Here is a 115,343-nt window from a genome sequence, read left to right on the forward strand (position 1 = left end):
ATATGCCCCCGCAGACTGTCAACAGGGTTCCCGTGATTCCGTCGCGCCGATCGGAAAAATCGTCTCAGCAGGGCGCAAACCCGAGCGTTTGGGGTGTTCTGAACATACGGGGCGCGCTCACCCACGACACCCTTCCCTGATGCGACCGGTTCTTTTCCTCATTCGCTCCCGGAAAAGCAGTCTCAATTATCTTGCAGTTTTGGATGAAGGCCGCATGACGGATACGACGCCGAGCGCCTCATCGAGCAGACGCCGATAACGTCCCGAAAACTCGAACAGTCAGTCCTGTGATCACGGAAAGCAGGAACCATTCCCTTGCAGGCGTTCATCCGCCATCGACGCTCAGCCCGCGACAAACGCTCGTTCCTGATGCGAATCTGCAGAAAGGCAGGTAAGCTTTGCATTAAATACGATGGCAGGGCTGGAGCAGGGCGTGGTCGTGGATAATCTCGTGGTGCGCTCGCGGGCCAGTAGTCCGGAGCTGTCCGAAGCGGCCATTCGGCTCGAAGATGTGATCTGGGAGCCTTTCGGGTTTCTCAGCCACACGCGGGCGCACCGGGAATTCTACGCCGACATTCTGGACGATCATGCGGACTTGCAGCTGTGTCTCGTCGATGAGACTGGCGATGAGCCCGTGGCCTTGGCCAATTGCGTTCCGTTTCATTACGCCGGCGACCTTCAAGATCTGCCGCAGGAAGGCTGGGACTGGCTCGTCGAGACCGGGTCCCGCAAATCCGTAGGGCCCGTGAACGTCCTCGGCGCCCTCGCGGTATCGGTGCCGACCGAACACCGGGGCAAGGGACATGCGCAGCGCATGATCCGTGAACTGAAGGCGATGGCGATCGCAAGGGGATATGATGCGCTTGTCGTACCCGTCCGCCCCTCGATCAAATGGCAGCATCCGCATGTGCCGATGACCGACTATGCGGCGTGGACAAACGACAAAGGCGAGGTCTTCGATCCCTGGCTGCGCAGCCATGTCGCTCAAGGCGCCAGGATTATCGGGGCCTGCGAGAGGTCGATGGTGGTCGAAGAACACGTCTCCTTCTGGGAGGCCTGGATCGGCCACCGCTTCGATGCCTCTGCATCCTATGTGCTGAAAGGGGCCCTCGCCCCCATCGAGGTCGATCTCGAACGCCAGACCGGTCTTTATCAAGAACCGAACGTCTGGGTCGGCTACGCTCTCTGACCCTTTGAGGTTTCGGCAGACAAAGCGGCAACCGTCAGTGAACGCAAAGGCGTCTTCCGGTGTCTTGAAGAACCGGCGGGCACGGCGCTCCCTTCTGGATGAGGGTTGCAAGCTCGTCCGTGCTTCCCTGGAGGACGCGCCTCTTCCACAGCGCAGGCCCGCAGCGTCCGTTTCCAGCGCTGTAGGGCCGCAACAGCGCGAAAATCGACAAGCGTTCGTCGGCAAAGGCCGCCGGTGTTGGCAAGGTCGCGAAGCGCCTGCAAGGTGAAGCCGTTCTTGCCATTCCCACTGCCGGCCTCGCCTCGGCGTGTTGCGCGCGGTTCGACATAAAACACCAAGACGTCGAGATGTTTAGCCTGCAACAATGGGCACATCACCAGCCCGCGGACTGCACCGAGCTCGGCTTCGCACGGCTTCGGGCCTCTACGGGAAAGGGACTAACTGCGCCCAACGGCCGCGACGATCCCGGTCCGCGTCAGCGCGTAGATCTGAGCCCGCGAGAGATGCCCGGCCATTCGCGCCCGCCCGATCCCTCAACTGCAGACGACACCGTTCGATGGTCTTGCACAGGCCCGAACGAAACAAGCGGCCGAGAAGACGCCGCTGGGGGGGGGGGGCAGTCGCTTTTCGCCAAGGGACGATAGAGATCAGCGCTTTACATCTGATTAGCCCCTATCAGTTAACTTGCTTACAAATCCGAGGCGTCGATGCACTCATTACCGGTCAGAAACGGCGCCACGCCCCATCGCCCCCTTCGGAGCCTCACTCTGGGCATCGGAGCGGCTATCGCGGTTTCCGGTTTCACGCTGATCGCGCTGGTCGTCTTCATTGGCCTGCGATCGAACAGTGCCGAACTCCATGCCGAACGGATGCGGATCGAAAATGCGCTGACCCAGAGCGTCGAGCGCACGCTGGAGCAGCAGAAGACGATCGCCTGGTGGGACGACGCCGTCACGAACATCTCCAACACATTCAATCTCGCCTTCGCCGACGCCAATTTCGGCTATTATTTCACCGAAACTTTCGGTCACGACGAGGTCTATATCCTCAATGATCGCGACGAGCCGATCTACGCCTTTCGCGACAGCGAGCGTGCCGATCCCGCACTCTATCTGAAGCGCCGCGGCGACCTAAAGGACATCGTCGACGTTGCCCGCGGGCGCGCCACCGCATCCGGCATCGACCGGACGGCCGCCTTCTCCGCCAAGCAGGGCCGTTACAAGTTCCTGAAAGGGGCGCTTCAGTCGGCAAGATGGAGCGCCAAGATCACGCTCATCGACGGAAAGCCGACGATCATCGCGTCGATCACCATCGTTCCAAACGTCGACCTGTCGCTGCTCCGCGGCAATCCCTTTCTGCTGGTAACCGTGAACCAGATCGACGCCGACTTCATCGACGCGGTCGGCGGCTCCCTGCTCATTCCCAAGCTCCACTTTACCGCGCGCGACCAGTCCGGCGGCGATGTCGTCTCGGAGCCGTTCGAAACCGATGACGGCCAGAGCGGCGACTATCTGACGTGGACGACGAGCCAGCCGGGACAGCCGCTTCTGACGGTCGTTCTGCCGCTCCTTCTTATCGGGGTGATCGGCATGTGGTTCCTGTCGGCAAAAATGCTGAGGCGCCTGACGTCGGCATCGTCGGAGCTTGCCGGAAACGAAGCGCGGGCGCGGCACGAAGCGGCGCACGACGCGCTCTCGGGTCTGCCGAACCGGCCGATGTTCATTGCGGAGGTCAACCACGCGGTGGCGAGCGCGGCAGCCGGAGCCAGTCGACCGGAAGGTCTGATCGTCGGCTATCTCGACATTGATCGCTTCAAGGACATCAACGATACGATGGGCCATCACGTCGGCGACGACCTGATCAAGCAGGTCGGCTTGCGCTTGCGCGGCAGTTTCGACCCGGACTGCCTGGTGGCCCGGTTCGGCGGCGACGAGTTCGCCATCCTGCATCGCTCGAGCGGTCGCGACGAGGGGGGACGACTCGGGGCCATGGTGTCGAAGGCGTTCTGTACGCCCTTCGTCGTCGACGGGATGCCAATTAACGTCACCGCTTCGCTCGGGCTGGCGGAATTTCCGCACCACGGGACATCTGCGGGCGAGCTGATGCGCCATGCCGACATCGCGCTCTATGTCGCCAAGAAGCAAGGGCGGAACCAGACCGTGTTCTTCGACCGGGAGATGGCGCTCAAGCTGGAAGAAAGCCGCCAGATCGAGATCGATCTGCGCAAAGCGCTGGAGAACGACGAGCTTGCCCTGTTCTTTCAGCCGGTCATATCGGCGCGCCGCAACAAGGTGACTGGCGTCGAGGCCTTGCTTCGCTGGACCCACCCCACAATGGGCGCCGTGCCGCCGTCCGTCTTCATTCCGATCGCCGAAGAGAGCGGCCTGATGCTGCCGCTCGGCGACTGGGTCTTGCGGGAGGCGATCCGCAAGGCCGCCCTCTGGCCCGACCTAGAGGTCGCCATCAACCTTTCGCCGGCGCAGTTCCGCCATGCCGATCTGCCGCTGATGCTGTCGGACCTTTTGCGGGAGACGAAGGTCGAGGCGGGCCGGATCACCTTCGAGATTACCGAGGGCTTGCTCCTTGATCCGTCGAGGAACACCCATTCGACGCTGGAGAAGATTCGCGAGATGGGTTTTCTGATCGCGCTGGATGATTTCGGGACCGGCTTCTCCAGCCTGAAATACCTGATCGACTTCCGCTTCGACAAATTGAAGATCGACCGTTCCTTCGTGACCGGCCTGTCGCGGACGAAGTCGGCACAGACCATCATCCGCTCGGTCGTGCAGCTCGGCCGCGCCATGGGCATGGACGTCGTGGCGGAAGGGATCGAGACCAGCTTCGAAGCATCGACGATGCAGGCTTTGGGGTGCGATTTCATGCAAGGCTATTATTTCGCGCGCGCCCTCCCCGCTGCCGACGTGGAGCCCTTCGTCACATCCTTCAACGACGGGACAAGGGCCGGGGATCTGCCGGGCAACGGTCTGGCGCTGCCGATCTCCTAGGTCAGGGCTGAAACCGTGGAAACTTCGGTGGGACGGCTGCGCTCGCCTGGTCGGTGCGTCCACACACGAAGCCACTGTCGTCAGCAACGCCCGTCAGCCGTGGACACCGACGGAGCGCCGCCTTCGATCCACCGAGACAAGGATCAGGCACGAAGGCTTTTCGCTACGTCGTCGGTCAGCGGCACCCTCGGCTGAGACCGCCATAAGGCGTGCCGGTAGCGCCCGCCGACTACCCTTCTGCGCTGAAGACAATCATGCCCTCAGCGAGGTGGCCACGTTTGCCAACAGCTCAGGCCAAGCCGCCGTCCGACACTGGGGCGACCTCCTCCTTCCTATTTGGCGGCCTCGGCATCGAAGGCCCGGTCGACGGTCCTGGACAGACCTGCCTTCCGGATGCGCTCGGTCGGGGTTTTCGGAAACTCGTCGATGAACTCGATGTATCTCGGGATCTGGAAGTAGGGCAGCTTCGGTTCGCACCATTTGACCAGGGCCGAGGCCTCGATCGAAGCGCCAGGCGCCAAGCGCACGAAGAGCTTGAGGTCATCGTCGCCGACCTCGCTCGGCACGCCAATCAAGGCGCATTCTGCGATGTCGTCATGGGTGAGGACGACGCGCTCGACCTCCCAGGCGGAGATGTTGACGCCGCGGCGGCGGACGCTGTCCTTCTTGCGGCCGGCAAAGAAGAGAAAGCCGTCGGCATCGCTGCGCGCGAGGTCCCCGGTCTGGAACCAGCCGTCCTTCACCAACGCTGCGGCTGCCGCCTCGTTTCGGTAATAGCCGCGAAAGGCGAGGCCTTCGGCCAGCGGCTTGACGATGATCTCCCCCGCCTCGCCGACCGCAACGTCCTTGCCATCGTCGTCGACGAGCCGGGTCTCATAGATCGGAAGGGCGCGCCCGCAGGAGCCGAGGCGGCCTTCCGGGTTGACGGTCACGAAGGTGGTCATCTCGGACAGGCCGTAGCCTTCGCGGAGCACCACCCCGAAACGATCCTCGAACGCTTTCCAGACCTCGACGGGACAACCGCCGCCCCAGGCGATGCGCACCTTGTGGTCCCGATCGGACGCGCTTTCCGGCTGCTTCAGGAGGATGGGAAGGACCCCGCCGAGATAATGAATATGGGTGACGTCGTACCGGCGCACCTGGTCCCAGAAACGCGAGGCGCTGAACTTCTCGACCAGCGCGAGGGTGATCGGCTCCATGATCGCGGCGATGAGGACGGCCACCCCAGCGCCGTGATGCAAAGGTTCCCACAGGAGAAACACGTCGCCGCGCTTCATCCCAGTGAGGACAATGGTGCCGAGCGGTCCGGCCCGAAGGCTCCGGTCGGTCTTGAGGACACCCTTCGGCTCCCCCGTGGTGCCGGAACTCGGCGTGATCGCGATGATGTCGTCGGTATGCGGCCGATGGGCCGGAGCGGCCTCGTGCGACGCCGCAATCAGTCCCTCGAACGAGTCCGCGCCTTCGGTTCCCCGCCAGATGGCCTGGGACACCAGAGCGTCCTTCACGATCGGCGCCAACACCTCGCTGTAGGCGATGTCCGCGATGAAGGCCTTGGGCTCGAACTGGCGGAACACGAAATCCAGCGCAGCCCCCTTCAGGTGCGTGTTCACCGGGATCCGGATCAGCCCGACCTTGGCCAAGGCAAAGATCGCGACGATGTGGTCGGGATGGCTTGGCAGCATCACGGCGACCCTGTCGCCCGGCGCAAGACCGCTGTCCAGCAATGCGTTCGCTAGGCGATTGATCCGCGCGTTGAGGGCACCGACCGTCCAGTTCTCGTCGTTGAACCGGCAATAGACATGATCGGGCGTCGTGGCAGCGCGGGTGTCCCAGAGGGACCGCAGTGTCGTGTCGGCGGCGTTTGTCATGCTGATCCTTCGGGTCTGCGTATCATGGCAATTTAAATTGCTATTCAATTACTACGATCGAACTGTAATTATTGCGCAGAAGTGTGTCAAACATTATTGGTGGGTAGAAAACGTGCATACGGGCATTGACAGTCTGCCGAAACTGCAATGTAATAATCATAATTGATATGCAATTGTACGGACCTGCCCTTCCTTGCGGCAGCGAAACCCCCGCAACACGGCCACGGAGCGAACCATGCAGAAGTCGAAGAATGCAGTTGCGGGTGCGGGGCCGATCCTGTCCCGCAGAACCCTGATCACGGCGGGAGCCGCCGGCGCGGCGCTGCTGGCAGCGCCGATGGTGATGCGACGGGCCCATGCGGAAGACCGCCGCATCGTCCTGCGCGGAAGCGGCGGCGACCTCGCCAAGGCCTATGACGAGTTCATCCTGCGCCCGTTCACACAGGAAACGGGTATCGAAGCCGTCCAGGTCACATCCGGCCAGGCCCCGATCAACATGATCAAGGGGATGGTCGACACGAAGAACTACAGCTGGGACATGGCGGAATTCGCCGTGCTGTCGACCTTGGTGCTGGGCCCGCAATACCTCGAGACGCTCAACCTCGACGGGGACTCCAACGTCGCGGCGATCCCGGCGGAGATGCGCAACCCGCTCTTCGTGCCACTCTACCTCTTCCCGAACGTGATGGGCTATCGCGAGGATGCCTTCGAGGGGCGCAAGGCGCCGGCGAGCTGGGCGGACTTCTACAATCTCGAGGAGTTTCCTGGCCGTCGCTCGCTGCGGCGCACGGCGCTCGATACGCTGGAAACCGCGCTCCTGGCCGACGGCGTGCCGCGCGACCAGCTGTATCCACTGGATGTCGACCGCGCCCTTCGCAAGCTCGATACGGTGAAATCAGCGATCGCGGTCTGGTGGGAGAACAGCCCGCAGTCGACGCAGGTCATCGCCAGCGGCGAGGTCGACATGGTGGCGACCTGGTCGCAGCGCATCCAGCCGGCCATCGCCGGCGGCGCGCCGGTCAAGATCTCCTGGAAGGACGGCTACTACAACACCGCCGGCTGGGGCGTCCTCAAGGGAACGCCGAAAGCCGACCTCTGCCGGGAGTTCATCAAGTTCTCGGTCCAGCCGGAGCGGCTGGCCGCGTGGACGCCGAAGATGGCCGTCGGGCCGGTCCACCCCAAGGCGATCGAGTTGATCCCGCCGGAGCTCGCCGCCTCACTGCCCACCAATCCCGAGATCCTGAAGCAGCTCATTCCGGTCAATGCGGCCTATTGGGCGGAAAACCGGGCAGCGCTCGAGGATCGCTTCGACGCCTGGCTGCTGTCCTGAACAAGGCGGCCGCGCCGCGCCACCGCGCTTCCTCGAGCCTCACACCGAAACGAGATCGCCATGTCGGATATCGTCCTCGATCGTACTGACCCGGCTGTCCCCGTCGTCGTCATCGACCGGCCGCGTCGCCGCAATGCCCTCGATCACGCGGCCTGGCGCGATCTCGGCACCACCTTCCGTCAGCTCGGCGGTGAGGCCGGCGTCCGGGGCGTGATCCTGACCGGTGCCGGCGGGGCGTTCTGTGCGGGCGACGACATCCTGGCCTTCGCCAGCGTCCGCGACGATCCCGCGGCGCGGTTGCGCTACTGGGACGACATCATGGCCTGTTACGCGGCGATCTCAGAGATCCGCGTTCCCGTCATCGCCGCCGTCTCGGGTCCGTGTGTCGGCGGCGGCTGCACGCTTGCCTTGCGGGCGGATTTCCGCATCGGCGACCCGACGGCACGGTTCGGCGTCCCGCCGGCCAAGCTCGGTCTCGTCTATCCCGCCGACAGCACCCGGCTGCTGATCGCCGCCGCGGGGCTGAGTGCGGCGCGGCACATGCTTTATACCGGCGCGCTGATCGATGCGCAGGCGGCCGCCGCTTGCGGCCTTGTCGCCGCCCTCGAGGAAGGCGACGTGGTTGAGGCCGCCCGCCGCTTCCTCGCGCCGATGATCGACAACGCCCCGATCTCGATCGCTGCGGCCAAGCTCGCCTGCGACGCCGCGATGGCGGGGGATTTCAACAGCATCATTCCTGAAATCGAGCGGCTCTCGCAGCTGGCCGATCGCAGCGATGACTACCGCGAAGGCGCCCGCGCCTTCGCCGAGAAGCGCAAGCCGCGATTTACCGGACAGTAGGTCGGAGATCAGTCGATCAACCGATCAGGCGGAGGAAACCGAAATGAGCGTAGTGGCCCTTGATACCCCGGCGACCAACAGTCCGCTCCGGACGGACGGCGCGCTGCCGGCGAAACTGAAGGCAGAGGGACTGAGCAAGTCCTACGGCCCGGTCGTCGCCCTCGACGAGATGTCGATCACCGTTCGCGAGGGGGAGTTCCTCAGTCTTCTCGGCCCTTCGGGATCGGGCAAGACCACCTTCCTGATGATGACCGCAGGTTTGATCACCCCGACCTCGGGCGCCCTCTGGATCAACGGAAAACTGTCGACCTATCTGCCGGTCCAGGACCGGGATATCGGCATGGTGTTCCAGAGCTACGCCCTGTTTCCCCACCTCAGCGTCTTCGAGAACGTCGCCTTCCCCTTGCGCATGCGCAAGCATTCGGAGAACGAGATCAAGGCGGCCGTCGGCTCCGCGCTCGAGATGATCCAGCTGTCGCACGTCAGCGATCGGCTGCCGCGGGCGCTGTCCGGCGGCCAGCAGCAGCGCATCGCGCTCGCACGCTGCCTCGTCTACAAGCCGTCAATCATCCTGATGGACGAGCCGCTGGGCGCGCTCGATCGCAAGCTGCGCGAGGAAATGCAGCTGGAGATCAAGCGCATTCACCGCGCGACCGGGACGACGCTGCTCTACGTCACGCACGACCAGGACGAGGCGATGACGATGTCGGATCGCATCTGCCTGATGAAAGACGGCCGGATCGAGCACCTCGGCAGTCCGGACGAGCTGTACTTTGCCCCGAAGACCGAGTTCACCGCCGATTTTCTCGGTAGCTCCAACTTCATCGATGCCGAAGTGGCGGGACGCGACGGCGAGCGCACAATCCTGTCGATCGCTGGTGGCAAGACCATCAAGGCGGTGCTCAGCCCTTCCTGCGCGGGGAAGAAGCACATCCGGGTGATGATCCGTCCCGAGCGGACGGTGCTCGGACCGGCGGCCCCCGGCAGCGACGCGAACGAGGTGTCGGGCACCGTCAGCGATTCCATTCTCGCGGGCGGCTTTTCGCGCGTCTATGTCGACGTGCCCGGGATCGGCGTCCTGGCGTCGAGCTATCTCACCGGCGCGCCGGAGCAGGCGGCAACGCCGGGGACGTCGCAGAGCCTTCATTGGCCGGTATCGGCCACCCTGACCTTCCCCGGGAAGGAGTGACGCGATGAGCCTTGCGCAACCGCCCATGGCGTCCGCCGAAATGGCCCCATCGAGTTTCTGGAAGGACAACCGGACCTGGCTCGTTCTCCTGACACCGGCCATCCTGTTTCTCTTCGCGCTGTTCTTCTATCCCGTCGGCCAGATCCTCTGGCTCAGCCTCAAGGATGGCACCGGCGCCTTCACCAGCGAGAACTACGAGAAGCTCTTTTCCTCGCCGATATATCTCCAGTCGCTCTGGATCACCTTTAAGCTCAGCTTCTGGACGACGCTGATCAGCGTGATCGGCGGCTACCCCGTTGCCTATCTCCTCGTCTCCAGCGGCGCCTCGGCGCGGCAGAAGCTGATCATTCTCGTCATGCTGCCGTTCTGGACGAGCTTTCTCGTGCGCAGCTTCGCCTGGATGGTTCTCCTGGGGCGGCAAGGCGCGATCAACGAGGCGCTGGTCTCGCTCGGGATCACCGACGTGCCGGCGACGATGATCTACAACTATACCGGCGCGCTGATCGGCATGGTGCACGCGCTGCTGCCGCTTTTCATCCTGGCCGCCGCGCCCGTCCTCGCCAAGATCGACCGCAACGTCATGAGCGCGGCCGCCACCATGGGCGCCGGCGCCTCGCAGTCGTTCTGGCGGGTCTATTTCCCGCTGTCGATGCCGGGCATCGCTGCGGGCGGCATCCTCGTTTTCGTCACGGCGCTCGGCTTCTTCATCACGCCGAGCCTCCTCGGCGGCCGGGGCGAGGCGGTGATCACCCGCATCATCATCCGCGAGGTCCAGGAAGGATTGAACTGGGGATTTGCGGCGGCCCTGTCGGTCATGCTTCTCGCGACGACGATCGCCTTCTTCATCCTGTTCGACCGGCTGGTCGGGCTGAGCACGCTGTCGGGCGACGCGCAGATCAAGGCGAAGGGCACGGGCCGTTTTTCCCGAAGCCTTCTCGGCTTCATCGCCTCCGCCGGCGAGCGTGTGGAGCGGCTCTTCCTGCGCCTCCGGCCCACTCTGGCCGATCGTCCTCGGCGCAAGATGAGCGCCGTCCTGATCTGGGCGACCGCCATCCTCGTCCTCTGCTTCCTGGTGCTGCCGATCCTCTTCGTGATCCCGGTCTCCTTCACCAAGCAGTCGTTCCTCAGCTGGCCGCCGCAGCTGTTCTCCAGCCAGTGGTATCTCCGCGTCTGGGAATCGCCGCTGTGGTTGCCGGCCGCGATCCGCTCGACGATCGTCGGCCTGGGAGCGGCGGCGCTGGCAACGGTGTTCGGCGTCGCCGCGGCGCTGGCGCTCGGCTCCGGCAACATGCGCTGGCGGCCGTTCTGGCTGATCCTCCTGATCACGCCGATGATGGTGCCACGGGTGATCCTTGCAGTCGGACTGTTCTACCTCTTCGCCCCGCTCGGTCTCGTCGGTTCGTCCTTCGCCCTGACGCTGGCCCACACGGCGCTCGCCCTTCCCTATGTCGTCGTCACCGTCATGGCGCTGCTGAAGGGCTACGACTACCGTCTGAACCATGCGGCCTGGACCCTCGGCGCCAGCCGCTGGACGACGTTCCGCAAGATCCAGCTGCCGCTGATCCAGGGCGGAATCGTCGCCGCCTTCCTGTTCGGCTTCGTCACTTCCTTCGACGACCTGACCCTCGCTCTGTTCGTGACGGCGGGCCTGACCGCGACGCTGCCGAAGGAAATGTGGGACGCCGCCACCATGCAGGTCAGCCCCGAGCTGGCGGCGGTCTCGACGATCACCCTCGGCCTGATCGTCGTCATCGTGTTGCTGGCGGAATGGCTGCGCTCCCGCTCCGCCATCAACCGGGGGATGTGAGCGATGGAGAATGCCGCAGCCAGCGTCCGCCGGGCCGACGACAACGTCTTCCGGGCGCTCGAGGCCTGCTTCCCCGAAGACGGGCGACGGGTTTTCGTGGAAGGGGCGGATGGCCGGATCGTCCGCTATGGCGACGTCGCCCCGGCGACGGCGCGCCTCGCGCGGCGGCTCCGCGATGGCGGTGTTGCGAAAGGCGACGTCGTCGCCGGGGTGCTCGACAAGTCCCCGGAGGCGATCCTGCTTTACCTCGCCGTCTCCCGTCTCGGCGCCGTCTATCTCCCCATCCACATCGGCCTGACGCCGGTCGAGATCGACTATGTCCTGACGGATGCAGCGCCCCGGATGACGGTCTGCGATCCCGCGCACGGTCCGGCGATGGAGCGTGCCGGCCGGCGTTTCCTTACCCTCGACCGGTTTGGTGAGGGTTCCCTCACCGACGGCAGCCTTTCGCTGCCAGCGGATTTCGAAACCGAAAGCGGCCTTGGCGAAGAGCCGAACGCGCTCGTCTATACCTCGGGGACGACCGGCAAGCCGAAGGGTGCGCTTCTCCCCAACGGGCTGGTGATCTGGAATGCCCTGGCGCTGGCCGAAAGCTGGGGGATCACCCCCGACGACAGGATCCTCCACGCCAACCCCATGGCCTATGGATTGTTCGGCACGACGACGCCGATGATCGCCGGCGGCGGGTCGATCATCCTGCTGCCGAAGTTCGAGGCCGAAAGCGTCATCGCAAAACTCCCGGCCGCGACAATCTTCGCGGGCGTCCCGACCTATTACTCCCGTCTCCTCGCGCATCCGGGCTTCGACGCGGCGTCTTTTGGCGGGATGCGGCTGTTCATCACCGGATCCGCCCCGATGCGGCCGGACCTGTTCCGCGACTTCGAGCGCGTGACGGGGCATCAGCTGCTCGACCGCTACGGCTCGACGGAAGCGCTGATCGTGACGAGCCATGCGGCAGGCGAAAGCCGCGCGCCGAACTCTTCCGGCCGGGCGCTTCCCGGCTCGACGGTGCGGATCGTCGACAGCGCGGGGCAGAAGGTGGACGCCGGAAAGGTCGGCTCGATCGAGATCCGGGAGCCCTTCCCCTTCCTCGGCTATCTCAACGCGCCCGAGAAGACGCGGGAGTCTTTCTCCGAGGATGGCTGGTTCATCTCGGGCGATTTCGGCAGTCTCGACCAGCGTGGGCATTTGACGGTTCTGGGCCGGGGCGCGGACCTCATCATCACCGGCGGACTGAACGTCTATCCGAAGGAAGTGGAACTCGCGATCAACCGCCTCGAAAACATCGCTGAATCGGCGGTGATCGGTGTTCCGCATCCCGATTTCGGCGAGGCGGTCGTGGGGGTCGTGCAATTGTCCGATTCCGCCGTGCGCGTCGACACGCCCCGCATGCTGCAGGATCTGAAAACCCAGATCGCCGGATACAAGGTGCCGAAGGCGATCACCATCGTCGATCAGATGCCCCGCAATGTGCTGGGGAAGATCCAGCGGACGACGCTGAAGGAGCAGTTCGCCGGACTGTTCCAGCCGGCCGATGAGCCGATCCGCCGAGCGGAAGCGCCGGCAAAGAGTTGACAGAGAGCTGGCAAAGAAGAGGGGCATTGACGGGATGTCGCGCCCGGCCCTCTGGTGATGCGACCGACAAAGGCAGAAGACGGAATGGATGCAAGTTCGGACATGACAGCGGATACACCGAGCGCCGTGAAGGAAGGACGCCCACCGTCCAAATCGTTGAGCGCCGACGGCGTCGACGAGCGCCTGTTTGTCGCCTCCGTCGCCAAGGCGCTCCTGGTTCTCGAGACCTTCAACGGCCGGGCACGCCACCTCACTCTGTCCGATATCACCACGGCGACCGGCATGGGACGGAGCGCTGCGCAGCGGTTCGTCTACACGCTCGAAGCCCTCGGCTATCTCCAGAAGAACCCGGTGACGCGCCAGTACCGGCTGGCAACGAAGGTCCTCACCTTCGCCCAGAGCCTTCTGTCCACGAACGCCGCCCTTGAAAGCGCCGCGCCCTTTCTCTCCCGGCTGGGCGAGAGCACGCACGAGACGGTGTCCTGGGTCGAACTGGATGGCGACGACATCGTCATCATCGGCAACGTGCCTTGCACGCATGTCGCGTCGGTGAACTTGCCGGTCGGGACGCGGTTTCCCGCGATATCATCGTCGTCCGGCCAGGTCATCCTCGCCGACACGTCCCTGCAGGCAGCTGCGGCGATGTGGGAGCGCGCCGATGCCGACATCCGCGAGCGGATGAAATTCAAGGACGAGGCCGGCCTCCTGGATTTCCTGCGCAAAGTCTCCGGACAGGGCTTTGCCGTCACGGAGAAGAATTTCGACCAGGGAAGCCTATCGATCTCCGCGCCCGTCTACGATTTCACCCGCAAGCCGATCGCGGCCATCAACCTGTCGACGCTGTCGTCCCGCTTCTCGCGCGATGCAGCCCGCAAGAAGCTTGCGCCGCTGGTCATGGAAGCGGCCGCCGCGGTCTCCAAGGCGAATGGATACAAGGCGGACTGACGGGCGGCGTCGGGTTGTAAGAGACGGACCAGCGGCGGCGGCGTGGAACGATGCCGCTTTGCGGCCGATCTTGGTTCCCGTGCTGGTCGTCTCTGGCCGAGATCAGGGCAGCGCAACCGCTGCGGAAATCCGCTCACCCTCCGGCGGCCGCCTAAAGGCGTTCTGAGATTCGTCTCCGATCAACGGGCGTTATCATTCCAGATTGGAATGGGCTGATGAACAGTCGTCGCTCAAACCGGGCCGCCTTCCGTCCTAGACTGCATGTGATCGAGGACCGGAGTATCTTCCCATGCCAACGCTTTCCCGTTTCACGTCCGCCGACGATATCCGCATCCGGTTTTCGAAGGCCATGTCGGACATGTACCGGACGGAGGTCCCGCAGTACGGCACGCTGATGACGCTCGTGGCGGCGGTCAACACCGACACGCGGCACGCCGACCGCGTCCTCGACCAGCGGCTCGTCGACAATGGCGAGGTCGAGCGTCTCGATCTCGAGCGCCATGGTGCCATCCGGCTCGGCACGCCTCAGGAACTCTCGACCATGCGGCGCCTGTTCGCCGTCATGGGCATGGTCCCCGTCGGCTACTACGACCTTTCCGTGGCGGGCGTGCCGGTGCACTCCACCGCCTTCCGTCCGGTCGAGGCGGAGTCGCTGCGCCGCAATCCCTTCCGGGTCTTCACCTCGCTGCTTCGCCTCGACCTCATCAAGGACGAAGCCCTCCGGGCGGAAGCCGCAGCCATTTTGGCCGAGCGTCAGATCTTCACCCCGGGCTGCCTCGGCCTCATCGACACCGCCGAGGCAAAGGGCGGCCTGACCCCAGAGGAAGCCGAACAGTTCGTGGCGGAGGCGCTCGAAACCTTCCGCTGGCACAGCGAGGCCACGGTCCCCGTCGACGTCTACCAGCGACTGCGGGCCGCGCACCCGCTGCTGGCGGATGTTGTCTGCTTCAAGGGGCCGCATATCAACCATCTGACGCCGCGAACCCTCGACATCGACGCCGTGCAGGATCGCATGCCGGCGCACGGCATCTCGCCAAAAGCCGTGATCGAGGGCCCTCCGCCCCGCCGCGTGCCGATCCTCCTGCGGCAGACGAGCTTTAAGGCCCTGGAAGAGCCGGTCGCCTTCACGGCAGGCGACGACGCGAGCCTCGCGCAGGGAACCCACACCGCCCGCTTCGGCGAGGTCGAGCAGCGCGGCATCGCCCTGACGCCGAAAGGCCGCGACCTCTACGATCGCCTGCTCGCCGAGGTCCGCGATGCGGTGCAGGTCAAGGGTGACGGCAGCAATGCCGCCGACTACATGCTGGCTCTTTCCCGGGCCTTCGAGGCTTTCCCCGACGACGAGGGGACGCTGCGCCGCGAGGAGCTCGCCTTCTTCCGCTACCTCCCCACCGGCAAGCCGGGTGTCCCGAGAGATCGCGACACCGAAACGCTGATCGCCGAGGGTTTTCTCACGGCAGAACCGATTACCTACGAGGATTTCCTGCCGGTGAGCGCTGCCGGCATCTTCCAGTCCAACCTCGGCGACGAGTCCCAGCGCAATTTTGCAGCGCAGGCCAACCGGGCCGCCTTCATCGACGACCTCGGCGCGTCGGTCGCCGACGAGACCACGCTCTATGCCGAGATGGAAGCCCGTTCCCGGGACAGCGCGCTTGCCAGCCTGGAACAGAAAATCCGCGCGTGACGCGATGAACGCGCCCGCCTTTCGCGCGCGACCGGACGCCGCGCCGGTCGATCTCTACCTCACGCGCCTGCAGAATCAGGGGTTTGCCGGCGAAGTCGGCCGGGATACCGCCAGCCGCCTCGTCTCGGCCACCGACAACAGCATCTACCAGGTCCTGCCCGCCGCGGTCCTGTTTCCGCGGACGGGTGACGACCTGAACATGGCCGTCGCGCTGGCGGCCCGCGCCGAAGGCGGCCCACTGCCGCTGACCGCGCGCGGCGGCGGCACCGGCACGAACGGGCAGTCGTTGACGGCGGGGATCGTCATCGACACGTCGCGCCATTTGACACGCATCCTGTCGCTCGACGCGGCCGGCCTCACGGTGACCGTGGAACCGGGCGTCGTCCTCGACCAACTGAACCGCTTCCTCGGCCCGCACGGCCTGTTCTTCCCGCCGACGGTGTCGACGGCGACGCGCGCGACCATCGGCGGAATGGTTGCGACGGACGCCTCCGGCAAGGGCTCGCGGGTCTATGGCCGGACGTCGGATTATATCGAGGCGATGGACGTCGTGCTGGCGGATGGATCGGACTTCCGGGTCGAGCCGCTGTCGCCCGCCCGGCTCGATGCCCTCTGCGGGGAAGACAGCCTTGCCGGCCGCGCCTGCGCCGAGGTTCGCCGCGTCGTGACCGAGCAGGCGGACGAAATCGCCCGGATCTTTCCCCGCATGAACCGGGGGCTGACCGGCTACAATTTGCAGCGGACGCTGGATGCTGACGGCAACTTCTCGCTCCACCGCTTGCTGGCGGGGTCGGAGGGAACGCTGGCGCTGACCAAGTCCGTCACGCTTCGGGTGCTGCCGAAGCCTGCGCACCGCGCCCTTGCCGTCATCCGCTATGCGAGCGTCGACGCGGCGCTGTCCGACGTCGGGCGGCTTCTCGAGGCCGATCCGCTGGCGGTGGAATTCCTGGACGAGAACGTCATCGCGCTGGCCCGCCAGGACATCGTCTGGGCCGGCATCGGCCAGGTGCTCGGCGGCGATCGCGACGACGACGTGAAGGGCATGAACTTCGTCGAGTTCGTCGGGGAGAGCGAGGCGGCCATCGCATCGCAGCTGGCGGCGCTCGAGGCGGTGCTGGCGCAAGCGTTGGAGCCCTCCGTCGTCGACTGGAAGCTGATCTCCGGTCCCGGCCTCATCGCACAGCTCTGGACCTTGCGCGAAAAGTCGGTTGGTCTTCTCGGCAAGGTGCCCGGACGCCGGCAAGGCACGGCTTTCGTCGAAGATGCGGCCGTGCCGCCTGACAGACTGCCGGACTTCGTGCGCGCCTTCCGGGCTCTCCTCGACCGGCACGGCCTGGCCTACGGCATGTACGGGCATGCCGACGTCGGCTGCCTGCATGTGCGGCCGCTCCTCGACATGAAGGACCCCGACGACGCGGCACTGGTCCGGCCGATCTCCGACGAGGTTGCGCGTCTCACCCGCGACTATGGCGGCCTCCTCTGGGGGGAGCATGGGCGCGGGTACCGCGGCGAATACTCGCCGTTCTTCTTCGGGCCGGTGCTCTATGCGGAACTCTGCCGGATCAAGACGGCGTTCGATCCAGAGAACATCCTCAACCCCGGCAAGCTGACGACGAGCCTTGGCGGGGTGCCGGTGCAGGCAATCGACACCGTGCCGCTGCGCGGCGCCGTCGACGCGACGATCCGGCCCGAACACGCCGATGGCTACGAGCGCGCGCTCGCCTGCAACGGCAACGGTGTCTGCTTCAGCTGGGATGCGGACGAGGCGATGTGCCCCTCCTTCAAGGCGACGCGCGACCGGACGCAATCCCCGAAAGGCCGTGCGACGCTGCTGCGCGAGTGGGCAAGACGGCGCAGTCTGGCCGGGGACGGATCGTCCGATCCCGGCCTTGCCGAGATCGAGCAGGCCGTGCATGCCTCCCTCTCCAACTGCCTTTCCTGCAAGGCCTGCGTGACCCAGTGTCCGGTTCAGGTCGACATCCCCTCGATGAAGTCGCGCTTCCTCGAAGTCTTCCACCGCACCCACCGGCGCGCCTTGCGCGACCATCTCACCGCCAGCCTGGAGCAAGTGGCGCCGCTGGCAATGCGCTGGCCAAGGTTTGCCAATGCCCTGGCCTCGTCCCGGCCAGGACGCAGCGCGCTGAAGGCCATCGGGCTCGTCGACCTGCCGGCCTTTTCCAGCACGCCTTTCCGGACAGGCCGCATCGACACCGCGGCGCTGTCGGCGCTGCCCGACACGGAAAAGGCCCGCACGGTCATCCTCCTGCCCGATACCTTCACCTCCGCCTTCGACACCGCGGTGCCGCTGGCGGCGCAGCGCCTGCTGCAGCAGCTGGGCTACGCCGTCCACGTCGCGCCGCTTCTGCCAAACGGTAAGGCGCTGCACGTCCTCGGCTTCCTCCAGCGGTTCGCGTCGACGGCAAACCGCGCCCGCGCGCTCCACGCAAGCCTTGCCGCAACGGGCGTTGCCGTCGTCGGCCTCGACGCGGTGACGACGCTGATGGGCCGTTCTGAATACCGGAACCCAAAAGAGAAAGCGATCGATCTGCCGGTGGTGACGCTGGACGAGTTCCTGGCCCGCGCGCTCGACAAGAACAGCCTGTCCGTTCGGCGGGCGTCGGCGCCCCGCAGCTACAGCCTGTTCCTCCACTGTACCGAGAAGACCGCGATGCCGCAGGCGGCCGGGCGCTGGGAAACGGTCTTCGCCGCCTTCGGCCTTGGCCTCACAGTGGCGCGGACGGGATGTTGCGGGATGTCGGGACTGTTCGGCCATGAGCGCGAGCATGCCGAGATGTCGGAAAAGCTCTTCGACATGAGCTGGCGCGCGCCGCTGGACAGCCTGCCGGAAGGATCGGTGGCGGCGAGCGGCTTTTCCTGTCGCTGCCAGACCCATCGCCTGACGGGACGGCGGCCACCCCATCCCGTCGAAATCCTGCTGCAGGCGCTGGAAAGCGAAAATTAGAGATTGGCCGCGACAGGCGCCGACCTCGCAAGGTTCAGCGCCCGGCCTCCCGCCTGATCCACGTGACGAAAGCCGCCACCAGCGGCGCATGCTGCACCTGGAGCGGGGTCACCACGTAATAGGCGCCATTGCCCTTGTAGGAAGGCTCTTCGAGCGCCACGAGCTGGCCACTGGCAAGCTCCTGCTCGACGAGGAACGTCGGCACGAGCGCCACGCCCATCCCCGCCGCTGCCGCTTGGCTGGTCATCGCGAACTGGTCGAACAGCGGGCCACGGTAGGGATGGGGATGGTCCGCCCCGCAGGCATGGAACCACTCCTGCCAGAGGCTGGGCCGCGACGCCTGCTGCAGCAGCGTCGCCCCCGCGAGATCGCCGGCCTTCCGAAGGCCCCGCGCCTCAACATAGGCAGGGCTGGAGACCGCCACGATGCTTTCATGGCAGAGATAGACCGTCTCGCCATGCGGCCAGTTCGGCGCGCCATAGTGGATCGCGACGTCCACCACCTTTTCGGAAAAGTCGAAGGGCTCGGGTTCGGTCGACACCATGACGGTGACGTCAGGATGTTCAGCCAGAAACTCGGGCAGGCGGGGGATCAGCCACCGCGAGGCGAAGGTCGGCAGCACCGCCAGCCGGAGCGCGGACTCGCTGCCGGCCGCCGCGATGATCGAATGCGTCTCGGTCTCGTATTCCCGCAGAATGCGCCGCGCCGACCGCATGTAGCGCTCGCCGAGCCGCGTCAGTGTCACGCGCCCCTTGGTGCGGTCGAACAGGACCACCCCGAGGGTCTCTTCGAGCTGACGAACCTGCTTGCTGACGGCGCTCTGGGTCAAGGCCAGCTCATCGGCGGCCATGGTGAAATTGCCATGACGCGCGGCTGCCTCGAACGTCGTCAACTCCTGGAGCGAAGGCATCAGACTGCGCGAAAGACCCATTCATTCCTCGCCATTCCAAATTGGCATGGGGGTACAACAGAGCGTCCCTTGCAGCCCGAGAGCCAACGGGAGATACCGACAGTCCGAACATGTCAACTGTGCAAGGACGAACACATGGCTCATCCGCAGCGCCTCGCCGACGAAGTCGCCGGCCTCCTGAACACGCTGGGTGTCGATCTGACGCGGCACAAGGGCGGCACGCGGGCGGTTCGCTCGCCCCTTACCGGCGCGACCGTGGCCGAGATCCGCGACACGACGCCGGCGGAGGCTTCGGACCTCGTCGCGAAGGCCCACGACGCGTTCCTGCAGTGGCGCACTGTCCCCGCGCCGCGGCGCGGCGAGTTCGTGCGGCTGCTGGGCGAGGCGCTGCGGGCGGCCAAGGACGATCTCGGGCGCCTCGTCACCATCGAGGTCGGCAAGGTGCCGTCCGAGGGCCTCGGCGAGGTCCAGGAGATGATCGACATCTGCGACTTCGCCGTCGGCCTGTCGCGCCAGCTCTACGGCCTGACCATGGGCTCCGAGCGGCCCGACCACCGCCTTCAGGAGCAGTGGCATCCGGCCGGCGTCGTCGGCGTCATCTCGGCCTTCAACTTCCCGGTCGCGGTCTGGAGCTGGAATGCCGCGCTCGCCTTCGTCTGCGGCGATGCCGTGGTCTGGAAGCCCTCGGAAAAGACGCCGCTGACGGCGCTCGCCGTCCAGGCACTGACCCAGCGCGTCATCGCCGGCTTCGAGGAGGCGCCCGAGCACCTCAGCGTTCTCATGATCGGCGGCCGCGATGTCGGCGGCGCACTTGTGGATGACGGCCGCGTGCCGGTTCTCTCCGCTACCGGTTCGACCGCCATGGGCCGCATCGTCGGGCAGCGGGTCGCCGCCCGTTTCGGCCGTGCTATCCTGGAGCTCGGCGGCAACAACGCGACCATCGTCGCGCCCTCCGCCGACCTCGACCTTGCTCTGCGCGCCATCGCTTTCGGCGCGGTCGGCACGGCGGGCCAGCGCTGCACGTCGCTGCGCCGCCTGATCGTCCACGAGAGCATTTACGACACCCTCGTCTCGCGCCTGAAGAAGGTCTACTCGACCGTCTCGATCGGCAATCCGCTCGAGGGCGACGTGCTGGTTGGACCGCTGTTCGAGGAGGCCAGCTTCCGGGGCATGGAGAAGGCGCTGGAGGCAGCGCGCGTCGCCGGCGGCGCCGTGCATGAAGGCGGACGGGTCACCGAGGGCCTTGCCCCCGAGGCGTTCTACGTGCGTCCCGCCCTCGTCGAAATGCCTGCGCAGACCGGCCCGATGCTCGACGAAACCTTCGCGCCGATCCTCTACGTCGTGAAGTACCGCAGCCTCGAAGAGGCGATCGCGCTGCAGAACGGCGTGCCGCAGGGCCTCTCCGCATCGATCTTCACCACCGACATGCGCGAGGCAGATCGTTTCCTGTCGGCTGTCGGCGCCGATTGCGGCATTGCCAACGTCAACATGGGCCCATCCGGGGCCGAAATCGGCGGGGCTTTCGGCGGCGAGAAGGAGACCGGCGGCGGCCGCGAGAGCGGATCGGACGCTTGGAAAGCCTATATGCGCCGGCAGACGAACGCCATCAACTACGGCTACCGGATGCCGCTGGCGCAGGGCGTCACCTTCGACATCGGCGGTGACGACGATACGGGCTCGGCTACCGCATGAGCACCGCGTCAGGCTTTAGTCCGGCAAGCCGGATCGGCGCGATCGGCGTCTCCGAGATCCTGAAGATCACTGCCGAGGCCGGCGCGCGTCAGCGCGCCGGCGAGCCGATGATCATCCTCGGCGCGGGCGAGCCGGACTTCGACACGCCCGAGCACATCAAGGAAGCGGCTGTCCGCGCGATGCGGGATGGCCAGACCAAATACACCGCCCTCGACGGCTCGCCCCAGCTGAAGGCCGCGGTCCGCCTGAAATTCCAGCGCGACAACGGCCTCGACTACGCGCTGTCTGAAATTACCTGCGGCACCGGCGCCAAGCAGATCCTCTACAACGCCTTCATGGCGACGCTCGACGCCGGCGACGAGGTCATCATCCCCGCGCCGTTCTGGACAAGCTATGCCGACATCGTCGCGATCGCCGGCGGCGTCCCGGTGGTGCTGCCATGCCAGGAGGCCGACGGCTTCCGGCTGACGCCCGCAGCGCTCGAGGCGGCGATCACCCCGAAGACGCGGTGGCTGCTTCTCAATTCGCCGTCCAATCCCTCGGGCGCCGCCTATGGGGCCGACCACCTCCGGGGCCTCGCCGACGTCCTGTTGCGCCATCCCCACGTCTGGGCGATGTCCGACGACATGTACGAGCACATCGTCTACGACGGTTTTGCCTTCGCGACCCTCGCCGCCGTCGAGCCGCGGCTCCGGGATCGGACCCTCACCGTCAACGGCGTCTCCAAGGCCTATGCGATGACCGGCTGGCGGATCGGCTATGGCGCGGGGCCCGAGCCGCTCGTCAAGGCGATGGCGGTGATCCAGAGCCAGTCGACCTCCTGCCCCTCCTCGATCAGCCAGGCGGCGGCGGTCGAGGCGCTGACCGGCCCACAGGACATCGTCCTCGCGCGGGCGCAGGACTTCCAGAAGCGCCGCGACCTCGTCGTAGCAGCCCTGAACGCCATTGAGGGCATCACCTGCCGGACGCCCGAGGGAGCCTTCTACACCTTCGCCAGCTGTGCCGGGATGATCGGCAAGACGACGCCGAAAGGCGAGCGTATCGAGAGCGACACCGATTTCGGCCGCTACCTCATGGACGAGGCGAAGGTTGCCGTGGTGCCGGGATCCTGCTTCGGCCTCGCCCCGTATTTCCGCATCTCCTACGCGACGTCCGAGGCGGAGCTGCGGGAGGCCTGCGGGCGCATCGCAGAGGCCTGCGCCGCGCTCGGGTAGCTTCGCGCCGTCGCCTGCCGCTGCTCCGCCATTCTCGCCGTCGACCGGTTACCGAACGGCGCGAACGCCCTAGCTCCGCTTCCCTGTGAAGGCGAAGAAAGGCGATCGCGATGTCGAAGGTATGGTTCATCACGGGCTGTTCGACGGGCTTTGGCCGGGAACTGACGAAAGCAGCCGTCGCGGGCGGGCATCAGGTCGTCGCGACCGCGCGCGACATCGGCAAAATCCAGGACCTCGTCGAGGGACTCGAGGACAAGGTTCTGGCCCTCGCGCTGGATGTCACCGACAAGGCCATGGTCGAGGCGGCCGTGCAGGCGGCCGAGGCGCGTTTCGGGCGGATCGACGTTCTCGTCAACAATGCCGGTTACGGCTACGTCTCGGCGATCGAAGAAGGCCAGGACGACCAGGTGCGACAGCAGTTCGAGACCAACGTCTTCGGACTGATCGACCTCATCAAGGCAGTGCTCCCCGGAATGCGCGCCCGGCGCAGCGGTCACATCGTGAACTTCTCCTCGATCGGCGGCCTCGTCGGCTTCGCGGCGACGGGATATTATCATGCGACCAAGTTCGCGGTGGAGGGACTGTCCGAGTCCCTTGCGGTGGAGACTGCCCCGCTCGGCATCCACGTGACGCTGGTCGAGCCCGGACCGTTCCGCACCGACTGGGCGGGCCGCTCGATCGTCGAGTCGCCGACCCGGATCGCCGACTACAACGAGACGGCCGGCGTCCGGCGGACGCAGACGAGGGAGCGCTCCGGCAACCAGGCGGGCGATCCCGTCCGCGGTGCCGAGGCGGTCATCGCAGCCGTCGAGGCCGCCGAGCCGCCGCTTCGGCTTCTCCTCGGCGCGCCCGCATTGGAGCTCGCCTACAAGAAGCTCGACACGATGCGGGCGAACTTCGACGCGTGGAAGGACACGACGCTCGGCGCCGACTATCCCGAGCACCAAAAGAAGGGGTGACGGCGGGGAGTCGGGGGCTGCCTTTTCAGCGCCCATTTTTTCTGACGCCTGCACTTCAGAACCGGCGCCGGCGCAGCCACCGGTGAGCTGTTCCCGCCCGTCTCGATGGAGCGCGCAAAATCGGGTTTGCGGTCTCCGGGGAGACGCAAGGACCTAGTTGGCGGTAACAGGCATCACACTGCAGGCCTCGAACCGAAACGCCTTCACCAGATCTGCGCAGGCCCGCGCGTTTGCCGCTCGCCAGAGCAGAAATGGTCGGCGCCGAGTTAAGGCGACGACCAGCCGGCCGGCATAGGAGCCCGGCTGCTCTTGCGAGGGCAACACCCAGCAGATCAGGCCTTAAAGAGCATTCCATTCCCCACCGCGCACCGAATAAGGAAACGAGATGCGGGAAACCCGCTCCTCGATCGCTTAGTCTGCCATTGGCCATCGCCGTCGCGCATTCCACGAAAGTCGAGACATGAAGCTCAGATCACTGCTGTTCGCCGGCCTCGCCGCCGCCTTCTCGCTGGCGGTTGCAGGAAACGCCACCGCCGCGCCGGTCAAGGTCGGCAGCAAGAACTTCACCGAGCAGTTCGTGGTGGCCGAGATCTATGCGCTGGCGCTGGAGAAGGCCGGCATCGAGGTGGAGCGCCGGCTGAACCTTGGCGCCACGCTGATCGCGCATTCGGCGCTGGTGAACGGCGAGATCGACCTCTACCCCGAATATACCGGGACGGCGCTGGCGGCCGTTGTGAAGGGCGACCTCCAGGGTGACGAGACGACGATCTACAACCAGGTCAAGGACTTCTACGAGAAGAACCTGAAGCTGACCCTGTTGGACCCGACCAAGCTCAACAATGGCTATGCCATCCTGACGCTCCCCGAGACCGCCGAAAAGTACAAGCTGAAGACGCTTTCGGATCTCGGTCCCGCCTCGAAGGAGCTGAGCTTCGGCGCCGAGGGCGGCTTCGGCGACCGGGCCGACGGCCTGCCCGGCCTGAAGCGGGTCTACGGCATCGAGTTCAAGGATTTCCGCATCTTCGCCAAGCTCGGCATCCGCTATAAGGCGCTGGAGAACAAGGACATCGATGTCGGCTACGGCTTCGCCACCGACTGGCAGATCGCCGACGGAAAGCTTGCCGTGCTCGACGACGACAAGAAGCTCTTCCCGCCCTACTTCCTCGTTCCCGTCGTTCGGCAGGATGCGCTCGCCGCCAATCCGAAGATCGCCGAAGTGCTGAACAAGATCAGCCCGCTGCTGACCACCGACAATGTTCGCGAGCTGAACGCCCGCGTCGATCGCGACAAGGAGGAGCCGGCCGACGTCGCCGCGGCTTTCCTCGAGGCGAACGGCCTCTAGCTATGCGCCGGCCGGATTCACTGGCTCCCTTGGCGGCGCGGGATCGATCCCGCGCCGAATTCTCTCGGACTGCGCGCGTTTGACCTGGGCACCCCGTCACATTCCGGAAATCCTCGAGGCGCTCTGGGAGCATCTCGTCCTGTCCTTCTCCTCCGTTGCGATCGGCTTTGCGATCGCGCTGGCGCTCGGCATCGTCTGCGCCCGGCGGCCGAGGCTCTACGCGCTCGTGCTGACGATCACCGGGATCATCTTCGTCATCCCGAGCCTTGCTCTGTTTGCGCTGCTGATCCCGATCATGGGCCTCGGCGCCGCGCCGGCGATCACCGGCCTCTCCTCCTATTGCCTGCTGATCCTTCTGCGCAATGTCGTCACGGGCCTGCGCGGCGTGCCGGCCGAGGTGCTCGATGCCGCGGACGGCATGGGCTACAGCCGGACCCAGCGCCTGCTGCGGATCGAGCTGCCGCTGGCCCTGCCGCTCATCGTATCGGGCCTGCGCATCGCCCTCGTCACGGTGATCGGCATCGCGACGGTCGCCGCCTTTATCGATGGCGGCGGTCTCGGCACCATTATCCTCACCGGCCTCGACCAGGACCATATCGAGAAGATCCTCGTTGGCGCCCTCCTCACCGCAGCGCTCGCAACGGGCATGGACATGATCCTCGGGCGCGGGGAGAAACTCCTGTCCCGCTGGCGGCCCGCATGACCATCGTCACCGCCGCCTTCGCCTGGATCTGGGAGCACCCCGACACGTTCGGCCAGGCGCTCGGCCGCCATCTCGTAATGTCCTCGGTCGCGATGCTGGTCGCGCTCGCCATCGGCTTTCCGCTGGCGATCCTCATCATCCGCCACCGCAAGCTCGCCGTGCCCGTGGTCAACGCCGTCAACGCGCTGCGCACGGTGCCGAGCCTTGCCATCCTTGCCCTCATGATGCCGCTGATCGGCATCGGTCTGTGGCCGACCGTGGTGGCGCTGATCGTACTCGCCTTGCCGCCGATCCTGATCAACACCTTCGTTGGCCTGCGCGATGTCGACCCGGATGCGGTCGAGGCGGCGACCGGCATGGGCATGACCGAGAACGAAATGCTGCGCCGCATCCGGCTTCCTCTGGCGGCGCCCGCCATGTTCGCCGGCGCACGGACGGCATCGGTGCAGGTGCTGGCCGGCGCGACGCTCGCCCCCTTCATCGGCGGCGGCGGGCTCGGCGACTTCATCGCGGTCGGCATCGGCATGATGGACATGTCGCGCCTCCTCGTCGGCGCGGTACCGATCGCGATCCTGGCGCTCGGCTCCGAGCTGATCCTCGGCCGGATCGAGAAGACCTTCTTTCCCGAAAGTGCCACCGCATGATCCAGATGAGCCATGTCTTCAAGCGCTTCGAGGGAACAAGCGGCGCCGCGGTGGACGATCTCTCGCTCGAGGTCGCCGAGGGCGAGACGGTCGCGCTGATCGGCCCGTCCGGCTGCGGCAAGACCACCACGATGCGCATGATCAACCGGCTGATCGACCCGAACGCCGGCAGCATCCGCGTTGCCGGCCGCGACATCGCGGCGGTCGATCCCGTCACCTTGCGGCGCGGCATCGGCTACGTCATCCAGCAGGTCGGCCTGTTCCCACACATGACCATCGGCGAGAACATCGCCGCCGTGCCGCGCCTGCTCGGCTGGACCGAGACCCGGATCCGGCCGCGCATCGAGGAACTGCTGCACCTCGTCGGCCTCGATCCGGCGGCAATGCGCGACCGCTATCCCCGGCAATTGTCCGGGGGCCAGCGCCAGCGGGTCGGCGTCGCCCGGGCGCTGGCGGTCGACCCGCCGGTGCTCTTGATGGACGAGCCTTTCGGCGCGCTGGACCCTATCGCCCGCGCGCGGCTGCAGGACGAGTTCCGCCAGATCCTGCAGCGCGTGAAGAAGACCGTCGTGCTGGTCACCCACGATCTCGACGAGGCGATCCGCCTTGGCGACCGGATCGCGCTGATGCGGGCGGGGCGGATCGTCCAGTACGATACGCCCGACGCGGTTCTGTCGCGGCCCGCCGATGCCTTCGTCGAGAGCTTCGTCGGCATTGACCGCGCCATCAGGCGCCTCGGGCTATTCACGGTCGCCCAGGCGATGGCGCCTTCGGAGATGGCGCCGGCGGGCGCCAGTGCAGTGGCCAGCACGGCGAACCTGCGCGATGCGCTGGCGCTGATGGTCGGTGCGAACGCGAGCGAGCTTGCGGTCGTCGACATTGACGGGACACCCGTCGGCCGCCTGACGCGCGACGCGATCTTCGCCCTGTGACCCCTGTCCCCATCCTTGCCCTGTCGATCAACGCCGGCACGGAAACCCCTTTTGCCGAGCTTCGCGATCTCATGCTGATGGCGGAGGCCCGCGGTGTGGATTTCATCCAGCTGAGCGGCCACACGCCCTCGGATCTCGACGAGACGATGCTCGCCTCGGCTTTGGCCGGCGAGACAAAGCGCATCGGCATCATCGCCGCTGCCGATCCCGGCAGCCACCGGCCCTACAATCTCGCCCGCCGCTTCGCCTCGCTCGATCTCCTCGCCGCGGGTCGCTCCGGTTGGGCGGTCCAGGGCCTGACCGAAGACGATGCGGAGTATCTCACCGTGGTCGCCGCTCTCTGGCAGAGCTGGGCGCCGGACGCCTTCGCCTACGACAAGGCGGCAGGCCGGGTCTTCGATCCGGCGAAGATGCAGGTGCTCGGTCATGAAGGGCCGCGCTTTTCCGTCCGGGGACCGCTCAACGTGAACCCCTCGCCGCAGGGGAGTCCGCTCGTCGTCATCGAGCCTTGCCCGAAAACGCTGAGGCTCGCGACAGGCCATGCCGACGTGATCGTCTTCCGGACCGGACAGGACGGGATCGACGCCACCAGGATCGAAGCCAAGCTGACCGAGGCCGGACGAGACCGGGCGGCGGTGCGCCTGCTCGAAGTCTGGCCAATCGCACAGGCAGGCCCCGCACCCTCCCCGTCCGGCGGGGCTGACGGGCTGCTGCTGGAAGGATCGGCGTCTTCTATACGGAGCTTCCTCTCGTCAAGCGACAGGCTCGGCGGCACTGATGAGGCGATGACGCTCCGCGCCCGGCTCGGCTTGGTCAAGCGGCGGACGCCCCCTGCCGGGAGCCGCCGATGACCGTTCGCCGCATGAAGCTCGGCGCCTTCCTGATGGCCGGTGGCCACCACATCGCCTCGTGGCGGCATCCGGATGCGGAGGCCCGTGCCGGGATCGATCTGCCGCATTTCGCCGCGATGGCGCGGCTGGCGGAAAATGCCGGCTTCGACCTCCTCTTCCTCGAGGACGCGGCGGCGATCCGCGAGCGCAATTCCGAGATCGCCTCGCAGGCGGCGCGGTCGACGACGTTCGAGCCACTCAGCCTGCTGGCGGCGCTGGCGCCCCAGACACGCCGCATCGGCCTCGTCTCGACCGCCTCCACCAGCTACAACGAGCCTGACACCCTCGCCCGTTCGCTCGGCACGCTGCAGCATGTCAGCGGCGGTCGCGGCGGCTGGAACCTCGTGACCTCGGCGAGCGAACTCGAGGCGGCCAACTTCGGCTCTAGCCTGCGCCCCCCGGCCGAACGCTACGCCCGGGCGGAAAGCGTCATCGACGCGGCGATGGGCTACTGGACGGCCAGGGGAATCGAACTGCCGCTGATCGTCCAGGCCGGCGCCTCCGAGGCCGGGCGGGCGCTGGCCGCCCGCACCGCGGAAGTCGTGTTCACCGCGGCACAGACCCTCGACGAATCCCGCAACGGCCTTCGCGCCTTGAAGGATCTCCTGCCGCGTTTCGGCCGCCAGGATGCCGATCTCATCGTCATGCCCGGCGTCTGCCCTTACGTTGCCGAGACACGCGAGGCGGCCCGGGCGAAATACGACACGCTGCAGCGACTGATCCCCGATGCCGTCGGTGTCGCGCTGCTGGCGAGCTATCTCAGCCTGCCCGATCTCCAGGAGCACTCCCTCGACGGACCACTGCCCGACATGCCCGCCAATGCCGGCATTCAGAGCCGGCAGCAGCTGATGGTCGATCTCGCCCGCCGCGACGGCCTGTCGATCCGCGACCTTGCCCGCCAGTTCGCCGGCGCGCGCGGCCACTGGCAGGTGATCGGCACGCCCGAGGATATCGCCGACGCGATGCAGGAGCGTTTCGAGGCCGGCGCCGCCGACGGCTTCAACGTGATGGCGCCGTTCTTCCCCGGCGGCCTCGAGGATTTCGTGCGGCTCGTCCTGCCCGAACTCCGCCGCCGCGGCCTCGTCTCCGAGCAATCCGACGGCGGCAGTCTGCGCCAGCGCCTCGGCCTCCCCACCCCGCCTTCCCCCCGAGGACATCCCGCATGACCGATACCGCTCACGATCCGATCTACATCGACTACCTCAACGCCCTCGACATCGAGGCTTTGAAGCTGACCGATGCGGAGATCCTCTCCGCCGTGGAGGCAGGCCTCGGGGCGCAAGGGCGCGGCGAGACGGTGATCGAGCCGCGCGTCCACCTCGAGCCGGATCCAGCCTTTCATGGCCACTTCAACGTGCTGCGCGGCTACGTCGCGCCGCTTGGCCTCGCCGGGGTGAAGGTCGTCGGCGACTTCGTCGACAACTACAAGCAGAACCTGCCGTCGGAGTTCGGCGTCCTCAACCTCTTCGATCCCCGCACCGGCGCGCCGAAGGCGATCCTCGATGCCACCGCAATTACCGACATGCGCACCGGCGCCGTCACTGCGCTCGGCGCGCGGCATCTCGCCCGCAAGGGCTCGAAGGTGCTGGGGCACATCGGCGCGCGCGGTACCGCCTACTGGAACGTGCGGCTGCTCGACCACGAGTTCGACTTCGACGAGATCCGCATCCATTCCCGCCGCCCGGAAAGCCGCGAGGCGTTTGCCGCCAAGCTCGAGCGCGATCTCGGCAAGCCCGTTATCGTGACCACGGACTGGCGGAGCTGCATCGAAGGCGCGGACATCGTCGTCGAGGCGTCCCGTTTACCCGTGCCGGAACCCTTGCTCCTCACCGAATGGATCAAGCCGGGCGCACTGGTGGTGCCCTACGGCACGATGAGCGCGGTGGAGCTGTCGCTGACCGACATCATGTCGAAGCTCGTGGTCGACGACTGGGGCCAGTGCAAGGGCGGCAAATTCGGATCGCTGCGCGCCCATGTCGAGGCCGGCAAGCTCTCGGCGGAAACTTTGCATGCCGAGCTCGGGCAGATCATCGCCAGCCTGAAACCCGGACGCGAAAGCGACGACGAGACCATTCTGTTCTGGCATCGCGGGCTGTCGCTCAGCGACATCGCCCTTGGCGCGGCGATCCTGCAGAAAGCTGGGACGGCCGGCATCGGGACAAGGTTGCGGTTCGCCTGAGGCAGCGAGCCGTGCCGATGCGCTTGAGCGGCGACTGACGGGCCTTCTCGTCAGAACAGGTCGAGTTCAGCGGAGAGAGTCTCAGCTTTTCCACGACGCTCCAGCGCCCACAACACGGATTTGTGAACGCCCGAGGTAAATGGACAGTCCGGTCGTCGGAACACTGCCGACCGGCGCCTCCTTGCAGTGCCGAGGAGAACGCTTGGCATGATTTATTCGCGCTTTGTCAGAGAGGACGACCCTGCTGGCACCCCTGTAGCCGGCCGTTTGCAGACAGTTGGAGCGCTGCATCGGATGGAGGCATGACGGCGCTGCCGCTGACGAAGGTGCCGTCGATCGTCGTCATCAGCGATTTCGTCGACAACACCCCTCCCCGAAATTCTGAAGCGTCGGTTGCGACGGGTGCTGACGGCAGCCATCAGGAAGAAGCTTTCGCGCCGGCCGAGGAGGTTTCTCGTGCGCGCGAAAACCTCGACGTCATCGGCGGCTATCTCGAGCGGTTGCCGCTGGCCTGCATCAAGTCCGGCATCGTCGACTACGCGGAAATCTGGCACCACCGGAGGAGCGACGGCGGCGACCGGTTCCGCCGAGACGGCTCGCTGCTGTCACGCCGCAGTTTCCAGCTGGACCGCGAACCGGCACCCTTCGGCTCCAGCGACATGCTGGGCTTCCTCGAAGCCAATGGCGCGCCGCATATCCTCTGCGTCTACGGCCTCGGCGTCGATGCCGACATTCTCCGCGCCTGCGGCAACAGCTTCAAGGTCTACAACTCGATCGACGCGCCGGCACTGCGGGTGCCGCCGGAGGTCAGCGGGCTCTTCGACCTCGTCCTCACCGGTGCCGAATGGCAGAGCCAGGAAGTCGAGGAGCGTCATCCCGGCATGGCGACGGCGATCATGCCGATCGGCCCGGAATTTGCCGACCCGCTGACGTTTCGCCCGCTTGGCCTGCCGAAGGACTACGACATCATCTATGTCGCCGCGGCACAGCCCTACAAGCGGCACGACATCCTGTTCGACGCGCTGGAGCGGCTGCCGCGCTCGCTGCGCACACTCTGCGTCTTCGGCTACGGCGAGATGGCCGGCGAACTCCGCCATCGCGCGGAGGAGAGCGGCCTCGATGTCGACTTCGTCGGCCCGCCAGGCGTGCCTTTCGAGGAGGTCAACCGGCTGATGAACCGCGCTCGCATCGGGGTCGTCTGCGGCGTCGACGACGGCGCGCCGGCGATCATCACCGAGTACATGCTGGCGGGCCTGCCGGTCCTCGCCAATGCCCAGTTGAGCTGTGGCCGACAGTTCATTCTGCCGACGACGGGAGGCGTCGCTGAAGCCAGCGACTTTGCCGAAGCCATCACGGCGATGCTGGCGGACACTGCAAGGTTCGCGCCGCGACAGGCCGTTCTCGACCACTGGACCTGGCCTCGGACAATCGAACGCCTCCAGCCGTTTTTACCACAACGCCAATAAGCCGATTACGTACGCTTTCGTACAGGAACGCGTCTTCCACCCCTGCGGTTCAGTTTCACCTGCTTACGAGAGAACTTCCCCTTGTCGAAGCCTACGCACTATAACTCCGGATTAGTAGACGTCAGCGCTGTCGATACAAAGTTTACTGACAAGTCTCCGGTTATATGCTTCTCCCATCTTCGTTGGGACTTTGTCCTGCAGCGGCCACAGCATCTTATGCGCCGTTTTGCTGCGGGACGGCGGGTCTTCTTCTTCGAGGAGCCGATCGGGTGTGACCACCCCTTGCCCTATCTAGAATATCATCCGTTCCCCGCCGACAACGTCATCGCGTTGCGGCCCCGGCTGCCGCATTGGTGGAACGAGGCGGAACGCGAAGCCGGCCTGCGGCAACTGCTGGACATGCTCGTTGAGACCAGCATGACCACGCCGCCGGTGTTGTGGTTCTATACGCCGATGATGTTCGCCTTCGCCGGGACGCTGCCGTCGGCCGCCGTCGTCTACGACTGCATGGACGAACTCGCCGGCTTCCGCTTTGCCGATCCGCGGCTGCAGCAGCAAGAACGCGATCTGTTGGCCCGGGCTGACGTCGTCTTCACCGGCGGATACAGCCTCTACGAGGCAAAGCGCCATCTGCACGCCTCGGTCCACGCGTTCCCTTCGGCAGTCGATGCGGCGCATTTCGGAACTGCCCGCGAGAACCGTGCCATCGTGCCGGCCGATCAGGCTGCATTTACGGGCCCGGTTCTCGGCTTCTTCGGCGTCATCGACGAGCGGATCGATCTGGCGCTGATCGAGGCTGTTGCGACGGCGCGGCCGGACTGGTCGATCGTGATGATCGGCCCGATCGCCAAGATTGATCCCGCCAGCCTGCCGCGCCGACCGAACATCCACTGGCTCGGCAACCGTTCCTATGCTGAACTGCCAGCCTACCTCGCCGGCTGGGATGTCGCGCTGATGCCGTTCGCGATCAACGAGGCGACCCGCTTCATCAGCCCGACCAAGACGCCGGAATATCTTGCTGGCGGCGTTCCCGTCGTCTCAACAGCGATCACCGACGTCGTGCGCCATTACGGCGCGCTCGACGCTGTATCGGTGGCGAACTCGCCGGCTGAATTCATCGCCGGCTGCGAGGCGGCGCTCGCCTTGCCGCCGGCTGGTACCTGGCGGGATGCCGCCGATGCCGTGCTTGCCGACATCTCCTGGGACTGCACGTTTGCCGCAATGGACAGGCTCGTCGGCGCGGCGGTTCAGCGTGCCCGTGCGGCGCGGGCGGACGCGGCCAATGACGAGCGTCCGGCCGCCCCGGCGGTTCGCACCACGAGCCGTCCGAGCTACGACGTGCTGGTCGTCGGCGCAGGTTTTGCCGGCGCAGTGCTGGCCGAGCGGCTGGCCGCGGGCTCCGGCAAGCGTGTGCTGGTCGTCGATCGCCGCGATCACATCGCCGGCAATGCCTATGATCATCTCGATGAGGCGGGCGTGCTGGTGCACCGCTACGGTCCGCATATCTTCCACACCAACAGCCAGCAGGTGGTCGACTACCTCTCGCGCTTTACGGCTTGGCGTCCTTACGAGCACCGCGTGCTGGCGCGCGTCGGCGACAAACTCCTGCCGATGCCGATCAACCGCACGACCTTGAACCTCCTCTACGGCCTCGACCTCGCCGACGAGAGCGCCGCGGCGGCTTTCCTGGCGGCGCGCGCCGAGACGGTCGAGACCGTCCGCACGTCCGAGGATGTCGTCGTCGCCGCAGTCGGGCGTGAGCTCTACGAGACCTTCTTCCGCGGCTATACCCGCAAGCAGTGGGGCCTCGACCCCTCGGAGCTCGACAAGTCGGTCACCGCGCGCGTGCCGACCCGGACCAGCACCGACGACCGCTATTTCCAGGACAGTTTTCAGGCCATGCCGGCCAGAGGCTACACGGCCATGTTCAAGCGGATGCTCGATCATCCGGGCATCACGGTCGAGACATCCGTCGACTTCCGCGATCTCGGCGATGTTGCGGCAGAGCATACGGTCTTCACGGGCCCAATCGATGAGTTTTTCGACTACCGTTTTGGCAAGCTGCCTTATCGTTGCTTGGCCTTCCGTCATGAAACCCACGACAGCGAGCGCTTCCAACCGGTCGGCGTCGTTAACTATCCCTCCGAGGAAGTGCCCTATACGCGGATCACTGAGTACAAGCACCTCACCGGCCAGATCCATCCGAAGACCAGCCTGACCTACGAATTTCCGTGTGACGAGGGCGATCCCTACTATCCCGTCCCGCGTGCCGAGAACCAGGCGATCTACCGGCAGTACGAGGCCTTGGCTGAGTCGCGGCCGGACGTCAGCTTCGTCGGGCGCCTGGCCACCTACCGTTACTACAACATGGACCAGGTCGTCGGTCAGGCTCTCGCCACCTACCGCCGGATGACCGCACAGCGGGCGGGTGCTCCCGTCAGCGCAGGTGCCGCTGCCAGTCCGACAGCTTGATGCCGGACGATGCTGCACGCAGGCGCCTGCGCGTCTGCCTGGCGACCGACAGCCTCGAACCCTCGGGCGTCGGCGCGCACATGCTGCTTCTCGCCGGCGAGCTATCGGGCGAGATGGAGGTGTTGATCGCCGCAGACGCTGCATCGGGCCTGCTAGATGCAGCAGCCTCCAGGGACCTTACGGCGCGGGCCATCAACGATCCCGCCGATTTCACGCGCTGGCTGCAGCGAGCCCGCATCGACATTCTGCACATCCATGCCGGCATCGGCTGGGAAGGGCATCTGCTCGCCCGGATCGGCCGCGATGCGGGCGTGCGGACGGTTTTGCGCACCGAACACCTGCCTTACGTCATCACCGACCCCGGTCAGGCGAGAACGCACGCCGAGGGTCTGGCGCTGGTCGACCGGCTTGTCTGTGTCTCGCAGGCGGCAGCCGACAGTTTCCGCATCGCCGGCCTTTCCGACGATCGCCTGGCGACCATTCCCAACGGGGTCGAGCCAAGGAAGGCCGTGCGCGGCCGGCGCGAGACGCGCATCGCGCTCGGCATCTCCGACGACGCGCCCGTTCTGCTGACCGTCGCACGCTTTACCGAACAGAAGGGCCATGACGTCCTGATCTCGGCGCTGCCAGCGATCCGCGCGGCGCATCCGGACGTCATCCTGCTGCTGGCCGGCACCGGGCCGTTGCAGCCGGCGATCGAGGCCGACATTGCCCGCCTCGGGCTCTCCGGCGCGGTCCGGCTGCTGGGGCAGCGCGGCGATGTCGGCGATCTCCTTGCCGCCGCCGATCTGTTCGTGCTGCCCTCGTTCTTCGAGGGCCTGCCGCTGGTGGTGCTGGAGGCGATGGCCGCCGGCGTACCAGTGGTGGGCACGGCGATCGGCGGCACCGCCGAAGCGGTGGAGGACGGCGTCACCGGCTGGCTGGTGCCGCCGGGCGACGGCCCGGCGCTGGCCGCGGCGATCGTCGGCGCGCTGTCCGATGGCGCTACGGCACAGGCCGCCGGAATTGCCGGAGAGGCGCGTTTCCGCCGCGAGTTCCAGGCTTCGGCGATGGCAGATGCCACCCGCCGCCTTTACCGCGACACCTTATCGACCCCTGACCAGGACGCTTCCATGCCCCCCATCAGAATTGGCTTTATCGGCGCCGGCGGCATCGCCCACCGCCATCTCGGTGTGCTCGAAAGCTTTGACGACGTCGCCGTCGTCGCCTTCGCCGACACGGACCTTGCCCGCGCAACGGAAACTGCAGCGCGTTTCGGCGCCAAAGCCTTTGCCGACCACGATGCGATGCTGGCGGCCGTCGAGCTCGACGCGCTGTTCATCTGCATTCCGCCCTTCGCGCACGGCGCGCCGGAGCGGGCGGCGATTGCCCGCGGCTTGCCGTTCTTCGTCGAGAAGCCTGTTTCGCTCGACCTTGCGACCGCCGAGGAGATCGCTGCGGCCGTCGCGGAAAAGGGTCTCGTCACCGCCGTCGGCTATCACTGGCGCTATCTCGACACCGTCGACGAAGCGCGGGGCTTGCTGGCTCACAACCCGGCGCAGCTGCTCTCCGGCTACTGGCTGGATTCCACGCCGCCGCCGCAATGGTGGTGGCACGAGGACCGCTCGGGCGGGCAGATGATCGAGCAGGCGACGCATCTCCTAGATCTCGCCCGCTTTCTCGTCGGCGAAGTCGAGGAGGTCTATGGCCGCGCCAGCCAGATCGACCGGCCGGAGTTTCCGGGCCTCGACGTGGCGACGGTCACCACGGCGAACCTCACCTTCGCCTCCGGAGTCGTCGCGAACCTCTCCTCCACGTGTCTCCTCGGCTGGAGCCACCGTGTCGGCCTGCACATCTTCGCCGACAAGCTCGCCATCGAGCTGACCGACCGCGACATCATGGTCGACACCGGCCGCGGCCGTCCGGTGCGCGGCGCCGACGGCGATCCGGTCTGGCGCGAGGACCGCGACTTCATCGATGCCGTGAAGGGCGGCGAGAACCGCATCCGCTCGCCCTATGCCGAGGCGCTGCGCTCGCACCGGCTGGCGCTTGCCGTCGTCGAATCAGCCCGGACGGGCGCGCCGGTCAAGCTGTCGCCGAGCGGCACTCCCGCGATGACCTACGCCCCGCTGCAGCACCAGCCACGGCCGGCGCCGGAGGCGCGCCACGGCCACCGGGAAGTGCGCTCGCTGGGTGTCGAGCGGCCGGGCGAGGCTTACTTCTTCGGCTATGACGAGGGCCCGCCCAACGAGGCGCAGGTGCGGCTCGAAACGCTCTACACCGGCTTTTCCGCCGGCACCGAGCTGACCTTCTATAAGAACACCAATCCCTACCTGCACTCGCGCTGGGACGGCGGCCGCGGCGTATTCGTACCGGGCGAGGCAGGCCAGCATTTTCCGGTGCCGTTCCTCGGCTACATGGAGGTCGCGCGCGTCTGCGAGAGCCGGCAGCCGGCCTTTCCCGTCGGGGGCACTGTCGCCTCGGCCTATGGCCATAAGTCCGGCCATACCGCCGACCCGTTCCACGAGGTGCTGATCCCGGTGCCCGGCGACATCGACCCGATCCTCGGGATCTACGTCGCGCAGATGGGCCCGATCGCGGCGAACGGCATCCTGCATGCCGACGCCGAGCTCGGCGGCGCCAACGTCACCCGTCTCGGCGAGAGCCTGACCGGCCGGCCGGCGCTGGTCATCGGGGCCGGCGTCGTCGGACTTCTCACCGCTCTGTTCGCCGCGCGGGCCGGGGCAACCGAGGTGGTGATCGCCGACCCGTCGCCGTTCCGCCGCGCGAAGGCCGAGGCGCTTGGCTTTACCGCCATGGACGAGGCCCAGGCCTGGAACCATGCAAAGGCCAACTGGCACCATGGTGGCGGCGACCGTGGCGCCGACGTCGTCTTCCAGACGCGCGCCGATGCGCGGAGCCTCCACGCGGCCCTGCAGGCGTTGCGGCCGCAAGGCACGGTCATCGACCTCGCCTTCTACCAGGGCGGCGCCGAAGCGGTGCGGCTCGGCGAGGAGTTCCACCACAACGGCCTCGCCATCCGTTGCGCCCAGATCAACCGTGTGCCACGCGGCCTCGGTTTCGCCTGGAACCGCCGCCGCCTTGCCGCCGAGACGATCGGCCTCCTGCAGGAGCGCGGCAGCGATATCGTCGCCGAGATGATCACCCAGGTCGTGCCGTTCGACGACGCGCCGCGCTTCCTGAAGCATCTCGTCGACGAGCGGCCGGACTTCCTGCAGATCGTCTTCAAGGTGCAGGACTGATGTCGATCGCCGTCATGGACGAAGAGGCGGCGCCGATCCGCATCCTCTTCGTCTTCGCCTGGCTGGTGGTGGGCGGCGAGGAGACCGAGGTCCGGCTCCTGGCCGAGCATCTCGACCGCCGCCACACCCAGATCGACGTCGTTGCCTGCTTTCGCATGCCGAACATGCCGGAGCAGACGCATGCCCAGCTTGAGGCGCTCGGCATCGACGTCGACCGCACGCCCTACACGCTCTCGTTCGAGGACACGGTGTCCTACCTCGCCGGCAAAATTCCCGGCTACGACATCGCCGTTTCCTGCCAGAACGTCGCCGACATCTATCCGGCGCTGGAGCGACTGCACCTCCGGCCGCCGTTGATCGAGCATGGCGGCCTCGTTTCCGAGGCGCTGGGTGGGCCAAAACACCTGACGGCGCGCTATGTCGGGGTCTGCCGCTCAATCCGCGACGCCGCGGCCGGCCGCATGCCCGGGCGGGAGGAACACGCGCTCGAAATTCCGTCAATGGTCGACCTCGCCGCCTTCGATAGGTCAGCCCGCGCACCGACGCGACAGGCGCTCGGCATCGCTGAGGGCGTGCCGCTGGTCGGCTGGGTCGGTCGGCTCGATCCGAAGAAGCGCGTCGAGGACTTCATCGACGCCGCGGCGCTGGTGCTGAAGGCGCGCCCGGACGCCCGATTTCTCGTCATCGGCGGGCCAGACGCCTTCATGCCCGACTATGCCCAGACGCTGAAGGCCCGTGCAGCCGCGGCAGGCCTCGGCACGGCGCTGCGCTTTCTCGGCGATCGCCCGGATATTCCGCAGCTGCTGTCCGCGCTAGATGTCTTCGTCTGGCTGTCGCGCGGCGAAGGGATGCCGCATGTCGTTGCCGAGGCCGGCGCCGCCGGTCTGCCGGTCGTCGTCACCGCCGATAACGGCACGCTGCAGCAGGTGACGGACGGCGAGACTGGCCTGTTCGTGCCGCACGAAGACCCCGCCGCCGTCGCTGCCAGCGTGCTGCGCCTTCTCGGCGATGCCGACCTCCGCAGTCGGCTCGGCCAGGGATTGCGGGCAAAGGTTGAGGAGACCTACGCGACCGCCGTCGTGGTGCAGCAATGGCAGGCACTGTTCAGCGAGGTGCTGGCCGAGCGCCATGCCGAGGCCGTCGCGCCAACGCTCTTCCAAAGCTTCTTTCACGGGGGCTTCGAGTCCTCGACACACCGCCGTGCGCACGACCGTCGCCGGCTCGACATGATCGCCGCCACCCGCCACGACGCGGAGGCGGAGAGCGATTTCCGCTTGCTGCAGCGACACGGCATCCTGACCGTACGCGACGGGCTGCGCTGGCACCTCATCGAGACGGTGCCAGGCACCTACGATTTCGCGAGCCTGCGCGCCCAACTCGCCGCCAGCCGCGCCACCGGCATGCAGGTGATCTGGGACATCCTGCACTATGGCTGGCCGGACGATCTCGACATCTGGGGCCCGGACTTCCCGCCGCGTTTTGCCGCGTTCGCCGCCGCGGCCGCGAAGGTCATCGCTGCCGAGACCGACGGCGTGCCGTTCTTCGCCCCGGTCAACGAGATTTCCTTCTTCGCCTGGGGCGGCGGCGACGCGTCCTACCTCAACCCCTTCGCGCGCGGCCGCGGCCATGAGCTGAAGGTGCAGCTTGCCCGCGCCTCGATCGCCGCGATGGAAGCGATCCTCGCCGTCGTGCCGACGGCACGCTTCGTCCATGCCGACCCCGTGATCAACGTCATCTGCGATCCCGGCCGGCCATATGACGCCCCTGCCGCCGAGGGCCACCGCCAGGCGCAGTTCCAGGCCTGGGACATGCTCGCCGGCCACGCCTGGCCGCAGATCGGCGGACGGCCGGCGCTGCTCGACATCGTCGGCGTCAACTACTACTCGAACAACCAGTGGATCCATGGCGGCCCGCCGATCGATGTCGGCCACGCCCTCTACAAGCCCTTCCGCCGCATCCTCATCGAGACCTTCGCGCGCTACGGCCGGCCGATCTTCGTCGCCGAGACCGGCATCGAGGGAAGTCGCCGGCCGGAATGGCTCGCCTATATCTGCGCCGAGGTGCGGGCGGCGATGCGCGCCGGCGTACCGGTCGAGGGCATCTGCCTCTATCCCGTGCTTGACCACCCCGGCTGGGACGACGAGCGCTACTGCCCGAACGGCCTCCTGCAACTGGCAAATTTCGCATCGGGACAGTCAACGGGGCGTGATGTGTTCGAGCCCCTCGCCCGGGAACTGGCGAAGCAAGCTTCGCTGTTTAGGTAATTAAAGAGGTACCTGACATAGGATTTGTGACCGGGCTCGGAGCGGTTTGGCTGTTGGCAGGATGGCGGTCTCGACAGTGAGAGCGGCCAAAACCGTGCGATTGGCATGGGCGTCATATGCCGGATCATCGTTCAGCCAAGCGAAACGGCTGGCACGATTTATATCGCCTCGATCGTTACGCCATCGCAACTGCAAAGCTGCCCAGGGGCTCGGAGCCATCGTTCCGCAGCGGATGGCCAGCTGGCGCTAAAATGATGCGAGGCCCGAGGGCCGCGAAAAGGTTGGTGTCAGCCAGCCCTGTTCCCACCATCGTCAGCAGCTCTTACCGCATCGATCCGTCCCGCAGACCGGATCGTCGCACCGTTTCAATTCTCTCCTCTCGCTGCGAGTCCGTGACATGCCCCACATCACCACAGATGATCTCGACATCTCCTACGTGGAGGCAGGCGATCCCGAGGCGCCTGCCGTCCTTCTTCTGCACGGCTGGCCGGATGACGCCTCGACATGGGATGAGGTCATCCCGGCTCTCGAGGCCGCGGGTCTGCGGACCATCGTTCCGACCTTGCGGGGGTTCGGCGACACGCGCTTTCGCAACGCCGCGGCCCCGCGAACCGCGAACAGCGCCATGCTCGCGCTGGATGCGATTGCGCTGATGGATGCGCTGGGCATCGTGGATTTTTCGGTTGCGGGCCATGACTGGGGCTCCAACATTGCCGAGGCGCTGGCGGTCGGCTGGTCCGAGCGCGTCGGCCGCCTGGCGCTCCTCTCGACGCCGCCGCGCCTCGGCGGCATGCCGACGCCGCCCTTCGAGCAGGCGCAGCGGCAGTGGTATCACTGGTTCATGGCGACCGAGCGCGGTGCCGAGGCCGTCCGCCAGGACCGCAAGGGCTTTGCCCATATCCATTGGGTGAACTGGTCGCCGGCCGGCTGGTTCAACGAGGCGACCTTCGAGACGGTGGCGCGCTCGTTCGAGAACCCCGATTGGGCGGAGGTCACCCTTCACAGCTACCGCTCGCGTTGGGACGAGGCCGCGCCCGACCCGCGCAGCCAATGGCTGGAAGACAAGGTGAGGGGGACGAAGACCCTGTCGCTGCCGACGCTCTACTTCCAGGGCGAGGTCGACGACGTGAACCCGCCGTCCGCCAGCAAAAGCGTGCCAGAGAAGTTCACCGGACCGTTCGACATGATCGTCCTTCCCGGCGTCGGCCATTTCCCGCAGCGGGAGGCTCCGGCAGCAGTCGCCGAGCGCCTGGTCGCCCATTTCAGCGAAGGATCGCCGTCCGCGACCTTCCCAAGCAACTGATTACCGGGTGCGAGGAGGACTGGCTCCGCATCACCTCGCCGGCTGGACCTACGGCCCGCAGGTACGCCACCGATGACATCGCGACCTACGCACGGGCTCCAAGCAGCACGGCGCAATGCGCGGCACGCTCGTGGACTTTTGGCGGCAGCGGAAGACGTGCGCCAGGACCACGAGGACCATCACGTGAAGATCGACAGCCCGACCAAGGTGCTCTGAGGAGTTCGCCTCCGGCGGCAAGACCGGCCATCTGCACAGCAATGGCGGTTACCTGAAAACCGAGCCGATCGCCAAGTGCGGCTACCTTCCGCAAGAGGAGCGGCCGGACGCGGTGAACGCGATCCTTCTGGACTTTTTGGATGGCTCGAAGGGCCGTCCTTAACGCGCGATAAGCTCTCTATAATGATGAGGCTGGCGCATCAGGACGAGGTCTTTCCGGCGCACGACATTGGTCGGGTAGGTCCCGCCAAGGGTCGAGGTGTCTATCTCAGCAACAGCCAGTTGGCTGTTTCCTGCGACCCCCGTCTGGCTGTTGCCGGACACGACGGTCTCGCTGCGGGGGAAGGCGAAGCTGTCGGGGCCGAAGACGCCGCTGAGGCCGGGATAGCCGGCGCCGACATCCTCGACATTGGCGAAGGCGAAGTAGCAGTTGTTCTCGCCCGCCCGCACCCGGAAATGGTGCCAGTGCAGCGGATCGGCGCCGGTTGGGATCGGCGCCGGCTGCGCGCTGGCGGTGCCGCCATGGCCGAAGTGGAACCGCGCCTTGATCGCCGCGGGACAGGCGATGACGTCGCAGCCGCGCAGGGCGAGCACCCGGCCCGCCTCCGGGAAGGCGGCGTCGTGGCCGATGAGCAGACCGAGCCGGCCCAAAGGCAGGTCGAACACGGCGAAATCGTCGCCCGCCGTCGCCCAGGCACGGTCGGCGGACGTGAGATGCGTCTGGCGGTAGCGGCCAACGAGGCCCTCCGGCCCGGCGACGACGGCCGTGTTGAACAGAGCCTGCCCGTCCCGCTCGGCGAGCCCCGCGACCACATGCAGGCCGCGGGCCGCCACGCAGTCGAGGAAGGCCGAGACTACCGGCCCATCCAATGGCACCGCGGTCGCCTCGGGATCGCCAAGCCCGGTCAGGCAGCGCTCCGGCAGCACCAAGAGCTCGGCGCCGGACGCCTTCGCCTCGTCGAGGAGGGTGGCGATGCGTGCGAGGTTGACCTCGGCATCGCCGGTCGGCGCGAACTGTCCGGCCGCTACCGTCGCCACGCGCCCGGCCGACAGCGGCTTCTCGCCGTAGAGGCCGAAGAAGTCGCCGGGGTTCCAGCTGAACGTGTTGGTCATCAGCTCCATGTAGAGCGCCGGCCGGCGCTGCGCGAAGACCGCCTCGCCGAACACCTTGCCGATGCCGGGATGCGCGGGGTCGATGGTCGCGAGCGCGAGGCCGTCGCCGGTGTCGATCGAGGCCAGGATCTCGGCGTCCGGCGCGATCACGCAGGAGCCGCCCGAGAACTGCACGCCGCGCTCCAGCCCCCAGCGGTTGCTCTCGACGAGGTGGCAGCCGTTCTCGAAGGCGCGGCTGATCCAGTAGGGTGCCGGGGTCCGCTCGGCGAGCCAGTTGGAGATGTGGCAGATCACGTCGGCGCCGCCGAGCGCGGTCAGCCGCGCGGTCTCGACGAAGTGGATGTCCATGCAGATGAGGAGCGCGATCCGGCCGAGCGGGGTGTCGAACACCTGGTGGCCGAGATCGCCGGAGGCCGCCCATTTCGGCTCGGAGATATAGGGATGCGTCTTGCGATGGGTGCCGATCACACCGGCCGGGCCGATCAGCACGGCCGAGTTGTAGTAGAGGTCGCTCAAAGGATCGACCTCCGGCATGCCGATGACGATGTGGACGCCGAGGCGCTTGGCGACCGCGGCGAAGCGGTCCGTCGTCGGGCCGGGGATCGGCTCGACCTGCGGCTTCACCTCGGCCCGGTCGAACCAGCAATAGCCGGTGGTGCCCATCTCGGGCGTGACGATGAGCTTTGCGCCCTTGCCCGCGGCCTCCTCGACGAGCGCGAGCAGGCCGTCGATGTTGGCGGCCTTCGCGCCGAGCGTCGGCTCGAACTGCACGGCGGCGGCGGTGTAGGCGGGAAAGGTCATGGGCGCACTCCGGCGGCGCCGGCGGCTTGGCCTGCCGGACGAGTGGACATGGGAGGATTCGGGGCAGACGAAAATCGGCGGGCCGGCGGGCATCCGCTGGCGCGAGGACACTGCTGCCTTTCGGCTCCGGGGGGAGGCACGCCCCCCCGGAGCCGGCGTGGGATCAGGCCGGGCTGCCGGCGATGGTCTTCAGCAGCGAAGCGCCGACGGTGTATTTCGGGTCGACCATGTTGCCGAGCCGGACGCGGCCGCACTGGGTGAGGAGCATGTAGGCGTCGATCTCGTCAAAGCCGAAATCGGCCGCCATCCATCGGATCAGCTCGCGATAGGCCTGGCGGGTCGCATCCTCCATCGGCCGGGACGAGCCGATGGTCATGTAGAACTTCTCGTTCTCCAGCCGCGGCGTCTTGATCGTCCAGCCCTTGATCAGGTCGATGCGGATGGTGGTCACCGTCGGGTGCTCGATGGCGACGCCGCAGAGCTCGCCGTCGCCCTGCGCGGCATGGCAGTCGCCGAGGTAGAGATAGGCGCCCTTGGTGTTGACGGGGAGATAGATCACCGCGCCCGGGCCGATGTCCGGAAGATCCATGTTGCCGCCGTAATAGTCGGGGACGAGCGAGGAGATGGCCTCGATCTCCGGCGCCGTGCCGATGGTACCGATGAACGGCTCGTAGGGCAGCGTAATGCGGTCGTTCCACTTGACCCCGGTCTCGGCGTCGACATGCACTTTCTTCACCCGCTCCGGCAGCGGCGCGGTCAGCATCGCGGTGTCGTGCGTCGGCACCAGGCCGCCGAATTCGGGCATGATCACCGTGGTGCCGCGCGGCTGCTCGCCGCGGGGGACGATGCTCTCGATGTAGACGGCAAGCGTGTCGCCCTTCTCCGCGCCATTGACCCAGATCGGACCGTTCTGCGGGTTGAGGAAGGGGAAGTTCAGGATTTCGCTCGGCTTGTCGGTCTCGTGCTTGATCGCACCCTCGAAGGCGTCGTGCGTCTCGGCCGAGACGACGGCGCCGGGGTCGACCCGCAGCACCGGCTCGACGAAGGCGCCGTAGACGTAGTGGTACTTGCCCTGGCTCGCCTCGGTGATCGCGTGCGTCGTCTCCGCCCTTCCCCCGGCGACGCCGCGGCGGGCCATGATCGATTGTTCCAACCAGCTCATGGTTCTCTCCTCTTTGATCCCCGGCTTTGCCGGCGGTTGGGACCTTCGCGGCCCCGCTGTTTCGCCCGAAAGGTCTTCGCCCTTGCAGGTCTCAGACCGCCAGGAAACGCCGGACCGCGTCGCGGTCCTCCAGCGTCTCCGGCGGAATTTCCGTGGTGATCCGCCCCTTGTCCATGACGTAGCAGCGCTGCGCCATGGCGCGGATCATGTCGATGTTCTGCTCGACGAAGACGATCGAGATGCCGGTCTTGCGGTTGAGCTCGACCATGATCCGCGCGATGTCCTGGACGATATTGGGCTGGATGCCCTCCGAGGGCTCGTCGAGCAGGATCAGCGAGGGACCACCCATCAGCACCCGGCCGATCGCCAGCTGCTGCTGCTGGCCGCCCGACAGCGTGCCGGCCCGCTGGTCGCGCCGTTCGGCAAGGATCGGGAAATAGCCGAAGATCTCGTCCAGTCGTCCCGCCGGCGCCGCCTTACCCGAGATCGACAGGCCGACCTCGAGGTTTTCGAGGACGCTCATGCGCGGGAACACGTCGCGGCCCTGCGGCACGTAGCCAATGCCGAGCCGGGCGCGCTTGTGCGCCGCCATGTCGTCGATCGCGGTGCCGCCGAAGACCACCGAGCCCTTGTCGGCCGGCAAGAGGCCGATCAGGCTCTTCATCAGCGTCGACTTGCCGACGCCGTTGCGACCGATCACGGCGACGATCTCGCCCGCCGCCACCTGCATGTCGACGCCCTGCAGCACCGGCTTGCCGCCATAGCCGGACCAGAGGCCGACGGTGTTGATGAGGATCTCGCTACGCATCGGACTGCCCCAGATAGATCGCGGCCACCCGGTCGTCGGCGACGATCTCGTCGATCGACCCTTGCGCGAAAATCTTGCCGAAATGCAGGACCGTGACCTTCTCTGCGATCTGCCGGACGAAGGTCATGTCGTGCTCGACGGCGAGGATGGTGACGCCGTCGCGGTTCAGCGCTTGGACCATCTCGCCGGTGGCGAAGGTCTCGTCGGGCGTCATGCCGGCGGTCGGCTCGTCGAGGAGCAGGAGCTGCGGCTTCAGGCTGATCGCCATGCCGATCTCCAGCCATTGCTTCTGCCCGTGGCTGAGATTGCCGGCGAGCTGCGTGGCGGCGTCGGTGAGTTTGAGGAAACCGAGCAGCCGGTCGATCTCGTCCGCAAGATCGGCTTTGGCGAGATGGTGCTGCAGGGCGATGACGAGATTCTGCCGGACGCTCAGCGCCTTGAAGATGCCGGGCACCTGGAACTTCACCGAGATGCCGCGGCGGATCCGCTCGAACGGCTTCTTCCTGGTGATGTCCTCATCGCGGTAGAGGATGCTGCCGGAGGTCGGCAGGTGCTCGCCGAGGATCAGCTTGAACAGCGTCGACTTGCCGGCGCCGTTCGGGCCGATCAGGCAGTGGATCTCGCCGGGCTCGAGGGCGAAGTCGACGCCGCCGGTGACGTGCAGGCCGCCGAACCATTTGTTGAGGGCGCGGGTCTCAAGGATCGGCATCAGGCGGGCTCCCCGCTCGGCTTGCGGCGGAAGGCGCGACCGACAAGGGCGCCGAGGCCGAGGACGATGCCGCGCGGGGCGACGAGGACGGTGATCACCAGCAACAACCCCATGACGACCAGCGCGTACTGGCTGCCGTAGATCGTCAGCGCTTGAAAGCCGGCGAGCACCACCAGCGTGCCGAGGAGCGTCGCGGTGAGGTCGCTGCGGCCGCCGACGGCGACCCAGACGATCGGCAGGGCGGCGGCGGTCATGCCCATCGAGGACGGCGTGATGTACTGACCCCAGGCGGTGTAGAGGACGCCCGAGAGGCCGGCGAGGCCGGAGCCGATGACGAAGGCGCCAAGCTGGTATTTGCGGATGTCGTAGCCGAGCATTTCCGCCCGCTGCGGGTTCTCGCGGATGGCGACGAGGACGTTGCCGAAGCGCGAGTTCACCAGCATGCGCAGCGCGAGATAGGCGATCACCAGCAAGGCGAGCGTCACGTAGTAGAGCGCGACGTCGGGGAAGAGCACGATGTCGCCGCCCGGCCAGGGAATGGTGAGGGGCGACATGCCGCCCATGCCGTTGAAGCCGTTCAGGCGGGCGGTTCCGACCTTCCACTCCGGCCCGGCGGTCTGCGACATGAAGCGCTCGAGCACCAAGGTGACGGACAAGGTGACAATGCCGAGGAAGACGCCGCTGATCCGCCCGAAGAACAGGAAGTAGCCGAGGACCGCGGCAAACAGCGCCGAGATCGCGACCGCAGCAACGAGCGAGAACAGCGTCAGGCCGTAGGCGTCGCCGAGGTTGATCGCGAGGATGCCGTAGGAATAGCCGGCGACGCCGAAGAAGGCCGTCTGCCCGAAGGAGAGCGCGCCGCCATAGCCCCAGATCAGCGACAGGCCAAGCGCCATGAAGCACCAGTTGAAGAAGTAGACGTTGTTGCCGACGTCGTAGCCGTCCGCAAACAGCGGATAGGCGGCGGCGAGCGCGAGGACAATGGCGAAGCCGGACCAGAATTTCGGTCCCTTGCCGAAGGTCTGCGGGCCTTCGAAGCGCGCGGCGAACGCTCCGAGGCGGGAGGTGTTGCGGGCCATCAGGCTCTCTCTTTCAGGATCCAGCCGGACAGGCCGCGCGGCAGGATGCGGATGACGACGATGACGGCGACGAGGAGGCCAATCTGGCCGAACAGCTGCCCCTTCCACGAGGTGAGCGCCGCCTTGATGATGCCGAGGATGGCGGCGGCCGGCGCGGTGCCGAGGAAGATGTCGGCGCCGCCGACGACGACGGTGACGAAGGCCTCGACCACGAAGGATGCGCCCATGGTCGGCACCAGCGTCATGGTCGGCGCGTAGAGCCCGCCGCAGAGGCCGGCGAGCGCGGCCCCTAGGCCGAAAGTCAGGCTGTAGATCAGCCGCGTGTTGACGCCGAGCGCCTCGGCGATCTCCGGCACCTGAATGGTAGCGCGGGCGAGAATCCCGAAACGGGTGCGGGTGAAGACGAGGTAGAGGCCGGCGAGCGTCGCCGCCGCCGCCAGCATCAGGACGATGCGGTAGGACGAGTAGGAATAGCTGCCGAGGGTGAAGCTGCCGAGCGGCGTGCCGGTGCCCTGCATGGTCGAGCCCAAGAGGATCAGCGTGCCTTGCGTCGCGATCATCGAGACGCCCCAGGTGGCGACGATGGTGTCGAGCGGCCGGTCGTAGAGATGGCGGATGATCAACCGTTCGAGGATCATGCCGACGAGGCCGGCGACAACAGCCCCGACGAGGATCGACAGCGGCAGCGGCAGGCCCATCCGCGTTGCGGTGGCCGAGACGTAGGCGCCGCAGAGGATGAACTCGCCATGCGCGAGGTTGATGACGCCCATCATGCCGAAGATCACGGCAAGGCCGCAGCCGGCAAGGACGAGGAAGGCGATCGCGTCGCCCGCCTGGTAGAGAAAGGTAAAGGCGTCGTGGAGGACGTCCATGCTGTTTCGATCCGATGTCTCAAGGAGAGGCGGGGATAGAGACGCTGCTTTCTTCTCCCCGCCGGGGAGAAGGTCGCGGCAGCGGGATGAGGGGGCAGCGCCCTTGCAGGGTTGGCCAGAGGCTGCAGCCCCCTCATTCGCCCCTTCGGGGCACCTTCTCCCCGGAGGGGAGAAGAATGGCCGAGGGCGTTCAGGTCAGTTGGCGGCCGGCGGGGGGCTCGACGGGGTGTACTGCTCGCTCGGATCGTTCTTGGTCAGGTCGCAGCCGGCCTCGCCCAGCCAGTAGGGCTTGATGTCCTGCCAGACCTTCGGGAAGGTGATCGAGTGATCGTCGCCGACCTTGGCGAGGTAGATCGTGTGCGACATGTGCTGGCTCTTCGGGTCGATGCAGACCTTGCCCTCCGGCGCGTCCATGCAGACGTCGCCCTTGGCGATCACCGCGCGCAGGTCGTCGCGCTTGGTCGAGCCTTCCGCCCGCTCGACCATCTGCTTGTAGAGATAGACGGCAAGGTAAGAGTTCTCGGCCTCCTGGTTGACGTAGGGCTCGTCCGGGAACTTGGCGTGCCACTTCTCGAGGAAGGCTTTCGACGCCGGGGTGTCGACTTCCTCGATGTAGTTGGTGGTGACGTACATGTTGGCGAGCGACGGCGGCTTGAAGCGCTTGTGCTCGTAGCCCTGGCCGACATTGACCGAGGAGGCCATCGGCACCTTCACGTTGGCGGAAGCCGCCTGCTCGTAATACGAGGCCTGGGCGGTGCCGACGAGAAGCGTGACGAGGACGTCGGGCTTCTTGGCCTGGATGTTCTGGATGGTCTGCGAGAACTGCGAGACGCCGAGCGGGATGAACTCCTCGCCGACCATGGTGCCGCCGTTCTCCTTGACGATATTGCGGACCCATTCGGCGGAGATCTGGCCGAAATTGTAGTCGGCGGCGATCGTGTAGACGTTCTTGCCGTACTTTTCCATCATCCACGGGATGAGCGTCGAGAACTGCTGCTCGGGCACCGCGCCGGTGACGACCATGTTGGCGTCGCAGACGCCGCCCTCGTACTGGTTGTTGTAGAAGGCGAAGCCGTCGAACTGGTTGACGATCGGCCGGTAGGCCTCGCGCGAGGCGGAGGAGAAGCCGGCGAAGACGACGTCGACCTTGTCGCGTTGCAGGACGCGGCGCATGAATTCCTGGTAGCGCGTGTTGTCGGACTGGGTGTCGTAGGTGACGAGCTCCAGCGGCCGGCCGGCGATGCCGCCGGCCTTGTTGATCTCTTCGGTCGCGAGCTCGATCCCGTGCACCTTGCCGATCGTGGCGACGGCGAAGTCGCCCGACTGGTCCTCGAGCACGCCGAGCTTGATCGGCTCGGCGGCGATGGCCGCCCCGGAAACGAGCAATAGTGTCCCTAGCGCCGCGAGGACGCCCTTGGCTCTGGTCTGCATCAGATGCTCCCGTGTTGAAGGGCCGGCGGGGATGCGCGTCATGCGGGCCCTGGCCGGTATCGTTCGAGCTGTTGGGCCCGTCGGCCCGCGCGGATGCTCCTGCCGCGCCCTTCGCTACTCCCCGATCCGCTGCCGAAGCGGCGTCTCGGGGTCTTCCTCGCCGGTCCATTTCTGGACCAGCATCTCGGCAAAGGCCTCGACGCTCATTCGCGCGCGCATGGCTTCGCGGCGCAGCCGGTCGTAGGCGATCTCGTCTGAAACCCTTTCGGCCATGACGATCTGCACCACCGCCTTGATGACGAAGCGGCGCTGGCGCCGGCGCTGCTCGTGGCCAGCGATGTCGGCGACGAGCTGGCGCTTGCGGGCGTGCTCGTTGACGCCGAGCACCAGTGCCTGGAACAGCGTCGCGCCGTGCACGGGCTTGGCGATGAAGGCGGTCGAGCCGATCTGCATCAGCGCCTTCAGCCGGCTCGGCGCCTCGACGCCGACCATGCCGATCACCGGCACGGGCGAGAGATCGCAAGGCGCCAAGTTCGGCCATTGCAGCGGCCGGTGGAGATCGCCGTCGACGATGAGGATGTCGCGCTCGGGGTCGAGCCCTTCGGCCGACAGCTGCGCGCCGTCCTCACCGAGCGGCACCTGCTGGACGCTGAGGCCGAGCTTCGGCAGCGTCGCCGACAGCGTCTCGATCGCCCGCCCGTCGCGCGAGATCACCAGGGCGCGGGCCTGGCTGAAATTCTGGATGAAGCGGGGCGCGCTCACGAGACCACCCGCAAGGCCGGCCGGGCCATCGCCGCCGGCGTCACCGCATGGCGCACCATATAGGGGTCGGGGCGCAAGGGCGCGCGGGCCTCGACGACGATGTCGAACTGCCCGTCGCGGCGCGAGCGGCCGATGCGCGGCGTGAGAAAGGCGTGGAAGGTCTCGGGATCGAGATGCACCTTGCCCTGCGGCGCGTCGATCACCTGGCTGAGGGCCGCCCGCTGCACCGCGGCGACGTCGTCGGTGCCGGCTTCGTTCAGCGCCAGGCCCAGCAGCCGCACGGCGAGATAGGCCGCCTCCGCCTCGACCGAAACCGAGGGACCGTCCGGGAACTGGGCGTCGTAAGCGGCGACGAAGGCGCGGTTGCGAGCCGTCGGGATCGAGGCGAAGTAGACGCTGGAGCTGAGGTGCCCGTCGACGGCGCCCTCCCCGATCTCCTCGAGCTCGGGCTCGGAAAGATTGCAGCTGGCGATGGGATAGCGCGCGACCTGGTCGATGCCGCGGGCTGCGCAGGCGGCGCGGAACTTGCGGAAGAAGGCGTAGGCGGACTGGCCGATCAGCGCGTTGAAGATGAAGTCCGGCTCGGTCTCGAAGATCGTCTCGATCACCCGGTCCATATCGGTATCGCCGACGGCGAGGTAGCGCTCGGCGACCACCGTGCCGCCGCGGGCGAGGATGTCCTCCCGCAGCACGCGGTTGCTCTCCCAGGCCCAGATGTAGTTGGAGCCAAGGCAGAAGGCGCGTTCGCCATAGGTGGAGACGAGGTGGCCGATCAGCGGCGAGATGTGATGGTTCGGCGCCGAGCCGGTGTAGACGACGTTCGGCGAGGATTCGAAGCCCTCGTAATGCGCGGGGTACCAGAGCAGCGCGTCACGCTTCTCGAACAGCGGGATGACGTCCTTGCGGCTCGACGAGGTGTAGCAGCCGACGACGTGGCGGATGCCTTGCCCGAGCAAACCCTCTACTGCCTCGGCATAGGCCGGCAGCACGCCGGCGGGATCATGGTGCACCGGCTCCAGCGTCACGCCGAGCGCGGGATCGGCCGAAAGCTCGCGGCAGGCGAGCAGCGCCCCGTTCAGCATCGACCGGCCGACCGCGCCATAGGAGCCGGTGGTCGAGAGGATCAGGCCGATGGGGTGAAGGCGCCGTGCCATGGGTGTCCAAACGCAAAAAGCCCCTCAGCATGACTGCTGCGAGGCGAAGGTGCCGGTCGATGTCGGGTATGTCGCACACGTTCTGACGCGATATCGAGCAGCTCTGCTCTGCGCCTAGGATTTAAGCTGACGCCGGATCACGCCGAAGTCAAGCGGGGATTTTGCGGTTTTGCAAACCCTCACTAGGGTGACCGTCGCAATGCCTGAACGCGCTTGCCAAGCCCTGCCAAATGCGAAAGCCTGTCGCCGTCGCGGCCACTGGCAGCGCGCTTCCCCTCCCACGCTCCCTTCGCACGGAAAGGCAAATCCCATGGATCTCGGCTTGAAAGGCATGACGGCCATCATCACCGGCGGCACCAAGGGGATCGGCTGGGCGATCGCCGAGACGCTCGCCCGCGAGGGCTGCGCCGTTGCAATCTGCGCGCGCAACCAGGCCGAGGTCGAGGCCGCCGTCGGTCGGCTGGAGTCGCTCGGCGTGCGCGCCACGGGCTCTGCCGTCGACGTCGCCGACAGCGCGGCGCTGAAGGCCTTCGTCACCGCCACGGGAACCGCACTCGGCGGCATCGACATCGTCGTCGCCAATGTCAGCGCGCTCGCCGTCGGCGCCGACGAGGAGAGCTGGTACAAGGAATTCGAGACCGACATGATGGGCACCGTGCGCCTCGTCGACGCCGCGATGCCGTTCCTGGAAGCCAGCGGCAAGGGCTCGATCGTCACCATCTCCAGCGTCTCCGGCCGCGAGATCGACTTCGCCGCCGGCCCCTACGGCACGATGAAGGCAGCGATCATCCACTACACGCAGGGATTGGCCTACCAGCTGGCGGGAAAGTCGATCCGCGCCAACACCGTCTCGCCCGGTAACACGAAATTTCCCGGTGGGATCTGGGACCAGATCGAGGCCGGCAACCCGAAACTCTTCGCCGACTCGCTGGCGCTCAATCCGACCGGCCGGATGGCGACACCGCAGGAAATCGCCAACGGCGCCGTCTTCCTCGCCAGCCCGGCCGCGAGCTTCATTAGCGGCACCAACCTCGTCATCGACGGCGCCCTGACGCGCGGCGTGCAGTTTTAGAACGCGCCGGCCCCATCAGCGAAGGGGCGCGTCTCACTTTCTTCCGAAGGCGCTCGGTGTAACGCCTTCGGCTCGGACAGTAACTCATTATACCAGTTGACGAGTCGATGAGTTTCCGGAACTATGCGGCGGCGGGTGACAGGCTGGGAGGCTGCTCGCTGAGGACGGTGTGCTGCCATCGCTTGTCGATCGGACATTCACCGTCAGACCGACATGATCCGGGAGGAACATCAGTGCTCGATCATTTTCCAATTTCGAAACCCGCAGCCGCGCCATTCCCGTGTCGCTCGGCACTCTTGCTGAGGGCATGACCGGATTCCGGCCAAGATCTTCACGCCGGTCGTCGTAGGTTTGCGGCCTGGACTCACGCCGCGTACGCCCGGCTCGGTCGCGAACGTCCGGAAAAACCAGCCCCTTCCCGTTCGCCGCCTGCCTCCTGCCACCGGCGGACCCCTGGAGCGCATCGCGGCGACCGCCCCGCGCGGCGTCGATACCCGGCCACCTCTGCAGAATCGGTGACACCGTCAGTGGTGCTTTCGCTACCGGCATCCTTTCGGACGGCGTCTTGAAAACAGGCGTTCCGTCGTCCTCGCAGACCGTCATCAAGGGGCCGGGGATCACCGCCGCGGTAACGACCTACCCGTTCCAGCAGCGCCTGCAGCAAGGCAGCGCCCTGCAGCGGCAAGCGGCTCTCGGCCGCTGACCCGTCAACACCAGTAGAAAGACTGACCATGACATCGATTGCGCTCTTCGGCGCCGGCGGCAAGATGGGCTACCGGCTTTCCTCCAACCTCAAGGGCTCGCGCTTCGACGTCCGCCACGTCGAGCTGAGCCCCGCCGGCCAGGAACGCCTGAAGGCCGGCCTCGGCTTTGACTGCGTTCCCGCCGACGCGGCGCTCGACGGCGCCGAGGTGGTCATCCTCGCCGTTCCCGACACGCTGATCGGCAAGGTCTCCGCCGGCATTTCCGACCAGCTGAAGCCAGGAACGATCGTCGTCGTGCTCGACGCCGCGGCCCCCTTTGCGGGTCACCTGCCGGCGCGCCCGGACCTTACCTACTTCGTCACCCACCCCTGCCACCCGCCGATCTTCAACGACGAGACCGACCCGGCCGCCAAGCGCGACTTCTTCGGTGGCGTCGCGGCCAAGCAGCACATCGTTTCCTCGCTGATGCAGGGCCCGGACGAGCACTATGCGCTCGGCGAAGAGGTCGCGAAGGTGATCTGGGCGCCGGTCATGCGCTCGCACCGCATCACCGTCGAGCAGATGGCGCTGCTGGAGCCCGGCCTGTCGGAGACCGTCTGCGCCTCGCTGCTCGCCGTCATGCGCGAGGCGATGGACGAGGTGGTCCGCCGCGGCGTGCCGCACGAGGCCGCCCGCGACTTCCTGCTCGGCCACATGAACGTGCTCGGCGCCGTGATCTTCGACGAGACGCCGGGCGTCTTCTCCGACGCCTGCAACAAGGCGATCGAGTTCGGCAAGCCGATGCTGATGAAGGACGACTGGAAGCGCGTGTTCGAGCCGCAGGAACTCGCCGACTCGATCCAGCGCATCACCTGATCGCCTGAAACGCCTTCGGCCGGACGATCGCGTCCGACCGAGGGCCGCTGGCCAACGGCCAGTGATCGGATCGTCCGGCAGGGAGACCGACGACCGCGCCACCATTTCACGCATCGCCGCCGGGGGCAGGACCCGTCGCTGAGCAGACACATGGGTGCCGCTTCCAGCGGCGCCGACGGGAGGGATATGCATGACCACCACTGCGAACCCACGAGACGAGAGCGTCGAGACCTCGGCCATCCGCAAGATTTCCTGGAGGCTGGTGCCGTTTCTCGGCCTGATGTTCTTCATCAACTTCCTCGACCGGACCGCGATCAGCTTCGCCGGCCCGAACGGCATGATGACCGATCTCGGCCTCAGCGCCGCCCAGTTCGGCTTTGCCGCCGGCATCTTCTTTCTCGGCTACATCCTCCTGGAAATCCCGAGCAACCTCGCCCTCCACCGCTTCGGCGCGCGAAAATGGCTTGCCCGCATCATGATCAGCTGGGGCATCGTCTCGCTGCTGTTCACTTGGGTCGGCAGCGCGACGGAACTCTATTGGCTGCGCTTCTTCCTCGGCATCGCCGAGGCCGGATTCTTCCCCGGCGCGATCCTCTACCTCAGCCTCTGGGTGCCCTCCCGTCACCGCAGCAAGGTGCTCGCGGTGTTCTATGTCGCGCAGCCGCTGACCACGGTAATCGGCGCGCCGATCGCCTCGCTCTTGATCGGGGCGCACGGCGCCTTCGGCCTCGAAGGCTGGCGCCTGATGTTCATGGGCGTCTCGATCCCGGCGATCCTCGTCGGCATCGTCACCTATTTCTACCTGCCGGACCGCCCGAACGATGCCCGCTGGCTGAACGCCGAGGAGAAGGACTGGCTGAACGCCGAACTCGAGCGCGAGGACCGAGCGAAGACCGCCCAGCATGGCCTCGGCTCGGTCAAGGCCTTGCTCGACGGCCGCGTCTGGGTGCTGGCGCTGATCTATTTCGGCTTCATCTACGGCCTCTATACGCTCGGCTTCTTCCTGCCGACGATCATCGGGGGTTTCGAGGCGAGCTTCGGCACCAAGTTCACCGTGCTGCAGAAGGGCCTGATCACCGCGATCCCCTATCTACCCGCCGCCGTGGCGCTGCTCCTGTGGAGCCGTGACGCCTCCCGGCGCGGCTTCCGGGCCTGGCACGTCGGCGTGCCGGCTTTGGTCGGGGCGGCGTCGATCCCGCTGGCGCTCGTCATGTCGTCGCCGGCGGCAACGATCGCCGTGATCACCGTCACCGCCTGCGCGATCTTCTCGGCCCTGCCGAACTTCTGGTCGATCCCCGGGCGGTTGCTGACCGGTGCCGGTGCGGCCGCCGGCATCGCGCTGATCAACACGCTCGGCAACGTCGCGGGCTTTGCCGCGCCCTTCATCACCGGCGCGGTGAAGGACTGGACCGGCTCCTACGTCGTGCCGATGATCATCGTCGGTGGCGCCATGCTGCTGTCGGCCATCCTCACCTTCGCGATCGCCGGCCGAATCCGCGAGCCCGTCGCGACGGTGGACTGAGCCAAAGGCCAGAACCTCTGCGCCCTGCAGCGACAGCCGCGGGGCGCACGACAACGAAGGGACGATCCCATGACAGAGCTTCGCGGCGCCCTCATCGGCTGCGGTTTCTTCGCGGTGAACCAGATGCACGCTTGGGCGGCGATCCCCGGCGTCTCGATCACGGCGATCTGCGACCGCGACCTGGCCCGCCTGGCTGCCGTCGGCGACCAGTTCGCCATCCCGGCGCGCTACGCCGATGCCGAGACCATGCTCCGCGAGACCAGGCCCGACTTCGTCGACATCGCCACCACCGCGCCGAGCCATCGGCCGCTGGTCGAACTCGCGGCCGCGTTGAAAATCCCGGTGATCTGCCAAAAGCCGTTCGCGCCGACCATGGCCGATGTCCGCGCCATGGTTGCCGCCTGCGAGGCCGCCGGCGTGCCGCTGATGGTGCACGAGAATTTTCGCTGGCAGAGCGCCATTCGCGCGGTGAAGAGCGTGCTCGACGACGGCGAGATCGGCGCGCCGTTCTTCGGCCGTGTGTCCTTCCGTTCTGCCTATGACGTCTTCTCCGGCCAGCCCTATCTGGCCGAGGGAGAGCGCTTCATCATCGAGGATCTCGGCATCCATTCGCTCGACATCGCCCGCTTCCTGTTCGGCGACGTTTCTGCGATCACCGCCCGCACGGCGCGGATCAACCCGGACATCCGCGGCGAGGATGTCGCGACCATGCTGCTCGCGCATGAGGGCCACCTCACCAGCGTCGTCGACTGCTCCTATGCGACGCGCAACGAAGAAGAGCTGTTCCCGCAGACGCTGGTCGAGATCGACGGCGCGGCAGGCTCGCTGAAGCTCGGCGCCGGCTACAGGCTCAGCGTCACCACCGCCGCCGGCACCCGCCACGCGGACGTCGCGCCGCCGCTGCTTCCCTGGGCCTCGCGCCCCTGGCACAACATCCAGGAGAGCGTGCAGCTGATCCAGGAGCACTGGGTCGAGCGGCTCGTCGAGGGACGGGCACCCGACACCTCGGGCGCGGACAATCTGAAGACGCTGGCGCTGGTCGAGGCCGCCTATCTCAGCGCCGCCACTGGCCGGACGGTCGATCCGGCCACGGAGGTCTGAAACATGGACGCCGCCGACCGGATCAAACTCTACGGCACCGACGAGCCGCTGCCGCCGGTCACGACGCTGATCGCCGGCGCGCTCAGCGCCGAGTTCGTCGCCGGCGGCTTGCGCGCCATCCGCTGGCGCGGCGTCGAGGTGCTGCGCGCCGTGGCCTACGTAGTGCGCGACCGCGACTGGGGCACTTACGCGCCGGCGGTAGAGAATCTTACCGTCACGCAGCACGACGACGGTTTCCGCTTAAGCTACACCGCTTCGTGCCAAGCCGCGGACGGCGCGACGCTGCGCTTTGCCGCTGAGATTGCCGGCGACGCCGAGGGCCGCCTCGCCTTCACGGTGGAAGCGAAGCCGGACGCGGACTTCGAGACCAACCGCTGCGGCTTCTGCATCCTGCATCCGATAACCGGCCTCGCCGGCCAGCCCGTCACGGTCACGCACACCGACGGCACCGTCGAGCAGGCGCGGTTCCCCGACCTGATCGAGCCCTGGCAGCCGTTCAAGGACATGCGTGCCATTGCCCACGTTGTCCTGCCCGGCACCTTGGCCACCTGCACCATGGTCGGCGACAGTTTCGAGATGGAGGACCAGCGCGCCTGGTCCGATGCCTCCTACAAGACCTATGTCCGGCCGCTCGCTCTGCCCTGGCCCTACGTGCTGCCCGCCGGCGAGACCAACCGGCAGAGCATCGTCCTGGACATCGCCGAGACTTCTGAGCCCGTCCCGGCAGCGCAGGCGACGCGCCAGCCCGCCGGGCTCGCGGAGCCGGTCGCGATCTCCGTCGGCGAAGACATCTCCACGCCGATGCCACGCTTCGGCGTCTCGGTCTCGCCCCACGAAGCCGACGCCGCATTGGCCGGCCTCGACCGGCTCCAAGCGCTCGCGCCCCGGCATCTTCTCCTTGGCTTCGACCCGGCGGCTGGCCACGGCGCCGCGGACCTCGCGGCACTCGCCCGTGTCGCCGACGCCCTGCCCCGCGCTGCCGTGACGCTGGAAATCACTGTCCCCGGTATCGGCGATCCCGCAGCGGAGCTTGCCGATATCGCAACCGCCGTCCGCGCGGCCGGCCTGCGGCATGATGCGGTGATGGTCAGCCCCGCCGCCGACCGCCAATCGACGCCGCCCGGCAGCGATTGGCCGGCCTGTCCGCCACTGGCGGAGGTTTACGCCGCGGCCCGCGCCGCCTTCCCCGGCGTCCTGCTCGGCGGCGGCATGATCAGCTACTTTACCGAGCTGAACCGCAAGCGCGTGCCGACGGAAAACCTAGACTTCATCGCGCACGCCACCTGCCCGATCGTCCACGCCGCGGACGATCTCAGCGTGATGCAGACGCTGGAGGCGATCCCCTTCATCACCCGCTCGACCCGCGCCTTCATCGGCGCCAAGGCATACCACCTCGGCCCGACGACCATCGGGATGCGCCAGAACCCCTATGGGTCGCGCACGATGGACAATCCCGACGGCCGTCGCATCGCCATGGCGCATGACGACCCCCGGCAGCGCGGCCTGTTTGCCGCCGCCTGGCTGGTCGGCTATGCCGCGCGTCTTGCCGAGAGCGACGTCTCGGTCTGGACCGGCGCCAGCTTCGCCGGCCCGCGCGGCCTGCTCGTCGAAGGCGAGAAGGTCGTGCCGGCCTTTCACGTGGCGACGGCACTGGCCAAGCTTTCCGGCCTGCCGCGCCGCCGCGTCGTGTCGGGCGATCGGACGCGCATCGACGGCTTTGCCGCCCGGCATGAGGACGGCAGCACCGAGCTCTGGCTCGCCAACCTCACGGCAGCGCCGCAGAGGCTCGATCTTGGCCGTCCATCGCCATCGGACGAGATGGCGATGCTGGATCTGGACAGTTTTGCCGAAGCCGCAGACGGCAAGATGCCGGCTCGCCAGCAGGCATCCCCCCGGCTGACGCTAGGTCCTTATGCCGTCGCTCGCCTGACGGTGCCGGCGGCATGAGTTGCCGCGGCGAGCGCCGCGCCTCAGGCGCCTTGGTGCACGTAGAGCGCCCGCGAGCGCTCGAGATGGCGCACCATCGCCGCCTCCGCTGCCACCGGATCGCGCTGGCGCAAGGCGGCGACGATCTCCTCGTGCTCGACCAGCGTCAGGTTCTCCTTGCCGGTCCAGATCAGCATCTCGGTGTGGTATTGCTTCAGCCAGCCGAGCATGGATTCGGCCACCGCCTCGAAGATCGGGTTGCCGGGGATCGCGGCGATGCGCTGGTGAAAGCGCATGTCGGCGGCGATGAACACTTCAGCGTTGCCGAGCGCGATGCGCTGCAGGTCGAGCAGTTCTTCCAGCGCGTCGACATCCGCCTCGGAGGCTTTCGCCGCCGCTTGAACGACGATGCCGCGCTCGAAGAAGATGCGGGCTTCCTTCAGATGCCCGAGTGCTGCGGGCGAGGTCTGCAGCATGATCTCCGCCGCCGCATCCACCTGCCCGAACAGCGAGCGCGGCGTCATCGCCAGCACCCGCGCCCGCTCGCCGTGCGAGATCGCGAGAAGGCCGATCTGGGCGAGCGACTGCATCGCCTCGCGGATCGCCGGCCGGCCGACGCCGAACCGCTCCATCAAGTCCCGTTCAGAGGGCATGGCATCGCCGGGCTTCAGCTCGCCGGTGGTGATCATCGTCCTCAGCCGCGCGAACACCTCGGTCGAAAGCTTGCGGCGGATGATCGGATGCGTCGGAGCGGACATGTGATTTCCCTGACAGGCGGCAATCCAGGACACCGCAGAGCGACCAATATTCTGGTATGATGATCATACCAGAATTGGGCGGCGGGCAAGAGCGCCCTCGGCAAAAGGACATATAGGATGCGGGACGAAATCGTCGTCACCTACCGGATCGAGACGACCGGCAGCGTCGTAAGGCTGGCGGAAAAAATCGCCTCCGACCAGTCGACTGGTACCTTCGTGCCGCTGCCGGGCGAAACGCCGGCGCTGAAGGCGCGCGTCGCCGCCCGCGTCGTCGCCGTCCGCCCGCTCGGCACGACGGACGAGGCGGGGTTCGGTCGCGAGGGGGCCGGCATGCCCGGCCCCTACAACCGCGGCGAGGCCGACATCGCCTATCCGCTCGACGCCGTCGGCACCGACCTTGCCGCGCTGATGACCATCGCCATCGCCGGCCCCGCCGCCATCAAGGGGTTCACCGGTTTCCGCGTCGTCGGGCTGACGCTGCCGCCAGCCTTCCTCGCACGCTATCCCGGCCCGCAGTTCGGCATCGACGGCTCCTTCGCGCTGACCGGCGTTCCCCGCGGCCGGCCGATCATCGGCACCATCGTCAAGCCGGCCCTTGGCCTTTTGCCGGACGAGTCGGCGGCGATGATCCGCGAGTTGGCGGAAGCCGGCGTCGACTTCGTCAAGGACGACGAGAAGCTGATGAGCCCGGCCTATTCGCCGCTGGAGGATCGGATCAAGGCCGTGATGCCGGTGGTGCTCGATCACGAGCAGAAGACCGGCAAGAAGGTGATGATCGCTTTCGGCATCTCGGCCGTCGATCCCGACGAGATGATGCGCAACCACGACCTCGTCGTCGCAGCCGGCGGCAATGCCGCAGTCGTCAACATCAACTCGGTCGGCATGGGCGCCATGCTGTTCCTGCGCAAGCGCTCGCAGCTGGTGCTGCACGCCCACCGCAACGGCTGGGACGCGATGACGCGCCACCCGGCGCTCGGGCTCGACTTTGCGGTCTACGAGACGATCTGGCGGCTGCTCGGCGTCGACCAGTTCCAGATCAACGGCATCGCGGCGAAGTACTGGGAGCCGGATGCCTCCTTCGTCCGCTCCTACGAGGCGCTGCAGCAGCCGCTCGTCACTCCCGCCGATCGGCCGCTGCCGGTGGTCTGCTCCGGCCAGTGGGGCGGCCAGGCGCCGGAAACGTTCCGCGTCACCCATGGCTCGACCGATATCATGTACCTCTGCGGCGGCGGCGTCGTCAGCCATCCCGGTGGCCCGGCCGCCGGCGTGCGCGCGGTCACCCAGGCCTGGGAGGCCGCCCGCGCCGGCATCGACCTTGCCGTCTACGCCCGCGACCATCCGGAACTTGCCGCCTCGCTGGAAAAATTCGGCGGCAACGCCTCTGCCGCCTGACACCATCGCTTTCGCTTGCCCGCCCCCCTGACAAGGCCTGATATGACCGCTCCCCTGCTTCTCACCTATTACGGCGACGACCTCACCGGCTCGACCGACGTGATGGAGGCCCTGTCGCTGCGGGGCGTCGAGACCGTCTTGTTCCTCGACCTGCCGACCGACGTGCAGCGCGCCCGCTTCGCCAACGTCCAGGCGCTCGGCATCGCCGGGACCAGCCGATCGGAGACGCCGGAGTGGATGGCGGAAAAACTCGCACCGACCTTCGCCTGGCTGGCGCGGCAAGGCGCGGAGTTCTGCCACTACAAGGTCTGCTCGACCTTCGATTCCGCGCCCGGCATCGGCAGTATCGGCCGGGCGATGGAGCTCGGCCGCGCGGCCTTCGGCGGCAAGACGGTGCCGATCGTCGTCGGCGCGCCGCAGCTGAAGCGCTACACCGCCTTTGGCGAGCTGTTCGCCGCCTTCCGCGGCGAGGTCTTCCGCATCGACCGTCACCCCGTCATGAGCCGGCACCCGGTGACGCCGATGCACGAGGCGGACCTGCGCCGACACCTCGCCGACCAGACCGACCTCGCCATCGCCCTCGTCGACCACCTCGCCCTCGCCGACGGCGATGCGGACGCAGCCCTCGATGCTGCACTGGCCGAGAACCCCGGAGCCCTGCTGCTCGACGTGCTCAACGCCGCGACGCAGGCCGCCGCCGGCCGGCAGCTGCAGCGCCTCGCAGACGCCGGCTCGCGCTTCATCGTCGGCTCGTCCGGCGTGGAATACGCGCTGGCAGATGCGTGGAAGAAGGCCGACCGCATCGGCACCGCCAGGACATTTGCACCGCTGGCGCCCGTCGAGCGCCTCTCGGTCGTCTCCGGCAGTTGCTCGCCCACGACCGAACGCCAGATCCGCCATGCCGAGGCGCATGGCTTCGACGCCATCGCCTTCGACCCGCGCGCCTTCGTCGCTGGCGACAACGCCGCCATCGCAGCGCTCACCGAGGATGCCCTCTCGCGGCTCGCCGCAGGACGCTCGGTCATCGTCTACACCGCCATGGGCCCGGAGAGCGATCTCGGCGCGGAAATCGCCGGGCAGGAACGCCATGCCATCGGCGTCGGCCTCGGACGCCTTCAGGCACGCCTCGTCGCCGAGACCGGCCTTCGTCGCGCCGTCATCGCCGGTGGCGACACCTCGAGCCATGCGCTGCCGCAGCTCGGCATCCACGCCCTGACGCCGCGCTTCCCGCTCGCGGAAACGCCGGGGTCGCCGGTCTCGCTGACCCACAGCGACACGCCGGCCTTCGACGGCCTGGAGATTGCGCTGAAAGGCGGCCAAGTCGGCAACGACGACTACTTCGTCCGCCTCCGCGACGGCATTGCCGGACACTAGCAAGGCCGACACGTGACCCGCGGCTTTCGACCTTTGCGGGGTAAGCCGACCCCATGCCTCCCGGAAGCGGACATCGGATCAGCGGGTCAACGTCAGCCTCGGCACCGGCCGGCGCCCTGCCCCCCAAGGCAGCCTCTGGTACAAGACCCTTCGGTCTAGGGCTGCGTCGCGGTGGCCGTGCCACTCTTCGGCTTGCGGCGGTTGAGCAGCGCTGAAAGGCCTGCCAGCAGCAGCGTTCCGACGATGAGCAGCACCGCAGCGGCGGCCACCGCCGGGCTGATGTTCTCGCGGATCGATGAGAACATCTGCCGCGCCAGCGTCCGCTGGTTGGGACCGGCGACGAACAGCGTCAGCACCACCTCGTCGAGCGAGGTCGCGAAGGAAAACACCACGCCAGTGACCATGCCCGGCATGGCAAGGGGCAGCGTCACCCGCCGGAACACCGTGAGGGGCGGGGCGCCAAGGCTTGCGGCGGCCCTGCCGATGCGGGGGTCGATGCCCTGCAGCGCGGTCGACACGCTGACCACGACGAAGGGCACGCACAAGACGCTGTGGGCGAGGATGACGCCGAGATAGGAGTTGGCGAGGCCGAGCTTCACCAGCGAGATCTGCAGGCCGACGCCCAGCACCACCGCCGGCACCACCATCGGCAGCAGAAACACAGTTCGCAGGAGGTCCGGGAAGGGCAGCCTCGCGCCATGCAGGCCGAGCGCCGCCATCGTACCGAGCACCACCGACAGGAGGGTCGCCGACAGGCCGATGACCAGGCTGTTGAAGATCGACAGCCGCCAGACGTCGGCATCGGCCAGCACCTCGAACCAGCGCAGCGAGACCGAGGGGATCGGGTAGTTCAGGAAGATGCTGGAGGTGAAGGCGAGCGGCAGGATCGCCACCAGCGGCAGCAACAGGAAGGCCATCGCGAGGAGGCCGAAGAGGGTCTGGAAGCTGCGCAGCATCTCAGGCCCCCGTCGGCGCGCCGGAGCGGGAAAGCCGTCCGTAGATGAGATAAAGGAGGGTGGTGACGACGAGGAGGATCAGGCCGAGCGCCCCGGCCATGCCCCAGTTCGCCGTCTGCAGCGCGTAGAACGCGATGATCGAGGAGATCATCTGGTCGTTCGGCCCGCCGACCAGCGCCGGGGTGATGTAGTAGCCGAGCGCCACCATGAAGACGAGGAGGCTGCCGGCCAGGATCCCGGGGACGCTCAGCGGCAGGAGGATGCGCCAGAAGGCCCGCAGCGGGCTTGCGCCCATCGAGGCCGCCGCCGGCATCAGCGATCGCGGAATGGTGGAGATGACGCTGTAGATCGGCAGCACCATGAAGGGCAGCAGCACGTGCGTCATGGCGATGATCACGCCGGCCCGGTTGAAGATCAGCGGCAGCGGGCCGGAGATCAGGCCGAGGTCGATCAGCGTCCGGTTGATGATGCCCTGGTCCTGCAGGAGGATGAACCACGCCGCCGTCCGCACCAGGAGCGAGGTCCAGAGCGGCAGGAGCACGGCGAGCAGCAGCGCATTGCGCTTCCAGCCCGTGGTGGCGGCGGCGAGCATCGCATAGGGCAAGCCGATGGCGAGGGTGCAGAGCGTGATCAGCCCGGCGATCGAGAAGGTGCGCCAGATGATCAACCGGTTGGCCGAGCTGCCGGCCGGCATCGACTCGACGGCGCCGGCTGCATTCCGGGTGAGGTCGAGCGCGGCGAGAATGTTGCGGTCGGTATAGGCGGAGGTGCCGTTGCGGATCGCCGACCAGAAGCGCGGATCGGCCCAGCGGGGATCGATCGCGGCAAAGTCGACGGTGGCAGGATCGGCCGCGTCCTCGGCAGCACTCGTGGTCTTGCCCATCAGCGAGCGGAAGCCGGCGACTTCGCTGTTCAACCGCCGCACCGCGGGCCCAATAAGACTTGCATCGCTGGTCTTCAGATCGGCCAGCAAGGCCGTCTCGATCGCCTTGCCCGGCGCGCCCTCGCCGTTCCAGCTGCCGATGACGGCGGCCGTCTGCGGCAGCGCGGTGGAGATCGCATCGTCGCGCACGGAGACCGAGATCATCGTCCACAGCGGCCAGAAGAAGAACACGGCGAGGAACACGAACATCGGCGCGACCAGCGCCGCGGCGCGGAGGCGGCCGGTGGCGGCCGGGCTCATCCTGGGAACACCGAGCAGTCTGCGGCGGCAAAGCCGACGGCCGTGGTGCTGCCGACGGCGGGTGCCGCCACCGCGCGTTCCGAGCGGGCGACGAGCTTCAGGGCGCCGCAGGACAGATGCAGGCGCAGATGGTCGCCCTGGTAGACGATATCGTCGACCGTCGCCGTGAGACGATTCTGGTGAAGCCCGGCGGCCTCGCCCAGCGCGAGCCGTTCCGGCCGGATCGAGACCACGACGGCCGTGGCCTCGGCAGGCAGCGCAACCGGCGGGGCCGCGGTCACGCTGATCCCCTCGCCGACGACGATCGAAAGATCGCGTCCGCTGCGTCCGGCAACGGTGCCGGCGAACAGGTTGGTCTCGCCGATGAACTGCGAGACGAACTGGCTTGCCGGGCGGTCGTAGACTTCGGAGACCGTGCCGATCTGCGCGATGCGGCCCTTGTCGAAGATGGCGATGCGATCCGACATGGTCAGCGCCTCGCTCTGGTCGTGGGTGACGAAGACGATGGAGAGCCCGAGCCGGCGGTGGAGCTCGCGGATTTCCAGCTGCATCTGCTCGCGCAGCTGCTTGTCGAGCGCCCCGAGCGGCTCGTCCATCAGCACGACCTTCGGCTCGAACACCAAAGCGCGGGTGAGCGCGACGCGCTGCTGCTGGCCGCCGGAAAGCTGCTCCGGCTTGCGGCTGCCGAGATGGGAAAGCTGCACCCGGTCGAGCGCACTGGCGACCCTCCGGGCGATCTCGGCGCGCGGCAGACCGCGCATCTGCAAGGGGAAGGCGACGTTCTCGGCGACGGTCATGTGCGGGAAGAGCGCGTAGTTCTGGAACACCACGCCCATGCCGCGCTGGTGCGGCGGCAGTTCATGGATGCGCTGGCCGTCGAGCCAGATCGTGCCGGAGGACGGCGCCTCGAAGCCGGCCAGCATCATCAGGATCGTGGTCTTGCCCGAGCCGGAGGGACCGAGCAGCGACAGGAACTCACCCTTCTCCACCTCCAGGTTCAGCTGCTCGATCACCTGGATCGGGCCGTAGCTCTTCGAGACCTCGTGGAAGTGAATGAAGGATTGCGTCAATCTCGGTCCGCCCGTCTTGCTGGTGGGTGCATCGCCGCCAGGGGTGCTGGCGGCGATGGATCATGCGACCGCAGCATGGTGCTGCGGCTACTCCGGCTATTGCGCGACCCAGGCGTTGAAGCGGGTGGTGATCGCCTCGATGTTGTCGACCCAGAAGTCGCCGTCGAGCGGGATCGAGACGTCGAGATTGGCCGGCGCGGTCGGCAGGCTCGCGGCAATTTCGGGCTTCAGCAGAGCACCGGCCGCCTTGCTGGGCACGCCATAGGCGACGTAGTCCGGCAGCTTCGACTGGTTTTCCGGCGCGCTGGTGAAGGCGATGAGGTCGAAGGCGGCATCCTTGTTGGGCGAGCCCTTCAGCACCACCCAGCTGTCGACCGCATAGATGCTGCCCGGCCAGACGATCTGGAAGTTCTTGCCCTCCGACTTGTTGATGCCGGCGAGGCGCCCGTTATAGGCCGAGGTCATCACGACTTCGCCGGAGGCGAGAAGCTGGATCGGCTGGGCGCCGGATTCCCACCAGGTGATGTCCTTCTTGATGGTGTCGAGCTTGGCGAAGGCGCGGTCGACGCCTTCCGGGGTCGCGAGGACGTCGTAGACCTCGGCCGGCTTGACGCCGTCGGCGATCAAAGCGAACTCCAGCGCGTATTTCGGGCCCTTGCGCAGGCCGCGCTTGCCGGGGAACTTCGTGGTGTCGAAGAAGTCGGCCCAGCTCGTCGGGGCCGTCTTCAGCTTGTCGGCGTCGTAGCTGAGACCAGTGGTCCAGACGATCGCGCCGACGCCGCATTTGCTAACGGCCGAGTCGATGAACTTGTCCTTGCCGCCGAGCTTGTCCCAGTCGACCGGCTCGTAAATGCCGTCGGCGCAGCCGAGCGCCAGTTCCTCGGCCTCGACCTGGACGAGATCCCAGTTCGGCGTGCCGGCCTGCAGCTTGGCGGCGAGAACGCCATAGCCGCCGTCCCAGGACTCGTCGAGCACCGGCTTGCCGCTCTTCTCGGCGAAGGGCTTGAAGAAGATCTCGCGTTGCGCGTCTTGATAGTTGCCGCCCCAGGAGACGACGGTGAGGTCACGGGCGGAGGCCGGGGCCAAGGCCAGCACGCTGCCGATCAGCAGGCCGCCGAGCCCACCCAGAAACTTCTTCGACTGCATCGCTCTTCCCCCATCGGTTGATCTGATGCACCGACTGAACCACAAAAGCGCCGCCCTGCGGAGAACGCAAAGCGTTCTGGTGAAAATAATCTCCGACTTTATCCTCTTATCGGACACGCATCACACTTAAGGCAGGCATTTTGCGCCCTTGGGTTGTGGACCGTTGCATCCCGTCAGTACGTTGGCGGGGTGATCGCACTGATGATCTCCGCCACCTCGCTCCCGGCATTGCGAAACTGGTGCGGCGTCTGGCTGTCGAAGTAGTAGGCGTCGCCGACGCCGAGCGTGCGCATCTCCGCCCCGACCGTCACCTCCACGGCGCCCCGGATCACCACGCCCGCCTCCTGCGCCGTGTGCGAGAAGGCCTTGCCGGTATCGGCCCCCGGCGCATAGCTCTCGTAGAGCATCAGAAGATGCCGGTTCGGATGGTTAATGCCGACCATGCGGTAGGAGATGCCGTCGCTGCGACCGATCTCGGCGAAGTCGTCGAAGCGGTAGAAGGGCGAGTGCGGCAGACTGGCGGCGACTTCCGAGAAGAAGCCGGTGAGCGTCGAGCCCATCGCGTCGAGAATGGCGCTCAGCGTGTCGACCGAGGGGCTCAGGCGGTCCCGTTCGAGGAGCGAGATGGTGGAATGCGAGATGCCGGACCGCACCGCCAGCTCGCGCGTCGACAATTGTCGCCGCCGCCGCAACTCCCTGATTCCTGCCCCGATCGCCGGCATGGCCTGCTCCTTTGTTGCACCGCAAAAGGGACTGCCGGAATGTTGGGCAGTTTTTCCCGTGGTGGTGAGTATACTAGACAGGCCGGCCGTTGTCCTTGTGCAGGTCCGGGTCGTCTGAGAGTTTCAGGGCCTGTTCACAGCGAGAGAAGCGACATGCGCACTGACACCTTCGGCGACCGCGTGCACCATCTGAAGGCGCCGGAATCTGCGCTGGCCGACGGCCAGGCCGTCGAGGCGCTGGTCAAGGGGATCATCGCCGCCGTTCGCGCCGAGGGCGATGCCGCCGTGACGCGCTACGCCGCCGAGTTCGACAAGGTCGACATCACCCGGTTCGAGGTGACGGCGGAGGAGCGGGCGAAGGCGATCGCTGACCTCGACCCGCAGACCCGCGCCGATACCGAATTCGCCATCGCCAATGTCCGCGCCTTTGCCGAGGCGCAGCTCGCGACGATCCTGCCGCTGGAGGTCGAGTTGCTGCCGGGCCTGCATCTCGGCCACCGGGTGATCCCGATCCGCAGCATTGGCTGCTACGTGCCGGGCGGGCGCTATCCGCTGCTGTCGGCGCCGGTGATGACCATCGTGCCGGCCAAGGTCGCCGGCTGCGCCGAGGTGATCGCCTGCCTGCCGCCGTCGGCCCATCCCGCAATGATCGCCGGCTGCCACCTCGCCGGCGTCGACCGGATCTTCCGCATCGGCGGCGCGCAGGCGATCGCGGCGATGGCCTACGGCACCCGGACCCTTCCGGCCGTCGACAAGATCGTCGGCCCGGGCAATGCCTTCGTCAACGAGGCCAAGCGACAGGTGTTCGGCCCGGTCGGCATCGACCAGCTGGCGGGGCCGAGCGAGATCTACATCGTCGCCGACAGCACCGGCGACGCCGAGATGATCGCGACCGACCTTCTCGCCCAGGCCGAGCACGACATCCGCACCCGCGTTGGCCTGATCACCACGGACCGGGCGCTGGGCGAGGCCGTCATCGCCGAGGTGGAGCGGCAGCTCCTCGACCTTTCGACCGCCGCGGTCGCCGGCGAGGCCTGGCGACGCATGGGCGAAGTGGTGGTCTGCGCTGACGAGGAGGCCATGATCGCCTATTCCGACTTCATCGCCGCCGAGCACCTGCAGGTGCACACGCTCGACGCACGCGCCTTCGCGCTGCGGCTCAGCAATTACGGCTCGCTGTTTATCGGCACCAATGCCAGCGTCGTCTATTCCGACAAGTGCTGCGGCACCAACCACACGCTGCCGACCATGGGCGCGGGCCGCTACACCGGCGGGCTCTGGGTCGGCTCCTACGTCAAGATCTGCACCCACCAGTGGCTGGAGCCGACGGGCGTTGCGGCCGTCGCGCCGGCGGCGGTCCGGCAGAGCGCCAGCGAGGGGCTGGAAGGCCACCGCCGCGCCGCCGCCCTGCGCCCCGCCCGGCAACAGACAGCGAACTGACCTTGCGGTCGCGGGCGGTTGCGGGCCACCAAAAAGGTTTGGCCGATCAGCTCAGGAGGTCAGCTCCTAGGGAACGGTCGCAAGCTTTAGCCTGTCCCATCGGATGGGCGACGCTTCCGATCGACAGGCCGTCCGCATTCCCGCAACGGTGGCTTCACGGACACCGAGCACCTGCAGGTGCAATCCGGCTGAACCATCCATGCCAGCCTGGTTCTGATTGAACCAAGGTTGCCGAGATCGATCCTGAAACGCGTCGTGCCGGTTTCGCCCGCAGGCTGATCAGCGCACGCGTTCGAGGATCTCGAAGATCGCCTCCCCGTGCTCCTTCAGCTCGCTTCCTTTGGTCTCCATTCGCAGATCAGGTCGAATGCGATCCCGAAACTCCCTCTCGTCGAGCGGCTTTTTCGTCAGAAGCTCTCCGATCATGCTCTTTCGCAAGACGGAGGTCGCGCGCTCGTAGGCAGGGTTTTCGGCGGCGATCTTCTCGCGTAGCTCGATGAGCAACCGTCGTGCCTCCTCCTGCGACAAGGAGGCATCGGCCGCTCTTTTCGCGGGTTTGGGCGAGGATTTTGAAAGCGTCGAGTTCGCCCAGTCCAGTGCGGACGGTTCGAATAGAATGGCCTGTTGCCTCGGTGGTTTGGACAGTTTCGCGGCAGACGACAGTTCACGCACAGTCGCCGCGTGAGATCCATCGCGGATGGTCTGCGGCCGTTCAGCAGCGGTGGCGAGGGGCAGCCTTCCCTGCGAAGTCTCCGACGGCGATAGACCCGCAGGCATCGCCTCCTCGCGCTCGGCCGGAAGCCTCTCCTGCGGGCGGCGTCTGGCCTCCTCGATCGCACCGATGCGGGCGAGGAGGCGCGACAGTTCGCGATCGGGGTCGCGGAACCAGTCCGTCGACCAGACCCGCTCGATCGTCCAGCCTTTGCTTTCCAGGATTTCCTGCCGCAGCCGGTCGCGGTCTCGGGCCGAAAGCGTCGAATGATAGCTCGCGCCGTCGCATTCGATGCCGAGGAGGAACCGTTGCGGATCCACCGGATCGACCGCGCCGATATCGATGAAGAAGCCGCTCGATCCAACCTGCGGGACGCAAACATGGCCTGCCGCGGAAAGACCTTCCATCACGGCCACCTCGAAGTCGCTGTCGGGATCGCGGCCATCCCGCCCCGGCGAGGCCTTCGTGCGATCCAGCCGGCCGGTTTCGGCGAAATGGAGGAAGCTCTTGAGGGCGCGCGGCCCTCTTCTGGCAGCCTCGCCGGGCGTCACATCCGCCTCCCGCATCGACGAGACGATGTGCATCCGCTTCTTGGCGCGCGAGAAGAGGACGTTCAGGCGGCGCCAGCCATTCTCGTTGGTGATCGGGCCGAAAGCCTGCGTGACACGCTCGCCGGGTGCCGGCGGGCCGTAGGTCATCGAGATGATGATGCCGTCGCGCTCGTCGCCTTGCACGTTTTCAAGGTTCTTGACGAAGAACCGCTCCTGCAGGCTTTCCAGAGCCTCGACCGCATCAATGCCGCCGCGCCCGCTGGCATAGAGGCGTTCGAGCGTTTCAAGGATGAGGTCGCGCTGCTTGACGTTCATGGCGACGACGCCGAGCGAGTCGCCGGGGTAGCGCTCGAGATGCTCCAGCACCGCCTTGGCGACCGCTTCCGCTTCGGCGGGGTTGGTGCCGTCGCGAAAGGCTCCCTCGGGAACATGCTGGAACCGGATGCCGAGATCGTCCGACTTCTGCGTCGGGCTGGGGTAAAGGACGAGGTCGCCGTTGTAGAACTCATGGTTCGAGAAGGCGATGAGATCGGGATGCTGCGATCGGTAGTGCCAGCGCAGCGAGCGCGTCGGCATGCGCATCTCGGCGATTTCCAGAATCGACTCCGCCCCGGCGGCGATGGCGCCGTCTTCGCCGCCATCGCCGGTCCGCTGGAAGAAGTCGGTCGGCGGCAGCTGCTTGGAGTCGCCAACGATGACCGCCTGATCGCCGCGCGCCAAGGCTCCCAACGCTTCCTCGGGGCGAACCTGCGAGGCTTCGTCGAAAATGACGAGGTCGAAGCGAAGCCCGCCTGGCTTCAGGTATTGCGCAACGGAGAGAGGGCCCATCATGAAGCACGGCTTCAAGGCCTGGAGAGCGGCGCCGGCCCGGTGCACCAGCTGGCGGATCGGGACATGCTTGGTCTTCTTCGCCATTTCGCGCTTCAGGAGTTGGAGCTCCGTCAGGTCGGAGACGCGCGCGCCGCTCTGGCCTTCCGGCAGTGGCCGCTTGGCGAGTTTGGCAGCGATCTCGATCGCCCGCAGATCCATGGCGCGCTCGTCCTGCTCGGCGTAGCGGCGGCGGGCATCGTTGATCTCGGACTGGCCGAGCTCCTGCAGCAGCGGCGTCTTGGCGATAGCGAGCCGGGCGAGACCGTCCATGATCGCAAAGTCGAAATGGTCGCGGGCGGACCGGTGATCGATCCGGCCGGAGAGGATGGCCTGGAGGATCGCCTGCGCCAGCGGCATGTCGATGCGGCGCAACTGCCTGTCGATCTCCAGCCATTCTGTCAGCCGGTGGGGCGCGTCAACGGCGCGAGACGCGCGCTGCAGCGATCCTCTAAGGTCGTCGCTGCCGGTCGGCCAGAACGCGGGGTCGAGCCCCGTGCGGGCGGAAAAAGCCTCTGCAGCTGCTTGCTCCGCCGCGAGCGCAAGGACGATGTCGTTCAGCGCCGCGAAGAAGCCATCGCGCTCCTCAGCGGTCATTGCGGCCACCGTCTTGGCAGCCTTCCCGGCGCCGAGATCGCCGAGGATCGCCTCGCGGGTCGACATGGAACGGGGGACATTGGCTTGCTGCAGCAGGTGAACCAACCGCTCGCGCACCGTCTGCAGTGCTTCGCCTTCGCTTGTGCGGGCAGCCGAGGCGAGGTCGGCGGCGTCGCTGGCGGACACCGCGAGGATCGCACGGGTGAGACGGGCATCCTTCGACAATCCCCGCCCAAACACCGATTCGACCTTTTCGGCGTAGGCCCGGCCGCTGCCGAGCTGGTCAAGCGCGCGCCGGGCAGACTCGATGTCGGATGCCGAGGAAGAGCCCGCGAGTTTCAGGAGATCCTCGTTGGCCAGCAGCTTCTGCTCGTCCACCTGCAGGCGCGCGGCCCGCCGCAAGCGCTCGGGCATCTGACTGAGCGCACCCTTCGACGCGCCGAGCGCCAAGGCCTCCTGACGCGCCGCGCGCCAACGGGGCTTTAGCCAGCCGAAGAAACCGCCCTTCGAAAGGGTTTCGGCGATCTCTTCGAGATGCCCTTGCCGTTGTGAAAGAGCGGGGTCGACGTCTAGGTCCCGGCTGAGAGCCGTCCGGATCTCGGCCAAGGCCGAGAGGGAGGCTGCGAGCTCGATACGCCGGCTCTCATCGCCGCGGTCGGAAAGAAGGCCGACGGCGAAGCGATGAAGGTCGGGCGGCCGGTGCGTCATGAGATCGAGGATCGTCGCCGCCAGGGCGACCTGTCGCGGCTCGGGCTCCTGCGTCAGATCGAACATCGCCGCGACCTGGCCCGGCAGATCGCCCATGCTGTCGACGGCTTGCAGACTGTCCTCGACCGAGGTGCGCCGGGCATGAAAGGCCGCGAGGTCTTCGGCGGTTCGGCGGTCGGCCGGCACAGCGACGTCGAAGCGATCGGCGACATCTGCCAGCTGCCCCAGGAGATGCGCTAGGGCATCCCGCCATTGCCCGAGAATTGCCAGCACCTCCTCGCGATCCGGCGCGCCCAGAAGCCGCGCCGAGGAAAGGCCGGCGAAGGGGTGGTGCGCCAGCGTCTCTCCGGCATCGAAGAGCGGGCCGGCGACACCGAAAAAATTCTCCAGCGACGTCGCGCCGGCCGCCCTCACGGCCGTCGTCATCTGCCCGATCTCCTCCAGGGAGACTTTCAGGCCTATCTTCTGGTGATCCGGCAAGGAGCGGCGCAGGCGGCCGGCCTCGAAGAAGGCCCTGGATGCCGGAATGCCGAGGGCGCCGACCGTCTGGCCGAGCGCTGCATGAATCGCCTGGGCGCGATCGCGGTCGCGACCGAGGCTCTCGATGGTCGCCGCAAAGCTCGAGGTCCGGCGGAAGGAAGCACCGGCTTCCAGCCGGTGCCGCAGGTCGTCGATCAGGGCAGTCTTGCGGGTCTTGTTCGAATGAAGTTCCAGCACGAAGTCGCCGAGCCCCAGCGCATCCAGGCGATTGCGGACGACTTCGAGCGCGGCCAGCTTCTCCGATACGAAGAGGACCGTCTTGCCCGCCGACAGCGCGCCGGCGATGAGGTTGGTGATCGTCTGCGACTTGCCCGTGCCGGGCGGCCCCTGGATGACGAGATTGGTACCGCCCAGCGCCGCGTGGATCGCGCCGGCCTGGCTGCTGTCGGCCCGCTCCACCAGATCGAGATCGAGGTCGAGCGTCCTCACCTCCGCGGGCTTCGGATCCTCGAAGGCGATGCCGCCGCCCGACGCGCCTGCAGTGATGCGGCGGATGACCGGATGCAGCGCCGGCTCGCCGCCCTCAGGCCAGGAGCGCGGATCGAGATCGCGGTAGATCAGGAGCTTGCCGAACTGGAACAGCGACAGCGTCGCGAAGCGGCGAACCAGCCAGCCCTCGCGCGGACGGATCAGCTCGCGCACCGACTGGAAATAGCGCTCCGGCGTCAGCCCTTCCTCGAAGTCCTTGAGATCGAGGCCAAACTCCTCCCGGAGCTTCTTCTGGAGCGACAGGTTCGGCTGCAGATCCTCGCCCGACCAGGCGAGGTCGTAGACGTGATGGCCGGCGGGCGAACGCTTCTGCGTAATCTCGACCGGGACGAGGATCAGCGGCGCGAGACTGCCCTTCCCGCCGGGACCCTCCCCGTCCTTCCAGTCGAGAAAACCGAAAGCCAGATGCAGAAAGTTCGTGCCGGTTTCCTCGATGGCGGTCGAGGCGTCGCTGCGCAGCTTGCGCAGCCGCGTTTCGAGCGAGGCGGGATAGAGCAGCGTCTGGATCTGCGCGTCCGAATGGTTCCGCTCCAACTGCTCGCCTTGATCCAGCGGCAATTCAAAACTGACATTGATGCCGAAGGTCTGAGCCCATTCCTCGGGCTTCGGCGGCTGCAGCGTCGCGGGATCGACAGTGGCGCGCGGCGCGGCCGTCCTCTGCTCGTGCCAGCGGATGATCTCGCGTTCGCTGGGTTGCGGAACGGGGGCGAAGGTAAAGCTCTTGCCGGCCAGAAGCCCGCCGAACAGCTGGTCGGGCAGCTCGTCGACGATCCGCAGGCAGTTCGTCGCGCTGGCCTTGAAGTTGAGAAGGCGGTTGTTGCCCGACAGATCCAACAGACGCGTCCGCATCTCCTCGATGACGGATCTGGTGTGGGCGACATCAACCATGGGTAGAGAACCTGCCGAAGACCAAGGACGCAAATCGCGTCCCTCTTTGCGTTACAGAGCTTAGTTTCTGATCGCAATGTCCAGCGGAATGGCTTCGAAGGAGGCCTCGCCCTCCGCGGCACGGTGCCCGCGGCAGCCCCATCCGATCCGGGAGAGAAGGCAAGGCTCGGCGGTGATCAAAGGTCCAAGGGCGAAGCGCGGGCGCGTGCCCACAGGGCAAGCGCAACGGCCGATCTATTTCCTGCTGATGTCTCCCCGCCCGTAGGCGAGAAGCATGACGATGATGACGGTTCCGTAGATGATCTGGCGTCCCGCTTCCTCCATCTGCATCACGGCCAGGATCGACTGCAGAAGGGTGATCAGGATGACACCGGCGATCGTGCCGAGATAGTTGCCGCGGCCGCCGAGAACATTCGTGCCGCCGAGCACGACCGCCGCGATGGCCGGCAGGAGATAGCTGTCGCCCATGGCCTGGTAGGCTTTGGTCGAATACCCGGCCAGAAGAAGCCAGCGAAGGCTGCCGCGGCGCCGGAGAGCACGAAGCAGCCGATGATGACGGCATGGGTGTTGACGCCGGAAAGATAGGCCGCCTGCTCGCGGTTGCCGACCGCATAGATCCGCCGGCCGAAGGCGGTCCGGTTGAGGAGGAAGATCACCGCCGCGCCGACAATGATCCACATGAAGAGCGCATTGGGAATGCCGAGGATCGGCCGGGCAACAGCCAGAAAGTGCATGGCGTCGGTGGCATGATCCTGCGGGGCCGAGCCGCCGGTGTGGAGCACCATCAGGCCCTGCACCACGGCGTTCATTCCCAGCGTGAAGATCATCGACGGCAGGCGGAGAAAGGCGACGCCGAGCCCGTTCACGAGGCCGACCAGCGCGCCGCAAAGGATTCCGGCGGGAATGGCGAGGATCTCGCCGGGCGTGCCGTACCAGCCCGCTACCGCCGTCGCCATCATCGCGCCGAGCGTCACCGTCCAAGGGATCGAGAGGTCGATATGGCCGATCAGAATGACCAGCATCGCGCCCGAGGCGATGACACCGAGAAAGGCGCTGATCTGCAACTGCTGCAAGAGATATTCCGGCGACAGGAATTCGCGTGAATACAGCGCGCCGCCGGCGAGCAGCACGGCGATGCAGCCGAAGGCGATGATGACTGAGCGGTCGATGCCGAAGCGGGCCAGGCGCCGCGGGGAGACGGGAGGCGAGACGAGATCGGTCACGCCAGGACTTCCAGCCGGTTGCGGATGCGCAGCATGCGGACGGCGCCGAGCGAAACCGCGGACAGGAGAACGACGCCCTGGAACAGCGGCTGCCACAGCGGATCGAGATCGAAGACGAAGAGGAGATCCTCGATCGTCCGCAGCACGAAAGCGCCGAAGATCGAGCCGATCGCCGATCCCCAGCCACCGAAAAGTGAGGTTCCGCCAATGACGACGGCGGCAATCGAGTTCAGCGTGTAGGTGCCGGCAATCGGCGCTGAGGCTTCGCCCGAATAGGTGTTGAAGGTCAGCATCAGCCCGCCGATCGAGGCGAGCAAGCCCGACAGCGTGTAGGCGAGAAGCTTCGCCCGCTGGACCGGCACGCCCGACATATAGGCGGCCTGCTCGTTCGAGCCGGTCGCATAGGCCGCACGGCCAAGGACGGAACGGCGAAACGGCACCCAGACGAAGAGAACGACCGCCAGCAGGACCGCGAGAGCTGCCGGAACGGTCCCGAACATCTGTCCGGTCAGCATGTCGGCGATGTCGGACTGGACGTCGCCGCCGGGGCCCGGCCGCAGGATGAGGGCGAAGCCGTAGAAGATCGCGCCCGTTGCCAGCGTGGTGATGATCGGCTGCAGGCGGCCCCAGACGACGATCGCCCCGTTGAGGAAGCCCGCGAGCGCGCCCACCCCAAGCACCAGGAGGATCCCGAGCGCGCCCTCGGCAGGCGTGCCGACGACGACGGACGAGGCGAGGCAGTTGGCCAGGACGAACACCATGCCGACCGACAGATCGAGACCACGCGTCAGCACCGGCAAGGTCTGCGCCATCGCCACCAGCGCCAGCAGCACCGCCTTGTTCGCCGCCGTCGTCGCCACCGCCGGCGTCAGGCCGACGGGGTGGTTGGCGATGTAGATGGAGAACATCACGGCGAAGAGCATGATGGCGCCGAGAAGGCCGCGGTGATGGCGGAGGAAGAAGCCGAAATCTCTCACGCGGCGCGCTCCCCGACATTGAAGGCCGACTGGATCATCGTCGTCTCGTTCAACGCCTCGCCGGCCAGTTCGCGCGCGATCTTGCCGCCATACATCACGAGCACGCGGTCGCAGCAGCCGATCAGTTCGGCGTAGTCGGTGGAATAATAGAGGACGGCAAGGCCCTGCCCGGCGAGGTCGCGCAGAAGACGGTAGATCTCCTGCTTGGTGCCGACGTCGATGCCGCGGGTGGGATCGTTCAACAGGATGATGCCCGGGCGGGTCATCAGCCATTTGGCGAGGACCACCTTCTGCTGGTTGCCGCCGGAGAGGTTCGAGACCGGCGCCGAGAGATCCCCCACCTTCACCTTCAGGCTCTGCACCATGTTTAGGATGGCGGCGGTTTCGCGGCTCCGGTCGATCGACAAGCCCGACGTGAAGCGCGACAGGGCAGCAAGGCTCATATTGTCCTCGACGCTCATGGGCAGCATCAGGCCCTCGGTCTTTCGGTCCTCGGGGATGAGGGCCAGCGGCAGTTCGCAGCGCATCGCCGCACGAGGCCCGTCGATCTTCACCGGTCTTCCGCCGACTTCGATCGTTCCGGACACGTTCTTCAGGACGCCGAAAAGCGCCAGCAGGAGTTCGCGCTGCCCTTGCCCGTCAAGCCCGCCGAGCCCGACGATCTCGCCCTTTCGCACCGCCAGCGATATGCCGCGAAGCTCGCGCCCCCAGGTCAGGTCGCGGGCCGAAAGAGCCACTGGCGCGTCCGGCGCCGGCACCGGCTTGTCGGGATAGGGATGGGTTACATCCCGTCCGATCATCATCTGGACGATATCGTCGACCGAGCGGGCACCTTTGCGAAAGGTCTCGATATGCCGGCCGTTGCGAAAGACGCTGGCGACATCGGCGAGGTCCTCGATCTCCTGCATGCGATGCGAGACGTAGAGGATCGCCACTCCCTCGCTGCGCAGGCGCCGGATGATCGCGTAGACGCGCTTGACGTCCGCGGCGGTCAAAGCCGAGGTCGCCTCGTCGAGGATCAGCACCTTCGGCTTCTTGGCCAGCGCCTTGGCGATCTCCACCATCTGCCGGCGCGAGAGCGGCAGGTTCTTCACCAGCTCGCTCGGATGCACGTCCTCGCAGCCGACGAGGGCCAGCAGCGCGCGCGCCCGGCGCCGCTGCGCACGGCCGTCGATCAGGCCGAAGCGGCGGGGTGGATCGACAATGGACAGATTGTCGGCGACCGTCATGTCGGGGATCAGCGACAGTTCCTGGAAGACGCAGACGACACCGGCCGCCATCGCCTGGACAGGGTTGCGGAAACTGACCTTGCGGCCATCGACATAGACGTCACCGTCGCTTGGATCGGTGACGCCCGATGCGATCTTGATGAGGGTCGACTTGCCGGCACCGTTCTCACCGAGCACGGCGTGGATCGTACCGGGCCAGGCCGCGAAATCGACACCCGTCAGCGCTGCGACACCGCCATATCGCTTGGAAACACCGCGAAGCTCGAGGATTGGCTGGGGACGCCCGTCCAAGCCAGCTTGGTGCGGCGTCACAGATGGTTTGGACGCCTGCCCGGGCACATGCCCGGACGAGGGAGAGAGCTCGTTCACGATCAGGATGCCCTTTCCGACGAAGGCCATGGATCCAGAACCCGGGGTCGGCAGTGTACCGTCCCCGGGCTGACACTCGGTCGAAGCAAGCTATTGGTTGGCCTGGCTCTGGCCCATGATTTCTTGCGCGGTAAAGTTGATGCCGCAGGTCGGGAAGGAGTTACCGACGAAGAAGTTGTCGGTTTCCTTGGAGTAGAAGCTTTCGCCGTCCTTGAAGTCGGGATCGGACACGATGGAGAGCGGCAGCGCGATCGACTGCGGCACGATTTCTCCGTCGAGGGCGGCGAGCGCCGTCTTGATGGCGACGGCGACCTGCGCCGGCCCGCTGCCGGCCGACGTGCACTTCAGCCCGTCCTTGGAATGCTCCGAGCACAGCTTGCGAAAACCGTTCTCCGTCTCGCCGCCGATCGGGACGAACGGATGGCCGGCGTCGATCATGGCGCGCACCGTTCCCGTCGAGCCGCCCTGCACAGAAACGCCGTCGAACTTCTTGTGAACGGCGATGGCGTCGGCGACGACCTTCTGCGCCGTGCCGTCGTCCCAGCGACCGACGACCTCGATGCTCTCCCAGGGGCCGGGCGAGGCGGCAAGCACTTCCTGAATGCCCTCATGCCGATCGCGATCGACCGAGGTGCCGGTGACGCCGCGCACTTCGAGCAGCTTGCCCTTCCCGCTGGCGACATTCTTGACCAGCCACTCGCCCCAGAGCTTGCCGAGGCCCTTCTGGTCGACGTTGACGTTGATCGCCTCGTCGGAATCCAGCGTGTTGTCGAAAGCCACCAGCACGACACCGGCAGCCTTTGCGCGCTTGATCACCGGCTTGAAGGCGGTCGGGTTCTGAGCGTTGACGATGACCGCGTCGTATCCTGAATTGATGAAGTTATCGACGGCTGCGATCTGTGCCGCGACGTCGTCGCCCGTCGACACCACCTTGAATTCCTTCAGCTTGGACTTCACTTCCGGCTGCTCGGCATAGGCCTTGGCCGTCTGCACCATCTGGATGCGCCAGGTGTTGCCGATGAAGCCGTTGGCCAGCGCGATGCGGTAGGGGCCTTGTTTCTTCGGATACTGAAAGAACTTCGTCTCTGCGGTCAGTGGCTTGTAACATTCAGGATCGGCGCTGGGCCCGGAAACGATCTCCGGTCCGGCAGCCTTCGCGCCGACCGTGAGGACGAGCACGGCCGCAGTCACGGCTAGCCCGGCAGCGAGACTGGCGCGACCTCGCCTCTTCAATGAGTTCGGCTCGAATGTCATGTCGTGTTTCCTCCCCAGGCTACGATCGAACCATCCGCGCAGCCCCCGTCGTGAGGTCAACGTTGGTCCTCTACCACGACGCTTTTCTCGCACAGGCCATCATTGGCGCAGCCTGTTGCAAATTCTGGGTCCGCGCTTCTCGGAAGCCTCCCAGCTACCCGCTAAGAACCGCAGACAGCCTCACTAGGATATGACTTTCGCGGAGGCGGCAAGAGGTAATCTTGCGACGGAATACTGAGGCAACGCATCCTCGTCTTCTTGGCAATTGAAGCACCTCAACAGTACGCCGCGACGTCACAGCCAGAATGCGAAAACTCCGACGATGAGTGCATTGCAACACGGCTCACCGCAGACTTCGGTGTGCACTGCAAAAGCTTTAAAACGGCTTTTGGGGCACGGACGAAATAGTTTCTGGCGCAGCTATCTTTCGACCATGCAGGGGAGTGTCACCGGCTCCCCTCCGGGTGCATCAGCTGGCAAGTTTGCCCCGGTCATTCCGTTCTGGCATTGGCTTATGCGGACTTTTCGCTGAACTCCAGGGCCATTGCCGCTAGCCTCGTGACGACATGATCGGAGATCAGTTGATGACGAGCCTTTCCGCCCGGCCCTCCCCGAACGAGATCCGCCCGGCGTTCGCGCGCGCGATGTCGGATAGACCTGGCGGCAGAATGGCACCACGTCAGGCCTGCGGGCGCACCGCGAAAGCCTGCTCGCGGCTCTGGACGCCGCTGCCCGCTGACCTTGTCAGGCACCGCTGAACCAGACGCCCGGCGCCGAAACGCAAGCCCTCTGCAGCTCCCGCCCGCCCACCGGACGAAACATGCTTTCAAGGAAGTCGACATGACAGATGACGCGTTCGTCGCAACATTGCGCAAGGCGATCGGGAAGGATCACGTCAGGACCGACCCGGCCGACATCGGCCCGCTGCTCGAAGACTGGCGTGGCCACGTCCGGGGCGATGCGGTCGCAGCGGTGTTTCCGGGCTCGCGCGGCGACGTCGCCGCGGTGCTGCAGATCGCAACCGCCGCCGGCCGCCCGGTGACCCCGCAAGGCGGCAATACCGGCCTGTCCTACGGCGCAACACCGAACGCCGGCGAGCGCGGCATCGTGCTGTGTCTCGGACGGATGCGGCGCATTCTCGAGATCGACCGGGCATCGAACCTCCTCGTCGTTGAGGCCGGCGCGACGCTCGCCGCCGTCCACGAGGCGGCGCTGGGCGAAGATCGGCGCATGCCGCTGCATCTCGGCAGCGAGGGCACGGCCCAGATCGGGGGCCTGATCTCGACCAATGCCGGTGGCACCGGCGCGGTCCGCTACGGACCGATGCGCGATCTCGTGGCCGGGCTGGAGGTGGTGTTGCCGGATGGTCGGGTCCTCTCGGACCTCGGCGGCCTCAAGAAGAACAACACCGGCTATGACCTGAAGCAGCTCTTCATCGGCGCGGAGGGCACGCTCGGCGTCGTCACGGCGGCGGCGCTGAAGCTTCATCCGGTCCTGCGGTCCTCCGCCAGCGCCTGGCTGGCCTTCGACGAACTGCCGACGGCCGTCGCCCTGCTCATCCGCCTGCAGGAGCGGTTCGATACGGCGATCCAGGCCGTCGAACTCGTCAACGGCGAGGAGGTAGACCTCGTGCTGCGCCACATCCCCCGGACCCGCCTGCCGCTCGAGCAGGTTCCCCGCTGGTCGCTGATGGTCGAGCTCGGGACCAGCGATGCCGCCAATGACCTCGAGGCCTCGCTGGAGGCCTGGATGACGGAAATCTTCGAGGAAGGTCTGCTGACCGACGCCTTCATCGCCCGGAGCGGCGCGCAGGCGGAGGGCATCTGGCACGTCCGCCATTCGGTCTCCGAAGCCAACCGGATCGTCGGCCACAGCCTGTCGCACGACATCGCGGTGCGCCCTTCCAGCGTGCCCGACCTCGTCGATCGGGCCACCGCCGCCGTCAAGGCGGTCTATCCCACGGCGACCATCCTCATCGTCTCGCATCTCGGCGACGGCAACGTCCACTTCATCGTCCACTTCCCCCATGCCGAGTGGGATGCCCTCCCCGACGGCGATGCCGTCACCGACATCGTCATGGGGATCGTGCACGACATCGTCGCCGATCTCGGCGGGACGTTCTCTGCCGAGCACGGCATCGGGCGCAAGCTCGTCGCCGAACTCGCCCGCCGCAGCGATCCGGACCGGCTGTCGCTGATGCGCGATCTGAAGGGCATCATCGACCCCAACGGACTGATGAACCCCGGCGCCTTGCTCGCAGCGGCGGCGCCATCAGCCAAGCCAGTCGCGTGACGAGAGCGCCGCGATGTCGGGTGCTCCGGTAAAGGCAAGAAAGGCTCGCAGCTCGTCGATCAGCAGTTCGAGCAAGGAGACGACACCCTCCTCCCCGTTCGCCGCAAGGCCATAGAGGGGCGCTCGGCCGAGGAGCACGCCATCGGCGCCTGCGGCGAGCAACTTGGCCGCGTCCGATCCGCGCCGGACTCCGCTGTCGGCGAGAAGCGTTGCCCCCGGGCCAACCGCCGCCCGGATCAGCGGCAGTACCTCCAGCGGGCGCGCCGCGCTGTCGTGGTTCCGGCCGCCGTGCGAGGAGACGACGATGCCGTCGCATCCTGCCTGAAGGGCCGTGACCGCATCCGCTGGCGCGAGCACGCCCTTCACCAGCAGCCGCCCCTGCCATCTCCGGCGGAGCTCGGCGAGGAACGCGCCATCCAGCGCCGTGTCGAGGGCGAAACGCGGGTCCGAGATCGCGGACGTCACGCTTCCGGCCGCATTGCCGGGATAGTGGGCGTAGGCGGGCAGTCCTTTACCGAGCGCGTAGCGGCCGATGACGCCGAGAGTCCAATGCGGGTGCCGCGCGAGATCCGCCGCCAGCGTCATGGATGGCCTAAGCGGAATTGCAAAACCGTTGCGGGCGTTGTGGATCTTCTTCGGCGAGGCCGGCGTGTCGACGGTGAGCACCAGCGTCACGACGCCGCAGCGGGCGACCCGGTCGAGCAGTTTCCAGGTTTCCCCGCGGTCCTGCCAGACATAGAGCTGGAACCAGAGCTCGGCCCCAGGGGCGTTCGCAACGATCGTCTCGATAGGCGTCGACGACTGCGTGGCTACGGTAAAGGGGATGCCGGCCCGGCCTGCCGCCCGCGCCATCGCGACCTCACCGTCAAACCGCACGAGACCCGCAAGGGCCGTCGGCGCGATCACGAAGGGCGAAGGACAGCGCGTCCCGAGGAGGGTGGCCGAGAGATCCGGGTCCGCGACGGGCTGCAGCACGCGCGGCACGACGCGGCGGTTGTCGAAACCCTGTCTCAGCCCGCGCAACGCCCGTTCGCTTTCGGTCCCGCGGTCGATGTAGTCGAACAGGGCGCGGGGGAGGAAGGCCTTGGCTGCGGCTTTCGCCTCGTTAAAATCGAGGAAGTTCGCGCGCCGCATGGTTCAGGCCATGCCGTTCGCCCGCACCGCGGCGACCGCCTCCATGATCAAGGCGCGGGTGGCGGCGTTCGGCGCCGTCAGCGGCAAGGAGACAGGACCGACGGGCTGGCCGAGATCGGCCATCATCGCCTTCAGCGGTCCGGGGTTCACCTCATTGAACAGCGCCGCAAAGACCGGCAGCAGCTGGCGATGGAGCGCCAGCCCCGCGGCGACATTCCCGGAGGCGAGGAGGTCGTGGATCCGCGTCCAAGTCGCCGGCAGCATCGGCGCACTGGCGAGGATACCGCCCGTCGCGCCATGCAGCACATGCACCGCATACATCATGTCGTCGCCGGACAGGAGGGCGATGCGGTTGCCGAGCGCTGCGGACAGGCGGTTGAAGTAATAGGCGTCCGTGTTGCAGATCTTGGCGCCGATCACCGTGCCGTCCTCCGCCAGCGATCGCAGCGTCTCGATCGCAGTGACGAACTGCGTGCGCGAGGGCACGTCGTAATAGACGATCGGCAAATCGACCGCGGCGCGGTAGGCGCGGAAATAGTCGATGACACCTTGCTGCGAGGGGACGACGTAGAAGGGCGTCACCAGCAGCAGCGCGTCGGCACCCGCCTGTCGGAAGGCCTCGCCGGCCTCAACGGCCTCGGCGCGCCCGGGGGAGACGACGCCGGCCACCACCGGGACACGGCCGGCAACGACCTCCACGACGCAACGGACGACTTGAAGTCGCTGGGCTTGGCTCAGCGCCGTATATTCGCCGGTTCCGCCAACCGGCGCCATCCCGCTCGCACCGGCCGCGAGATTGGCTTCCACGAGGATTCTCAGCCGGGGGAGATCGACCTCGCCGGCATTGGTGAGGGGCGTCGGAATGGCGGGGAAAATCCCGCGAAGGTCTTGGGCGTGCATGCGGCGGTCCGGGGTTCGAGGCGATCAATGTTCGACGCGCGACAGAAACTCGCGAAGACGGTCCGTTTGGGGTTCGCGCAGAACGCGCTTCGGATCCCCCGTCTCGACGACGCGGCCGTCCTCCATGAAGATCACCTTGGAGGCGACGTTGCGGGCAAAGCCCATCTCGTGCGTGACCACGATCATCGTGGTGCCGTCGCGGGCAAGGCTCTGCATGACATCGAGCACCTCGCCGACGAGCTCGGGATCGAGCGCGGACGTCGGCTCGTCGAACAGCATGACCTTGGGCTCCAGCGCCAACGCCCGGGCGATCGCCACGCGTTGCGACTGACCGCCCGAGATCTGGCGGGGATAGAGATCCTCCTTGCCGGTCAGACCAACACGCGCGAGCAGCTGCTTGGCCAAAGCATGGGCATCGGCCTTGCCCTTGAAGCCGTTCAGCAGCGGGCCGGAAGCGACGTTTTCCAGCACCGTCATGTGCGGAAAGAGATTGAAACTCTGGAAGACCATCCCGGTCTTGGATCGATACTCGGCCTGGCGGCGCTCCGGCAGGCGTGTCGCGGGATCGAAGGAGAGCCGCGTTCCCGCCACCTCCAAAGCGCCCGACGTCGGCTGCTCCAGAAGGTTCAGGCAGCGCAGCAAGGTCGACTTGCCGCAACCGGAGGGGCCGATCAGAACGCAGACCTGTCCCTCCTCGACGTCGAGGTCGATGCCCTTCAGCACATGGACAGGGCCGAAGCTCTTATGCAGTTCGCGGGTGGAGATCACGCCGGTGCCCTCAATGCTTGATTTCGAAACGGTTCGCCAGAAGCGTTACCGGCGTCAGGATCAGGAGGTAGAGAAGCGCTGCGAACGTATAGACTTCGAGCGGACGATAGGTGGACATCGTCAGGCCACCCGCCGCGTACATGATGTCGGGCATGGCGACGACCGACAGCAGCGAGGTGTTCTTCAGCTGCAGGATGCCCTGGCTGACGATCGGCGGGATCATGCGCCGCGTCGCCTGCGGCAGGATGATGTGGCGCATCTTCGTCACGTAGGAGAAGCCGAGGACAGTGGAGGCCTCCCACTGACCCCGCTCGGTCGAGATGACGCCGGCCCGGAAAATCTCGGCGGAGAACGCCGCCATGTAGAGCGTCAATCCCAGCCCCGCGGCGAACCAGTCGGGCATGGTGAAGCCCGTCATCATCGGTAGCGCGTAGAAGAACCAGACGATCTGAACGAGAAGCGGCGTGCAGCGGAACACGTGGATGTAAAGCCTGACGATCCACACCAGCACGGGCACCCGCGCCACCAGGACCAGTCCGAGAACGATACCGAGCAGCAGGCCGGCGATGGACGTGACCACCGCATAGGCGACTGTGACGCCGATGGCCCGCACCCAGAGATCGAAGTCCAGAACCACCGACCAGTCGAACTCGTACATGCGGATCTCCGTCTTTCGCCGACGAGCGGCCTGATGCTGCCGCCAAAGGTCTGGTCATGGCGTCACCCCGACACTAAACCTGCCCCGCGTCCGAAATCCAGCCTTTCGAGATAACGAAACGCAAACTATATCGATATAGGCCACCATCTTATCGTAAAGCGATAACTGTGCAGGAAAAAATGACTAGGTTTGAGGCATAGAAGCCAAATTTGCGATCCAGCAGTCAGATTTAGCTTGCGGAAGTTTGTGAGGTGGAGATGCTGCTCAAGGCATTGCCGCAGCTGCACCCAACAACCCGGAGCATGACATGACCTACAAGCTGGCCGCCGCACTCGTTGTCGCCGGAATCACCTCCGCCACCCCTGCCATGAGCGAGGCGCTCTGGGACAAGATCGAACAGAGCGGCGAAGTCGTTTGTGGCGGCATCCACTCCTACAAGCCGACCTCCTTCTACACCGGCAGCGAACTGCAATATGAAGGATACGGCCCTAACGTCTGCCGCCAGATGGTCGCCGACCTGTCGAAGAAGATGGGAAAGCCGCTGACGGTAAAATGGCACGAGACGACGTGGCAGAGCGTCGTGCTCGACCTCCAGGCCGGACGCATCGACATCTTTCCCGGCATGACCGCGACCGAGGAGCGCAAGAAGGCGCTCGACATGGCCGGTCCGCTCTACCGCATGACCGATTGCGTGATCGCCGGCAAGAACGCCGAAACCAAGCCGACCTGGGAAGCCTATAATTCGCCGGACGTCACCTTCGCGATGGTGACCGGCACGGCACAGACCCAGTTCATCAAGAACGAGCTGCCCAAGGCCAAGGTCATGACGCTGAAGGAAATGACCGAGGCGGTCATGGCCGTCCAGTCCGGCCGCGCACAGTACCTTTTGCAGGAACTCCCGATCTGCCTGCAGACCTTCTCGACCGCCGCGCAGGTCTTTTCCGGCTACACCGTCCCGACGCCGGAGCGGGGCATTCCGGCCGCAGCGGGTCTGCGCAAGGATGGCGATGGCCGCCTGCGCGACTTCATCCAGGCCTGGGGCGAGCAGAAGCGGGCGGACCAGTCGATCGCTCCGCTGCTGATCGAAGGGTTCAAGGCCGCCGGCATGGACACGACGGCGATCCCCAAGGGCATCGAGTTCTGATCACCGGGCCTGCGTCATAAGAGAGCCCCGTGCAGCCCAAGGGCTGCACGGGGCTTGGTCGCTCAAATTAGATGACGCTTCCCGGAAGCTCGGCCTCTCAATAGCGGCACGCAAAAGGCGCCAGGATCATCCTGGCGCCTTTTGCGCATTACTTCCGGTTCAGGAACTTCGTCATCTCAGCCTGGGTCTCGCCGGCCTCGAAGGCCTTGCGGTGGATCTGGCGGGCGAGCTCGAAGGTTTCGTCGAAGCCGGACTGGGTCGCCGCGCAGATGCGCTGCTTGTTGAACGCGTAGGCCTGCTTCGGCTTGGCTGCGAGCATGCGCGCAAACTCCAGCGAGCGCGGCATGACCTGATCGACCGCCACAATCTCGTTCACCAGTCCGAGGCGATGACACTCCTCGGCCTCGAGGATGCGCCCGGTCTGCACGAGGTCGATCGCGCGGGCGAGGCCCAGCATTTCCCGCAGGATCCAGAAGCCGGTGACACTCGCGATGCCGTTGTTGATCTCCGGCTGGCCCATCCTCGACTGCGCATGGCCGATGCGGAAGTCAGCCAGCAAGGAGACCTGGAAAGCCGAGCCGGCGGCGATCCCGTTCAGCGCTGCCACGAACGGCTTCTCGAAGCGACGGATGACGTTGTAGAGCGTGCGCCATTCCTCGATCCACAGTTCCGCCCGGTCGGCGTCGAAGGTCTTGCCTTCGTTGAGGTCCTGTCCGGCGCAGAAGGCCCGCTCACCGGCCCCGGTCAATATCAGCGCCTCGACCTCGGGCGCCTTCGAGGCCTTCAGGATGGCGGTGACGAGGTCGTCCCGCATCGGCTTGTCCCAGGCATTCAGCTTGGCAGGCTTGTTCAAGGTGATGACGAGGACGGAGCCCTCCATCCTCTGCAAGATGTGGTCTGACATGTCGGTCATGGTCTTCCTCTCAGGTCCGGGACCAGTCCCCGGTGGGGGCATTGTCGAGCGTGTGTTTGATGATCCGCTCGCTGGGTGTGCGCTCGAAGGCGGGGATGAAGGCGATGTGGCGGGGCAGCTGGTGCGGGGCGAGCCGGAGCCGGGCCCAGTCGAAGAGTTCAGCCCCAGTGAGCTGACGGTTCGGCGCCAGCTGAATGAACAGCTTGATGTCGGCCTCGCCGATGTCGGCCTTGACGGGAATGACGGCACAGGCCGCCACGGCATCGTGCTGGTCGACGACGTGCTCGACCTCCCAGGCCGAGACGTTCTCGCCGCGCACGCGGATCGTCTCCTTCAGGCGGCCGTGGAAGCGCACGCGTCCTTCCGCGTCCATCTCGCCCTGGTCTCCGGTGTGCAGACGTCCACCGCGCAAGGCCTCGCGCGTCGCCTCTTCGGAGTTCAGATAGCCGGTGAAAAGCGCCGCCGCGCCCTTGCCGATGGGCGCGACGACGATCTCGCCGCGGGTACCGCGCGGGCACTCGCGCCCGTCCGGTGCCAGGATCCGCACGTCGAACCAAGGCAGGGCGCGCCCGACGAAACCCGGAAGGTCCTCGTCGTTGATGGTGGTGAGGCTGGAGGCCTCCGTCATGCCGTAGCCCTCGACCATGCGTGTCCCGAAGCGGTTCCCGAACTCGGCCCAGACCTCCGCCGTGCACCCCCCGCCCCAGGCGATGGTGACGCCGTGGTCGCGGTCACGGGGCGATGGCGGTTGCTTCAGGAGCATCTGGAGAATGCCGCCGAGGTGGTGAATGCGCGTCGCGCCGCAGGCCCGCACCTCGTCCCAGAAGCCCGATGCGGTGAAGCGCGGCGTCAACGCGAGGGTCACGTCGCGGATCAGCGGCAGAATGATCAGCTGGGCGCCGCCGATATGGTTGAAGGGCTCCCAGACATAGAGGATCTCGCCCTTGTCGGCCTGCGCGGCGCGGGCCGCCGCCTCAGCGGAGAACCGCATCATCGCATGGGTCACCGGCACACTCTTCGGGCGGCCGGTGGTACCGGAGGTGAAACTGATCATCAGGAGGTCGCCGGGATCGACGTCGCCGTCCGGCAGGGTGCCGGGCAAACCGAGCACCCCAGCGAGGCCCTGCCCCGGCTGGCGCAGCAGGATGGTCATTCCAGGACCTGCCGCCGCCGAGACCGTATCGGCGAAGGCTGCTTCTGCGACCACGTGGCTTACACCCGCCTCACCGAACATGTACTCGAGGTTGACCGGCAGCAGACGCGTGCCGATCGGCACCCACACCGCGCAGAGCCGTGCCATGGCCAGCACCAGACAAAGGTAGTCAGAATGTGTGCTCAGCATGCAGGCGACACGGTCGCCCCGTCGGACGCCGTGCTGGTGAAGGCCTATCGCGAATGCCTTGGAACGCTCAGCGATTTCGGCAAGCCGATGCGCGACGAGACCGTCCGGCGTAAATTCCGTGGCATAGATGCGATCGGGATGCGCCTGCACCTCGGCAGCGATCAGATGCAGAAATCCTTCGCCTTCCCATGACGCCAAGTGCATTCTCCTCACACCACCATTGTTATCGCATTGCGATTACTGTTATTGCTATTTGAGTGAATTGCTCTCCCGATGTCAATGCGCGCCTGCCATTGACTGAACAAGGATGGAACCATGAGTGAAGATCGAGACGACCCTTTGATGGTCCGGGCCGTCGAAAAGGCGTTTCGGATACTGGCGACGTTCGACGCGGCCAATCCCCGGCAGACCTTGACGCAACTGGCTGTCCGGACGAGCCTCGACCGGTCCGCGACCCAGCGGTTCACGCACACGCTGTCGCAGCTGGGCTATCTCAAAAAGGATGCACGCTCGAAGGCCTATGAGCTGACGCCGAAGTCCCTGAACATGGCATATCAGTACACCCGCTCCAGCCCGCTGGTATTGCGGGCGCATCCCTATTTATCGCATCTCAACCGGACGACGGAGGAAACGATCTCGCTGACCGTTCTCGACGACACCGAGATCATCTATCTCTCGCGGTATCTTTCGCCGAATGTGCTGGACACCGACGTCATCGTCGGCAGCCGGCTGCCCGCCTACTGCACCGCGGGCGGTCTGGCCGTGCTGTCGGCGCTCGACGACCGAGCCGTCGATGACATCCTGGACCGCTCGACGCTCCGTGCCTTCACCTCGAAGACGATCTACGACCGCGAGGGCATCTGGGAGCGCATTCGGTTGGCTCGGGAAAGCGGTTTCGCCTTGGTGCAGGAGCAGATCTATACCGGCGACATCTCGATCGCCGCGCCGATCGTCTCGCCGGACGGACAGTTGATGGCCGCGGTCAGCCTCGGCGCGTCCCGCTTCCGCTACCAGGAGGACGTGCTGGTCCAGCGTTTCGTGCCGACCCTCATCGCCGCCGCGCGGTCGATGTCGCAGGGGATGCCGACGTGACACCGGGGGACGCTGGATAGGGTCGACTCGCCGAACCGAACTTGGCGCTCGGTGCGTTGACCTTGTCCCCTGGTGGACGCGATGCTCGGCAACGTTGCGCTGATAGATCTCCTGGCAAAGAGGTGGTCATGCCTTCGGCCAGGTGGAATGCCGTCGCTCACTTCATGCAGCACTACGGGATGATCAAACGGCGGGCGTGTAAATCCATCGGCTGCACCCGCACGACGGTCCGCTATCGGTCCACTCGACCACAGGACGATGTCCTGCGCGAGCGCATGGTCGCCTTGGCAAGGGAGCGCCGGCGCTTTGCATAGCGGCGCCCGCATGTCCTGCTGAAGCGGCGCAGAGAAGAGAGGACGTCAGGTCGGCCAGGCTTGCGGAGATCCGCAAGTTTTCCGCCCTTAGCTGCCGAGTTGCCCAGATTCTCGACGCCGGAAGATAAGCCGGCCCAGCAGGAAGTTGGCGAGGGTCGTGACCGCCATGACGAGAATGATCGCGATACGGGGCGGCACGTCGAGGGTAGAAAGGCCGTGCAATGTCGCCAGTCCGATTAGAAACATCGCGACATAAGTCGCGCCGAGGTAAAGGCGCGCCCTCCCGCCCTTTTGGGCGCCCGCAAACACCTTGGCGGGATAGACGACAACGACGAAAGCCAGGCCGAAAAGCCAAGACAGGGCGTAAGCAACGGACGGCGACGCGATGAAGAGAAGCAACTGATAGAGCGCGAAGGTCAGAAGGGTATTGGCGCCGCCGGCGAGTAAAAACCGCAGCCCGTCACCGGCAAATCCCGACAGCATCGGCTTACGGCCACTGTCGCTCATTGGCGAGCCGCGGCGTCGCGGAAAGCACTGTAATCGCGGATGTAGTCGGCCGCATCATAGGCGTGAGAGGCAGCAACCATGAGGACGCTATCGGCATCGAACTTGTATTGGATGCCCCAGACCATAGGCGCGAGGTAGAGGCCCATCGTCGGATCCGTCAACCGCACCTCCGTTCGGTGATCGCCGTCGTCGAGCACGACGGAAACACCGCCATGCGCTGCAATCAGAAACTGCTCGCACAGGATATGGGCATGCTCGCCGCGAACGTTGTGGCCGGGAACACCGTGGACCAGAAAGACGCGGCGCGGGGTGAACGGAAGCCCCCTGTCCATCTCGATCGCGGTGAGGCTTCCGCGCATGTCGGCGAAATGCGGGAGCCGCTCGATCCAGCAATTCTTGACGCCCAGCGCGAAACGCGTGCCGATCTTGGCCGACAGCTCCGCGCCATACTGTTCCGTGTGCGGTGTCTGCGCGGTATCCTGATAGCCGATGATCACGGCAGGATTGCCCACCACTGTGGCAAAGGGCGGGACATCGCGCGTGACCACCGCACCGGCCCCGATCATCGCCCCTGTACCGATGCGAACCCCCGGCAGGATCGTTGCATTGGCCCCGATCGACACGCCGTCTTCGACCACCGTCGGCAAAAAGGCCTCGGGATATTGTTTGGAGCGCGGGAAGCGATCATTGGTGAAGGTCGCATTGGGGCCGACAAAGACCCGGTCGCCCAAGCGCAGTCCGTCCCACAGCTGAACGCCACACTTGATCGTCACATCGTCCCCGACCACGACATCGTTCTCGATGAAGACATGATCGCAGATGTTGCCGTTGCGCCCGATCTTCGCACCCGCCAGAACATGCGCGAATGCCCAGATGCGCGTCCCCTCTCCGATCGCTTGGCTCTCGCACAGGCCTTGTGGGTGTAGAAAAAACTTATCAGATGCCATGAAACCTAGACCATCTCGATGGAGCTGCGACGCCCGCCCGTATTTCTTGAATGACGGAAAGACCGCTCAGCGTGACGTTACCTCAGGTGCTTCAGCCCGGGAGCGGCCGAGCCTTGCGGGTTAATTCTTGACGACGCGGCTGATGATGCGCAGCGGCCGCCGCTTGGTGTTCTCGAAGGTGCGCCAGAGGTATGAACCCAATATTCCCTGCACGGAGAGCGAGGCAGAGGCGGTGAAGGCGATCAAGACGGCGAGCGTCGCGAAGCCAGGTTCCGCGATGAAGCCGAGCAGCCGCGCGATGGCGACGCCGATGCCGAACATCGTGCTGAGGATACAGCCGGCGATGCCGAACCACATCACGAAGAGGATCGGCAAATCTGAAAACGAAAAGATACTATCCATCATGTAGCGCATACGCCGGGCGAAGCTCCAGGCGCTGGTTCCGTGCACGCGCTCCCGTCGCTCGTAACGAACGAAGCGGCGCCGATAGCCAATCCAGAACAGCTGGGCGATGAGCGAACTGTTCGGCTCGCCGATCTCCAGTACGGCATCCCGCGCCGTTCGATTGCAGGCGAAGATATCGACCCCTCCCTTCGGCACATCCTTGATGACGAGCTTTCGGTAGAGCCACCAGAAGGAGTTGGAGACGGCATTGCGCATCGCCGAATCGTGCCGCCCCGTCCGTTCGCCGAAGACGACATCGGCATCACCCTCTTCCAGGATCCGGAAGAATTCGAGGATGAGCTCCGGTGGCTCCTGGAGATCGGCCGCCATGACCGCGATCGCATCGCCGGAGGCATATTCGAGACCTGTCCGTATCGCGGTGAACGAACCGAAATTGCGGCTGTGAAAGACGATTTGGTAGGAAAAGGAGAACTGATCCCTGGCTGCGACCAGAAGCTCGCCGGATCTGTCCGGCGAGCCGTCGATCACGAAGACGATCTCAAGAGGACTTCTGGCATCCCGGTTCAACTGCTCCAATGCGGCGAGCAGCGAGTCTATGTTGGCTTCGTTGCGATAAACCGGGATGACCAGAGACAGCGACGAAGGGGACGGCGACGCGGGCGTTGATACGCTCATTGCGCCCAGCCCTGCAGCGCATCACAGACCCGGCCTATCTCCTCCTCCGTCATGTTCGGGAAGCACGGCAAGGTGAGACAGCGGGCGACGCTGCGGCGGCTAACCGGAAGATCGCCATCGACCAGACGCTGCGGCAGACCCTTCCACCCCGGCTGGTCACAATCGAGGATGGGATAGTGGATGTCGGACTGGATCTTCCTGTCAGCCAGGTGCTGCTTCAGGCGATCGCGATCCGCGCAGAGCACGATGGCAAGATGAGCGACGCCATCGTGCGGGTCGCTGACCAGCGTCATTCCGGCCGGCAGGACGCTGGCATAACGCTGGAGGATAGCCCGGCGCTTCTGGTTGGCGGTTTCCAGCCCCCGGAGCAGGATGCGCAGAACGCAAGCCTGCAGTTCGTCGAGGCGCGAATTGCGCCCATCGGCAACCGCGATCGTATATTTCGCGGCCCACCCATATTGACGCAGTGCCGCGCAGGCATCAGCCAAACCATCGTTCGACGTGACGATGGCGCCGCCATCGCCAAAGGCACCAAGGTTCTTGGTCGGATAGAAGCTGAAGGTGGCGATGTCGCCGAGGCTACCCACCCGTCGCCCGTCAACGGCGCCGCCATGGGCCTGTGCACAATCCTCAAGGATCGGAACGCCCTTGTAGCCGGCCGCATCCATCATGGCGCGCAAGCGCGGCACATCGACGACGTTACCGTAGAGATGCGTGACGACGACAAACGCCGTTTCCGGCGTGATCGCTGCCAGCAGAGACGGCAGCGAAGCGAGCTGCGAGTTCTCTTCGATGTCGGCGTAGACCGGCGTCAGCCCCACCAGCCGACACGCGATGGTGGAGTATCCGCCCGCATTCGCCACGGTGACGACCTCCCGCCGACCGGGGTCCTGCACGGAGATCAAAGAGCGCATCGCGATTTCCAGTGCATCCGTTCCGTTGGCGACGCCAAGGCAATGGGTGGCACCGATATAGGCCGCAAATTCTTTGCAGAAGGCCGATGTCTCCGCCCCGTTGAGCCACCATCCCGACGCCAGCGTGGTCTGTACCGATCCCAGGATTTCAGTCTCGGACGCGGCGTAGATGCGCCGAAGATCATTCAGCGGAACGGTGGACAGGGGGGACAACTGCATTCCAATCTTTCTTGCCGGCTCGCTTCAACCGTCAGCGCAGGCCGCTGCGACCGCTACGTTCGTCTCGTCAACCGCCGTGCGTCGCCGGGACCATGGGTTGCAATACACGGGTCGACCAAGAGATGCATCCTGCGAAGTATATAGTCTGGATGGGTTATCGACAGCCTACCGGCCCTCTGACAGTCGTCGATCCCTTTAGCGGCTTCGCCTTACGGTGCCGACCGGGCGAGTAAGGGTCAAATGTCGACCAGAGGTCAGCGGCGCGTCGACACAACGGATAAGCCTTCAACGCTGCAGGATTTAAGATATCGGTGGATAAGCTGATAAATCTCGGCTGCTGACGTCAGTATTGTGACCCCGACCTCACGGCGAGCCTCGCGGATATTCCTATGCCTGCATCAGCGGCGCTGTATCACGTGACCGGCGATTGTCGCCACCGGCACGACCCTGGACGCGGTTGCAGAATGCAACTTGAAACCTTCACGCCAGACGGTTCAGAGACGGGATCCGGGCGAGAGCAAGGCCGCGCAGGCGCAGGAGTGCAGCGCCGGGCTGGCAACAACGCCAGCTGCGCAAATAGGATCGCCGCAGCAGGGGAAAGGTCACCAAGCCAACGGTTTGAAGCGTGAATTGACATGGAACGCCCGCTACGGTCATGAAGACCGCAAAGAATGCACTCACCGCCGCACCAGACCCGGGTCTTGGTCTTCTCCTGTCAGCCGAGACTATCAACCGTTTTAGCGTCCGCCAGAAATCCTTCTGCCGGGCCGCCGGCTGAAGAGAACCACTGACAGTTCCAATCCCGTCATCTGCTGATGTTGTGGATGGCAACGCCCGCACCTCGGCACTCCGATGAGGTCGACATTCTTCGCGACGACAGAGCGCGATGCTGAAGTCTGGAATCTAGAATGATCAAGTGTCATGTCGCAAGCTAGCATCGAAGAAGCCCCAGGACGCCGAACGATACAGTATTCGATACTCGTGGTCTTGCTTACCGTACTGTTCGTAGCGTGGTCACTAATGATTCCGTTCAATGGCGCTCCGGACGAGTCCACGCACTTCTATCTGGTTGAATACCTCTACAATTCCGTCTCCCGGGATCGATCCCGCGGTGCCCTTCATCAGCCCTCTTTCCGGAGCCACAATCAGCAAGGAGCGGTTCTGGTACTACGGCCTCCCGTACCTCCATACGCTGGGTGCTACTGCCACCGCGCATCTTTTTGCCGATTATTTCTCACTACATAATGGTTATCTCGCCGTTCGTGCGTTCAATTGGCTTCTGGCGCCGGTCTTTGCCATCTCGCTGCTAACGATCGCGCGGATGGTGGGCATGCGGGGCGCCCTCTATTATCTCGCTCCGATCGCCTTTCTACTGGTTCCGCAACTCACCTTTCTCTTCTCCTATTTCAACGCCGACGCCTTTGCGCTGACGGCCACGACGTTGACTCTGGCGCTGATGCTATGGGCCCTTAGACGACCTTACTCCCTGAGACCCCTTCTGTTTGGCGCGGGGTGCGGATTGGTCATGCCTCAAAAATTTACTTCTACCCTTCCCTCGTTTTCCTTGCGGTTTACATCGCATATCAGTATCTCGTCGATCGCAAATTTCCGGCCGTTCGCTTTTTGCTGATGTCGATTGCCGCGGGGGCGGCTATCGCCTTGCCCGTCCTTGGAAAAACCTATCTCGAGTTTGGGGAATTCACCGGACTAAAAGGCCAGGTTGCCTTCACGGCGATGCACCAGAACAGCAAGACGATGTCGTGCTTTATTTTCTGCAGCGACAAGCTCCTCGACGTGACCAACACGACGTGGTGGATCTTCAATGCTGGCCGAAGCTTTTTTTACGGTCTTGGGCGGATGAATGTGTTCCTCCCGGAAAATTTCTACAGCTTCTTTTTCTTCCCGATCGTGGCGGCCATCCTCGCCGCCAGCGTGCTGTACTCCGCCTATTCGGTGATCCGGTACCGCATCGACGGGTTGGAGGCATTTCGCATTCCGTTGATGACGCTGCTGTTCTGGAGCATGACCATTTCCGTCATCTTGCTGAATATCATCGGCTCCCAGATGCTTTTGCCGCAGCCTCAGGGTCGATACCTCTACGTGGCCTTTCCGTTTGCAGCCTTCCTCGTTTTCTCGATGCTGGGCCGCGTCCATGTTCAGAGGGTAACGTCGCTCAGAACCGCATGCGGATCCGTCGCCAAATGAGAAAGATCGCCGTCAACATCGTCTTTCTCGTCATTGTCGTGGTGATGGCCGCGACGAACCTCATAGGCTTGCGATCCATGCTGCAATATTCACGGGACGCCTCGGTCGTTCCGGCCCTGCAGCTCATCATGCATGCGGCGGGGCGCGATCCCGCCGTGCTGCGGCCTGACCTGCAAATCAGCCCCGCCGCAGCGGCGCAGCGGCTGTCTTTCTCTGGAGGGAAGTACGCGCTCGAGGTGTCGCCAATTCCAGGACCGGCTTTCGGATTTCTGGACCGTTTTGAAAAAACCGACGGTCGGCGTGGATTGGTCAGCGGATGGACAAAGTCCCCCGATCCTGCCCGCAAGATCAACATGGTCGGCATCTGGGTCAATGGAGCCAGTCGGTCAGGGGCTGTCGCAGATACCCCGCGACCAGACGTCGATGCCGCATTGGGTCAATACACCGGGCGCTCCGGCTTCGAGATAGCTTTCGATGCCGACGTCGATGACATCTGCGACGTCGGCGTCTTCGTCATCAATGATATCTTGCAGATGAACTGGCTGCACGAACCCGGGGCCGGGTGTAAGCCATAGTGTTCCGCGCGCCGTGTTGGGCTGATGACAAATGCGCGTCCATGACGGGACTGACTACAAAGCGGACCACCAGCTTCAGCGTAGCGAGCGAAGCCCGCCGCTTGGAAATGGACGTCAATGAAACCTGCAAAGCTCACCGGCCCTACCCGTGACAGTCTAACAAGAGCGCGTTGACGCCCTCGCCACCCATCATGCTGTCAGCTTGTCTCGTGCGTGAGCATCAAGTTGGCGAGGAGAGCGGTACGGGCGGCGATGGAGTTGGTCAGGATATGCTCCTCCAGCGTATGGGCGCCGGCCCCGTCGGCGCCCAGTCCGTCCAGCGTCGGCACGCCAAGTGCGGCGGTGAAGTTCCCGTCGGAGCCGCCGCCTGTCGTTTGTCCCTTGAGATCGAGGCCGAGCGGCTCCGCAAGGCGCGCCGCTTTGTCGAAGAGCGACTTTCCCGCCGCACTCTGGGTAAAGGGCGGGCGGTTCAGTCCGCCCGACACCTCGATCGAGATGTCCGGATCGCTCGGCCGGAGGGATTTGACGGCTGAAAGGATCTCTTCCGCCGCCGTCGCATCCGGCAGCCGAAGGTCGACCTCGAGGCGGCATTCGGCGGGCACCACGTTGCGGTTGGTGCCGCCCTGGATGGTTCCAACCGTGACGGTGATGCCTCTGTCGGCGTCGTTTAGCGCCTCCAGTGCCAGGACGATCCTTGCCGCCTCTCGGATCGCACTTCGGCCGTCGAGCGGCCTCGTGCCCGCGTGGGAGGCCTTGCCCCGCAGGACGATGTCGATCATCGCGACTCCCTTGCGGGCGACGACGATCTCGCCGCCGTCGCGAGCGGGCTCGACGACGAGAACATGGCTTGCCTGTTCAGCCGCCGCCTCGATCGCGGGACGCGAGCTTCGGCTGCCGACTTCCTCATCCGGGACGAAAAGGATCGTCACCGCCAAGCCTTCGGCTCGTCGCGTCGAAAGTTCGAGGGCGTGTAACGCCATCAGCGCCCCCGACTTCATGTCGTAGATACCGGGGCCGTAGATTCGCCCTTCCTCCGCGCGCCAGGGAAGATCGTGGTCGAGGGTGCCTACCGGATGCACAGTGTCGAGATGAGCGAGGATCAGGAGCCGCCCCTCCTTTGGCGCACCCTTCGCGGTCACGGACAGGATGTCGCCATAGCCCATCGTCCCGGGTGTCCGCTGAACCACGAAATCTCCTGCGCGAGCCCGGGCCTCGACCCGATCGACGAGCGCATTGACCCGTGACGCATCCCGGGAGGGCGTCTCGATCTCTACCCAGGCCCGCAGGTCTGATAGAAGCGCAGCGACGTCGATGTCGGCGGCGACGAGAAGAGGGGTGGTCATTCAGCCGGTCCTAAGGTTGTGCCGGGAACGAGATGGATCAGCATCTCCGTCGCCTCTTCGATCTTGTCGGCACTGTAGAGGAGCGGCACGTACCGGCCGTCTGCCCAGAGCGGCGCGAGGTCCCCATAATGCGGCGAGGCGGGGTCGCCGGACTGGCCGGGCGCGTTGATGCAAATACTCGCATCCCAGTCGCCGACATCCATGACGAGGCGGACGGAAGCACCGGCGATTACCCGGAAATCGCCGAGGCGGTAGCCGGCATGCATCGGCGTCGACGTGCTGCCGCCGAGCGGCAACGGGCCGATGTCCCAAGCAGCATGCGCGTTGTCCTGCCAAACGGTGGCGGCATGCTGGAAGTAGCCATGGTGCAAGTCGCCCCAGCGCCATCTGGCGGGGTCGGCACCCAGCCGAGCGCGGACATCGAGGACGGCAGCGTTAAGGGTTTCGGCGAGAAGACGGTCGCGCGCGACCTGCGGAGCCTGTCCGAAGCGCCCATCCGGCACTTCCAGCAGGCTGACAAGGCTTTCGACATGGCCCGGCGCGAGCAAGGCTCGGACCGCCGGGTCAGGCGCCATCGCCGCGAGGAGCGCGGGCCGCAGATGCTTCATCCACCACACTTCGAACAGAACGGCGGGAGCGCTGTCCGCAGCAAGCGCGCCATCCCAGCCGCGGAAGAGGCCCAGCGCGAGTGCAGCGTCACTCTCCGCCGCAGCATGGAGGCTCGCCGTGCCCAGCAGCTTGCAGAGGCGCAGGGCCGGCAGCGAGACGACGTCGTTCTGCAGCCGACCTGCCGCTTCGAGACTGTGCGCCGCATCCGTGCGGAGCGCAGCCTTGATCCGCTCGGCCCGGCTCGGCTCGATCCATTCATAGCCGATGCCCGGCGCGCCCGGGGCGCGGTCCGCGGGCAGGTTCATCTCGTTGGCGGTGGCGAGAAATCCTTCAGGCGGGTTGACGGCGCGCGGAAGTTCGTCCGCCGGCAGGAATCCCTGCCATTCATGGCTGCCATCGCCCGGCACCGGCAGGAGGCCGTTCCAGTTCGGGCGGACGGGGGTGAAGCCCGCGGTGTACCAGGCGACGTCGCCGGCCGTGTCGGCGCAGACATGGTTAACCGAGGGCGTCCCCCAATGCGTCAACGACGCGCCGAAGTCCGCGACGCTTTTTGCCCGCATCGCCGTCAGGCTGCCGAGATAGGCGGCCGCGCCTGGCTCTAGCCAGACCGAGCGCAGCGCGATCAGCCGGCGTTTTTCCCTGTCCTCGTGGAGAACCGGACCATGCCGGGTGAAGGACAGCGTCAGGTCCGCCGCCGGATGCCCCTTGATCCCGAAGCGCTCGTTCACGCGCCGAACCTTTTCGAAGCCGTCGCCATACCGGTAGAGGCCCGCATCCTCCGGCGCGATCTCATAGACCATGACGTCTTCCTGGTCGGCACCGAAGATCGTCAGGCCGAAGGCGGCGGTGCCGTTGTGGCCGATCGAGATGCCGGGCGCCGAGGGCTCGCCCGCGCCGATGGCGTCGAAGCCCGGCGCCTTGAGGTGAACGAGATAGCGCAGCGAGGGCACGGCATGGGCACGGTGCGGATCGGAAGCGACGATCGGCCGGCCGGTCGCGGTGCGCGTGCCGTGGACGACCCAGTTGTTCGAGCCCTCCTCGGTCGTCGCGCGCACGATGTCGCCGAGATCGGTCACCACCGTCCAGCGCCAGGCGTCCTCCATCCCGGCCGACAGGCGCGCCGGCTCAAAGGTCACCGGCGCGGTCGCGAGCTTGAACAGGCGCAAGGCCTCGAGCGGCACGTCGGCAAGGTCGATCCCGGCCGCGGGGTCGAGCGAGGTCGGCGGATCGATGTGGCTGCGCAGCGCATCGGTCTCGGCATTGCTGCGGGCCATCACGTTGGCGCGCAGGATTTCAGAGACGGCATTGCGGGTCAAAGCATGGGTGCGGATGCGCACGACGTCTTCGGGCTGCCAGCGATCGGGGCGCGTGCCGAACAGCGTGAACTCCTGCGGCAGGCGGGCGGGTTCGGCCTCGGTCAGCTCGACATAGGCGTTGATGCCGGCAACGAAGGCCGTGCAGATCGCCTCGGCGTCTTCGGCATAGGCCGCCCATTCCGCCGCCATGTCGCCGCGGTAGAGGAAGTGCCGGGCGGCATGGTCCTGCGCGAGAAAGCCTGGGCCGAAATCGGCGGCGAGGAGCCCCAGGCCGCGTTTGCGCCAGAGATCGATCTGCCACAGCCGGTCGCGCGCGGCGTTGAAGCCCTGCAGGAAGAACAGGTCGGGCTCGCTTGCTGCCGTGAGATGCGGGATGCCCCACCGGTCGACACGAATCTCGGCCTCGGCCGCAAGTCCGTCGACGGCAATGGTCTGGGTGGCAGGCGTTTCTGTCGGCATGGGCTTCCTCAGGCGTGGTGGCAGGCGACGCGCGCGCCGTCGGGGCGCGGCGTCAGCTCGGGGCGGACGGCCGAGCAGATCTCAGTCGCCAGCGGACACCGCGTGTGGAAGGCGCAGCCGGAGGGAATGTTGGCCGGGCTCGGCAGTTCGCCGGTGAGGACGAAGCGCTGCTTGCCGCGCTGGACCACCGGATCGGCCTCGGGCACCGCCGACATCAGCGCCCTTGTATAAGGATGTTTCGGGTCGGCGAAGAAGATCTCGCGCGCGGCATCCTCGACGATCCGGCCGAGATACATCACCACCACGCGGTCGGCGATGTGACGGACGACGGAGAGGTCGTGCGAGACGAAGAGATAGGCGACACCCGTGCGCTTCTGCAGGGCGACGAGAAGGTTCAGGATCTGCGCCCGGACCGAGACGTCGAGCGCAGAGACCGGCTCGTCGCAGATCACCAGCTCGGGCTCCAGCGCCAGAGCCCGGGCAATCACCACGCGCTGGCGCTGGCCGCCGGAGAACTGGTGGGGATAGCGGCCGGCATGCTCAGGCCGAAGACCCACCTGCGTCAGGAGCTCGGCCACTCGACGCTTCAATTCCTCGCCGCGGGCGATCCCGCGCACCTCCAGCGATTCACCAATGGTCGAGCCGATGGTGGCGCGCGGATCGAGTGACAGCGCCGGGTCCTGGAAGATCATCTGCACGCGGCGGCGGATGTCGTTGAGTTCGCGGCGGCTGGCGCCGTTGACCTCCTGCCCGGCGATTTTGATGCTGCCCGCGGTCGGCTTCTGCAGGCCGACGATGGCGTTGGAAAGTGTCGACTTGCCGCAGCCGGATTCGCCGACCAGCGCCACCGTCTCGCCAGCGACGATGGTGAGATCAACGCCGTTGACGGCTTTGACCGTCGGCGCTTTGCTGCCGAACAGGGAGCTGCGGCCGCCGAAATGCACCGCGACGTCCTTTGCTTCGAGCACTGGCATCGCGTTGGGGGAGACGGAAGCGCTCATGCGGCGACCCTCGTGATCTCGCCGACGCGGTCGCGGTGCCAGCAGGCGGTGCGGTGGCCGGGCCGCTCCTCGAACAGCGGCGGCTGCTCGGTGCGGCAGCGCTCGGAAACGAGCGGGCAGCGGCTGGCGAAGCGGCAGCCGGCACCGAATTCCTCGGGCGTCGGCACCATGCCATCGATGGTGGCAAGCTCCGCCTTCGGCGCGACGTCGAGCCGCGGCACGGAAGCGAGGAGCAGCGCGGTGTAGGGATGGGCAGGCCGCGCGAAGAGATCCGCCACTGGCGCGATCTCGGCGATCCGCCCGGCATACATGACGGCAACATGGTCGGCGATATCGGCGACGACGCCCATGTCGTGGGTAATCAGTACGATCGAGGTGCCGCGCTCGGCGACGAGCTTCTTCATGACGTCAAGGATCTGCGCCTGGATGGTGACGTCGAGTGCCGTCGTCGGCTCGTCGGCGACGAGGACGCGCGGGCCGCAGATCAGCGCGATGGCGATCATGATGCGCTGGCACATGCCGCCGGAGAGCTCGAACGGATACTGGTGCAGCCGCCGGTCTGGATCGGGAATGCCGACCGATTCCAGCATCGCCCGCGCCGCCGCCATCGCCTGTCCGCGCGAGACGTCCTGGTGCTGGCGCAGCGCCTCGGCGATCTGCGAGCCGACGGTGGTCAAGGGATCGAGCGAGGCGCTCGGCTCCTGGAAGATGATCGAGATGTCCTGGCCGCGCCGCTTGCGCAGCTGGCGCTCCGGCAGCGCGGCGAGATCGGTGTCGCCGAGGAGGACGCGGCCGTGGCGGCGGGTGGCGACATTTGGCAAGAGGCCCAGCAGCGCATAGGCGGTCAGCGACTTGCCGCAGCCGGACTCGCCGACCAGCGCCATCACCTCGCCCGGCTGGACGGCAAACGAGATGCCATCGACCACCGCAGCACCCGATATCTCGATGGTGAGGTTCTCGACCGAGAGCAGCGGCGGTTTTGCTTCAGACATCGAAGGTCCTGCCTCAGGCCGTGCCCGGCGTGCTGCCGAGTTCGCCGGTTTCGAAGGTGCCGATCGAGTTGCCGCCGTCGACCGAGAGCACCGAGCCGGTGATGAAGGAGGCCTTGTCGGAGCAGAGATAGGCGATCGCCGCCGGCGCATCGTCCGGGCCGCTGGTGCGCCCGAGCGGGATGCGCTGGCTCATGCGCGCGACATAGTCGTCGGACAGCGCCGAGACCTCCGAGCCCGGCGCGAAGCCCGGCTCGACGACGTTCACCCGGATGCGGTGCGGCGCGAGCTCCAGCGCGAGGCCCTTGGACAGGCGCTCCAGCGCCGTCTTGGAGGTGCAGTAGGGCACCGAGCCGTTGCGCATCTGGCGGGCGGCGCCCGAGGAGATGTTGATGATCGAGCCCTGGCGCCCGTCTTCGATCATCAGCTTCGCCATCTCACGGGAGACCAGGAAAGGCGCACGCAGGTTGACGTCGAAGATCCGGTCCCAGTCGGCGAGATCCATGTCGAGAAGACCGAATTTCGGATAAACGCCGGCATTGTTGACGACGATGTCAGGCGCCCGCCAGCGCGCCTTCACCAGCATGACGAGCTCGAGAATCGACGCCTCCTCGGTCAATTCCGTCACATGCGTCAGCGTCGTCCTGGGGTCGAGCTTCAGCTCGGAGACCACGGCATCGAGATCGGCGGCCCGGCGGTCGGAGAGGCAGAGGACAGCGCCTTCCGCCGCGAAATGCGCCGCGATCCAGCGGCCGAAGACGCCGGCGGCTCCCGTAACGACGACGGACTTGCCTTGAAATTCCATATCAAAAAGACCTCAGCGGATTCGGGAACGGGGGTCGAGCCGGTCGCGCAGCCAGTCGCCCAGCACGTTGACGGACAAGACGAGAAGGAAGAGGCAGCCGCCGGGAAAGGCGACGATCCACCAGGCGCGTTCGACGAACTGGCGCCCGACGCTCATGATCGAGCCCCAGCTAGCGGCCGGCGGCTGGATGCCGAGCCCAAGGAAAGAGAGGCCTGCCTCGAACAGGATCATCAGGCCGAACTCGGCGGTCGCCACGACCAGGATCGGCCCGGCAATGTTGGGCAGGACATGGCGGAAGAGGATGCGCAGTGCCCCCGCCCCGGCCAGTTCGGAGGCTTTGATGTAGGGCAGGTTCGCCACCTGCAGCGTCTGCGCATAGGCGACGCGGGTGTAGCGCGGCCAGCGGGTGAGACCGAGCACCAGGACGAGCTTCAGGAAGCCGGGGCCGAGCACCGCGACGGTGAGCACCGCCAGGAGGATCGCCGGGATCGACAGCATGATGTCGACGAAGCGCATCACCAGGATCTCGACCCAGCCACGATACCAGCCGGCTAGCATGCCGAGGGTGACGCCGACGAGCGTCGACACGACGACCGAGAGCGCGGCGACGCCGAGCGAGACCCGTGCGCCGTAGAGAATGCGCGAGAGGAGGTCTCGGCCGAGATCGTCGGTGCCGAGAAGGAACGTGACATCGCCGCGGCCGACTGTGCCCGGCGGCTTCAGCCGCGACAGCAGTGCCTGGCGGTCCGGATCTGCGGGCGCGATCCAGGGCGCCAGCAGCGCCGCCGCGACGATCGCGGTGATGATCAGCGCGACGATCCAGATCGAGACGGGGACGCGCGCGGTGCGGCGGCGAAGGGCGGTGATGGCGGATGTCATGCGCTTTGCCTCACCGAGCCAGCCGGATGCGGGGATCAATCGCCGCATAGGCGAAGTCCGCGGCGACGCTGGTCGCGACATAGATGAAGGAGATGAGGAGCACGATGACCTGCACGACCAGGAAGTCGCGCGCCTGGATCGACTGGATCGCCAGCTGGCCGATGCCTGGCCAAGCGAAGACGGTCTCGACGATGACGGCGCCGGCGAGGAGATTGCCGATCTCGAGCGCCGCCACGGTGATCACCGGAATCGCTGAATTTCGCAGGACATGGCGGCCGACCACGGCTGGCATCGACAGGCCGCGGGCGCGGGCGGCGCGGACGTAGTCCTTGCCGAGCTCGTCGACCATGGCGATCCGCGTCATCCGGGCGAAGGTCGACATCGACAGCGCGCCCAAGGCGATAGACGGCATGATCAGCGCGCTGAAGCCGCCGATTCCCGAGGTCGGAAGCCACCGCAACTGCACGGCGAAAACGAGGATGAGAAGGATGCCGGAAAGGAAGGTCGGGATGCTCTGCCCGGTCAGGACGAGGGCGGAGAGGAGCCTTTCGGTCAGGCCGCCGCGGTTCGTGGCCATCAGGATGCCGACGGGAATGCCGAGGCCGATCGCCACCGTCAGCGCGCCGGCGGCCAGCATGATCGTGTAGGGCAGCCGCGACAGGACGATGTCGATCGCCGGCACGCGCTGCACCACCGAATTGCCGAAATCGAGCTGGGCAAGGCCCGAGATGTAGCTGAGATACTGCGTGAGCAAGGGTTGGTCGAAGCCGAGCTGGTGGCGCAGCGTCGCGATCTCCTCGGCGGAGGCGCCTTGCGGCACCAGGAGCAAGGTCGGGTCGCCGGAAAAGTGCATCACCACGAAGACGATGGTGATGACCCCGAAGACCGCGACGACCGCCTGGATCAGCCGGCCGATGATGTATCCGAGCATGTCGGTCCCGCCCTGTCCGCCGCTACTGCTGCCAGCCCATGTCCATGACGAACATCGACTCGTTCGGCGTCGGCTGCCATTTCAATTTGCTGCTGGCGCCATAGACAGCGAAGTCCTGGTAGAGGCCGATGCCGGGGACGTCGTCGCGCAGGATCTCGTAGGCCTTCTTGTAGTCGATGAGCCGCGCGGTCTCGTCGAGGGTCGAGCGGGCGGCGTCGACGGCCTTGTCGAAGTCCGGGTTCGAGTATTTCGCCCAGGTGCTGCCGGTTCGGAACAGCGGGTAGATGATGCCGTCGGCATCCTGGCAGGCGCAGGACCAGCGGCCGATGGCGATGCTGCCGGCATTGGCGGGATCGCCCTGGCGGCGGCGCAGGAAGGTCGCCTGGTCGCTCGACTGGATCTCGACGGTGAGGCCGGTGTCGGCGATCATCTGCTGCAGCGCCTCGACGACCGAGCGGTTGTAGGAGGGCGAGGTCAGGAACTCGATCTTGGCGCCCTCGGCGCCGGCCTCGGCGACGAGCGCCTTGGCCTTGTCCAGGTCGTACTCATAGCCCTTGACGTCGGCGGTATAGCCGAACACCGGCGGCGCACCGATGATATCGACCGAATTGCCGTAGCCTTGCAGCAGCGCTTCGATCAGGCCCTGCCGGTCGATCGCATGGGCGATCGCCTGACGGACCCGGACATCCTTGGTCGGGCCGCTCTCGGCATTGATATACATGTAGCCGACGCGCTCGGTCGGGACCGAGAGGATCTCCATGCCGGTCTCCTCCTTCAGGCTGATCGCCTGGTCCGGCGGGATGTCGCGCACGAGATCGGCCTGGCCGGTGCGAAGGTCGGCGATCCGGGTGGAGACGTCCGGCACGGCGCGGAAGGTCACCTTCGGGAAAGGCGGCTTGCCGCCCCAGTAGCCCTCGTTGGCGGCGAGATCCGTCGAGACGCCTTCCTGGCGGCCTGCCACCTTGTAGGGACCGCTGCCGACCGGCTTCTTGTTGAACGCCTGCGGACCGACCTTCTCGACATAGGCCTTGGGCACGATCGACAGCTTCACCAACTGCGCCAGGAGTGCCGGATAGGGCGTCTTGGTGGTGATCGTGACCTTGCCGTCGCCGGCCGCCTCGGCCTTGTCGATCTGGCTGAACTGCGAGAACTGCGGGCTTTTGAGCGCGGGATCGATCACCCGCGCAACGCTGTAGGCGACGTCTTCGGCGGTCAGCTTGCTGCCGTCGTGGAACGTGACGCCTTGGCGGATGTCGAACTCGATCGTCTTGTCGTCAACATATTTCCAGGCGGTCGCGATCCCCGGCGCGATCGTACCGCTCTTGTCGCGCGTGAGCAGGTTGTCGAAGATGTTGCGGTAGACGGAATAGCTGTCGGTGTCCCACTGCAGATGCGGATCGAGCGTCGCTGGATCATTGGGAAGATCGATGACCAGCTTGTCCTTGGCCGTCTGCGCCGATGCAGTCGCGGCGACAAGGCCAAGAGCAAGGGCGGTGGTGGCGAGCAGTCTCAGCATCATGTTCCCCTTCGGTGCAGCAGTGACGGTCGTCGAAGCCCCAGGTCGGTCAGCGACCGGCCTGGTCGACACAGTAGCGGGCGATATCGGCGTGGGTGGCAAACCAGACGCCGCCCTTGGCCTTGGCGAGACGAATGACCTCGTCGAGGATAAAAATCCGTGACCGGTGGCCGACATGGTGCGGGTGGAGCGTCAGCTGGAACAGTCCTCCCTCATCGAAGGCGAGATCGATCTCACGGGCGAGAATGTCGAGCAGCATCGCCGGACCGCCGTATGGGCGCGAGCTTCCCAGGCGATCCATGTTGAAATAGGGCGCATCGTCGCGAATCCACTCCACCGGAATCTCGACGATGCCGGTCGCCTCGCCGTTCTCCATCAGCTCGTAAGGCTCGTCATCCGCCATCAGGGAGGAGTCGTAGAGCAGTCCCATCTCGCGGATGATCGCGAGCGTGTGCGGAGAGAAATCCCAGGACGCGGTGCGCATGCCGACCGGGCGGGTCCCGCAGAGGCGCTCCAGCGCATCGGCCGCGCGGAACGAGAGATCACGCTCCGTCGCATGGTCGAGGCCGGAATTGGATTCGTGGATCCAGGAGTGGATCGCAAGCTCATGCCCGGCGCCCACCACCCGCTGTACCTCTTCAGGATGCAGCAGCGCCGAAACCGCGGGCATGAAGACCGAGGCGGGGACGCCATGCCGATCGAGCACGTCAAGGATCCGGGGCATGCCGGCCCGGGCGCCGTACTGGCCCTGGCTCATCCGGCCGGCCGAAATGCCGCCATTGCGCAGGTCGATGGTCTCGTGATCCGCATCGAAGGATAGCGCTACGGCCATCCGTGCGCCGTCCTTCCAGCCCGCGGGCTTGAGGGAACGGCCCGCCCGGACGCTCGCGACACGCTCCCGCCAGACCGGCTCCGGCCACAGCCATGGCGTCCGCGGATCATTCGAGGCCGTCGAAGCACTTGTATCCATTTGTACAATCCGGCTCTCTAGGATGAGACGCGTTCCAGAACAATTGTCGACGCTTCGGCGCCGGCGAAGCATCTGGTTCTTCTCTGTGCAGGGAGGTTAGGAGCCTAGGATGTGGTCAGCAACTGTAGCGCGTTCACATACGTGAACTCCGAAGTGAAGAGCGGAGGGCGAATTCTCGATCTCCTGGATTTCCTGGCGGCGTGTCGCCAGCCCGTCTTTTTCGGGGAGGTCGTGGCTGGCCTCGGCTTTCCCAAAAGCTCGACGCATGCGCTCCTGCAGACCCTGATCGGTCGTGGCCACGTGGTCCAGGACCCGGGTGGTCGCTATCTGCTGGTGGAGGCCAGCCGGCACGGCTTTCCGTTTCATCCGAGCGAGGAGCCGCTGGTCGCAAAGGCTTTGCCGCTGATGGAGCGCCTGCGCGACGTTTCGGGCGAAACCGTCCTGCTGTCGACCATGAACGCCCGCGGCGACGTGCGCAGGCTCGCCAAGTGCGTCAGCCGCCAGGCCGTGCGCTACGACGTCGACATCGGCTCGCCGATCGCGGTCTACTGTACGGCGACGGGCCGCGCCCTCCTCGCCTTTCGCAGCGCGGAAGAGATCGACGACTACCTTGGGCGTGTCAGCCTGCTCTCCTATACCCGCTTCACCATAACCGACCGACAGGACTTGCTGACGATCCTTGCCGAGGTGCGCGAGCGCGGATACGCGGTCAACGACCAGGAATTCGTCACCGGCTCGACGGGCGTTGCCGCCCCTGTCCGCGACGCCTCCGGTGCGGTCGTCGCAGCGCTCAACCTCGGCACGTTGACCACGCGATTTCGCGAGCGCGAAAGTGAACTGTGCCAACTCGTCATCGACACCGCAGCCGTCATCTCAGATACAGCCAAGACCTGACACGCGGAGCCATTTCGTGCCGTCGGCAGGGGACGGGGGTGAATCTTCCCGTCAATGTCGGCCTCTCCGCATCGAGAGGCCAGCCGGCGTTAAGCGACCGTTCCGCAAACGATTCAAGGCGAACGCTCAGACTGTGTGAGCTTAAATCCGAAAGCGAACACTGCAGAAATTCAACATCTGCCTTGGCCGCCGAGGATCAACGGATAATCCGCAGAAGGTTGAACCCTGTTTCCGGCGCGCTCAGCGCGCGTCCTGGTCGGCCAGTTTGTTCGAATAGGCTTTGCCGAAATGGGCCTCGATGCGCATCTGGATGAAGTGCCAGACGGTCGTCATCAGGAGATAGTAAAGCGCCGCCACGGCGAAGAGCTCGAGCACCATGAACTTTTCCTGGATCAGCATCTGCGTCCGGCGCAGGAGCTCTTCCATCGAGATCACCGAGGTGACCGACGTCGTCTTCAAAAGGCCGTTCACGCTGTTGCCGAGGACGGGGATGATGATCCGCGTCGCCTGCGGCATGATCACGTAGCCCATGACCTGCGCGGGCTTCAGGCCGAGCGCGCGCGCCGCGTTCCACTGGCCGCCGGCGACGCCGAGAATGCCGCCGCGGACGATCTCCGCGAGATACGCCGCCTCGTTGAGGATCAGCCCGAGCAGTGCCGATTCGAGAACGCCGAGCCGGACGCCGAACTGCGGCAGCCCGGTGTAGATGATGATCAACTGCACCAGCAGCGGCGTTCCGCGGAAGACCCAGATATAGGCGCGGGCGGGCCAGCTCAGAAAGCGCGACGGCGCCATGCGCATGATCGCGAGGATGCAGCCGAGGACGAGGCCGCCGGCGATGGCCGCGAGCGTCAGCCAGAGCGTCGTCAGCGCGCCGTTGAGGATGAACGGATTGAACAGGTACTCGAAGAATCCGGTCCAGTTCCAGCGGATATCCATGGGCGATTCCTCGGTCGGATAAGGCGGCAACGGGCAAGCGGAGCCTCTCCGGCATGCCCGGTCGACAGCGGCGACGTCGAAGGCGTCGCCGCCGCGTCAGAAGGCGGTGCGGTTTACGACGACGTCGCCGTCAGTCGGTGGCGCCGCGGAGGGCGAAGGGCTTGGTGTTGGCGAGGAGGCCGTACTCGTCCATCAGCTTCTTGTAGCTGCCGTCCTGCATCATCTCGTTCAGCGCGGTGACGACGGCGTCCGCAACCTCGGCGTTCTTCATGCCGAGTGCGACGGGGGTCGGGAACAGTCCGGCGATCGCCCGGTCGAAGTCGCCGCGCTTGGCGTATTCGGCCGCCGTCGGGTCGATGCTGACCGTCGCGTCGGTCTGTCCGGCCGCCAGCGCCTGGTAGGCGAGCGCGAAATTGTCGAAGGTTCGGATGGTCATCGCCTCCAGCCCTTCGGCCTGGAGCTTCTTGTCGAGCTCCTTCAGCTTGGCCTCCTCGAAGCCGCCGATCTCGACGCCGACGGCCTTGCCGGCGAGGTCTTCTTCCCTCGCGATCTTTTCCGGATTGCCCTTCTGGACCGAGATCGAGATCGCCTGGGATTCGTAGGGCACCATCTTCATCATGGCCGCCCGCTCCGGGTTCCAGAAGATGCCGGTGTTGATCACGTCCCAGCGGCCGGCCTGCAGGCCCGGGATCATCGCCGAGAATTCGATGCGGACATAGTCCGGCTCGAGGCAGAGGCGCTTGGCGATCTCGTTGCCGAGCGTAACGCGCATGCCCTTCAGCTCGCCGGAGGAATCGACGAACTGCATCGGCGGCAGTGTCGGGTTGGTCGACATCGTCAGCTTGCCGGGCGAGGCGAGCGCCGAATCCGGCACCTTGGGCTGGCAATCCGCCGCAAGCGTTGGGGACGCGGCAAGGACGACGCTGGCCGCAACGCCGCCGACGAAGACGAGGGCTTCGTGAAATCTGGTCATGTGCTTCTCCTGTTGCCCGCGAGGGGCTTGGTGAAAGGGCCGCGTCTCATCCCGTGGGTGGGCTCGGATCGCCTGAGCGTCCGGCCGTCTATGATTGGGCGAGGCTGTCGATCAGACCGAGGCTCGCCAGTGTGGTCTTGAGTTCAGCCCGATCCGCCTCGGGAAGCGGCAGGCGCGGCGCACGGGGATCGCCGACGGACAGGCCCATCATCGCGAGCCCCGCCTTGGAGGCCGAGACGTAGCGCGGCCCTCCCACCCAGCGCACCACCGGGAGAATTTTCCGGTAGAGCGCCAGCGCGGCGTCCTTGTCCGAATGATCGGCAACGAGCTCGAACAGCTCGGCCGATTCCTTCGGCATCAGGTTGGAGCAGACCGCCACCCAGCCGACGGCCCCGAGCCAGAAGGATTCGTAGCCGAGGATGCCGGCGAACACGTCGATCCGGTCGCCGCAGAGATCGATGATGTCGCGCACGCGCGTCACCTCGAGGGTCGATTCCTTGATCGACCGGACGGCGTCGATCCGGCTAAGGCGCTCGACCGTGCGCGGCACGAGGTCGACATTGGCGGTCGCCGGATTGTTGTAGACCATGATCGGGATCGAGATCGCCTCGCCGATGCGGCGATAGTGCTCGAACAGCTCGTCCTCGGTCGGGGCGGAATAGAAGGGCGGGATGATCATCACGCCGTCGGCGCCCATCGCCTCCGCCTCGCGGGAGAGGTCGACCGCGTCGAACGTCGCCTCGGCCCCGGTGCCGATATAGATGGGCACCCTGCCCGCCGCCTCTTGCACGCAAATCTCGATGACCTCCTGACGCTCCGCGCGGGAGCAGGACAGGAACTCGCCGGTGCTGCCGAGCGGGATCAGGCCGTGGATTCCCTGTTCGATCTGCCAGTTGACCAGACGCTTCAGCGCGGTCGCGTCGACGGCGGTGCCATCCGCCGTGAACGGTGTGACGAGAACGGTGAAGGTGCCTCTGGCGGATTTCATGACAGTCTTTCGTGGCTCCGATGAGCCGAACCATAACTTAAAAATTTTCTCTGTATACAGAAAAAATTGTTTTGCTGTATGCATGGTTCGACACGCCCGATCGGAGCCCTCCATCTCGATGCGCATCGCCCGCCCCTTCGTTGGACCCGCCCAGAAGCCTGTCGAATTCACCTTCGACGGGCGCCGCCTGTCGGCGCTGGCGGGCGAGTCGATCGCGGCGGCCCTTGCGGCCAACGGCATTGCGGCGATCCGGAAATTCGACGCAGGCGCGCCTGGCGATGAAAGCTGGCGCGGCCTCTATTGCGGCATGGGCGCCTGCTACGACTGCGTCGTCACCGTCGACGGACGCACCGGCCAGCGCGCCTGCCTGACCAAGGTCGAGGGCGGCGAGAGCGTGCGCTCGGCCCAGCCCGCCGGCACCCCCGACGATCCGCTGACCGCGCTGGCCGACCCGGCAGCAGGCGGAGAACGCGTGGAGATCGCCGTCGATATCCTCGTCGTCGGCGCCGGCCCGGCCGGTCTCTCCGCCGCCCTGCAGGCCCGGCAGATGGGCGCCGGGGTGACGGTGATCGACGAGCGCGGCCAGAGCGGCGGCCAGTACTACAAGCCGCTTGCCCCTTCCCTCGCCGCCGAGCGATCGCCCGACCGGCAGTTCGCCCGGGGCACGGCGCTGACGAACGAGGTCGCGGAGGCCGGCGTCGACCTCGTCCAGGGCGGACTCGTCTGGGGCGCGTTCTCGCGGGACGAGGTCATGGTCCTCGTCGGCGGACGGAGCGTCGTCTATCGCCCGCAGAAGCTGATCCTTGCCACCGGTGCGTACGAGCGGCCCTTCCCCATCCCCGGCTGGACGCTTCCCGGCGTAATGACGGCGGGCGCGGCGCAGACGCTATCCCGCGCCTACGGCGTCGCGCCCGGAAGCCGGGTGGTGGTCGCCGGCAACGGCCCGCTGAACCTGCAGCTGGCGGCCGACCTCCTGTCGCGCGGCGTCGAGGTCGTGGCTGTCCTCGAGTCCGCGCCAAAACCCAGCCTGTCGCAGTGGCGGAGTTTCCTGACGGCCGGTCTGGCCGCTCCGGATCTTATCGCCGAGGGCGCCCGGTACCGTGCAATCCTCGCACGCCACCGCGTACCGATCCGCTGGGGCCACACCGCAATCGCGGCCGCCGGCACCGACCGCGTCGACGCCGTGACGATCGCCCCGCTCGCGACGGATGGCAGGCCCGATCTTGCGCGGACGGAAACGCTGGCGGCCGATGCGCTCTGCCTTGGCTACGGATTCATCGCCTCGACCGAGGTCGCCCGAGCCCTCGGCTGCGAGATGGTGCTCGACCCGCGCCATCTCGGCACGCCGTCGGTCCGAACCACCGACGAGGGCGAGACCAGCGTGGCGAGCGTCTATGCCGTCGGCGACGGCGCCGCCATCGCCGGCTCGCGCGTTGCCGAATGCGCCGGCACGATCGCCGGCGCGCATGCGGCAGCAGCGCTCGGTCATGGCGGAATGTCGCGGGAGCACGAGCGGGCAAGGCACGGCCTCGCCGTCGGCCAGAGGTTTCAGCGCGCGCTCTGGGAAATCTTTGCAGCGCCCGCCGTCGACCTTTCGTCGATCCCGGACGAGACGATCCTCTGCCGCTGCGAGGGGCTGACTTTCGGGCGCATCCGAAGCGAGATCGATGCGGGATGGGACAGTCTCGGCACGCTGAAACGCCGCACGCGGCTCGGCATGGGCCGGTGCCAGGCACGCTATTGCGCATCCACCGCCGCCCGCCTGATCGAGGAGCGGACCGGCCGTCCGCGGCAGGTCGACGGTTTTGCCCCGCGCCTGCCGGTGAAGCCCTTTCCCGCGGCGGCCCTCGCCCGGGAGAAGCCGGAATGGGGCGGTCATGCGCGCGCGGGCTCGCCCCATCTCGGCCGCGCGCCCTCGGGCGAGCCCTTCGGCGACATCGAGGCCGAGATCCTCGTGATCGGCGGCGGCGTGGTGGGCGCTTGCCTGGCTCTGGAATTTGCCGGTGCCGGCAAGGACGTGCTCGTGGTCGAGCGCGACGACGTCAACCTTCAGGCCTCCGGCGCCAATGCCGGCAGCCTGCACGTCCAGCTTCTGTCCTTCGATTTCGGCAGGAAGGCCGAGGCCGGTGGCGGTCCCGCCGCCGCGACGCTGCCGCTCGGACCGTTCGCGGTCAAACTCTGGGAAGAGATCGCCGCCAGCTGCGGCGGCGACTTCGAGATCCGCGTCACCGGCGGGCTGATGGTCGCCGAGACCGAGGCGGGCATGGCCTTCCTGAAAGCCAAGGTCGCGCTCGAGCGGAGCCACGGCATCGAGGCGGAAATCCTCTCGAAAGCCGAGCTGCGCGACCTCGCACCTGCCTTGAGCGAAGATCTCATCGGCGCGGAATACGTCCCGGCGGAGGGCAAGATCAATCCGCTGACCGCCACCTATCGGACCTTCGAAGCGGCAAGAGCCGCGGGTGCCCGCTTCGAGCGGGGCACCGACGTCACCGCCATCGAGCGCATCGGCAATGGCTGGACGATCACCACCTCGCGCGGAACCATCCGCGCCGGCACGGTGATCAACGCCGCAGGTCCCTGGGCGCGCGAAATCGGCGCGATGGTGGGGCTCGACGTTCCCGTCTACAGCGCACCGCTGCAGATGATCACCACGGAGCGCGCCCCGGCGCTGATCGGGCAGCTCGTCGCCCATGCCGACCGGCACCTCAGCCTCAAGCAGTTGTCGACCGGCGGCATTCTCATCGGCGGCGCCTGGCCCGCCCGCTATGCCGAGGGCCAGCGGCTTAACACGACCATGCTTGACAGCATCGAGGGCAATCTCTGGGTGGCGCAGCGCGTCGTTCCGCAGATCGCCGGCCTCCATGTGCTGCGAAGCTGGGCCGGCATGAACGTCAACATCGACGGCGCGCCGATCGTCGGCGAGGCGCCGGGACTGCCCGGCTTCTACAATTGCGTGACCTCCAACGGCTACACGCTGGCGCCCGCCGTCGCCCGCCTCACCCGCGAGCTCGTCACCGCCAGGGCGCCGAGCTTCGACGTCACCCCCTATCTCATCGAACGTTTCGAACGGAGCCGGTCATGATCACCCTCGACAACGTCAGCAAGAGCTTCGGCAGGTTCCAGGTCCTGAAGAACTGCTCGACCAATTTCGCGCGCGGCGAGGTCGCCGTGGTCTGCGGGCCTTCCGGCTCGGGCAAGTCGACCCTGATCAAGACCATCAACGGACTGGAGCCGATCGATACCGGTCGCATCGAGGTGGCAGGCATCGACGTCTGGGCGGACGGCACCGATCTCGCCAAGCTCCGGGCCAAGACCGGCATGGTGTTCCAGAATTTCGAGCTGTTTCCGCATCTGTCGATCCTCGACAACCTGTCGCTGGCGCAGCGCAAGGTGCTCGGCCGCTCCAAGGCCGAGGCGAAGGACAAGGCCGAGGCGCTGCTCAAACGCGTGGGCCTCGCCGACCAAGCACGCAAATATCCGATCCAGCTGTCCGGCGGCCAGCAGCAACGCGTCGCCATCGCCCGGGCCCTCGCCATGGATCCCGTCGCCATGCTGTTCGACGAGCCGACCTCGGCCCTCGACCCGGAAATGATCAACGAGGTGCTCGACGTCATGGTCGAGCTCGCGAACGAGGGCATGACCATGGTCTGCGTCACCCACGAGATGGGCTTTGCGCGGAAGGTCGCGAAGAAGGTTCTGTTCATGGACAAGGGCGAGATCATCGAGGACTGCAGCGGCGACGAGTTCTTCACCACCGAGCGGTCGGAACGCGCCAGCCAGTTCCTCGCCAAGATCCTGAAGCACTAGGATCCGGAATGGGAGAGTTTGCACAGACCGTCGCAGGAAAGGTGGCGCGGGCGGATCTCGGCCGGACGCTCATGCATGAGCACATTCTGTGCGACCTGCGCGCGCCGGCCTCGCGCGGCGTGCCTGGCCCGGCGCCCATCACCATCGAGAACCGCTTCGAGATCGACTACTTTCAGAACCGCGTTCCCGAGAACATGTTTCTGGGCGACGACGCTGTCGCGGCAACCGAGTTGCAGCGCTTTGCCGATGCCGGCGGCGGCACGATCGTCGAGCTCACCGTCGGCGGCATGGCGCCGCAGCCGGAGCGGCTCGCGGCCTTGGCCAGGCAGAGCGGCGTCAATATCGTCCTCGGCGCCGGCTTCTACACGCAGTCCTACCTCTCCGCCGAGATCGACCGGATGGACGGCGACGCGATCGAGGCCGAGATCAAGGCGCAGATTTGCGAGGGCGCCTGGGGTACCGACATCCGTTGCGGCATCATTGGCGAGATCGGCTGCTCCTGGCCGATCACGCCGACGGAGCGGCGCATCCTCACGGCTGCCGCCCGCGCGCAGCGATCGACCGGGGCGGCCCTCACCATCCATCCCGGACGCCACCCCGATGCGCCGGCCGAGATCGCTGGTATCGTGCAAGCCGCCGGCGGCGATCCAGAACGCACGGTGATCGGCCACATGGACCGCACCATCTTCGACACCGAGCGTCTCCTCGCCCTGCTCGGCCAGGGATTCGTCCTGGAATGGGACTTCTTCGGCATCGAGACCTCGCAATACTGGATGGCGGGCGTCGACCTCGATCTGCCGACGGACTACATGCGGCTCGATCTCATCCGCACGCTGATCAAAGCCGGCCATCTCGATCGGATCGCGGTCTCGCACGACATCTGCACCCGGACCCGGCTGACAAGCCATGGCGGGCACGGCTATGGCCATCTCATCGCCCATGTCGCGCCGCTCGCGCGTCGACGGGGCTTTTCGGAAGCCGAGCTGGACCGACTGCTCGTCGAGACGCCGGCGCGGCTTCTGTGCTTCCAGAACTGACCGGGGGAGAACGCGATGGCGCGCAGCAGCAAAGTTCGGGAAGACACGGCTCCCGCCGAGAAGCGCAGCCGCGCTTCCGGCGATGGCGAGAACCTTGGGCGCCGGGCCTATGCGGCGATCCGGGCGATGATCATGGAGCGCCGGCTGTCGGGTGGTGACATCCTTTCCGAGGAGAAGCTTGCGGCCGATCTCGCGATTTCCCGAACGCCGGTCCGCGAGGCGTTGCTCCTCCTCCAGAACGCCGGGCTGATCCAGAAGGAGATGAACCAGCCCTTCCGGGTCCGTCTCGTCTCCAACCGAGAGTATTTCCAGAGCATGCGGCTGCGCGAACTGCTGGAGGGCGAAGCGATCACCACGGCGGTGAAGGCGATCGACCTGGCGGCGCTCGCCGAGGTCGAGCAGGCGATGGCAAGGCTCAAGGAAAACCCGGACGTGCCAGCCGAAACGCACTGGGCGGCGGACGAGAAGCTGCACGAGATGATCGCCGACGCCTCCGGTAACGATGTGATGGCGAAGATGATCGCCTCGCTGCGGATCACCACCCG

89 protein-coding genes and 1 pseudogene (1 of these 90 running past the window's edge) are annotated in these 115,343 nt (G+C 66.3%); 46 read left to right on the forward strand and 44 right to left on the reverse strand.

The features are described 5' to 3' along the window. Nucleotides 1-412: 412 nt before the first annotated feature. Together ACZLZQ_RS17235 and ACZLZQ_RS17240 are read left to right on the forward strand one after the other, a co-directional pair. Nucleotides 413-1,189: a GNAT family N-acetyltransferase gene (locus tag ACZLZQ_RS17235; protein ID WP_472950414.1), complete on the forward strand. Its 777-nt coding sequence runs from the start codon at nt 413-415 to the stop codon at nt 1,187-1,189. A 707-nt stretch (nt 1,190-1,896) separates the two neighbouring features. Next, complete coding sequence (locus tag ACZLZQ_RS17240; RefSeq protein WP_472950415.1) at nt 1,897-4,194, forward strand: putative bifunctional diguanylate cyclase/phosphodiesterase; 2,298 nt, start codon at nt 1,897-1,899, stop codon at nt 4,192-4,194. 332 nt (nt 4,195-4,526) lie between these two features. Here the strand turns inward: ACZLZQ_RS17240 and ACZLZQ_RS17245 are convergent, their stop codons facing one another. Then, nucleotides 4,527-6,062, reverse strand: coding sequence for an AMP-binding protein (locus ACZLZQ_RS17245; protein ID WP_472950416.1), 1,536 nt, complete (start codon nt 6,060-6,062; stop codon nt 4,527-4,529). Nucleotides 6,063-6,297: 235 nt separating this feature from the next. Between ACZLZQ_RS17245 and ACZLZQ_RS17250 the strand changes: the two genes are divergently transcribed. From ACZLZQ_RS17250 to ACZLZQ_RS17285, 8 genes are all read left to right on the forward strand, one after another. Further along, nucleotides 6,298-7,392 carry an ABC transporter substrate-binding protein gene (locus ACZLZQ_RS17250; protein ID WP_472950417.1) on the forward strand — a complete coding sequence of 365 codons (1,095 nt, stop codon included), beginning with the start codon at nt 6,298-6,300 and terminating at the stop codon, nt 7,390-7,392. A 60-nt stretch (nt 7,393-7,452) separates the two neighbouring features. Beyond that, a complete protein-coding gene (locus ACZLZQ_RS17255) occupies nt 7,453-8,232 on the forward strand; it encodes an enoyl-CoA hydratase/isomerase family protein (protein ID WP_472950418.1) in 780 nt (259 codons plus the stop codon). A 43-nt stretch (nt 8,233-8,275) separates the two neighbouring features. Beyond that, entirely contained in the window at nt 8,276-9,421 is a 1,146-nt protein-coding gene (locus ACZLZQ_RS17260; RefSeq protein WP_472950419.1) for an ABC transporter ATP-binding protein, read from the forward strand. Between the two features lie 4 nt (nt 9,422-9,425). Then, nucleotides 9,426-11,228, forward strand: coding sequence for an ABC transporter permease subunit (locus tag ACZLZQ_RS17265; RefSeq protein WP_472950420.1), 1,803 nt, complete (start codon nt 9,426-9,428; stop codon nt 11,226-11,228). Between the two features lie 3 nt (nt 11,229-11,231). After that, nucleotides 11,232-12,803 carry an AMP-binding protein gene (locus tag ACZLZQ_RS17270; RefSeq protein ID WP_472950421.1) on the forward strand — a complete coding sequence of 524 codons (1,572 nt, stop codon included), beginning with the start codon at nt 11,232-11,234 and terminating at the stop codon, nt 12,801-12,803. A gap of 102 nt (nt 12,804-12,905) precedes the next feature. Further along, nucleotides 12,906-13,748 (forward strand): IclR family transcriptional regulator, encoded by an 843-nt coding sequence (locus tag ACZLZQ_RS17275; protein WP_472936227.1) that lies wholly within the window; start codon nt 12,906-12,908, stop codon nt 13,746-13,748. Nucleotides 13,749-14,037: 289 nt separating this feature from the next. Continuing rightward, the gene (hglS, locus tag ACZLZQ_RS17280; protein WP_472950422.1) at nt 14,038-15,432 is read left to right on the forward strand and encodes a 2-oxoadipate dioxygenase/decarboxylase HglS; all 1,395 of its coding nucleotides are present in this window, start codon (nt 14,038-14,040) and stop codon (nt 15,430-15,432) included. A gap of 4 nt (nt 15,433-15,436) precedes the next feature. Beyond that, entirely contained in the window at nt 15,437-18,394 is a 2,958-nt protein-coding gene (locus tag ACZLZQ_RS17285; protein WP_472950423.1) for an FAD-binding and (Fe-S)-binding domain-containing protein, read from the forward strand. Between the two features lie 34 nt (nt 18,395-18,428). Here ACZLZQ_RS17285 and ACZLZQ_RS17290 read toward each other — a convergent pair whose 3' ends face one another. Beyond that, nucleotides 18,429-19,304 (reverse strand): LysR family transcriptional regulator, encoded by an 876-nt coding sequence (locus ACZLZQ_RS17290; protein WP_472950424.1) that lies wholly within the window; start codon nt 19,302-19,304, stop codon nt 18,429-18,431. A gap of 135 nt (nt 19,305-19,439) precedes the next feature. Here ACZLZQ_RS17290 and amaB point away from each other — a divergent pair, with 135 nt between their 5' ends. The 16 genes from amaB to ACZLZQ_RS17370 all read left to right on the forward strand — a co-directional run bounded on the left by amaB (nt 19,440) and on the right by ACZLZQ_RS17370 (nt 40,822). Next, complete coding sequence (gene amaB, locus ACZLZQ_RS17295; RefSeq protein ID WP_472950425.1) at nt 19,440-20,996, forward strand: L-piperidine-6-carboxylate dehydrogenase; 1,557 nt, start codon at nt 19,440-19,442, stop codon at nt 20,994-20,996. Next, nucleotides 20,993-22,210, forward strand: a complete 1,218-nt coding sequence (locus ACZLZQ_RS17300) for a pyridoxal phosphate-dependent aminotransferase (protein WP_472950426.1) — start codon at nt 20,993-20,995, stop codon at nt 22,208-22,210. The genes amaB and ACZLZQ_RS17300 overlap by 4 nt, the downstream gene beginning before the upstream one ends. Nucleotides 22,211-22,320: 110 nt before the next feature. Beyond that, on the forward strand, nt 22,321-23,169 hold the full coding sequence (locus tag ACZLZQ_RS17305) for an oxidoreductase (RefSeq protein ID WP_472950427.1): 849 nt from the start codon (nt 22,321-22,323) through the stop codon (nt 23,167-23,169). A gap of 460 nt (nt 23,170-23,629) precedes the next feature. Further along, complete coding sequence (locus ACZLZQ_RS17310; protein WP_472950428.1) at nt 23,630-24,511, forward strand: glycine betaine ABC transporter substrate-binding protein; 882 nt, start codon at nt 23,630-23,632, stop codon at nt 24,509-24,511. Nucleotides 24,512-24,590: 79 nt separating this feature from the next. Next, a complete protein-coding gene (locus ACZLZQ_RS17315) occupies nt 24,591-25,214 on the forward strand; it encodes an ABC transporter permease (protein ID WP_472950429.1) in 624 nt (207 codons plus the stop codon). Further along, nucleotides 25,211-25,858 (forward strand): ABC transporter permease, encoded by a 648-nt coding sequence (locus tag ACZLZQ_RS17320; RefSeq protein ID WP_472950430.1) that lies wholly within the window; start codon nt 25,211-25,213, stop codon nt 25,856-25,858. Before ACZLZQ_RS17315 ends, ACZLZQ_RS17320 begins: the two co-directional genes overlap by 4 nt. Next, the gene (locus ACZLZQ_RS17325; protein WP_472950431.1) at nt 25,855-26,790 is read left to right on the forward strand and encodes an ABC transporter ATP-binding protein; all 936 of its coding nucleotides are present in this window, start codon (nt 25,855-25,857) and stop codon (nt 26,788-26,790) included. The genes ACZLZQ_RS17320 and ACZLZQ_RS17325 overlap by 4 nt, the downstream gene beginning before the upstream one ends. After that, nucleotides 26,787-27,641, forward strand: a complete 855-nt coding sequence (locus ACZLZQ_RS17330) for an LLM class flavin-dependent oxidoreductase (RefSeq protein WP_472950432.1) — start codon at nt 26,787-26,789, stop codon at nt 27,639-27,641. The genes ACZLZQ_RS17325 and ACZLZQ_RS17330 overlap by 4 nt, the downstream gene beginning before the upstream one ends. Then, the gene (locus ACZLZQ_RS17335; RefSeq protein ID WP_472950433.1) at nt 27,638-28,846 is read left to right on the forward strand and encodes an LLM class flavin-dependent oxidoreductase; all 1,209 of its coding nucleotides are present in this window, start codon (nt 27,638-27,640) and stop codon (nt 28,844-28,846) included. The genes ACZLZQ_RS17330 and ACZLZQ_RS17335 overlap by 4 nt, the downstream gene beginning before the upstream one ends. Then, the gene (locus tag ACZLZQ_RS17340; RefSeq protein ID WP_472950434.1) at nt 28,843-29,859 is read left to right on the forward strand and encodes an ornithine cyclodeaminase family protein; all 1,017 of its coding nucleotides are present in this window, start codon (nt 28,843-28,845) and stop codon (nt 29,857-29,859) included. The genes ACZLZQ_RS17335 and ACZLZQ_RS17340 overlap by 4 nt, the downstream gene beginning before the upstream one ends. A gap of 302 nt (nt 29,860-30,161) precedes the next feature. Further along, on the forward strand, nt 30,162-31,325 hold the full coding sequence (locus ACZLZQ_RS17345) for a glycosyltransferase family 4 protein (protein ID WP_472950435.1): 1,164 nt from the start codon (nt 30,162-30,164) through the stop codon (nt 31,323-31,325). A 216-nt stretch (nt 31,326-31,541) separates the two neighbouring features. Then, nucleotides 31,542-33,797, forward strand: coding sequence for a UDP-galactopyranose mutase (glf, locus tag ACZLZQ_RS17350; RefSeq protein WP_472950436.1), 2,256 nt, complete (start codon nt 31,542-31,544; stop codon nt 33,795-33,797). Next, nucleotides 33,797-37,039 (forward strand): glycosyltransferase, encoded by a 3,243-nt coding sequence (locus ACZLZQ_RS17355; protein ID WP_472950437.1) that lies wholly within the window; start codon nt 33,797-33,799, stop codon nt 37,037-37,039. The genes glf and ACZLZQ_RS17355 overlap by 1 nt, the downstream gene beginning before the upstream one ends. A 14-nt stretch (nt 37,040-37,053) precedes the next feature. Next, a complete protein-coding gene (locus tag ACZLZQ_RS17360) occupies nt 37,054-39,303 on the forward strand; it encodes a glycosyltransferase (protein ID WP_472950672.1) in 2,250 nt (749 codons plus the stop codon). A gap of 397 nt (nt 39,304-39,700) precedes the next feature. Then, nucleotides 39,701-40,606, forward strand: coding sequence for an alpha/beta fold hydrolase (locus tag ACZLZQ_RS17365; RefSeq protein ID WP_472950438.1), 906 nt, complete (start codon nt 39,701-39,703; stop codon nt 40,604-40,606). 72 nt (nt 40,607-40,678) lie between these two features. After that, entirely contained in the window at nt 40,679-40,822 is a 144-nt protein-coding gene (locus ACZLZQ_RS17370; protein WP_472950439.1) for a hypothetical protein, read from the forward strand. Between the two features lie 159 nt (nt 40,823-40,981). Here the strand turns inward: ACZLZQ_RS17370 and ACZLZQ_RS17375 are convergent, their stop codons facing one another. The 9 genes from ACZLZQ_RS17375 to ACZLZQ_RS17415 form a co-directional block, all read right to left on the reverse strand. Further along, nucleotides 40,982-42,736, reverse strand: a complete 1,755-nt coding sequence (locus ACZLZQ_RS17375) for a nitrilase-related carbon-nitrogen hydrolase (RefSeq protein WP_472950440.1) — start codon at nt 42,734-42,736, stop codon at nt 40,982-40,984. 163 nt (nt 42,737-42,899) lie between these two features. After that, the gene (locus ACZLZQ_RS17380; RefSeq protein WP_472936246.1) at nt 42,900-43,898 is read right to left on the reverse strand and encodes an acetamidase/formamidase family protein; all 999 of its coding nucleotides are present in this window, start codon (nt 43,896-43,898) and stop codon (nt 42,900-42,902) included. Nucleotides 43,899-43,989: 91 nt separating this feature from the next. Further along, nucleotides 43,990-44,706: an ABC transporter ATP-binding protein gene (locus ACZLZQ_RS17385; protein ID WP_472950441.1), complete on the reverse strand. Its 717-nt coding sequence runs from the start codon at nt 44,704-44,706 to the stop codon at nt 43,990-43,992. Continuing rightward, nucleotides 44,699-45,415, reverse strand: coding sequence for an ABC transporter ATP-binding protein (locus ACZLZQ_RS17390; protein ID WP_472950442.1), 717 nt, complete (start codon nt 45,413-45,415; stop codon nt 44,699-44,701). The genes ACZLZQ_RS17385 and ACZLZQ_RS17390 overlap by 8 nt, the downstream gene beginning before the upstream one ends. Further along, entirely contained in the window at nt 45,415-46,494 is a 1,080-nt protein-coding gene (locus ACZLZQ_RS17395) for a branched-chain amino acid ABC transporter permease (protein ID WP_472950443.1), read from the reverse strand. Before ACZLZQ_RS17395 ends, ACZLZQ_RS17390 begins: the two co-directional genes overlap by 1 nt. Then, nucleotides 46,494-47,366: an ABC transporter permease subunit gene (locus tag ACZLZQ_RS17400; RefSeq protein WP_472936250.1), complete on the reverse strand. Its 873-nt coding sequence runs from the start codon at nt 47,364-47,366 to the stop codon at nt 46,494-46,496. Before ACZLZQ_RS17400 ends, ACZLZQ_RS17395 begins: the two co-directional genes overlap by 1 nt. Before the next feature lie 195 nt (nt 47,367-47,561). Next, nucleotides 47,562-48,797 carry an urea ABC transporter substrate-binding protein gene (locus tag ACZLZQ_RS17405; protein WP_472950444.1) on the reverse strand — a complete coding sequence of 412 codons (1,236 nt, stop codon included), beginning with the start codon at nt 48,795-48,797 and terminating at the stop codon, nt 47,562-47,564. A gap of 114 nt (nt 48,798-48,911) precedes the next feature. After that, nucleotides 48,912-49,559 carry an ANTAR domain-containing response regulator gene (locus ACZLZQ_RS17410; protein ID WP_472950445.1) on the reverse strand — a complete coding sequence of 216 codons (648 nt, stop codon included), beginning with the start codon at nt 49,557-49,559 and terminating at the stop codon, nt 48,912-48,914. Then, nucleotides 49,556-50,713, reverse strand: coding sequence for a transporter substrate-binding domain-containing protein (locus ACZLZQ_RS17415; RefSeq protein WP_472950446.1), 1,158 nt, complete (start codon nt 50,711-50,713; stop codon nt 49,556-49,558). The genes ACZLZQ_RS17410 and ACZLZQ_RS17415 overlap by 4 nt, the downstream gene beginning before the upstream one ends. Before the next feature lie 310 nt (nt 50,714-51,023). Between ACZLZQ_RS17415 and ACZLZQ_RS17420 the strand changes: the two genes are divergently transcribed. The 6 genes from ACZLZQ_RS17420 (at nt 51,024) to apnL (ending at nt 57,914) form a co-directional block, all read left to right on the forward strand. Beyond that, nucleotides 51,024-51,785 carry an SDR family NAD(P)-dependent oxidoreductase gene (locus ACZLZQ_RS17420; RefSeq protein WP_472950447.1) on the forward strand — a complete coding sequence of 254 codons (762 nt, stop codon included), beginning with the start codon at nt 51,024-51,026 and terminating at the stop codon, nt 51,783-51,785. 565 nt (nt 51,786-52,350) lie between these two features. Further along, on the forward strand, nt 52,351-52,488 hold the full coding sequence (locus ACZLZQ_RS17425) for a hypothetical protein (RefSeq protein WP_472950448.1): 138 nt from the start codon (nt 52,351-52,353) through the stop codon (nt 52,486-52,488). A 28-nt stretch (nt 52,489-52,516) separates the two neighbouring features. Then, nucleotides 52,517-53,344 carry a phosphogluconate dehydrogenase C-terminal domain-containing protein gene (locus ACZLZQ_RS17430; RefSeq protein ID WP_472950449.1) on the forward strand — a complete coding sequence of 276 codons (828 nt, stop codon included), beginning with the start codon at nt 52,517-52,519 and terminating at the stop codon, nt 53,342-53,344. A gap of 190 nt (nt 53,345-53,534) precedes the next feature. Continuing rightward, entirely contained in the window at nt 53,535-54,866 is a 1,332-nt protein-coding gene (locus ACZLZQ_RS17435) for an MFS transporter (protein ID WP_472950450.1), read from the forward strand. A 69-nt stretch (nt 54,867-54,935) separates the two neighbouring features. Beyond that, nucleotides 54,936-55,967: a Gfo/Idh/MocA family protein gene (locus tag ACZLZQ_RS17440; RefSeq protein ID WP_472950451.1), complete on the forward strand. Its 1,032-nt coding sequence runs from the start codon at nt 54,936-54,938 to the stop codon at nt 55,965-55,967. Nucleotides 55,968-55,970: 3 nt separating this feature from the next. Beyond that, complete coding sequence (gene apnL / locus ACZLZQ_RS17445; protein WP_472950452.1) at nt 55,971-57,914, forward strand: D-apionate lactonase; 1,944 nt, start codon at nt 55,971-55,973, stop codon at nt 57,912-57,914. Nucleotides 57,915-57,937: 23 nt separating this feature from the next. On the opposite strand, the gene ACZLZQ_RS17450 is transcribed toward apnL, so the two are convergent. After that, nucleotides 57,938-58,651 carry a transcriptional regulator NanR gene (locus ACZLZQ_RS17450; protein WP_472950453.1) on the reverse strand — a complete coding sequence of 238 codons (714 nt, stop codon included), beginning with the start codon at nt 58,649-58,651 and terminating at the stop codon, nt 57,938-57,940. Between the two features lie 117 nt (nt 58,652-58,768). Between ACZLZQ_RS17450 and oiaX the strand changes: the two genes are divergently transcribed. Both oiaX and ACZLZQ_RS17460 read left to right on the forward strand, forming a co-directional pair. Then, the gene (gene oiaX / locus ACZLZQ_RS17455; protein ID WP_472950454.1) at nt 58,769-60,043 is read left to right on the forward strand and encodes a 3-oxo-isoapionate-4-phosphate decarboxylase OiaX; all 1,275 of its coding nucleotides are present in this window, start codon (nt 58,769-58,771) and stop codon (nt 60,041-60,043) included. 42 nt (nt 60,044-60,085) lie between these two features. Then, nucleotides 60,086-61,417, forward strand: coding sequence for a four-carbon acid sugar kinase family protein (locus ACZLZQ_RS17460; RefSeq protein ID WP_472950455.1), 1,332 nt, complete (start codon nt 60,086-60,088; stop codon nt 61,415-61,417). 155 nt (nt 61,418-61,572) lie between these two features. Here the strand turns inward: ACZLZQ_RS17460 and ACZLZQ_RS17465 are convergent, their stop codons facing one another. The 5 genes from ACZLZQ_RS17465 to ACZLZQ_RS17485 all read right to left on the reverse strand — a co-directional run bounded on the left by ACZLZQ_RS17465 (nt 61,573) and on the right by ACZLZQ_RS17485 (nt 66,494). After that, on the reverse strand, nt 61,573-62,373 hold the full coding sequence (locus tag ACZLZQ_RS17465; protein ID WP_472950456.1) for an ABC transporter permease: 801 nt from the start codon (nt 62,371-62,373) through the stop codon (nt 61,573-61,575). Between the two features lies 1 nt (nt 62,374). Further along, nucleotides 62,375-63,556, reverse strand: coding sequence for an ABC transporter permease (locus ACZLZQ_RS17470; RefSeq protein ID WP_472950457.1), 1,182 nt, complete (start codon nt 63,554-63,556; stop codon nt 62,375-62,377). After that, a complete protein-coding gene (locus ACZLZQ_RS17475) occupies nt 63,553-64,626 on the reverse strand; it encodes an ABC transporter ATP-binding protein (protein ID WP_472950458.1) in 1,074 nt (357 codons plus the stop codon). The genes ACZLZQ_RS17470 and ACZLZQ_RS17475 overlap by 4 nt, the downstream gene beginning before the upstream one ends. 96 nt (nt 64,627-64,722) lie before the next feature. Then, the gene (locus ACZLZQ_RS17480) at nt 64,723-65,772 is read right to left on the reverse strand and encodes an ABC transporter substrate-binding protein (protein ID WP_472950459.1); all 1,050 of its coding nucleotides are present in this window, start codon (nt 65,770-65,772) and stop codon (nt 64,723-64,725) included. 173 nt (nt 65,773-65,945) lie between these two features. Then, nucleotides 65,946-66,494, reverse strand: coding sequence for a cupin domain-containing protein (locus ACZLZQ_RS17485; protein WP_472950460.1), 549 nt, complete (start codon nt 66,492-66,494; stop codon nt 65,946-65,948). A gap of 153 nt (nt 66,495-66,647) precedes the next feature. On the opposite strand from ACZLZQ_RS17485, the gene hisD reads away from it, so the two are divergent. Beyond that, the gene (hisD, locus tag ACZLZQ_RS17490; protein WP_472950461.1) at nt 66,648-67,934 is read left to right on the forward strand and encodes a histidinol dehydrogenase; all 1,287 of its coding nucleotides are present in this window, start codon (nt 66,648-66,650) and stop codon (nt 67,932-67,934) included. A 279-nt stretch (nt 67,935-68,213) separates the two neighbouring features. On the opposite strand, the gene ACZLZQ_RS17495 is transcribed toward hisD, so the two are convergent. From ACZLZQ_RS17495 to ACZLZQ_RS17515, 5 genes and pseudogenes are all read right to left on the reverse strand, one after another. Next, entirely contained in the window at nt 68,214-73,286 is a 5,073-nt protein-coding gene (locus ACZLZQ_RS17495) for a DUF4011 domain-containing protein (RefSeq protein ID WP_472950462.1), read from the reverse strand. A gap of 234 nt (nt 73,287-73,520) precedes the next feature. Beyond that, a pseudogene (locus ACZLZQ_RS17500) lies at nt 73,521-74,509 on the reverse strand (ABC transporter permease). Then, nucleotides 74,506-75,432 carry an ABC transporter permease gene (locus ACZLZQ_RS17505; protein ID WP_472950673.1) on the reverse strand — a complete coding sequence of 309 codons (927 nt, stop codon included), beginning with the start codon at nt 75,430-75,432 and terminating at the stop codon, nt 74,506-74,508. Before ACZLZQ_RS17505 ends, ACZLZQ_RS17500 begins: the two are co-directional and overlap by 4 nt. Before the next feature lie 50 nt (nt 75,433-75,482). Further along, nucleotides 75,483-77,114, reverse strand: a complete 1,632-nt coding sequence (locus ACZLZQ_RS17510; RefSeq protein WP_472950463.1) for a sugar ABC transporter ATP-binding protein — start codon at nt 77,112-77,114, stop codon at nt 75,483-75,485. A gap of 60 nt (nt 77,115-77,174) precedes the next feature. Continuing rightward, on the reverse strand, nt 77,175-78,338 hold the full coding sequence (locus ACZLZQ_RS17515; protein WP_472950464.1) for a sugar ABC transporter substrate-binding protein: 1,164 nt from the start codon (nt 78,336-78,338) through the stop codon (nt 77,175-77,177). An 840-nt stretch (nt 78,339-79,178) separates the two neighbouring features. On the opposite strand from ACZLZQ_RS17515, the gene ACZLZQ_RS17520 reads away from it, so the two are divergent. Further along, nucleotides 79,179-80,630 (forward strand): FAD-binding oxidoreductase, encoded by a 1,452-nt coding sequence (locus tag ACZLZQ_RS17520; protein WP_472950465.1) that lies wholly within the window; start codon nt 79,179-79,181, stop codon nt 80,628-80,630. Here ACZLZQ_RS17520 and ACZLZQ_RS17525 read toward each other — a convergent pair. From ACZLZQ_RS17525 to ACZLZQ_RS17540, 4 genes are read right to left on the reverse strand one after another with little or no spacing between them, the layout of a single operon-like run. After that, nucleotides 80,610-81,764, reverse strand: a complete 1,155-nt coding sequence (locus ACZLZQ_RS17525) for an alpha-hydroxy acid oxidase (RefSeq protein WP_472950466.1) — start codon at nt 81,762-81,764, stop codon at nt 80,610-80,612. The genes ACZLZQ_RS17520 and ACZLZQ_RS17525 overlap by 21 nt on opposite strands. Before the next feature lie 3 nt (nt 81,765-81,767). Then, nucleotides 81,768-82,664 carry a dihydrodipicolinate synthase family protein gene (locus ACZLZQ_RS17530; RefSeq protein WP_472950467.1) on the reverse strand — a complete coding sequence of 299 codons (897 nt, stop codon included), beginning with the start codon at nt 82,662-82,664 and terminating at the stop codon, nt 81,768-81,770. A gap of 24 nt (nt 82,665-82,688) precedes the next feature. After that, nucleotides 82,689-83,432, reverse strand: coding sequence for an amino acid ABC transporter ATP-binding protein (locus ACZLZQ_RS17535; RefSeq protein ID WP_472950468.1), 744 nt, complete (start codon nt 83,430-83,432; stop codon nt 82,689-82,691). Between the two features lie 10 nt (nt 83,433-83,442). Further along, the gene (locus tag ACZLZQ_RS17540) at nt 83,443-84,090 is read right to left on the reverse strand and encodes an amino acid ABC transporter permease (RefSeq protein ID WP_472950469.1); all 648 of its coding nucleotides are present in this window, start codon (nt 84,088-84,090) and stop codon (nt 83,443-83,445) included. A 307-nt stretch (nt 84,091-84,397) separates the two neighbouring features. Between ACZLZQ_RS17540 and ACZLZQ_RS17545 the strand changes: the two genes are divergently transcribed. Next, nucleotides 84,398-85,234, forward strand: a complete 837-nt coding sequence (locus tag ACZLZQ_RS17545) for a transporter substrate-binding domain-containing protein (protein WP_472936280.1) — start codon at nt 84,398-84,400, stop codon at nt 85,232-85,234. A 148-nt stretch (nt 85,235-85,382) separates the two neighbouring features. On the opposite strand, the gene ACZLZQ_RS17550 is transcribed toward ACZLZQ_RS17545, so the two are convergent. Further along, nucleotides 85,383-86,147, reverse strand: coding sequence for an enoyl-CoA hydratase/isomerase family protein (locus ACZLZQ_RS17550; protein ID WP_472936281.1), 765 nt, complete (start codon nt 86,145-86,147; stop codon nt 85,383-85,385). 10 nt (nt 86,148-86,157) lie between these two features. Further along, nucleotides 86,158-87,693 carry an AMP-binding protein gene (locus ACZLZQ_RS17555; protein ID WP_472950470.1) on the reverse strand — a complete coding sequence of 512 codons (1,536 nt, stop codon included), beginning with the start codon at nt 87,691-87,693 and terminating at the stop codon, nt 86,158-86,160. Nucleotides 87,694-87,804: 111 nt separating this feature from the next. Between ACZLZQ_RS17555 and ACZLZQ_RS17560 the strand changes: the two genes are divergently transcribed. Next, on the forward strand, nt 87,805-88,581 hold the full coding sequence (locus ACZLZQ_RS17560) for an IclR family transcriptional regulator (RefSeq protein ID WP_472950471.1): 777 nt from the start codon (nt 87,805-87,807) through the stop codon (nt 88,579-88,581). Between the two features lie 401 nt (nt 88,582-88,982). Here the strand turns inward: ACZLZQ_RS17560 and ACZLZQ_RS17565 are convergent, their stop codons facing one another. The 4 genes from ACZLZQ_RS17565 to ACZLZQ_RS17580 all read right to left on the reverse strand — a co-directional run bounded on the left by ACZLZQ_RS17565 (nt 88,983) and on the right by ACZLZQ_RS17580 (nt 92,562). Beyond that, entirely contained in the window at nt 88,983-89,402 is a 420-nt protein-coding gene (locus ACZLZQ_RS17565) for a GtrA family protein (protein ID WP_472950472.1), read from the reverse strand. Then, on the reverse strand, nt 89,399-90,349 hold the full coding sequence (locus ACZLZQ_RS17570; RefSeq protein WP_472950473.1) for a WxcM-like domain-containing protein: 951 nt from the start codon (nt 90,347-90,349) through the stop codon (nt 89,399-89,401). Before ACZLZQ_RS17570 ends, ACZLZQ_RS17565 begins: the two co-directional genes overlap by 4 nt. Nucleotides 90,350-90,469: 120 nt before the next feature. Then, nucleotides 90,470-91,429, reverse strand: a complete 960-nt coding sequence (locus ACZLZQ_RS17575; protein ID WP_472950474.1) for a glycosyltransferase family 2 protein — start codon at nt 91,427-91,429, stop codon at nt 90,470-90,472. Beyond that, complete coding sequence (locus ACZLZQ_RS17580) at nt 91,426-92,562, reverse strand: DegT/DnrJ/EryC1/StrS family aminotransferase (protein ID WP_472950475.1); 1,137 nt, start codon at nt 92,560-92,562, stop codon at nt 91,426-91,428. Before ACZLZQ_RS17580 ends, ACZLZQ_RS17575 begins: the two co-directional genes overlap by 4 nt. A 1,111-nt stretch (nt 92,563-93,673) precedes the next feature. On the opposite strand from ACZLZQ_RS17580, the gene ACZLZQ_RS17585 reads away from it, so the two are divergent. Genes ACZLZQ_RS17585 through ACZLZQ_RS17595 form a run of 3 tightly spaced genes read left to right on the forward strand, consistent with a single transcriptional unit; the run spans nt 93,674 to nt 95,342 of the window. After that, nucleotides 93,674-94,192 (forward strand): hypothetical protein, encoded by a 519-nt coding sequence (locus ACZLZQ_RS17585; RefSeq protein ID WP_472950476.1) that lies wholly within the window; start codon nt 93,674-93,676, stop codon nt 94,190-94,192. After that, a complete protein-coding gene (locus ACZLZQ_RS17590; protein WP_472950477.1) occupies nt 94,192-94,767 on the forward strand; it encodes a hypothetical protein in 576 nt (191 codons plus the stop codon). Before ACZLZQ_RS17585 ends, ACZLZQ_RS17590 begins: the two co-directional genes overlap by 1 nt. After that, the gene (locus ACZLZQ_RS17595; protein WP_472950478.1) at nt 94,764-95,342 is read left to right on the forward strand and encodes a hypothetical protein; all 579 of its coding nucleotides are present in this window, start codon (nt 94,764-94,766) and stop codon (nt 95,340-95,342) included. The genes ACZLZQ_RS17590 and ACZLZQ_RS17595 overlap by 4 nt, the downstream gene beginning before the upstream one ends. A 197-nt stretch (nt 95,343-95,539) precedes the next feature. Here the strand turns inward: ACZLZQ_RS17595 and ACZLZQ_RS17600 are convergent, their stop codons facing one another. Genes ACZLZQ_RS17600 through ACZLZQ_RS17640 form a run of 9 tightly spaced genes read right to left on the reverse strand, consistent with a single transcriptional unit; the run spans nt 95,540 to nt 106,160 of the window. Further along, the gene (locus ACZLZQ_RS17600; protein ID WP_472950479.1) at nt 95,540-96,685 is read right to left on the reverse strand and encodes a M20 family metallopeptidase; all 1,146 of its coding nucleotides are present in this window, start codon (nt 96,683-96,685) and stop codon (nt 95,540-95,542) included. Next, nucleotides 96,682-99,069, reverse strand: a complete 2,388-nt coding sequence (locus ACZLZQ_RS17605; protein ID WP_472950480.1) for a penicillin acylase family protein — start codon at nt 99,067-99,069, stop codon at nt 96,682-96,684. Before ACZLZQ_RS17605 ends, ACZLZQ_RS17600 begins: the two co-directional genes overlap by 4 nt. A gap of 8 nt (nt 99,070-99,077) precedes the next feature. Next, nucleotides 99,078-100,070 (reverse strand): ABC transporter ATP-binding protein, encoded by a 993-nt coding sequence (locus ACZLZQ_RS17610; RefSeq protein WP_472936292.1) that lies wholly within the window; start codon nt 100,068-100,070, stop codon nt 99,078-99,080. After that, complete coding sequence (locus tag ACZLZQ_RS17615) at nt 100,067-101,062, reverse strand: ABC transporter ATP-binding protein (protein ID WP_472950481.1); 996 nt, start codon at nt 101,060-101,062, stop codon at nt 100,067-100,069. Before ACZLZQ_RS17615 ends, ACZLZQ_RS17610 begins: the two co-directional genes overlap by 4 nt. A gap of 13 nt (nt 101,063-101,075) precedes the next feature. Then, nucleotides 101,076-101,864 (reverse strand): SDR family NAD(P)-dependent oxidoreductase, encoded by a 789-nt coding sequence (locus tag ACZLZQ_RS17620; RefSeq protein ID WP_472950482.1) that lies wholly within the window; start codon nt 101,862-101,864, stop codon nt 101,076-101,078. A gap of 12 nt (nt 101,865-101,876) precedes the next feature. After that, a complete protein-coding gene (locus tag ACZLZQ_RS17625) occupies nt 101,877-102,743 on the reverse strand; it encodes an ABC transporter permease (RefSeq protein WP_472936295.1) in 867 nt (288 codons plus the stop codon). 10 nt (nt 102,744-102,753) lie between these two features. After that, nucleotides 102,754-103,674, reverse strand: coding sequence for an ABC transporter permease (locus tag ACZLZQ_RS17630; protein WP_472950483.1), 921 nt, complete (start codon nt 103,672-103,674; stop codon nt 102,754-102,756). Nucleotides 103,675-103,696: 22 nt separating this feature from the next. Continuing rightward, on the reverse strand, nt 103,697-105,193 hold the full coding sequence (locus ACZLZQ_RS17635; protein WP_472950484.1) for an ABC transporter substrate-binding protein: 1,497 nt from the start codon (nt 105,191-105,193) through the stop codon (nt 103,697-103,699). A 46-nt stretch (nt 105,194-105,239) separates the two neighbouring features. Beyond that, nucleotides 105,240-106,160, reverse strand: a complete 921-nt coding sequence (locus ACZLZQ_RS17640; RefSeq protein WP_472950485.1) for a polysaccharide deacetylase family protein — start codon at nt 106,158-106,160, stop codon at nt 105,240-105,242. A gap of 111 nt (nt 106,161-106,271) precedes the next feature. Here ACZLZQ_RS17640 and ACZLZQ_RS17645 point away from each other — a divergent pair, with 111 nt between their 5' ends. Next, nucleotides 106,272-107,054 (forward strand): IclR family transcriptional regulator, encoded by a 783-nt coding sequence (locus ACZLZQ_RS17645; protein WP_472950486.1) that lies wholly within the window; start codon nt 106,272-106,274, stop codon nt 107,052-107,054. 240 nt (nt 107,055-107,294) lie between these two features. Here ACZLZQ_RS17645 and ACZLZQ_RS17650 read toward each other — a convergent pair whose 3' ends face one another. The 3 genes from ACZLZQ_RS17650 to ACZLZQ_RS17660 form a co-directional block, all read right to left on the reverse strand. Beyond that, on the reverse strand, nt 107,295-107,993 hold the full coding sequence (locus ACZLZQ_RS17650) for an amino acid ABC transporter permease (protein WP_472936299.1): 699 nt from the start codon (nt 107,991-107,993) through the stop codon (nt 107,295-107,297). Nucleotides 107,994-108,123: 130 nt separating this feature from the next. After that, nucleotides 108,124-108,966: an ABC transporter substrate-binding protein gene (locus ACZLZQ_RS17655; RefSeq protein WP_472936300.1), complete on the reverse strand. Its 843-nt coding sequence runs from the start codon at nt 108,964-108,966 to the stop codon at nt 108,124-108,126. Between the two features lie 88 nt (nt 108,967-109,054). Then, nucleotides 109,055-109,954, reverse strand: coding sequence for a dihydrodipicolinate synthase family protein (locus ACZLZQ_RS17660; RefSeq protein WP_472950487.1), 900 nt, complete (start codon nt 109,952-109,954; stop codon nt 109,055-109,057). A 118-nt stretch (nt 109,955-110,072) separates the two neighbouring features. Here ACZLZQ_RS17660 and ACZLZQ_RS17665 point away from each other — a divergent pair, with 118 nt between their 5' ends. The 4 genes in view from ACZLZQ_RS17665 to ACZLZQ_RS17680 are tightly spaced (at most 15 nt apart) and all read left to right on the forward strand, a layout consistent with a single transcriptional unit that may run on beyond the window. Next, nucleotides 110,073-113,036, forward strand: coding sequence for an FAD-dependent oxidoreductase (locus ACZLZQ_RS17665; protein WP_472950488.1), 2,964 nt, complete (start codon nt 110,073-110,075; stop codon nt 113,034-113,036). Further along, the gene (locus ACZLZQ_RS17670) at nt 113,033-113,761 is read left to right on the forward strand and encodes an amino acid ABC transporter ATP-binding protein (RefSeq protein WP_472950489.1); all 729 of its coding nucleotides are present in this window, start codon (nt 113,033-113,035) and stop codon (nt 113,759-113,761) included. Before ACZLZQ_RS17665 ends, ACZLZQ_RS17670 begins: the two co-directional genes overlap by 4 nt. 8 nt (nt 113,762-113,769) lie before the next feature. Further along, entirely contained in the window at nt 113,770-114,798 is a 1,029-nt protein-coding gene (locus tag ACZLZQ_RS17675; RefSeq protein ID WP_472950490.1) for a phosphotriesterase family protein, read from the forward strand. Between the two features lie 15 nt (nt 114,799-114,813). After that, nucleotides 114,814-115,343, forward strand: partial view of a GntR family transcriptional regulator gene (locus ACZLZQ_RS17680; RefSeq protein WP_472950491.1) — the 5' portion only. Its footprint extends 169 nt past the window's final position; 530 of the gene's 699 nt are visible here — the first part of the coding sequence; its start codon is at nt 114,814-114,816; the stop codon falls past the right edge of the window.

The sequence above is a fragment of the Mesocryomonas lacus genome (assembly GCF_055730105.2).

What these genes read in the sequence shown, in the direction of transcription:
- ACZLZQ_RS17400 (WP_472936250.1), bottom strand. Translation starts at nt 47,366, where the DNA reads ATGGACGTCCTCCACGACGCCTTTACCTTTCTCTACCAGGCGGGCGAC.
- ACZLZQ_RS17555 (WP_472950470.1), bottom strand. Translation starts at nt 87,693, where the DNA reads ATGCACTTGGCGTCATGGGAAGGCGAAGGATTTCTGCATCTGATCGCT.
- ACZLZQ_RS17405 (WP_472950444.1), bottom strand. Translation starts at nt 48,797, where the DNA reads ATGCAGACCAGAGCCAAGGGCGTCCTCGCGGCGCTAGGGACACTATTG.
- ACZLZQ_RS17250 (WP_472950417.1), top strand. Translation starts at nt 6,298, where the DNA reads ATGCAGAAGTCGAAGAATGCAGTTGCGGGTGCGGGGCCGATCCTGTCC.
- ACZLZQ_RS17420 (WP_472950447.1), top strand. Translation starts at nt 51,024, where the DNA reads ATGGATCTCGGCTTGAAAGGCATGACGGCCATCATCACCGGCGGCACC.
- ACZLZQ_RS17610 (WP_472936292.1), bottom strand. Translation starts at nt 100,070, where the DNA reads ATGAGCGCTTCCGTCTCCCCCAACGCGATGCCAGTGCTCGAAGCAAAG.
- ACZLZQ_RS17390 (WP_472950442.1), bottom strand. Translation starts at nt 45,415, where the DNA reads ATGCCGATCCTTGAGACCCGCGCCCTCAACAAATGGTTCGGCGGCCTG.
- ACZLZQ_RS17495 (WP_472950462.1), bottom strand. Translation starts at nt 73,286, where the DNA reads ATGGTTGATGTCGCCCACACCAGATCCGTCATCGAGGAGATGCGGACG.
- ACZLZQ_RS17565 (WP_472950472.1), bottom strand. Translation starts at nt 89,402, where the DNA reads ATGAGCGACAGTGGCCGTAAGCCGATGCTGTCGGGATTTGCCGGTGAC.
- amaB (WP_472950425.1), top strand. Translation starts at nt 19,440, where the DNA reads ATGGCTCATCCGCAGCGCCTCGCCGACGAAGTCGCCGGCCTCCTGAAC.
- ACZLZQ_RS17600 (WP_472950479.1), bottom strand. Translation starts at nt 96,685, where the DNA reads ATGACCACCCCTCTTCTCGTCGCCGCCGACATCGACGTCGCTGCGCTT.
- ACZLZQ_RS17260 (WP_472950419.1), top strand. Translation starts at nt 8,276, where the DNA reads ATGAGCGTAGTGGCCCTTGATACCCCGGCGACCAACAGTCCGCTCCGG.
- ACZLZQ_RS17630 (WP_472950483.1), bottom strand. Translation starts at nt 103,674, where the DNA reads ATGCTCGGATACATCATCGGCCGGCTGATCCAGGCGGTCGTCGCGGTC.
- ACZLZQ_RS17375 (WP_472950440.1), bottom strand. Translation starts at nt 42,736, where the DNA reads ATGACCTTTCCCGCCTACACCGCCGCCGCCGTGCAGTTCGAGCCGACG.
- ACZLZQ_RS17675 (WP_472950490.1), top strand. Translation starts at nt 113,770, where the DNA reads ATGGGAGAGTTTGCACAGACCGTCGCAGGAAAGGTGGCGCGGGCGGAT.
- ACZLZQ_RS17415 (WP_472950446.1), bottom strand. Translation starts at nt 50,713, where the DNA reads ATGGCACGGCGCCTTCACCCCATCGGCCTGATCCTCTCGACCACCGGC.
- ACZLZQ_RS17520 (WP_472950465.1), top strand. Translation starts at nt 79,179, where the DNA reads ATGACAGATGACGCGTTCGTCGCAACATTGCGCAAGGCGATCGGGAAG.
- ACZLZQ_RS17355 (WP_472950437.1), top strand. Translation starts at nt 33,797, where the DNA reads ATGCCGGACGATGCTGCACGCAGGCGCCTGCGCGTCTGCCTGGCGACC.
- ACZLZQ_RS17240 (WP_472950415.1), top strand. Translation starts at nt 1,897, where the DNA reads ATGCACTCATTACCGGTCAGAAACGGCGCCACGCCCCATCGCCCCCTT.
- ACZLZQ_RS17635 (WP_472950484.1), bottom strand. Translation starts at nt 105,193, where the DNA reads ATGATGCTGAGACTGCTCGCCACCACCGCCCTTGCTCTTGGCCTTGTC.
- ACZLZQ_RS17655 (WP_472936300.1), bottom strand. Translation starts at nt 108,966, where the DNA reads ATGACCAGATTTCACGAAGCCCTCGTCTTCGTCGGCGGCGTTGCGGCC.
- ACZLZQ_RS17435 (WP_472950450.1), top strand. Translation starts at nt 53,535, where the DNA reads ATGACCACCACTGCGAACCCACGAGACGAGAGCGTCGAGACCTCGGCC.
- ACZLZQ_RS17285 (WP_472950423.1), top strand. Translation starts at nt 15,437, where the DNA reads ATGAACGCGCCCGCCTTTCGCGCGCGACCGGACGCCGCGCCGGTCGAT.
- ACZLZQ_RS17590 (WP_472950477.1), top strand. Translation starts at nt 94,192, where the DNA reads ATGTCGATTGCCGCGGGGGCGGCTATCGCCTTGCCCGTCCTTGGAAAA.
- ACZLZQ_RS17275 (WP_472936227.1), top strand. Translation starts at nt 12,906, where the DNA reads ATGACAGCGGATACACCGAGCGCCGTGAAGGAAGGACGCCCACCGTCC.
- glf (WP_472950436.1), top strand. Translation starts at nt 31,542, where the DNA reads ATGCGCCGTTTTGCTGCGGGACGGCGGGTCTTCTTCTTCGAGGAGCCG.
- ACZLZQ_RS17530 (WP_472950467.1), bottom strand. Translation starts at nt 82,664, where the DNA reads ATGCACGCCCAAGACCTTCGCGGGATTTTCCCCGCCATTCCGACGCCC.
- ACZLZQ_RS17515 (WP_472950464.1), bottom strand. Translation starts at nt 78,338, where the DNA reads ATGACATTCGAGCCGAACTCATTGAAGAGGCGAGGTCGCGCCAGTCTC.
- ACZLZQ_RS17660 (WP_472950487.1), bottom strand. Translation starts at nt 109,954, where the DNA reads ATGAAATCCGCCAGAGGCACCTTCACCGTTCTCGTCACACCGTTCACG.
- hglS (WP_472950422.1), top strand. Translation starts at nt 14,038, where the DNA reads ATGCCAACGCTTTCCCGTTTCACGTCCGCCGACGATATCCGCATCCGG.
- ACZLZQ_RS17505 (WP_472950673.1), bottom strand. Translation starts at nt 75,432, where the DNA reads ATGCTCTTCGCCGTGATGTTCTCCATCTACATCGCCAACCACCCCGTC.
- ACZLZQ_RS17320 (WP_472950430.1), top strand. Translation starts at nt 25,211, where the DNA reads ATGACCATCGTCACCGCCGCCTTCGCCTGGATCTGGGAGCACCCCGAC.
- ACZLZQ_RS17665 (WP_472950488.1), top strand. Translation starts at nt 110,073, where the DNA reads ATGCGCATCGCCCGCCCCTTCGTTGGACCCGCCCAGAAGCCTGTCGAA.
- ACZLZQ_RS17545 (WP_472936280.1), top strand. Translation starts at nt 84,398, where the DNA reads ATGACCTACAAGCTGGCCGCCGCACTCGTTGTCGCCGGAATCACCTCC.
- ACZLZQ_RS17465 (WP_472950456.1), bottom strand. Translation starts at nt 62,373, where the DNA reads ATGCTGCGCAGCTTCCAGACCCTCTTCGGCCTCCTCGCGATGGCCTTC.
- hisD (WP_472950461.1), top strand. Translation starts at nt 66,648, where the DNA reads ATGCGCACTGACACCTTCGGCGACCGCGTGCACCATCTGAAGGCGCCG.
- oiaX (WP_472950454.1), top strand. Translation starts at nt 58,769, where the DNA reads ATGCGGGACGAAATCGTCGTCACCTACCGGATCGAGACGACCGGCAGC.
- ACZLZQ_RS17265 (WP_472950420.1), top strand. Translation starts at nt 9,426, where the DNA reads ATGAGCCTTGCGCAACCGCCCATGGCGTCCGCCGAAATGGCCCCATCG.
- ACZLZQ_RS17245 (WP_472950416.1), bottom strand. Translation starts at nt 6,062, where the DNA reads ATGACAAACGCCGCCGACACGACACTGCGGTCCCTCTGGGACACCCGC.
- ACZLZQ_RS17430 (WP_472950449.1), top strand. Translation starts at nt 52,517, where the DNA reads ATGACATCGATTGCGCTCTTCGGCGCCGGCGGCAAGATGGGCTACCGG.
- ACZLZQ_RS17580 (WP_472950475.1), bottom strand. Translation starts at nt 92,562, where the DNA reads ATGCAGTTGTCCCCCCTGTCCACCGTTCCGCTGAATGATCTTCGGCGC.
- ACZLZQ_RS17440 (WP_472950451.1), top strand. Translation starts at nt 54,936, where the DNA reads ATGACAGAGCTTCGCGGCGCCCTCATCGGCTGCGGTTTCTTCGCGGTG.
- ACZLZQ_RS17340 (WP_472950434.1), top strand. Translation starts at nt 28,843, where the DNA reads ATGACCGATACCGCTCACGATCCGATCTACATCGACTACCTCAACGCC.
- ACZLZQ_RS17485 (WP_472950460.1), bottom strand. Translation starts at nt 66,494, where the DNA reads ATGCCGGCGATCGGGGCAGGAATCAGGGAGTTGCGGCGGCGGCGACAA.
- ACZLZQ_RS17335 (WP_472950433.1), top strand. Translation starts at nt 27,638, where the DNA reads ATGACCGTTCGCCGCATGAAGCTCGGCGCCTTCCTGATGGCCGGTGGC.
- ACZLZQ_RS17570 (WP_472950473.1), bottom strand. Translation starts at nt 90,349, where the DNA reads ATGGCATCTGATAAGTTTTTTCTACACCCACAAGGCCTGTGCGAGAGC.
- ACZLZQ_RS17395 (WP_472950443.1), bottom strand. Translation starts at nt 46,494, where the DNA reads ATGGCCCGCAACACCTCCCGCCTCGGAGCGTTCGCCGCGCGCTTCGAA.
- ACZLZQ_RS17575 (WP_472950474.1), bottom strand. Translation starts at nt 91,429, where the DNA reads ATGAGCGTATCAACGCCCGCGTCGCCGTCCCCTTCGTCGCTGTCTCTG.
- ACZLZQ_RS17325 (WP_472950431.1), top strand. Translation starts at nt 25,855, where the DNA reads ATGATCCAGATGAGCCATGTCTTCAAGCGCTTCGAGGGAACAAGCGGC.
- ACZLZQ_RS17270 (WP_472950421.1), top strand. Translation starts at nt 11,232, where the DNA reads ATGGAGAATGCCGCAGCCAGCGTCCGCCGGGCCGACGACAACGTCTTC.
- ACZLZQ_RS17255 (WP_472950418.1), top strand. Translation starts at nt 7,453, where the DNA reads ATGTCGGATATCGTCCTCGATCGTACTGACCCGGCTGTCCCCGTCGTC.
- ACZLZQ_RS17370 (WP_472950439.1), top strand. Translation starts at nt 40,679, where the DNA reads ATGACATCGCGACCTACGCACGGGCTCCAAGCAGCACGGCGCAATGCG.
- ACZLZQ_RS17640 (WP_472950485.1), bottom strand. Translation starts at nt 106,160, where the DNA reads ATGGATACAAGTGCTTCGACGGCCTCGAATGATCCGCGGACGCCATGG.
- ACZLZQ_RS17235 (WP_472950414.1), top strand. Translation starts at nt 413, where the DNA reads ATGGCAGGGCTGGAGCAGGGCGTGGTCGTGGATAATCTCGTGGTGCGC.
- ACZLZQ_RS17310 (WP_472950428.1), top strand. Translation starts at nt 23,630, where the DNA reads ATGAAGCTCAGATCACTGCTGTTCGCCGGCCTCGCCGCCGCCTTCTCG.
- ACZLZQ_RS17480 (WP_472950459.1), bottom strand. Translation starts at nt 65,772, where the DNA reads ATGCAGTCGAAGAAGTTTCTGGGTGGGCTCGGCGGCCTGCTGATCGGC.
- apnL (WP_472950452.1), top strand. Translation starts at nt 55,971, where the DNA reads ATGGACGCCGCCGACCGGATCAAACTCTACGGCACCGACGAGCCGCTG.
- ACZLZQ_RS17510 (WP_472950463.1), bottom strand. Translation starts at nt 77,114, where the DNA reads ATGGCCTTCGTCGGAAAGGGCATCCTGATCGTGAACGAGCTCTCTCCC.
- ACZLZQ_RS17365 (WP_472950438.1), top strand. Translation starts at nt 39,701, where the DNA reads ATGCCCCACATCACCACAGATGATCTCGACATCTCCTACGTGGAGGCA.
- ACZLZQ_RS17525 (WP_472950466.1), bottom strand. Translation starts at nt 81,764, where the DNA reads ATGCGGCGCGCGAACTTCCTCGATTTTAACGAGGCGAAAGCCGCAGCC.
- ACZLZQ_RS17550 (WP_472936281.1), bottom strand. Translation starts at nt 86,147, where the DNA reads ATGACCGACATGTCAGACCACATCTTGCAGAGGATGGAGGGCTCCGTC.
- ACZLZQ_RS17560 (WP_472950471.1), top strand. Translation starts at nt 87,805, where the DNA reads ATGAGTGAAGATCGAGACGACCCTTTGATGGTCCGGGCCGTCGAAAAG.
- ACZLZQ_RS17650 (WP_472936299.1), bottom strand. Translation starts at nt 107,993, where the DNA reads ATGGATATCCGCTGGAACTGGACCGGATTCTTCGAGTACCTGTTCAAT.
- ACZLZQ_RS17615 (WP_472950481.1), bottom strand. Translation starts at nt 101,062, where the DNA reads ATGTCTGAAGCAAAACCGCCGCTGCTCTCGGTCGAGAACCTCACCATC.
- ACZLZQ_RS17605 (WP_472950480.1), bottom strand. Translation starts at nt 99,069, where the DNA reads ATGCCGACAGAAACGCCTGCCACCCAGACCATTGCCGTCGACGGACTT.
- ACZLZQ_RS17460 (WP_472950455.1), top strand. Translation starts at nt 60,086, where the DNA reads ATGACCGCTCCCCTGCTTCTCACCTATTACGGCGACGACCTCACCGGC.
- ACZLZQ_RS17345 (WP_472950435.1), top strand. Translation starts at nt 30,162, where the DNA reads ATGACGGCGCTGCCGCTGACGAAGGTGCCGTCGATCGTCGTCATCAGC.
- ACZLZQ_RS17300 (WP_472950426.1), top strand. Translation starts at nt 20,993, where the DNA reads ATGAGCACCGCGTCAGGCTTTAGTCCGGCAAGCCGGATCGGCGCGATC.
- ACZLZQ_RS17595 (WP_472950478.1), top strand. Translation starts at nt 94,764, where the DNA reads ATGAGAAAGATCGCCGTCAACATCGTCTTTCTCGTCATTGTCGTGGTG.
- ACZLZQ_RS17470 (WP_472950457.1), bottom strand. Translation starts at nt 63,556, where the DNA reads ATGAGCCCGGCCGCCACCGGCCGCCTCCGCGCCGCGGCGCTGGTCGCG.
- ACZLZQ_RS17380 (WP_472936246.1), bottom strand. Translation starts at nt 43,898, where the DNA reads ATGAGCTGGTTGGAACAATCGATCATGGCCCGCCGCGGCGTCGCCGGG.
- ACZLZQ_RS17540 (WP_472950469.1), bottom strand. Translation starts at nt 84,090, where the DNA reads ATGTACGAGTTCGACTGGTCGGTGGTTCTGGACTTCGATCTCTGGGTG.
- ACZLZQ_RS17670 (WP_472950489.1), top strand. Translation starts at nt 113,033, where the DNA reads ATGATCACCCTCGACAACGTCAGCAAGAGCTTCGGCAGGTTCCAGGTC.
- ACZLZQ_RS17290 (WP_472950424.1), bottom strand. Translation starts at nt 19,304, where the DNA reads ATGCCTTCGCTCCAGGAGTTGACGACGTTCGAGGCAGCCGCGCGTCAT.
- ACZLZQ_RS17385 (WP_472950441.1), bottom strand. Translation starts at nt 44,706, where the DNA reads ATGCGTAGCGAGATCCTCATCAACACCGTCGGCCTCTGGTCCGGCTAT.
- ACZLZQ_RS17625 (WP_472936295.1), bottom strand. Translation starts at nt 102,743, where the DNA reads ATGACATCCGCCATCACCGCCCTTCGCCGCCGCACCGCGCGCGTCCCC.
- ACZLZQ_RS17450 (WP_472950453.1), bottom strand. Translation starts at nt 58,651, where the DNA reads ATGTCCGCTCCGACGCATCCGATCATCCGCCGCAAGCTTTCGACCGAG.
- ACZLZQ_RS17305 (WP_472950427.1), top strand. Translation starts at nt 22,321, where the DNA reads ATGTCGAAGGTATGGTTCATCACGGGCTGTTCGACGGGCTTTGGCCGG.
- ACZLZQ_RS17620 (WP_472950482.1), bottom strand. Translation starts at nt 101,864, where the DNA reads ATGGAATTTCAAGGCAAGTCCGTCGTCGTTACGGGAGCCGCCGGCGTC.
- ACZLZQ_RS17360 (WP_472950672.1), top strand. Translation starts at nt 37,054, where the DNA reads ATGGACGAAGAGGCGGCGCCGATCCGCATCCTCTTCGTCTTCGCCTGG.